We start from the raw sequence: 106,553 nt of genomic DNA, 5'->3' as shown, positions 1-106,553 counted from the left end.
ATATAGAAATACTCTTATCTCAATCAATTAGGCCTTATTTGGGGTATTGTTTTATTATTACGTCCCAAAACCTTTATATTATGTTGCCGCTTTTGATATTCTTGGAGTGTAGATTCTGCACCGCTTAAATATTCAACAGCTTGTAGTTTTGTTGTTTCATTTTGAATCTTGGTGAGCAAGAGTTTAATATGTGCTTGTAATTGCGCAATTTCTTTCAGATCGAACGTCGATCTGATTTTTTCTTCTAGTCTTTTAATGTCTTTAAAACGATTTTCTACATTTTGAAAAACTTGCCAACTTATGGCTTTATCAATAATGCCTAACGAATTGAAACGTGATTCAATAGAGGTATGTAAAGCACCGAGAGTATTAAGTTCTTCTTCTTTCTCAATTTGTTTAATAATCGCTAAGGTATCGGCATTCATTCCATTACCCAGATTCGTATCAACTTTGTCATAGAATTGTTTTGGATTTTGAAGAAAAAATTCACTGCTAGTATGCGGCATACTTTCTTTAAGATCTTTTAGTTGATCTCGAGAACGCGTTATAGATTTATATATGTTTTCCAATATCTTACGTATATCCTCCTCATCTAGTTTCTGTTGCGCTATGGCATTCTTAATAGTCTCAGCTCTTTCAGAATTCGAAACTGAGTCAGATATCAAAGTTATGATAGGTGCTATAGGTGAGGTCATATTAGCATTTTGAAACTTCTGAATAACGGGAAGAGTAGTTTCCAAAATCTCTCCCTTCAGATCGCATGTAGTTATGGTACCTTTGGTCCCTTTTTTTGCTAGGTTTGATATTTCAAGAAACGCACTGTTTAAGCTTTGTGTGCCAAGAAATGCACTCGCTAAGCTTGGTGTTCCAAGAAATGCACTTATTGTTATAACAATAATCAGCTTTTTCATATTTCACACTCTTGAATTTTCACATATTTAGAAAAATAAACCATTAAATTGCTAACTTTATTAAATTCACTTATGAGATTACGTCTTAGATCTCGAATTTCTTCATAATAACTGCTCAGTTGTCCGGTTTTCACTGATTTTGTTTTCATATATCTCCTCGCTTAATTTCAGCAGGAACTGTTTTGTTAATAGCTACTTGGTTTCTATCATTTGGCTACTTTAGTTTTGGTGCTAACGTACAAGCTAATAAAACACTCATAATCAAAATTGCAAAAATGATAGAATTTAATTTACCATCTTTTTCGCAATTCGATAAAATCTAATATTTATTATCATTATTATAACATTAACAATAAAGTAAAGCGTATAGTTTACGATAGTTTATCTTTTCTTAATTTTATTTTCTAATTTGCGACAATAGCTCAATTTCAGTGCAAATATCCTGAGAGTGTTAACCGGTTATTTGACAGGGCTATTTTCGACGAGAAGCAGAGCCTGTTGCCTCTAATCTCCACAGATAGCCAAATGTTACGCCTTTTGCTAGAGAATGAGCAATGCTGGACAGTTTGAAGATCATGACAATAGAGATAATGGATAAGATGAGGGCACCACCAAGCGCACAACCTACATTTTGCCCGGCATCGAATTTCAGATCGGCTGTATAATTTGCAAAGATTTGCATCATTAAAGTGAATATGGTGGATAGAAGCACAAGGAAAATTGTATAGCTCAAGATTTGGGACATCCATTGTTCAAAGAAGCGGTGGGTAGGTTGCCAGAGTAAAGCAATAATAAAGAGAGGTCCGATCCCTGCGAGGAGTACGAGAGCGATTTTTGTCATCAAAACGAAAGCACCACCAATTGCAGCAAGGAAGCTTGTTGCAAGCAAGATGAGGATACCGAAGAGACCGTAAAGTAGTCCTTCATCCTCTAAGAAAGCAGACTCTTCAAAAGATTTGCTTGCAAATGAAAAACCATTGGTGGCGACTTGATCAATTAGAACGCTTAATTGTTTTGGATATTGTTTTGGATCGGATGAACTGTTTATTAGTTTAGCTGATAAGTCATAGGGCATATTCATAATAAAATCCGTAATTTCACTCTGATAAAGTCCTCCCGCCAGAGCTATAGAAGTGATAATACTCACTCGCAAGTAACGACTTATTAATCCAGAGAACGGCATATCTATTGCTCCACGCATAACAAGCCATCCATATACGATGAATGAAATGGTAAGTCCTACGGTTACGAAGGGTGTAATGGTCGCAATGGCTTTTGAGGAAATATCTGTGACATATGTCTTTGTTGCATCATCAATACTGTCAACAAGCTGTGTGAACATTTCAAACTTCATGTGGCTTTCCTCTTTATTGAATTTTTAGCTTCCTATTATCTTGAAACGAGAGCCTACGTTTCATTTCCATTACATAATATTGTTTGAATATTTTTTATCGGGATGCTGTGAGATAGGGTATATCTCTATGTGTTCCTTTAGCTTTTTAAGATATAAAAAACATGACCACGCCTATATACAGAGAGATAAAAGAATCAAAAACATCAAAAAATTGTTCCAAAACTCTTATCTTATAAATTTTACAGTAGGCATAGCTTTATTTTTACTGTTAAGAATTTTCGCATTGCGTCTTTGCTTTTGTTGATTGATAAGTGCTTGTTCTGTGTTGCGCGAATAGGAAACCATTTGTAATTTTGTTGTTTCATTTTGTAGCATAGCGAGCATGCCAATTATATGGGCTTGTAACTCACCAACGCTTTTTAGATCTTTTGTTGTACTAATCCCATCTAATAGTTTTTCAATTTGCTGAAAACGATGGTTTGCTTCTTGAAAAGCTTTTAGACTTATAGCTTTATCAAAAGCGGTTGCGTACTGAATACGTCTAGCGATAGCATTGCGAGATTCTCGAAGAGAGGTGAGAGTATTCTCTGCTTTCATAATATTTGCAATTGATTTTGCTATATTTAAATCACTAGCTTTATTGTATATTGATTCTGGATTTTTGAGAAAAAAACTAGTGTTATCTTTTGGTGTAGTTTTAAATTTTTTTTCGTCGAGTTTTGGGCCTCCGGTTATAGATTCACGTATCTTTTGTGTTTGCTCAAGTTGTTGCTTTAGCACATCGAGAAGTGGGGTAATAGGTTGCGCTTTCTTTTGCTGTTGTATGGTTTTTGTAGGTGGCTGTATATTTGAAGAAGAATCCCAGAAACTTGGAACTGATGCTGCTAAATCTGCTGCCCCAGCACCCCAAAAGCCCCAAGCCATTGTTTGCTTTGAGGCTCCTAAAGTTATTGCTACTGCTATTGAAATGACTAGTTTCTTCATGTTTCCCTCCTATCACGTTTTGCGTGTTGTAAGAAAATCGGTAACCATATTGCTGGATCTTCACCAACTTCCGCGATAATGCTTTCGACTAACTCTGCGTTATCAGGTGTACCTGATAACACCAAGAGCTCGTCGTCAAAGTCGTGCTCGATGGTTTCTCCATTGCTTGTTATATGAAATTTACCGAGATTCAACTCTGCAAGGGCGGATTGGTCGCCCTGCTTAATGAGGAATTGGCGACTAAATTCACCAAGTCCTTTAACAAGTTCAAATTCAGTATCTGTTAACTTAAAACCTTTTGTGTAGTCTTCATAACTCGCTTTCGGATTGGCTAGAAAAATATAAGTCGCACACTGTTGAATGAGCGTTTTGGCAATATTACTTTCCAAAGCATCGCCAGGCTCTTGTGTTGCGTAAACAAAAATACCATTTTGCTTACGAATGGTTTTTTGTTTATTTTTTGCCAAATCTTCAAAATACGGGTCTTGCAATGGCTTCCAGAACTCATCAAAGATATACATAAATCGCTGTCCGCTAATCATGCCTTCTGTACGGTAAAGCAAATACATCATTACTGGAGTACGTGTTTCCAAATTATCTAAGAATTCTGTAATATCAAAACCATAAACTTGATGTGTTGAGAGATCAAGAGCATCACGGGGATTATCAAACAACCATCCGTAATCACCTCCTTCACACCATTTTAGTAAGCGAGCATGGACAGATGGTGCTGCATTATAATTGCTTGAACGCGGATTTGGTAAGAATTGTATCAAAAGAGATAAACGACGGAGTGATTGGTCAATGTTACTGCTCATAATAGACATAACAGCTTGGTTAATTTCTTCCTCGTCGCGATGCGTAACTTCACCACCAGCTTCTGCTAATTTTTTAACAAATTGTTTCAAAAAAATCAGATTGTCCTGTGTGGGAGGAAGTTGGAATGGATTAAAGCCACTTGCTCTCCCTGGCTTAAATGTTAAATATCTTCCACCCATGGCTCGAATGGCAATTTCCATACCACGATCTTTATCAAAAACAACAGTCGTCGGTCTAAATTTCTGTGCTTGTGCCAACAAGAATCCGAGAAGCACAGTTTTACCAGATCCAGACTGTCCGATAATCGCAGTATTACCGAGTAATCGCTTATCAGTTGAATCCTCTTCAAGTTTAGAGGCATGAAAATTGAAATAAAGTGGCGTTTTGCTGACTGTTTTAAGAATTGTAACCGCTGGCCCCCACGGATTACCAGTGGGTTTACCGGACATAAAGTTATGAAAGGATGAAAATGATAAAAAGTTTAGTGATGTAATTGGAGCAGGGCGGGGTCTCCATTTCCAATTGCCCGGAAGTTGTGCCCAATAGCCGGCTTCTATTGCTAAATCTACGGGTTTAGGCAATATTGCAGAATCCAACAATGCTGCACTTGCTTTAGCCATATGGTCGCGAACTTTTTGAATTGTATCACCATAGATAGTCAATGTGCAGTGATGTTCTCCCATAACAAAATGTCCACTGATAAGCTGATTTAGTGCTTCGTCAATTTGCGCAATCTGGCTTGTTGCTACATCACGAGCATCAATAAGATTACGCTGATGCCGTTGCAAATAGTCTTTAGCAGCATGTCGGGAGAGTATCGAAAAACTCTGTGTCAATATGAATTCAAAGTCACTTTCTAGCAAAGCATTCAATTGTCCTGGTTTGGTTGTTGCATCGTATTCTTTTATTTCCAACATTCCAAACCGACGTATTCCACTAGTTGTCCGCAGTTCACCAAGAGAACCCCATTTTGAAAAAAAAGGTCGATTGACAGACATATAGTCAGCAAAACGGTCATGGCAAATTGGCATAGGGCGATATTCACCGTTAACAAGCATTCCAAGGAACTCAAGTGCAGAAGAATAAGCATGTCCGTTTTTTTCATAAGCACCAAGAAGTTCTGCATCATAGCGTTTTAATGATTGGCTTAAAGTACGATTGATGTCATTGAGTTCTTTGATACATGAATCCTGACGCATCTTTTTATGTTCAAGCGTTTCGCGTTCATGTTGAGAAAAAAACGACATAATTTTATCTGCTATCGGTTGAAAAACAACAGTTAGATATAGATCATTGACCATCAAATTATAACCGCTAAAGCTCTGTCGATATTTTTCATCAAGCTGATAGCAAAACATTTGATCAAATGTTGAATCAGGATATTCATAAACACGACGGCGGACAATATGTGTCCAAAGTGATAAATTGGCTGACGCAATACCACGAAGAGTATTGTTAAGTTCTCGTGTCCATTGAAAAATATCTTCCTCTGAAGCACTTTGATGTGAACGCCCGTCAATTTTCCAAATTGATAAATATTCCGCATTCTTAGTAGAGATAATTGTATCAGTAATATGATGTGAATAGGGAAGGAACAGACTTACGGGTGTCTCTGATGCGAGACGCTTGCTGTTTTCAACAGCCGCCATGCTTATCTCCTTTTACTATAATTAGAGGGACTATAACTTGATGCGCCCCAAAAGCTTTTGTTACGATTGCGGAATTTAGTATCGATCCATAACCACCAGATGCGAAATGCTTTATCATCGTTTTTAGTAATTTGCGCCATAATGAACCATAGTGGAGGTGCTATAACCCACAAAAAGATATTTATTGTCATGGCAGTAATAGCTACTCCCATAACCATAACAATAAGTGGCATCATGGGTACTCCCCATATAGTTGGAACACGTGTTGCTCCCTTGAATAAGGGAAAATCCTTTTGTTCTTGTGATTTCATAGACAGCTCTCATCACTGGAGGTGAAATAATATGTGGCTAATATAGAAGGCAGCACCAGCAATAATGACACTAAATGCCCATCGTATAAATGTAGCTCTTGCGATAATGCGAAATATATAAATAAGCAAAAGAAATAAAAAAATAACGATAGCAGCGATAGGAACAAGTACACTTAATCCATATTGCACACCAATAAAAACATCTAAGCTCTTTGTTTCCGTTTGAGCATAAGCAAATTGAGTTATTAATAACATCATTGAAGTGTTAAAAATAACACTAATCTTGTTGCATAGTTTTTCTTTAAATGTATTTAATTGTTTCATATTTTTTATCCCCATTTTAATTAAGATTGCTATAAATAATATTCCTTTTTTACAATATGAGCGACATTATTGCTGGTATATGCTTATAACCAACGGATATTTAAAACCATTATGTATTATACAGACTCATAATTAATTACCTGTAAATAATAATGTAGAAAGTTGGGATGCTGAGCCAGCAATGACAACGCCGATCGCCCATCGTATGAATGTACCTTTTTCAATGTAGCGTCCCGCATAAGCAATTGCTAGACATAAAAGTATAACACCTGCAGCGATAGGAATAATTTTTCCTAAATCTCCCTTTAAGCCATTTAAAGCCCTTTCTGCATTTCTCAAATTTTCCACTTGAGCATATGCAGAACTATTCACAAAGAATACAGTTAAAGCTGCAGAGATTGGGGTAATTTTATCACGAACTATTGTTTGAAAGACATTTAATTGTTTCATATCTCACTCTTATTAAACTTCTAAACAACATTTCATATTGTATATCTTCAATATAGATGAAATTGCTGTTGGCTTGTTTATAATTAATGGATAACTTCTGCTTTTTATAAACTATATTTATTACATGAATGTTGTAATTAATTTTATCTTGTAAATAATAGTTTAGCAAGTTCAGCTGCTGAGCCAGCGATGACAACGCCGACTGCCCATCGTATGAATGTACCTTTTTCGATGTAGCGTCCCGCATAAGCAATTGCTAGACATAAAAGTATAACCCCAGCGGCAATAGGGATAATTTTCTCTAAATCCCCCTTTAAGCCGTTTAAAGCCGTTTCTGCATTCGTCAAAGTGGCCACCTTAGCATATGCAGAATCATTCATAAAGAATACAGTTAAGGCTGCTGAGATTGGAGTAATTTTATTATGAATTATTGTTTGAAGGGTATTTGTTTGTTTCATATTTCACTCTTAATTGAACTTCTAAATGATATTTCATATTGTACATCTTCAATACAGATGAAATCACTATTAGCTTATTTATATTTAATGGATAACTTTCGTTTTTTATAAATTGTATTTATTACATGACTGTCACAATTAATTTGAAAAACCTTTAAGAAGTGCCTTTAAATAACAGGTTGGCAAGTTGGGCTGCTGAGCCAGCGATGACAACGCCGACTGCCCATCGTATGAATGTACCTTTTTCGATGTAGCGTCCTGCATAAGCAATTGCTAGACATAAAAGTATAACACCAGCGGCGATAGGGATAATTACCTTTAATTCTTCTGTTAATTTCTCTAAAGCTGTTTTTGCATTTGTCAAAGTATTTACAGCATACGCAGAATCACTCATAAAAAATACAGTTAAAGCTGCAGAGATTGGGGCAATTTTATTATGAATTATTGTTTGAAGGGTATTTGATTTTTTCATATTTCACTCTTAATTAAACTTTTAAATAACATTTTATATCGTATATCTTCAATATAGATGAAATTGCTGTTGGCTTGTTTATAATTAATGGATAACTTTTGCTTTTTATAAATTGTATTTATGACATGACTGTCACAATCAATTTCAAGGTCTTGTAAATAACAGGTTAGCAAGTTGAGCTGCAGAGCCAGCGATAACAACGCCGACTGCCCATCGTATGAACGTACCTTTTTCGATGTAGCGTCCTGCATAAGCAATTGCTAGACATAAAAGTATAACACCAGCAGCGATAGGGATAAGTGTGTTTAATTCTCCCTTTAATTTTTCTAAAGCTGTTTCTGCATTTTTCAAAGTGGCCACGGCGGCGGATACAGAATCGCTCATAAAGAACACAGTTAAAGCTGCAGAGATTGGAGCTGTTTTATTACGAACTATCATTTGAAGGGTATTTAATTGTTTCATATCTCACTCTATATTAAGCTTTTAAATAATATTTCATATCATATATCTTCGATATGGATGAAATTGCTATTGGCTTATTTGTAATTAATAGATAATTTTTGCTTTTTATAAATTGTATTTATTCTATGATTGTCATAATCAATTTTAACTATGGGGTAAATAACAGTGTGGCAAGTTGAGATGCTGAGCCAGCAATGACAACGCCGACTGCCCATCGTATGAACGTACTTTTTTCGATGTAGCGTCCCGCATAAGCAATTGCTAAGCATAAAAGTATAACGCCAGCGGCGATAGGGATAATTTCTCCTAAATCCCCCTTTAAGCCGTCCAAAGCTTTTTTTGCATTTGTCAAAGTGGTCACAGCATATGCAGAATCATTCATAAATAATACAGTTAAAGCTGCAGAGATTAGAGTAATTTTATTATGAACTATTGTTTGAAGGGTATTTGATTTTTTCATGTTTTTTATCCTGACTAAGCTTAAAATTCCCACAAATAACACCTCTTTCATGAAGGAATTTAAAGAGATATTTCGGGTCAGCCCAAGTCCTTAATTTTCCTCTTTGTGTAAGAAGCGTATATTCATCCGGTTTTCCGGTAATCGGATCATCGGCAACAAACGTAAAATACCATTCCCTCTCTGAGCGCATAACAATTGTAATTTCTCGTGCTGCTTTCTGAGTAAATGCTATATCAACGCTGTTTTGTTCTATCATTTTCATTTTTTTGCCCTCAATTAGAAGATATTTTTCCAATCTTACTAATTAGAGCTTTAATATTTCTTTATCTACGTCTCATTATAGTATTCCATCAAAATTTTAGTTCTAATTCATAAAAATAACACGTATTATTCCTGTTGCTTTTTTAATAAAGAAGAACCTTCTGTTACAAAGATATCATTGGCACTACTTGCTTTATGCATAAATGCATCTTCTAGCTCCTCTTTGGGAAGAGGAAGAGATTCTTGCTTTGTTATTTGTCTTTGTTTTCTCTCGTGAATTTCTACAGATTCTTGAGATGTTTTATCACCTATAAGTAAAGCAGTTTTTACTTCAAAAAATGAAGAAGCCTTCTTTATATGATGGGCATTTAAATGTCTCATATCATAGAAACTAAGCACAGACTGTAACATATCCTTTTTAGAATTATATAAGTACATTATTGGTTCATAGTGGTAGGCAAAAGTAGTTTCCTCATTCTTAAGATTTTTACAAAAATTAAATGTGTCAAAAGGAGAAAACCATTTCATATATTCAACATTATTTTGCTTCAAGTTTGCGTCAAAATTATGTTTACTTTGTTTAAATTGTCTATTTTTTGCGGTTGTTTTTCTAAACGGAGAGGATTGACGTAATAATTTATCATTATCACTTGTTACATAGACACCGCTCTGTAATTCTTGCTCAATAAACACTGAAAATGCTGTAGGAGGTGTATTGGATATAGATACAGCAGAAAATATTATGAAATCTAGAACAATCATTAGTAATACACCTTATTATGCAGAGTTTGATTGATAAAAGTGCCCGTTCTGTGTGCTGATTCTTGTTGTTGTCCTTTGATTTTATAAATTTGCGCAATGAAACTGTTTAGTACAAAAACCTTCTTGTGATTGTTGATTTTTTCTTTTCTAAAAAAAATTCTAATATATGCAAATATCCAATCAACAAAGTTAATATGATGGATAAAGTAAGGCATATGAGGCCAACCAATATTATTTAATTTACGAAAAAAAACACTGCTTTTAAGCCAGAATACCCTTTCGGATTCTATTAACGGCGCTTGTTTTATACAAACTTTCAGCTGTAAAAATCTTTTTAAGAGACATCGATACGAAGTAAAAAGCCTCTGTATGTTAGGATATCTCTTATTGTTGTGATGAACCACACCATCATTATACCGAGAGGGCTTGTTCTTTGTTGCATATTGCCATAGTTTATAGAGTGGTAATTTATATTTATCTTTGACTGCTGATTCATACGAGTCAGGGAGGTATGATGGCATTTGCGCACCGCATTTAGCAGTTTCAGTAACTGAACCGGTAAATGATGCGGTGGCGGCAGTTGATATACAAATAAATAATTCTTTGTAGCTCAAAGCACATCTCCATCAAAGTGATATATTTATCATAATGTTAATTTCGATAATAAATAGGCAAAAATTGTCTATAATTGTGTTTAAAATATGGCAATGAGAAATTCTTTTTTGCAAGGGGAGTAATTAAAGTGAATGATCTTAAAAATATGAATTGTGATGAATTACAAGAGATGCGTACACAAATCGATGTAGAATTGAAAAAACGACACGCAAAGGAAAAACAAAATGCGAGGCGAAAAATTCTCGAAATTGCTAATACTCATGGAATTGATATCGCTGATCTTGTGAACAAAGAGCGTCATTATAGAAATCCAAATAACCAATGGGAATTATGGAATGGGCGGGGACGTAGACCTAAATGGATTAAAGAATGGTTGGAGAATGGGTATACACTGGATGAATTAGAAGTAACATAATGCATGTGCGATAATTACAAAACAAGGGAATACCAAAAAATATAAATGCAAGAAGTAGACTCCTCTTGGTAATGTAATATACCAAGCTTAATGAATGGATCTGAAATATTGAGGGATCGAATATAACGATAGGGAGCATAAAAAATGCATTTAAATGAAAAAAGTATTGTTGTAATAAGTTGGCATCATCATTAAGATTGCCAGCTTAAAATGCTGTAATTGCTCTTAGCATTGAATGGGATCACGTCCCTTATGTGAAAGAGATATGTCTTAAAGCTCATTACATCCATTTCATGATGGAGCTCGTAAGGGATATAACGATAAAGCGTTTCCATGAAGAATATAAAATTTAATAAAGTATTCCCATTTTTATGCTTAATAAAAGAAAAAGCTTTCAGCATCTATACGGTATCAGCTCTTGGGTATTGCGACACTCTTAGGTGTTGCGAGAGCCTTGTGTGCGAGCGCCCTTAGCACTTGGAAGCATGAAGCATTTTTACAACTTTTTTCGTGTTTTCACTCCCACGTTAGTCCCACTTATGATATTCAGAGTATGATTTTGCTTACCTCAATATAATGAGAGGAGAGGACAATATTCGGGGTTTCTTATTCAACATGTGAACAATAAATTATTATTATTATTATAAATCAATACGTTGATTTTAAGAAGAGCATTTTATCTCCTTTTTTATAGTTATACCGATGTTGATTTTTTTAGTCTATGTAAGTAGATGACTTTAAAAAAAGGATTGAAATGAAAAAACTTATAGCGTCACGATTCTAAATCAGTATGTAAAATGATAGTGCTATAAATCAATATCCTTATATCTTGAGAGTATTATTTTGTAGAATAAAAGCTTTATGTTTTTCATAGACTTTGTTTCGTTTTTATTTTGTAAGACTATATACGTGAGATATTCATTTTATTTATCGTTCGTATCGTTGATATAATAGAATGTGTGGAAAATGGAAATTTTTTATGGTGGTTATGGGATTAATAGAATTTTAAGACATATTTCTAAGTGTTTGTGATTAAAATTCATTTATGTGTATGGATGAATAAAGAGTGCATTAAAAATAAAAAGGTTGCGTAATTTTTATTTCTGGTTGTTTTCTTTATAGTGTGAAATAGAGAGGAATATGCGAGTTTGCAATTATGTGTGATGGAATAGAATACGAAAAATTTTGTATATTAGAACTTTTTTAGTCGTGACGTTTTCATATAAATTGAGGGATTTGTCGTTATTTGAAAAAGTTTTTTTATAAAAAGATAGTAGATTTTTCCAATTTATTGCCGGTAAATTTTGTGTTTTATGGTGTTGTTTACTTAAGAGAGCGCGTGCGTTCTCTGCTGTTGAAGCTTTTTTATGCCAAATGTGCTGTGTATCTCTGTTTGTGGAATCTCTGAAACTGACAGACAGCTTAATTGGGGGAGAATGTAAAGTCGCAAAGATAAAAACTGCTTCCCATCTTTGCAATTCCTTTTAATTTAGCTTTCCGACTTTCAAAAGTGTCTAAAGCAATATCTTTTAAATAATGGAGATTATGCATTGCCTCACGTTCTTTAATGGGGTCACGCACCTCATGTAGAATAGAACGTCATTGATTCGCTAATTCACGTGCTTTTTTAGAAACGTTTCTTAAGACAACCAAGCCCATTTCACGGCGTTGACTATGAATGGTATAATGGTAAGTCCATTGAGAGCTCCCATCTTTATACTTATGAAGTAACAAGTTGGCACTGTCATTATATTTGCCAGCTCTTAGGTGTTTTGGCAGCTTTTTGCACTTGAGAAGAGGAATGCAAGGATTTTTATTGCGTTCTTTAATATGCCAATCCCCCTTATGATGTGCAAGCGAATGATTTTGGTTACTTCAACATAGAGAGATTTGAAATAGGAGTATCTTACGATCTTCATATTTCTCATTCGGTATGAGATTAATAAATTATTATTATAAATAAAAATGTTGTGCGCTTTTATTTTGTTATGTTCACGAAATAGCTTTCTTTGAGGGGCAATGATATAAGGTAATCTCCTTGGAACATTAAATACTTTTTAATGCCTGGTGAATGTTCTTAAGGCATGGTTTGTTTATCAAGTCTTATGTTAAGTAAAATATATGAATGGGAAGCCAAGAGGACTACAATTAATAAGATTCACTCTTAATAAATAAATCGGATCGAGAGGGATTTTTTGCTCTTTGAGGTGTATCGGTAAAATTCAAAGGGTATAAGGTATAATAAGTGAAATATATGGATTTTTGCTTAAAGTGGGAAGCCTTGTAGGAGACGTGGAGCATTGGGGGTAAGGCCAGCAGCTTCTTGGATGAAATATTTTTTTATTCTGGGTGCTTGATTGATGATTCCAAGACCGGTATCGCGGAGCATTCGTAAGAGAAGGTTATCATTAGAAAAGAGTTTATTAAGCCAATCATTGCTTAAGGCCATGCGGACAATTTCAAAACGTCTCCAACTTTGATAGTGCTCTAAAGCAGTGAGGGAGCCAATGTCAAGACCTAATCGTGCGGTTTCAATAATCACTTCAGCAAGGGCAGCGCTATCGCGTAATCCTAAATTGAGCCCTTGTCCTGCAATGGGGTGAATGGTATGGGCAGCATCGCCAACGAGAGCAAATCGAGGCTTAATGCATTGACGTGTTAAAGAAAGGCTTAAGGGAAAAGCTTTACGTTCACCATTCCAAAAGAGTTTTCCTAATCGATGGCCAATGCGTCTTTCGAGTTCTGTTTCAAAAAGAAGTGCATCAGCTTTGAGATAATATTGCGCAGTTTTATTGTCTTCATTCCACACAATGGCGGATCGGTTGCCTTTGAGAGGAAGAAGAGCAAAAGGGCCTGCAGGTAAAAAATGTTGAACCGCTTGACCGTAATGGGGGATTTCATGCTCAACTGTGCAGATGATTGCTGTTTGTTTGTAGGGATGATAAAAGTTTCTAAGACCTGCTTTTGGGCGTAATTTCGAGTGGGCACCATCGGCTGCAATGAGCAATTTTGTTTGCCAAACCTCTTCATTATTTAAAGTAACAGTGGTGTATTGATCTTCTTGATGAAAATCAATGACGAGCGTGTTTGTAATAACAGGGATTTTGAGATCTTTGACACGTTTTTTTAAAGCGTTGATGAGTTCTCTATGCTCTATCATAGCAGCAAAGGGTTCATTAGGGGTAATGTCGCCTTCAAAGGTTAAAAGAGTGGGTTTGACAGGGGCACTTGTGTCTGTATCTGTGATGATCATTGAATGAATAGGTTGTGTATAGGCTCTTATAGGTTCCCAACATTGTAATTGTTTTAACATACGAATAGAAGCAGCAGCAAGGGCAATGGTTCGTATGTTAGAAGCAGGAATATCTCCTTGCGGCTCAGCATCAACGATTTTTATTTTCAAATTAGGGGCTGTTTGCTTGAGTGCTATTGCGAGTGTTAAACCAACAACTGCACCGCCAGCAATGAGGAGATCACATTGTTTGATTTGGTGAGATTTTATTTTTTTATTGGGTTTTACATTTTTATGGTGATCAGAATACACAATGCTTCTTCCATTGTTGACAGTTTTCTTGTTTGTAAAAAGAATGTTTTTTTTAATTATCTAAATCTTAATTTTTATTTTTCTCCCTACTTTATAAGAGATGAGGTTTTCTTTGGGTGTTAGTCTGATGACAAGTTGGTTTTTCCAAGCTATTCTGCTTAATTACTTATGTGATTCATTTTACAGATTTATCGGATCAATCTTTTTCGAATGTCCTTTTTAACTCTTTTTACACTTGGTTGTTAAAAAAGAAAACTAAAATTAAACAAATAAGGTATTGTATTTTTTAATTTGTGTGAATGTATTTTAATAGATTTGTTCTTTTGAGGGGCCATTTAGTTTATCTGAGAGATAAGGAAAATTGTGCTTATTCGTGATGGTTAAAACGGTATTAATATTTTGCCGTTATCATGCAGGAGCGTAAAATGTCACCTGTTTAGGAGGGGGTATAGGGGGCGTATAAAGCTTTGTTTTGTATTTGGAATTGATGGATGCACCGAAGTTCTTCCCCTTATGATTCATTAGAAGCACGAAATTCTCAAGGTTTGCGGCTTATTGAGATGTTTTTACGCCAAATTGGCGTTTTTATTGGGCTTGGCCTTTTGGGCTTTATTATTTTTTGTGTGCTTGCTTTGGCAACTTGGAATGTTGCAGATCCATCTTTAACCCATGCAAATACAAATGAGGTTACAAACCTTATGGGCTGGTTGGGTGCGATTTTTTCAGATTTGATTATGCAGTTTTTTGGCTTGGCGGGTCTTGCCGTTTTGTTGCCGCCATTATTTTGGTCTTTTCTTTTGTTGGCACAAAAGAATATCTACAATTTGACTTTTCGCATTTTTTTATGGGGATTATCAACGATTTGTTTTGCAAGTGCTTTTGCTCTTATGACACCTGTTGCTTCTTTTACCTATTGGCCATTGCCAATGGGCTTGGGAGGGGTTTTAGGAGATAAAGCTTTAAGTATTGCTGCTTTAATCTTTCCTTTTTTCCTTTCTCCACTTTATACTGTATGTTTCAGTGTTATTTTTATTTTTTTAGGTTTTTTCATTGCTGCTTTTGCCGGCAATGTGATATGGCGGCGTAAAACAAAGAAAAGAAAAGAAAAAAGCATTCCCAAAAACGAAATCGTTGATCTAATTTTTGAGGTGGAAAAAAATACGGAACATGTTGTAGAGGATGATCGTGTGCAGTACAGCTTTTTTGCGACAACTTTGGGTGCTATTTTACATCTTTTTTATTTTTTACAAGCGCGGTTTTTCCGCCTTTTCTGTTTCAAAAGGCATTCTCAGAGTAGGAAACAAGAAAAGTCATTTGATCGGATTGAACCAATTTTTGAGGGCGAAAAAGAAAAGGATGAAGAAAATCAAAATAAAATACATGTTTCTTCTGTTAAAAGTCGAAAGTCTTTAACCGTTTCTTCAAATGGTGGTTTTGTTCTTCCACTTTTAGATTATCTTTCGGTTCCACCACCCTCTGTTAAGGATACAAAACTTTCTCCTGCTTCTTTGAAAGCAAATTCTCAGGAACTTGAAGGCGTTTTGTTAGATTTTGGAGTCAAAGGGAAAATTATAAATGCTTGTCCTGGACCGGTGGTTACTTTATATGAATTTGAACCGGCTGCTGGCATTAAGTCTTCTCGTATCATCGGTTTGGCAGATGATATTGCACGCTCGATGCGTGCTATTTCTGCTCGTGTTGCTGTGGTTCCAGGGCGCAATGTGATTGGAATAGAGTTGCCCAATGCAAAGCGTGAGATGGTTTATTTAAGGGAAATTGTGCAAGCACAGGAGTTTGTTGAAAGCAAAGCAAAATTAGGGCTTGCTTTGGGCAAAACAATTGGAGGAGAGGCTGTTATTGCGGATTTAGCAAAAATGCCCCATCTTTTGGTGGCTGGTACAACAGGATCAGGAAAGTCTGTTGCTATCAATACAATGATTTTATCACTGCTTTATCGTATGACACCTGAACAATGTCGACTCATTATGGTGGATCCGAAAATGCTTGAGCTTTCGGTTTATGATGGTATTCCTCATTTATTAACACCAGTGGTGACAGATCCTAAAAAAGCCGTGATTGCTTTAAAGTGGGCTGTTCGTGAAATGGAAGAGCGCTATAGTAAGATGTCAAAACTTGGTGTTCGAAATATTGATGGATTTAATGCACGTCTTAAGGAGTCAAAAGGCAAAGCAGAAACAATGGTGCGTACAATTCAAGTGGGCTTTGATCATAATACGGGGGAACCTCTTTATGAAACGGAAACACTTGATTTTAGTCCTATGCCCTATATCGTTGTCATTATTGATGAAATGGCTGATTTGATGATGGTTGCTGGTAAAGATATTGAAGGCGCGGTTCAACGTTTAGCACAAATGGCACGTGCTGCTGGTATCCATGTGATTATGGCGACGCAGCGTCCTTCCGTTGATGTTATTACTGGGACGATTAAAGCCAATTTTCCTACACGCATTTCTTTTTCCGTGAGTTCAAAAATCGATAGCCGAACAATTTTAGGCGAACAGGGGGCCGAGCAATTATTGGGACAGGGAGATATGCTCTTTATGATGGGAGGAGGACGTATTCAGCGTGTGCATGGACCTTTTGTTGCGGATGATGAAGTAGAACAAGTTGTGGCGCATCTTAAAGCGCAAGCTCGACCTGATTATTTGGATACAATTACCCAAGAAGTTGAAGAAGATGATACGGAGGTTTCTTCAGCTTCTCCTTCAGCAGATGATCCCTATAGTCAAGCTGTTGCTATTGTTCTTCGTGATCGGAAGGCTTCAACTTCTTATATTCAACGCCGTTTAGGTATTGGTTATAACCGTGCTGCAACATTGATTGAGAGGATGGAAGAAGAAGGTATCATTAGTCCAGCAAATCATGCAGGGAAACGAGAAATTTTAGTTCCTGCCGAAGAAGAACGCTTTTGAAAAATCTGCATAATCGTTTTTTAGTCATATCTTATAAAAACAGCTTCTTATCCTGCGATGTCGTAAAAAGCAAATATCATCATACAGTTAGAATTCTCTCAATGTTGCTATAGAGTTCCTTGGCATTTGGGCCGCTTTATAAAAGATATTTTTATCCCTTGATCTTAGATAATTTTATCCACATGCTGGCTTCTTTTGTAATGTGCACGCAAATGATTTTAATTGATTCAATATGAGAGAGTATATGATGAAAAAATCTTATTGTATTCGGCGTTATGGTCTAAATTGAAAATGATAATTTATCCTTATAAATCAATATATATATAATATATATATTATATATGTTAAATAACCTCATTTAAGGTATTGTAATATAAATGGGTGCAAAGCTTGAGATATTCAGTGGTTTTTTTAGTGTGAGTTAAATATTTATTCAATGAATTGGTTTATAGCGATAAATTATCGTTTTGCATGTTGTCATTAAAGCCTTGAAGATCGTAAGATTCTCTCATTCTAAATTTGTTTTATGTTGAATCAATTAAAATCATTTGCTTGCACACCACAAGTAAGGCTGAGGTGTGGGAGTAAAACTATACAACAAAGGAGTAAAAATGCTTCTTATGAAGTGTCTCAAGTTCTAAGAGGCTGTTGCAACAATGGGGGTAAGAAAAGTGTAGGATGGCACTGTAAAAGTGGGTGGTGGTGTTGGTTTTCTCCTTCATAAGGGCAGAGCTTGTTTGTTGAGCCTTGTGTAAGATGAAGCATATGGGGTGGGGAGTTAAGTGACCTACTAAAATCCAAATTGTTTATAGATCTGATCGGGTGAGAATTTTTATTCCTTTGGGTGGGAAGAAAGTCAAAAAAATACTTTTGCGACTAAAAAGAATTTTCAGGTTCGCGAAGCGATATGTTTAGTACTTCATTCGTTGAATATTGACTATAATCTATGTTGCTTTACAGATTACGGATGAGAAGGAATAGAATATAGTATGCGTTTAGCTCATTAGCCAAGAAATATGAGCATTTTCGTGAGCTCAAAAGCAGACTAATTATTTGGATAATAATATCGCAAGAGGTTGAAGAACATAGAGCTAATGTTTCTTTGGCTGTTTCTTGAGCAGATGATTATTGTCAAGCAGTTGCTGTTGTGCTTCATGATGACCAGGCTTCAACCTTTTATGTTCAATGTTTTTTAGGTATTGGTTATAATTATGCAGCAACATTGATTGAGAAGATGGAAGAAGAAGGTATCATTAGTTCAGAAAACCATAGATGAAAACCGGAATTGGAGAGAATTTCTGAAAAAGAATATTTTTAAAAAGCTTTTGACAGCTTTTGCAAACAATACCTTTATTTTATAAAGAAGGTTATTTATTCATTATTTGCTGTTTATAATAAAATCAATGAAATATTGCTTGGGAGCACTTTTTATGAAAACGTCTTTTTTACCGCAAAGAAAAGTCTTTGGGTTTGTGGGAATTATTGTCTTTTTGTGTTTAACTTTTCCTGCTTTTTCGCAAGCATCTAATAAAATGGTCAAGGCGCAGAATGTCGTGAACCACTTTGCGGCAATTAGAACAATGACAGGTGATTTCATTCAATTTAGTCCAAAGGGAAAAATGTCTCAAGGAACATTTTATCTAGAGCGTCCAGGAAAAATTCGCTTTATGTATAAAAAACTGCCTTTACAGATTATTGCAGATGGTCAATTTGTTGGCATTAACAATCGAGCTTTGAATACTTGGAACTTTTCACAACTTTCGCAAACACCAATGAAATTTCTGTTGGATGATAAAATTGATATATCTTCTGGGCGTTTGGTGGCATTTCGCGAAGATCCCGGGGCAGTAACGATTGTTTTGCGTGATAAAACGATTGGGGCTGGGCAAATAAGAATGGTTTTTGACTCTCAAGGCTCTGCTTTGCGACAGTGGACAATTGTTGACCAACAAAACTTGGAAACGACTGTGCAGATTATGAATGTGCAAACAGGCGTGCGTTTTGCTCAGGGAATGTTTACACTTCCTTCGAAGAAATGAAGAAATAGAGTCACGTCATTAGGATTGAAACAGATGTTCTTTCGTATTGCTACTTGGAATATTAACTCTATTCGTTTGCGCCTTGCACAGGTTTTTCAGTATTTGGAACTCTTTCCTGCCGATGTTTTGTGTCTACAAGAAACAAAATGTCCTGATCCTTTATTCCCAGTGGAGGCTTTTGAAGCAGCAGGATATAAGCATATCGCATTGAGTGGACAAAAATCTTATAATGGAGTGGCGATTGTTTCTCGTTTGCCTTTTAAAAAGGTAGAAAAGCGTTTCTTTTGTCAAAATCAAGATTGTCGCTATATCTCAGTGATTATGGAACCCCATGGTAAATTGATGCGGATTCATAATTTTTATGTTCCTGCTGGAGGAGATATTCCTGATGCTGAGGTGAATGAAAAATTTCGTCATAAGCTTGATTTTTTAAAAGAAATGTCTTTTATCCGCGCCGATCAGGAAAAAGGGATGTCTTCTCTTTTGCTAGGCGATTTGAATATTGCTCCTTTGGCAGAGGATGTTTGGTCTCATCAGCAATTATTGAAGGTTGTAAGCCATACACCTATTGAAACAGAACATTTACAAAATGTGCGTTGTCAGGGCGGATGGGTTGATCTTATGCGTTTGCATATCCCTGTTCCTACTAAACTTTACACATGGTGGAGTTATCGTGTTCGCGATTGGGCTCTTACGGATTATGGGCGGCGGCTTGATCATATTTGGTCTTCTTCAGATTTAGCTCCTTTTGTGGCGGATCTTTCGACTTTTCGTGATGCGCGCGGATGGAAACGTCCTTCAGATCATATTCCTGTGCAAACAGTATTTGATTTTTCACGTTAATTTTGAAATAACAGGTAAATAAAGTATTAATGTTAGATAATGATTCTGAAAGAATGCGGGAGACTAGATGTATATCAGAAATCTCAAATGGGGCGCTTCTCGTGGATTACTTTCTAGTGTATTGCTTTGTTTTATTTTGTCTGGATGTATGGTTGGTCCAAATTATCATAAGACATCTTTTTCTGTTCCGGCTCAATGGGGGCAGAAGTCTGCACAGATATCTGGGCATTCAATTTCCCTGGCAGGGTGGTGGCGACGGTTAAATGATCCGGTTTTAAATGCGTTAATGGATGAGGCAGTTTCTGGAAATAATGATGTTGCCGTTGCCAAAGCCCGGATTCGTGAAGCGCGGGCGAGTTTAGAGCAAATGGTGGGATCTTTGTTGCCAAGTATGTCAAGCACAATTTCTGGAACCCATAGCGGCTCTAAACAATCTGATACGTTGAGCCAGTATCGTAGCGGATTTGATGCTAGTTGGGAGCTTGATTTCTTTGGAGGACATAAGCGAGGTGTTGAAGCAGCACGTTATGGTTTTGAAGCAAGCGTGGAAGATATGCGTGCGACGATGGTTATATTGTTAGGAGAGGTGGCAACAAATTATGTTCAAATGCGCGGTTGGCAACAAAAGTTGTTTATTGTGCGGCAAATTGCTTCGACACAACGCAAAACGTATGAATTGATGCGTGCCAAATTAATAGCAGGTGATATTTCTGAGCTTGATGTTTCAAATGCAAAAGCGCAAATGGCTAATACAGAAGCTGATATCGCTCAGATGGAAGCAAGTTTGGAAATGAGTATGCATCGCCTTTCCATTTTAACCGGTCATGTGCCGACGGCATTGAAAGATCTGTTGCAAAAAAATGCCAAACAAATGAAAATTCCACAACCACAATGGCCAATACCAGCAGGAATTCCAGCAGATATTTTATTGTCTCGTCCGGATTTACGGCGGGCAGAGCGCCAATATGCACAAGCAACAGCTCGAATTGGTCAACGTGAGGCAGAACGTTATCCGTCACTTACATTAACGGGGAATATTTCAACAGCAGCAACCGCAATAGACCAATTATGGAAAAGTTCAACCATTGGTTGGTCTTTGGGCCCCGGTCTTCGTTTTCCCTTCTTTAATGGAGGACAGATTGTTGCCTCTATTGCGATGGCGCGCGCACAGCGTGATCAAGCTTTTATTAATTATCGGACGGCTGTATTGAGGGCTTTGGAGGATGTTGAAAATGCACTTGTGAGATTAACAAAGGAACATCAGCGTCTCGAAAAGCTGGTCATTGCAAATAAAGCTTTTCTACATTCTTTAGAACTTTCACGAAGTCTTTTTGAAAATGGAAATACAAGCTTCCTTGAATTGTTAAATGCTGATCGTTCATATTATTCTGCGCAAATGGCACTGAAAGATAGCCGTGTTGCTTTAGTTACCCAATATATTGCTCTGATGAAAGCATTGGGAGGGGGATGGGATGGAATCGTTGATGTATCACGGCCAGAAGTTGTTGATGGTGCACCCCATTCACTTGCAAAGGTAGGGCAATGAAAAGAAAATTCATCAAAAATTTCATTATAAAACACAAAAAACTGTCGTTATTTCTTCTTTCTCTTTTTATTCTTATCATTTTTTTGTGTCTACGCTCTGCTTTTTTCGGAACGTCTACACCAATGTATATGACAGCTGTGGTGAAGCGCGGTGATATAGAGGAAAGTGTTTTAGCTTCTGGGCTGGTGCGTCCTTATCGGTTGGTGGCTGTGGGGGCGCGTGCGACAGGGCGGGTGATTTCAATGCGCGTTTTCCCAGGAAGTGTTGTAAAAGAAGGGGATCTCTTAGCAGAAATTGATTCTACAGATCAAGAAAATGATCTGAAAAGAAAAAAAGCAGCTTTATCGCATTATTATGCAAATCTAATGGAACAAGAAGCTTATCTTACTCTTGCTCAGAAAAATTTAGAACGGCAGAAAAAAATGATAGAATCGCATGCAATTTCAAAAGCTAATCTTGATGATGCGGCAACACAAGTGAAAATACGTGAGGCGCAAATTGCTCAATTGCGTCAGCAGATTGTGCAAGCTCAAATTGATGTGGAGAGTGCAGAGGTTAATCTTGGGTATACGCGGATAACTGCTCCTTCCGCAGGAACCGTTTTGGCAACGGTGGTGGAAGAAGGACAGAATGTCAATGCTGTTCAGTCAGCACCTACAATTGTTATTTTAGGCGATTTATCAAAAATGACAGTTAAAGCGCAAATTTCGGAAGCTGATATCCTTAAAGTTCATGCCGGACAACCTCTTTATTTTACGGTATTGGGCAATTCACACCGTCGTTATGAGGGAACTTTAGAAAGGGTTGATCCGGCTCCTGAATCCATTCGCGCTGATGTGAGTATTAATCCCGGCGCAGGAGGATCTAGTTCTCTCGTATCGTCCGCGATTTATTACAATGGAATTATTCATGTTGATAATAAAGACAACTTTTTGCGAACTTATATGACCGCTCAAGTTCATATTATTTTAGGGCGTGCTCAAAATGTTTTGTTGGTGCCAAGTGATGCTTTGCGCGATGAAACAAAAGAGCATAAAGCATGGGTTTCACTTTTGGTGGGGAACAATAAAGTGGTGGCAAAACAAGTAACTGTCGGGCTTAATAACAAAGTGATGGCAGAGATTGTTTCTGGGCTGCAGGAGGGGGATGTGGTTATTACCGGTTCGCGCGATGGTGTGATGCCAGAAATCCCTGATGAACACAGCGAAGATGAGAATTAAACCATGAAAGCAGAAAAAGCAGATGCGGTTCTCGTTTTGGAAAATATTGTGCGAAAATTTCCTGCGGGTGAAACATTTGTCACTGTTTTGAAAGAGATCAATCTGACCATTAAGCGTGGTGAAATGGTGGCAATCGTGGGGGCTTCCGGTTCTGGAAAGTCCACACTGATGAATATTCTGGGCTGTCTTGATCGACAAAGTTCTGGTCGTTATTGGATTTCAGGAAAAGAAACAGCTTCTCTTTCTGCTGATGAATTGTCAGCTTTGCGGCGCAATCATTTTGGATTTATTTTTCAGCGCTATCATTTGTTGAGTGAATTAACCGCGCTTGGCAATGTTGAAATTCCAGCTATTTATGCAGGATGTGCACCAGATGTGAGAAAAAAACGTGCTCAGGACTTGTTAACACGCTTAGGTATGGGCGAGAGAATCAATCATCGTCCTAATCAGCTTTCAGGAGGGCAACAACAACGGGTGTCTATTGCGCGAGCATTGATGAATAATGCGCAAGTTATTCTTGCTGATGAGCCAACCGGTGCTTTAGATAAACATAGTGGTCAAGAAGTATTGCGTATTTTGGATGAGCTTCATAAAGAAGGGCACACCATTATTATCGTTACGCATGATATGCAGGTGGCTAAAAGAGCAGATCGTATTATTGAAATCAGTGATGGGGAAATTATTGCAGATAATGTATCAAAGGATAAAAAAACAAGGGCTAAGTCTTATATTCAGGAAAGGGAAAATCTAAAAGATCAAAAAAAACTAGGTTTTTTTCGTTCTTTTGTTGAACGTTTCCGTGAAACATTTGTTATGGCTTTGTTGGCTATGAATGCGCATCGTATGCGAACTTTTTTGACAATGCTCGGGGTGATTATCGGTATTGGAGCCATTATCGCCATGGTGGCTTTAGGAAATGGTACGCAGGAAAAAATACTGGAAAACTTTAAAAGTTTAGGCTCTAATACTTTGACAATCTTCCCTGGAAAAAGTTTTTCTGATCCACAAGCAGAGAAGATAACCAGTCTCGTTGAAGCGGATGCAGAAGCTCTTTCTGGATTGCCATATATTTCTGGTGTAACGCCTCAAATTTCAACAAACTCTACGATTCGATTTGGTTCTATTGAAGTTAATGCTGTGATTACTGGGGTGGGAGAACAATTTTTTCAAACACAAGGGCTTAAAGCTATTGAAGGGCAGTTGTTTGATCAAAAAAGTGTGCGTGAACGAGCTGTTGATCTCGTTATTGAAAAGGAAGCCATTGCTGTTCTTTTCCCTCATAGCCATGAGAGCCCACTTGGAAAAGTGGTGCAGGTGGGAAACGTTCCTGCACGTATTGTGGGTGTGGTAGATCCGAAAAATAATGGAGCTAGCTCAAATACCTTGCAGATTTATTTGCCCTATACAACTTTGCAAACGCGGTTTCTGGGGACAACGCAGGTGCGCGCAATTATGGTTAAAATTGCTGATGACGTTGATTCACATTTAGCAGAGACTATGGTTCGACGTTTTCTTATTATGCGCCATGGTGGCGAAGATTTTTTCATTAGAAATTCTGAATTTTTCCGGGAGCGTATCATGGAGAGTACGCATATTTTAACGCTTTTAGTGTCTTCAATTGCAGCGATTTCACTGATTGTAGGGGGAATTGGGGTGATGAATATTATGTTGGTCACGGTTTCTGAGCGGATCAATGAAATTGGGGTGCGTATGGCTATTGGTGCACGGCAGAGTGATATTTTACAGCAATTTCTCATTGAAGCAATTTTAGTATGTATGATTGGAGGCGGTTTAGGAATTCTCTTTGGGTTTTCTATTGGAGGTTTATTTTGGCTCTTTAATGCGCCTATACATCTCATTTATACAATTGATTCAATAATCCTATCTCTTACTTTTTCTACTCTCATTGGAATATGTTTTGGTTTTTCGCCAGCGCGACAAGCTTCACGGCTTGATCCTGTTGTTGCGCTCTCACGTGATTAAGTAGTGATCAATTGCGGCATGTTTGTTGTTATATCAAATTGGATGAAGTGTTTGTGAAGAAAAATATGGTCAGGAAAAAGCTTGATGATCCGCTGGTCTTTCTGAAAATGCTTCATTCGTGTTAAGTGGAGAATGCTTTATATCATGTTAAAGGGTAAAGTTTTACGGCATAATGCATAACTTAACATTTTCAGTTTCTCTAATTTCTAATTTTGGTAGTTTTTTTACGATTTTCATGGTTCTTAAACTTACGGTAATAACCCTTTGAAACAACTCTAGAGGGTAGGCAGGGTTGCCAATGGTTTCAACAGCATAGCGATTGGCATCATTTACAATGCCACTCTTTTTATCAGTCTTTACACATTGACGGCCCATAATCCATTCAAGAGCAGGCTTGCCATTGACGATATACTCATAAGCTTCCTTAAGGATGTCTGTTATTGTGATATTGCTGTTATAAAAAACAGTAGATTTATCTTTTTCCTTACCTGCTTTTGCGAATTTCATTTCAGTCATATAATAAAACTTTTCGGGATTAGAGATCTCTGTTTGTTTTGGATTGCCTTTTTTAAAGGTCACTGGATAAGGCTCTACATCTTCATAATTCACGTGAAAATGACTAAATCTCACGCCCTGCTGTCACAAACTTCCAAAAATCATCAGCACTCTTTACGCAAGGGATACGAAGTAATTCTTTAGAGAGGTTATCAGCATAACGAGTACGGTAATCTTCCGAATGTAAAAGACCATAAACGTAATAGAATAAATCATCCTTAGAGATTTTTTCATGAGAATAAGCAGCTTTAAAATGGTCTAGATCTTCATCAGTCATGGCATCACGCTTCTGTAAACCAGCTGTTTTACTTTCTTCGAGTAAGACCGTGACATTCAAATTTAAAGAGTTTTTCTTTTACCAATTCTTGTTTAATATTATAACTCCAACTGATCTTTTTTACATCTGTATTGACGAAATTATCTACAGCATTTGCACGTGTTTTACGATCAGAGTGTCGATAGGTAGTATTAAAACGTTCTACTTCGCTGTTATAGAACGTAATCATATTATTCATGTTTTTCTTTAAAACTTCACGGCTTGAGTTATATGTCCACGCATCACGATTAGTTTTTAGACCACAAGAAAAATTTTCAAAGAGCTTTTTATTATGTCCTTTCTTAAAGATCACTAGCCCAGCGAATGGCACGAATATAACTGTCATAAAGTGTTTGTACATAAGTTGTTTTGGATTGAGCCGTGTAAGTTTCACTGATACGTTTATTTAATATCGGATAAGGGGTATTCTTCGCATTATCATTAGCACTTTTTTGACCGGTTGAATAAGGAGGGTTGCTGAAGATAACTTCGATAGTCAAATTTTTCTGATGTTCTAAATATGCGCTGTTTTCCTTTAGTAAACCTTTCATCAAATCTTGTTTTTAAAGCATCAAAAACGTATCGGTTAAACCAATATGCTTGAAAGGAATATATTCTCCTTTCATCAAACTATGATACGTCGATTCAATGTTAATCGCTGCTATATAATAGGCAAGCAAGACAATCTCATTGGCATGGATATCATGACGGAACTTATATTCCATATCCTCTGGTTTGATGAGATTGGATTGTAATAGCCTTGTGATAAAAGTTCCTGTTCCCGTGAAAGGATCAAGGATAGAAACACCCCGTGACCCCAAGCTTTTGCCAAATTCATTGCGCAACACATCATCAACAGAATGAATGATAAAATCAACAACCTCAACGGGCGTATAAACAATCCCAAGCCTATCCGTGGTCTTCTTAAAGGCCTTGGCAAAAAAGCTTTCATAAAGTGTAATAATAAGATTTTGCCTTGCTAAAGGAGAGATAATCCCTGAAGCACGAAGCCTTACACTGTTATAAAACTCTTGTAATTCCTTGGATTCTTTCTCGATATTCGTTTTATCAAGTTCTGTTAAGATCCTTTCCATGGCTTGCGAAATGGCATTGTTCCCTCATATGCTCCAATAATCCGTGATTTTAAAACTATCCCAAAAAATGGCTTTGACAAAATCAAAAAACTCAGAACGGGGGAATAAGTTTCCTTGTCCTCCAGATACCGATTGAGGTTTGCTTGCTGCTGTTCCAATGGTATGTCTAGAACTTTCTGCTTTTGATGGTATCGAGATCTCATCAACCGTTGTGGTAAGCTCTTTTAATTCATCGTCACGCTTAATCTCTATAATCTCAATCGTATGGTTGCTATCTTGTCTTAAAGACCATCTGATTAATCGTTCTAGTAAGTTTCTCATCTCCCTCATCATGAACCCTGTAGAGGATACTTGTGTGAAGTGAATAAAGAGAATGCTATGAAACGGTCAGTTGATGGTAAGTTTTTTTTAACGTTAGAAAAAGGTAAAGATCAGAACATAGTTTTAATATAGACTTGGAGCGTTTTAATATATTGGAATATAAGAATACGGGTTTGATTGAGCTGTTGTATTGTGCTTTTAGCTTTGCTCTTTTTAACAGGATAGGCAATAAAATGGATATCAGGCATTAAATATTTCAGTTCACGCATTGAGCGCCATATGTGGTAATCATGGGTGACGATATAAAGGCTTTTATAGTGGTGCTTTTTGATCCAAACTGCGCTTTCTTTGGCATTCCCTCTGGTGTTAGTTGCTTTATGCCCAATGTCAATACAACAGGAGACAAGTCGTGGATTAATATGCATGTTATGCATGAAATTTTTCAGATTGGTTGTGGTGTTTACACCACTGATGAAGAGTCGTGAACCAAGCCCTTTTTGTAAAAGATGAAGTCCTGTCTCTATTCGGTTTTCTCCACCTGTAAGCACGATGATGGCATCAGCTTTGGGGAGAGGCATTGGGGGGAAAAGTCGTTCGGTTTTTTCAGAAAAAATAATAAAGCCCCCCCAAAAAATGAAAATAATGATTGCAAGAGTAAGTGTTGTGGGGGGAAAATAGCGAAATAAGCTGCGAGGAAACCAATTAGAGTGAGACTGTTTTGAAATAGAACGCTCTAAATCGTCTTGCATCAATAGGTTAGAGCTGTTGTGAGCCATAAAATTAAAATAAACCATTTTCACATTGATCGATTTTTTTCAGTTGTGCTAAAATAGTCATGCGGTTTGTAAGGGTGGTGAGAAAAGAAACGAAAATAATAAGGAGAATGATTTTTCCATAGGGAATAAGCTTTATGGAAATATAGCCAAATAAAGCTGTTATTTGGCTGGCTTCTGCTTTTCCGAGGTTGTAATTCGTCCAGAGACAAAAGGCTGAAAACAGAAATATGCTTGTGAGACCACCATATAAAGCACCGCGAAGGGCGTTTTTAAAAAAATACCAATCAAATTGACGCGCAATGAAAAGGGTTTCAGTACCAAGAAAATATAACACATTAATAATATGGGCATTTTCTGCCAATGCATTGCGGGTGGCAAAAATGATGGTGAGGATGAGAGAGCTTAGAACCAATACTAAAATTGAAAAACCAATGAAAACAGTGGTGTATGCCATGGTCGCAAAACGATGGACCCAAACACGGTGATCATCAAATTGACCGCCTGGAATTTGAGTTTTAATGGCATGATGGATGGCGGCAAAATTGATTTTTTCATCCTCTTTCAAAGTGACAATGATAAGGCGGGGTAGGGGCAATTCATTCAAATTAAAACCCGTTCCAAGCCATGGTTCCAGCAACTTTTCGGTGGCTTTTGGGTCAACAATTTTTGCATCTTGGACACCAGAAAAGGTTTTAACTAGTTGGACAGCATCATGAAGTGCTTTATTGATATCAACATTGTCAACGGGGCGTATTTGTATTGTGGCTTCATAGCTAATTTGATTGCTCCAATTTTTGGCAGAACGCTGAACTAAATCAACGCCAATTAAGGTGAGACTTGAGAGAAATGTCATAATAGCGATCACGGTAACCAGCGCTTGCCCAGAAATGTTGCTACTGGGAATAATCGCCGTTGTGTTTTTTTTATTGCTGGTAAAAATGGAGAAAAATTTATTCATGAATTGTCATCCGTCCGTTATGGAGAAGCATGCGCCGCGCTGCAACTTGTTCCATTAAGGTGATATCATGGGTAGCAATGATAACAGCCGTTCCAAAACGGTTTAATTCAATAAACAAACGGAGGAGGCGTTTTGCCAAGGGCGGATCAACATTTCCTGTTGGTTCATCAGCAAGCAAAATTTCAGGTTGATCAATGAGTGCGCGGGCAATAGCGGCCCTTTGTTTTTCTCCACCAGAGAGAACCGGCGGTAAAACATGAATATGATTTCCCAAGCCTACCCAACAGAGAAGATCTTCCACTTCACTACGATAGGTTATTTCTTCTTGTCCTTTAATGCGTAAAGGCAAAGAAACATTTTCATAGGTGGTCATGTGATCAAGGAGACGAAAATCTTGAAAGACAACACCGATACGTCTTCGTAATGCTGGAAGTTCTTGCCGTTTAAGCAATGCCGTATCCATTCCAAATAAATCAATGTGACCACGCGTTGGTTTGAGTGCTAAAAACATCAGACGCATCAACGATGTTTTACCTGCTCCTGAGGCTCCCGTGAGAAACTGAAATGACCCAGTAGGAATATGAAAGCTAATATCACGAAGGACCTCAGGGCCCATTCCATAGCGCAGGCCGACATTTTCAAAATGAATCACTTTTTGTTATTACTCCTGATTTTATTTTGCACCATTTATTCTAAGAATTCTTTCATCACTTTAGGTTCTTGTTATAAACTTGTTTAGTTTAGATTTTATTGTCTTCAATATTTTTTATACACTTTCGTTATAGATGAATATTCTTGTTCAAGAATATTATCATTTATACTTTCTTTTTTTACTTATTTATGATTTTAGCAGGAATTTCAAAGTGATTCTAGCATAAACATCAGAACTATTTTTCCTTCTTGCTCAGATGCTTTTTGGCATTGAGTGGACATTGAACGATAAAAAAATTATGATGGCCCTTTTATCTTATTTTATTGTTATGAATAAAAGCGCTTGTTGTTAGAGTTGTTGAGATTTTCATGAACTGTTTTGTTTTTTATTATCATCGGTGGTTTTGGTAATAATTCGGTGATTTTCGTAACGATGCTGAGATAATTTTAGCAGAAAAACAAAAATCACCGTATGGTGTATTTTGTCGTGGTTTCTTTAACTTTGTCGATTGGCAATCAGATCTTCAACGACTTGTGGTTCGGAAAGGGTTGAAATATCGCCGATATTGTCAAAATCATTTTCGGCGATTTTTCGTAGAATACGTCTCATAATTTTTCCTGATCGCGTTTTCGGAAGTTGCTGAGAAAACTGAATTTTATCTAATGTGGCGATGGGGCCTATTTCCTTTCTGACATGCTTGATAATGTCTTTTTGCAATGCTTCATTAGCATGTGTTCCTTCCATGAGGGTGATAAAACTATAAATTCCTTGCCCTTTAATAGGATGAGGGTAACCAACAATAGCCGCTTCTGAAACAGCGGGATGAGAAACTAGAGCTGATTCAATTTCGGCGGTTGCTAACCGATGTCCAGAAACATTGAGAATGTCATCAACCCGTCCTGTAATCCAGTAATAACCATCACTATCACGCTTACAGCCATCACCTGAAAAATATTTCCCTTTGTAAGAGGAAAAATAAGTTTGAATAAAGCGTTCATGATCCTTATAGAGGGTACGCATTTGCCCAGGCCATGAATCACTGATACAAAGATTGCCCTCTGCTTCATCTTCTAAAATATTACCTTGGGCATCAACAATTTGCGGTTGAACACCAAAAAAAGGACGTGTGGCTGATCCTGCTTTGAGGGGTATTGCTCCGGGTAAAGGTGTGATCATGTGCCCGCCTGTTTCTGTTTGCCACCATGTATCGAGAATAGGGCAATGGTCATTTCCAATCGTATGATAAAACCATTCCCATGCCTCTGGGTTAATAGGCTCGCCTACAGTTCCTAAGAGACGCAAGGAGGTCCTTGTCGAGCGTTCAACAAATGAATTTCCAGCTCCCATTAAGGTGCGGATAGCTGTTGGTGCTGTATAAAGTGTATTGACTTTGTGTTTGTCGACAATTGCCCAAAATCTGCCCTGGTCAGGAAAGGTTGGGGTGCCTTCAAACATTAAAGTGGTTGCACCATTACATAAAGGTCCATAAACTAAGTAAGAATGACCGGTTATCCAACCAATATCAGCTGTGCACCAATAAACTTCATCGAGGTGGTAATCGAAAACATATTGGTGGGTCATTGATGCAAAGACAAGATAGCCTGCTGTGGTATGTAAAACACCTTTCGGTTTGCCGGTTGAGCCTGAAGTATAAAGTATGAAAAGCGGATCTTCAGCATTCATTTGTTCTGGTGGACAGTCTATTGGGGTATGAGCTATTTCTTCGTGGTACCAAAAATCACGTCCATCTATCCAGTGAATTGGTCCACAAGTTCGCTGGATAACCATGACTTGGTCCACATGCACATTTTGGCGGGAAGCAATTTCAATAGCATGATCAATATTATCTTTTAAGTTAATTTGTTTGCCGCCACGCAAGCCGTGATCAGCAGTAATGATGAAGGTTGATTCACAGTCAACAAGGCGTCCTGCTATTGCTTCAGGAGAAAAGCCAGCGAAAATAACTGAATGAATGGCACCAATACGGCAACACGCTAACATAGCATAGGCTGCTTCCGGAATCATGGGAAGATAAATGGTGACTTTATCACCTTTCTTAATGCCATGGCTTTTCAAAATATTGGCAAAACGACAAACATGTTCATAAAGTTCATTATAGGTTATTTTTTTATCATGATAGGGGTTATCACCTTCCCAAATAAGTGCAATGCGATCGCCATGGTTTTTTAAATGGCGATCAATGCAGTTATAGGCAACATTTGTTGTCCCATCCTCGTACCATCGAATTGATACATCACCGTTAAAGGAAGTGTTTTTTACTTTTGTATAGGGTTTAAACCATTCAATGCGTTGACCATGTTTTGCCCAGAAGTTTTCTGGATCATTGATACTTTCTTGATACCATTTTTCATAAGTTTCCTCATCAAGCAAAGCATTTTTCTTGATCTCTTCCGATATCGAATAAATTTTCTCAGTCATGTTTCCCTCTTTTATTTTATTGTTTAGAAAGATCTGCCGCTGTATTTTTTATGTTTATATTTTGTGCAGCATGTTCCCAAAAGCTTTTCATTGTGAGGTTAGACTAAATTACAAAGCTTAGAATAGTCAATTTTAAAAATCTGATATTATTGTCTTAAAGAAAGTATTTTATGTTTATTTAGGATATTAAAATGGAGCTTATTAGAGTACAGAGCTTTAAAAAAATTCTTATAATTTCATAATGAATATTCATTATAAAAAAAAATCCTGATTAGAAGATATGATTTATAATAGATATTTCTGAAAACTGTTTTATCTATAGATGTAGATATTTAATTTTAGCATATTTTTTCGAATATATTTACAAAATCATTTAATTTCAGAGATATCTTTATGGTTATCTTCTATAAATTAGAACCAACAATGCTAAGCTGAATGTCCAAAGCTCACAATAGCACCTTCAATGTGTCCTCCTCCTAAATCTATAGAGAGTAACCTAAAAGAATATCTCCTAGTTCTCTAAATAGAGCTCATCCTGCTGCATCTGTTAGTCATCCCTAACTTTCTAGCTGAGAGTTGGTAAAATCATGTTAGCAACAAAAACTGCTAACGCTACATGCATTTCCATGAATAGGTTCTAAATTATGCAAATGATCAAAAGAATGCCTTGTTAGCTAATGATCGAATGAATAAAATCTATAATTTTTGCTTTTATGTATATTTCAAATGATTAGTATATGATTTAAAGAAATATCAGATATTATTTAAACAGTATTATAATAAAAATAATTTATAAATAATAAATATATATTTTATGAAAAATAATTACTCTTAATAATATTATAATGTTTGTAAATTTTAAAAAATTTATTACTTATTATATTCTTAATAAAAACTTAAAATAAAAAAGTCATTTATCTGAAAAGTTGTTATTATTCTGTTGATTAATAAGAAACAGAAGAAAATATAGTTATACCATTTTTAAAATCAGTTTTGTGGCATTATTTTGTACGTATATGTTATATCTACATGTACGGGAGTTGTTTTTAATTTTTTAGGTGAATATAGACCATATTGTACGCTTTGTAGAGCATAGTTTGTAGAGCATAGAAAAGTCTCTATACAATGTTGTTTTTGTGATGGTACATGCTCTCTAGTACGATTTTGTATGTTTGCTCGGGTACAGGATATATTTAGCTTAGTAGATTACTTACATTATTGGATATCGTATTTGCTGTTCATAAGTTTTTCCTTTTTGCTTGACTATATTGAAGTGTGGGATGCTCATATCAGAGAGGTCGATAGAACTTACTTTTTAATGAAAATGATCGCAATAACCGTCGTGTTATTTCTGTGATTATTTATTTCGAAATACTTTGTGTTTTTCATGTACAATTACAATTTATCCTTCTCACTTTAACTTAAATGCAAAGGAAGAGCAGGATTTTTTTGTATACGGGGAATTATACGTGAGCATTTTGCTACCTTTTTATTTGATTTTTGTGATGTTGAAATGTGGATTCTCAATGGACATAGGTTTAAACAGGGCGTTTTCCAAATAAAGCAGTGCCAATACGAAGGGTGTTAGAACCAAATTGTAAGGCAATTTTGAAGTCATTGGACATGCCCATAGAAAGTTTTTGTAGTTCTGCTTGTTTTGCTAATTTTGCTAACAATGCAAAATAAGGGCCGGGATTTTCTTGAATAGGTGCAATCCCCATAAGACCGATAATATCGAGTCCATAGGCGTTTTTGCATTGAGAAACAAAGGGGATCACTTCTTGTGGTGTTACACCACTTTTTTGAGGCTCTAACCCAATGTTGACTTGTACATAACAAGGAAGATGTCTTTTCTGTTTTTGCATTTCTTCCGCCAAAATTTTGGCTATTTTTTCGCGATCAACCGTTTGAATGACATCAAAAATTTTGACGGCTTGTGCTGTTTTGTTTGATTGTAAGGGACCGATAAGATGAAGTTTTATATTTTCAAATTGTTGACGTAAATCAGGCCATTTTTGTGCTGCTTCTTGCACGCGGTTTTCTGCAAACAAGGATTGACCTGCTTGCAAAAGAGGACGTATATCAGCGGCGGAAACAGTTTTTGAAACAGCGATAAGTTCAATTTCTTCTACGGGGCGTTGTATCTCTTGGCATATTGCTGCAATATCTTTTTGAAGCGTTTGCCATGCTTCAATGGAAGGGTTATGGAGGAGCATGTGTGTATTCATATGTTTGTGCTTTACCGTTTTTGTTTAAGAGTTGGTCGTTTTTGTAAAAGTTTTATAAAATACTTAGGGAAATATTTCACGAAAATGTTGACGGTAAGATTAATCCATGGTCAAGCATAATAAAATAAGTTTTTGAGTTCAGTTTTATTAAAAGAGTATAATGGGAATGACGATTGAACATGATAATATAGGCGAACGCTATAATCCACGTGCGAGAGAAGAAAAATGGCAAAAAATTTGGGATGAAAAGAAAATTTTTCAGATTTCCCAAGAAGATTGTCGTGAAAAATATTATGTTTTAGAGATGTTTCCTTATCCGTCAGGCCGCATTCATATGGGGCATGTGCGCAATTATGCAATGGGAGATGTGGTTGCACGCTATAAACGCGCAAAGGGATTTAATGTGCTTCATCCTATGGGGTGGGATGCTTTTGGTATGCCGGCTGAAAATGCTGCTTTGCAAAGTAAAGTGCATCCTAAAGCTTGGACCTATCAAAATATTGCTGTGATGCGTAGCCAATTAAAAAGATTAGGGCTTTCCTTGGATTGGGCGCGTGAATTTGCAACTTGTGATGTGGAATATTATCATCGCCAACAAATACTGTTCCTTGATTTTTATCAAAAGGGGTTGGTAGCGCGTAAAGTAGCGAAAGTTAATTGGGATCCAGTTGATCATACTGTTTTGGCTAATGAACAGGTTGTTGATGGACGGGGATGGCGTTCTGGTGCGTTGGTTGAACAACGTGAGTTGACGCAGTGGTTTTTCAAAATTAGCAATTTTAGTGAAAATCTCTTGGCTGGGCTTGAAGAGTTGAACCAATGGCCGGAAAAAGTTCGCACTATGCAAAAAAATTGGATTGGAAAATCACAAGGTTTGCTGATTCGTTGGGCTTTAAAATCGGCTGGTGATGCTGATGATATTTGTGATAAATTTGATGAAGTTGTTTGTTATTCAACGCGTCCTGATACACTTTTTGGTGCCTCTTTTTTAGCTCTGTCTGTTGATCATCCTATTGCACAAGCTTTGGCAAAAAAAGATAAAGCGTTGAGTGATTTTATCGAAAATTGTCGGTGGGGTGCAACGACAACGGTAGCACTTGAAACAGCTGAAAAACAAGGATTTCTTACGCCCCTTTTGGCGGTGCATCCTTTTGATTCAACGATGCATATTCCCGTTTATGTTGCTAATTTTGTGCTTATGGATTATGGAACAGGAGTTGTTTTTGGTTGTCCGGCTCATGATCAGAGAGATTTCGATTTTGCACGTAAATATGATCTTCCGATAAAACCAGTGGTTTTACCACGAGGGATGCAAGAAAAAGATTTTGTTATTACTAAAACACCTTATACGGGTGATGGTGTGATGATCAATTCCAGCTTTTTAGATGGTTTGACATCCCAAAAAGCTGTTGAAGAAGCCGCTGAAAGGCTTGAAAAACAAATGCTCAAGGGGCAACCACAAGCGAAAAAAACGGTGCAATTTCGATTGCGTGATTGGGGGATTTCTCGTCAACGTTATTGGGGATGCCCCATTCCGATGATCCATTGTATAACTTGTGGAGTCGTTCCAGTGCCGCGCGACGATTTACCTGTTGTGTTGCCTGATGATGTTACTTTTGATCAACCGGGAAATCCTCTTGCGCGCCATGAAACATGGCAGAATGTTACTTGTCCTTCCTGTGGTCAACCAGCCAAACGTGAAACCGATACAATGGACACATTTGTTGACTCTTCTTGGTATTATGCTCGCTTTACCGCTCCTTTGGCATCGGAACCGGTTGACAAACAAGCAATAGCTGAATGGTTGCCTGTGCAACAGTATATTGGTGGAATTGAGCACGCGATTTTGCATCTTCTTTATGCGCGCTTTTTTATGCGTGCTATGAAATTGGTCGGTCATGTGGCAGTTGATGAGCCTTTTAAGGGGCTTTTTACGCAAGGGATGGTGGTGCATGAAACCTATCGGGATGATCAGGGGTGGGTTTCTCCAGCAGAAATTTCGATTGTTGAAAAAGAGGGAAAGCGTAAGGCTTATAAGATAGCCGATCAAAGTGAAGTAACGATTGGTTTGATTGAGAAAATGTCAAAATCAAAAAAAAATGTCGTTGATCCTGATGATATTATTGCATCCTATGGCGCTGATACTGTGCGCTGGTTTGTGTTATCAGATTCTCCTCCTGAAAGAGATGTCATCTGGACAGAATCTGGTGTTGAAGGTGCACATCGTTTTGTACAGCGTGTTTGGCGTTGTGTGGCGGTGAGTGCCCCTGTTTTAAAGAATGTGGTGCCCTGTGCAGGGCAGCAGGGGGCAGCTTTGGAACTCTCAAAAGTAGCCCATCGCATGCTTTGCGCTGTAGAAGATGATTTGGAAAAATTCGCTTTTAATCGCGCAATTGCACGCCTTTATGAATTCTTGAATATTATGGCGCCGTTGCTAAACAGGATAGCAAATGTTGACAATGAAATGAAAGCTTCTTTACGGCAGGCCATGGATTTTTTTCTGGCTATGATTGCACCAATGATGCCTCATTTAGCAGAAGAATGTCATGCTGCTTTAGGGGAAAAAACTTTAATGTCTGTGCTTGCTTGGCCTGTTTATGATCCCAAATTAATCATTGAAGAAAGCTATACTTTGCCGGTACAAATTAATGGCAAAAAACGTGGTGAGGTGACTGTTGCAGCAGGAGCAAATGAAACGATGATTAAAGAAGCGGTTTTGGCTTTAGATTTTGTACAGGTGCAGCTGGTTGAAAAGTCTGTGAAAAAAATCATTGTTGTTCCAAAAAGGATTGTGAATGTCGTTTTTTAAAAGTTTTATTTTTGTCGTTTTAGCTGGGATGTTCACATTGTTGTGTGGATGCAAAGTTGAACCACTTTATCGTCAAGAGTTACAGAGTTTAAGAGCAATGCATTCTGCTTCTTATAGGGAGTCTGTTTCTGAAGCCCCTTCTGAACCAAATTCTTCAGGACTGGCAGCAAAGCTTGCTTCTATTGTTGTGGAAGAACCTGCAGATCATTTTGGTCAAATAGTGCGCAATCATCTGCTGTTTCTTTTGTATGGAAATGATAGTAAACCTTCCGCGCCAGCTTATCGATTGACATTGCAGATATCCGTATTTACAAGGGAATCTATGCAGATAGAGGTTGATTTCAAGAAAAAACGAAAGGGACGCCCTTCTGTTGGAACTGTTATGAGCAGAGCTTCTTATACCTTGCAAGATATGAAAAATGCTTTTGTTGCAAAAGGAACAGCAACATTGAACGCATCTTTTGACCGACTTCGTCAAGAATATGCAACGATGCAAGCAGAAGAAGATGCAAAAAAACGGGTTGCAGAAGAGTTGGCTGAACAGATTTTTTTGTTACTTTCAAAAGATCTGGCCAATAAAGTCTCTTGATATTAAGCAATATTTTGTCCTGTTTTTTTCCAGTCGTTGAGAAATATTTGCAATCCTTTATCGGTGAGAGGATGTTGGACGAGTGCTTTTAAGACTGTTGGTGGAATTGTTGCAACGTCAGCACCGCTTAGGGCTGCTTCTTTGACATGATTAACGGTGCGGATTGAAGCAGCCAAAATTCGTGTTTCAAAGTTATAGTTATCATAAATTGTGCGAATTTCATGAAGCAGTTCACAGCCATTATTTCCGCAATCATCAAGTCTACCAATAAAAGGTGAAACGAATGTTGCGCCTGCTTTGGCAGCTAATAAGGCCTGATTGGCAGAAAAACAAAGTGTGAGATTTGTTTTTAGTCCTTCTGCTGTAAGGGCTTTACAGGCTTTTAATCCATCAAGTGTTAAAGGAAGTTTGATACAAATATTGTCGGCAACCTTTGCTAAAACAGATGCTTCTTTCATCATGTCTTCAAATTGAGTTGCAGCAACTTCAGCAGAAACAGGTCCGTTAACAAGAGCACAAATTTCTTTTGTAACATCAAGAATATTGCGTCCTGATTTTAGGATGAGAGAAGGATTGGTGGTAACACCATCAACAAGGCTTAAATTCTGTAACTCTTGGATTTCTTCAATATTGGCGCTATCCACAAAAAACTTCATATCTGACCTCTTCTTTTTAATTGTTTTATGCAAAACTTTTCACATTTTGTTTTATTTTTTTGTTATGCGCTATGGTTGCTTGCAAAAGCAAGAGGCAGAATGAATATCTGTATAAATAATAATAACTCTATAGCGTTATTATGCTCCCGCTTTCTGTAAAGACATATCTCTTATTGTTTCAATGTCCCTTTTATGATGTTGCGTGTGACGGGCATAACGATACCCCCCCCATGAGTGATATAAAACTTCATCAATAATATAAAATTTACAAATTACCACCATTTTTATGCTTATGAAGAACAAGCTAAATATCATAACACATTTTGTTCGTTCTTAGGTATTTCTACAGTCCTTAGCAATCGAAACTCTTCATAAAAGGCATTTTAACTGCTTTTTTGTCGTGTTTTTACTTCCACGTAAGCCTTGCCTTTGACGTTATAAGCAAGTGATTTCAATTGATTCAATATGAAAGGGGTACAATGAAAAACTTTTACCCTATTCAGAGTTTTGATTCAAGTTGAAAGGAGACTATTTATTTTTGTAAATCAATGCGTTGCGCATAAAAGGCATAGGGCTTATTGCGTAGCAGTATCTTTTATTGCTGGAAATAAGCTAGCATTCTCACATTATGTTTCTCACTTTCCATTTGCGATTATTTTTAATATTTGAGAGTGTTCACTAAGATATCTTCTTTTCTCATGGGGTTTACATTTAATTCGCTTGTAACGTGTAAGCGAATAGATTTATTCGGTTGTTGGATTTATGGGGTCGGAAAACACCAGTGAAGAAGGCTTGTAAAATTTTATGCGTGAGGTATTTTTATGATCAATGCATTGATTTATAATGATAAATAATCTCTTTTCAACTTGAATATAATGTCGGAGATAATAAGATTTCCTCAGCATATATTTTACTTATGTTGAAGTTCTTAAATTGAATCAATCAAAATCGCTTGTTTGCACTTCATAAATTAAGGGCAGAAATGTGGATAATAAACATTTAAGAAAGTACTAAAGATGCTTCTTATGAATTGTCTCGAGAGTCAAGGATTGTTGAGACATTAGAAGCTGGCAAAGTGTGTGATGGTGTTTGGCTTGCTCTTTTGTGAAGCGTAAAGATGGTGGTGATCTATAAATTTTTATATGATTTATAGAGGGCTTTGTTGTTATATTTCTCACAATTTCCGTTGCGAAGAGAGTTTTGGTTTTTATGAGAGTGTGATGAATATTTAGAGAAGGGAGCTGTATTACATGAAAGGGGATCATTTTAGGGAGAAATATAAACTCCATGAAGAGGCTGTAAGCCTGTTTAGGATGCTGGATTGTTTATAAGACATCATTTGCAGAGCATTGTTGACAGATTGATGGGGTGAAGAATCTTCATTTTTGAGATGTGAGGAAGCATTCAATGGCTAATGATCATTGAGGTTTGTGGTCGTTGGAGACACCATAAGATGATGTGAAAAGTGAGCTAAAATAGCGTTGAATGTTTAGAAACTTTATTGGAAAATTTTTTGAAAATAAAAATCTGTGGCACAAATTCTTCAACAATACGCTTTTCTGCTGCTTGTATTGTTGTTTATTCCCAACCAAGCTGAAGATGTAAGTATTATTTCATGCTTTAGCATGAAGCTAAGATGAATATTGCGGTGAGTCTATTTGTACTATTATTTTACTTGCAATCAAAAATATGAGACACTCTTTCATCTAGAGATTTATAAATGTTTTTTGATACGTTTGAAATGAAAAAAATTTATCGTATTGAAGTGCTTTTATTACACTATGTAAAATAATAATTTATATTTATAAATCAGTATATTAAGAATAAATTGAGACATGGTGCAGTAAATAATAAAAATATGTGTGGTTCGGGAAGAAGTTACGATATGGGATAGCTTTGTCGAAGGGGAGTACTTACGATATCATGTTGAATACTTATAGTGATGGGTTTTATTTGCATGAGAGAATGACACTGTTTTTTCGCTATAGCGGATGATATTGCTTCCTTTGTTGGTGCTTTGGTGATGAAATGAGTGTTAAAAAGAATTTTGGTGCGAAAAGTTTGTGATAGGGGGAAAAATTGAATCCTACAATGAATTTTATAAGAGTGTTTAATGATAAAGTATAGATTTGTTGGTGCTCAGGGGTTGTAGATTGGTGAACAAGATCGATTCAAAAACGATAGAGGAAAAGATTGTATCCGTATTGGTTCCTCTTCCTGTTTCTCACGCTTATAGTTATAAAGTTCCATCTTCTATGGAGGTGAATGTTGGTTCTTTTGTTCGGGTTCCGGTGATGGGACGCGAAGTTTGCGGTTTTGTTGTGGATGTTGGAGAAAATACAGCGAATGGGCAAGGAATTATCCCGGTGGCGCGTGAAAAATTACGCTCTCTTCTTCATGTTTTTGACTGCCCCCCATTAAAGGTAGAAATGATCACATTTTTGCGTTTTGTTAGTCGCTATACAATGACACCTTTGGGCCTTGTTGCACGATTGATTTTGTCTGTACCAGCTGCTTTAGAGCCGGAAGCACAGATGTTGGGATTGCGATATTGTGGTGGCAATGTAGAACGTCTAACATCAGCGCGATCAAGGGTTTTGGAATTGGTGCACAATGAGAAGGTATGGACACGTTCTGGTCTTGCGAATGCAGCGGGAACTGCGGTTTCTGTTGTTGAGGGGTTAAAAGCGCTAGGGGTTTTTGAAGATGTTATGATTCCTGCTCCTGATCTTGTGGCAATGCCTGATCCTGATTTTTGCCCCCCGCAATTGCAAGGAGCGCAAAATGAAGCAGCAACATTGTTGCGGGAAGGCGTTTTATCTTCTCAGTTTCAAGTTTTTTTGCTTGATGGTGTTACGGGATCAGGAAAAACAGAAGTTTATTATGAGGCAGTTGCTCAAGCTTTCAAAGGGGGTAAGCAGGTTTTAATTTTATTGCCAGAGATCGCTTTAACACAGCAGTTCTTAGATCGTTTTTATGCACGCTTTGGCGCTTTTGCGGCAGAATGGCATTCCGATTTGACACCGCGTCGTAGAGAACGCGTTTGGCGGCAAGTTTCAGAAGGGCGGGTGCGTGTCGTTGCGGGGGCTCGGTCGGCGCTTTTTCTTCCCTTTCATGAACTTGGCTTGATTGTTGTCGATGAAGAACATGATAGCGCGTATAAACAAGAAGAGCGCATTTTTTATCATGCGCGTGATATGGCTGTTGCACGGGGCTCTTTTGAGCATTTTCCTGTTATTTTATCTTCAGCAACACCGTCGATTGAAAGTCAAGCCAATGTTTTAAAAGGACGTTATCAAAAGCTGTCTTTACCATCCCGTTTTAAAGAAGTAGCACTGCCACAATTGCGGGTGATTGATATGCGCCAAGGAGGGGTGCAAAAGGGACGCTTTATTTCCTTTTCTCTGGAAACGGCTTTAAAACAAACTCTTGATAAGGGCGAACAAGCTCTTCTTTTTCTTAATCGTCGTGGTTATGCACCTTTAACTTTATGTCGAGTTTGTGGACATCGTTTTCATTGTACCGATTGTTCTAGTTGGTTGGTAGAACACCGCGTGCAAGGGAAACTGAAATGTCACCATTGTGGATATCATCAGCCACTTCCCGAGGCATGTCCCGAATGTGGGACATTAGATCATCTCGTAGCGTGCGGACCGGGTGTGGAAAGAATTGCAGAAGAAACACAAATGCTTTTTCCACAGGCCCGATCATTAATTCTTTCAACCGATCTCAAAGGGGGAATTGGGCAATTGCGAAGCGAATTACAAGCCATTGCAAATGGCGATGTGGACATTATTATTGGAACGCAGTTGGTCGCTAAAGGACATCATTTTCCCAAGCTCTCTTTGGTTGGCGTTATTGATGCCGATCTTGGTCTTGCCAATGGTGATTTGCGCGCAAGTGAACGTACATTTCAACTGCTTTCTCAAGTTACCGGAAGAGCAGGACGTGTGGGATTGAAAAGTTTAGGATTATTGCAAACCTATCAACCAGATCATCCGGTCATAAAAGCCTTACTTTCATGCAAACCAGAAGACTTTTACACACGTGAGATTGCAGCACGTCAGCATTATCATTTGCCTCCCTATGGGCGGCTTGCCTCTTTGATTGTCTCTGCACAACAGCGCCAAGAAGCAGAACATTATGCACGGGCATTGCGTCAAGCAGCACCACGCGAAAAAAATATCTCTGTTATGGGACCAGCAGAAGCGCCTTTGGCTTTGGTTCGGGGGCGTTATCGTTTTCGACTTTTGCTGCAAGGACAACGCTCTTTTGATATACAAGGATTTATACGTGCAATGCTTAGCGGTACACCCAAAATGCCCAATTCTGTTCGGGTTCAAATTGATATTGATCCGCAAAGCTTTTTCTAAAAATTAGTATTGTAGAAGGATCTTTGCTGAAGGTATTTTTATTTTAGTTATTATATTTTTAGAATAAGAATTAAGCAGTAGGATATTATGCACATGCATTTCGTAAAGATATAATGCATTGATTTATATCAATAATTTATCATTATTCAATTTAAATTAGGTCTCTCAATACTATAGGATCCTTTTATTTAAAATCTGTGTATGTTGAATCAATCAAAATTATGCTCTGATGTAGCATAAGTGGGATTGGCTTGTGGGTAAAATACGATAAAAAAGGAGTTAAAATGCCTCTAATGACTCGTCTCAAGTACTAAGAGTTATCGCAATATTTAAGAGTTGGTAAAGTTTGTGATGGTGTTGGTTTACAGTTGCTTTTTGTTTTTCGTGAAAGCTCTTGTGGCGATAAGGGGGAATTTTTGATAGTGAGGAAGAATTGTTTTGAGAGGAAGAGAAAGAGCGTTTTAAGCAAAATATAGAGAGTGAAAAAATCTCTCCGAAAGTGTCAAAAAGAGGCATAAAAAAACATGATGCTATCCTGAGAATCCAAAAAAACCTTTTTCAAAAATATTTTGAATATTTTATTTAAAATTTTTAGAAAGCAGCGATTTGTGGTGTTGCGAGTCGATCGTGTCTATGCTAGAAGCCAAATGGTTTTTGTTCTAGGTTTTAAGAAAAAGATTCTTAAGATTGAGGATATCTGTTTCATTATCATCTGATAACTATCAGAGAATCGCTCAAGAGAAAGAGGCGGTATTTCGTGTCAGATTCATTTTCTCTCATACCACTGCCGTTGGTAGATCAACGTTATGCGCAAGCACTTTTTGATTGCGTTCAAGAATCAGGAAACGTTGAAGAGGTTGAAAAGGCAGTGGAAGATTTTTTATTTGTCTTAGAGCAAAATGAGGATTTAAAACGCTTCGTGCTCAGTCCGTTCTTTTCAGTCAAAGAGCAAATTAAGATGATGCGATCTGTTTGTGAAAACATCAACTTTGCTGATGAAAACGCAGGGCAGATTATTGGGGATTTTTTCCGCGTTGTCGCAGCAAATCGTAGGCTTAATGCCGTCGTTGGTATTTTACATGCTTTTCAGCGTTGTGTTGCACGCGCTCGTAGCCAAGTTACAGCGCAAATTGTTTCTGCGCGCCCACTGAGTTCTCAACAAAGACAAGAGTTGTGTAAGGCTTTGGAAGGTGTTGTTGGGGGAAAAGCCTTTCTACATATCATTGTGGATCCAACAATTCTTGGTGGATTAATCATTCGTGTGGGGGCGTTTCAAATTGATACGTCTCTTCTAACAAAATTATCTTCGCTTAAGCTTGCATTGAAAAAAGAGGTCAGCTGATGGATATTAGACCATCTGAAATTTCAAAAATTCTAAAAGAACAAATCAAAAACTTCGACCAAAAGGCTGAGGTTTCAGAAATTGGTTGGGTCCTCTCTGTGGGAGATGGCATCGCTCGCGTTTATGGTTTGGATAATGTCCAAGCAGGGGAAATGGTTGTTTTTCCAAATGGTGTGCGTGGTATGGCTCTCAATTTGGAAGTTGATAATGTTGGTGTGGTCATTTTTGGCTCAGATCGCGATATTCGTGAAGGGGATTGTGTAAAGCGATTGGGCGCTATTGTTGATGTTCCTGTAGGACCTGCTTTGCTTGGGCGTGTAGTCGATGCACTTGGAAACCCTATAGATGGTAAGGGACCTCTTAAGGCAACAGAACGTCGTCGTGTCGATGTTAAGGCGCCGGGGATTATTCCACGTCAGTCTGTACATGAACCGATGTCAACCGGATTAAAAGCAATTGATGCACTCATCCCCATTGGGAGGGGGCAGCGTGAATTAGTGATTGGTGATCGCCAAACAGGAAAAACAGCGATTTTGCTCGATACATTTTTAAATCAAAAATCTTTTCATGAAAAAGAAGCTGGACGAGAACAGGACAAAGTTTATTGTATTTATGTAGCTATCGGTCAAAAACGCTCCACGGTGGCGCAATTCGTTAAAGTTTTGGAAGAGCGCGGCGCACTGGAATATTCTATTATCGTTGCGGCAACAGCTTCTGATCCAGCGCCATTGCAATTTATTGCACCTCTTGCAGGATGTGCTATGGGTGAATATTTTCGTGATAATGGGCAACATGCTTTGATCGGTTATGATGATTTGTCAAAACAGGCCGTGGCTTATCGCCAAATGTCTCTTTTGTTGCGTCGTCCTCCAGGTCGTGAAGCTTATCCGGGAGATGTTTTCTATCTTCATTCTCGTCTTTTAGAGCGGGCTGCAAAGTTGAATGCGGAAAATGGATCGGGGTCGTTGACAGCCTTGCCGGTTATTGAAACGCAAGCAAATGATGTTTCAGCCTATATTCCTACCAATGTGATTTCGATTACCGATGGGCAAATTTTCCTAGAGACTAATTTATTTTATCAAGGAATTCGTCCTGCTGTAAATGTTGGTCTTTCTGTATCGCGTGTTGGTTCTGCAGCACAAATTAAGGCAATGAAGCAGGTGGCTGGCTCGATTAAAGGTGAATTGGCACAATATCGTGAAATGGCTGCTTTTGCGCAGTTTGGCTCTGATTTGGATGCGTCAACCCAGCGTCTGTTGAATCGCGGAGCGCGCTTGACAGAGCTTTTGAAGCAGCCACAGTTTTCTCCACTGAAAACAGAAGAACAGGTGGTTGTTATTTTCGCAGGTGTAAATGGCTATCTTGATTCTTTGGAAGTTTCTGATGTCGCGCGGTTTGAACAGGGACTTTTGGTGCTTTTGCGTAGTGATTACCAAGATCTTTTAAATGCAATTGCTGAACAAAAGCAGATAACAGATGAGCTGAAAGATAAGTTGATGACAGTTCTTAACACTTATGCGAAAAATTTTTCGTGATGAATTGATGGAATGCTTCAATGGCCTCATTAAAGGATCTTAGAGACCGTATCGCTTCGGTTAAAGCAACACAAAAGATCACCAAAGCTATGCAAATGGTTGCAGCAGCAAGGTTGCATCGTGCGCAAGAGGCTGCGCAGTCTGCACGACCTTATGCCAAGAAAATGGCTGATATTTTAACTAGTGTTGCTGCTGATGTGGAGGCTGCTGATGCGCCTGCGCTTATGCGTGGTACAGGGCGAGATGATGTGCATCTCTTGGTGGTGTGTACGGCTGAGCGCGGCTTGTGTGGTGCTTTTAATGTACAAATCGCTCGTCGCGTACGTGGACAGATTAAAGCTCTGTTGGCAGCCGGTAAAATAGTGAGAATTATTACCGTAGGCAAAAAAGGTGCGGATATTTTATCGCGTGATTACAAAAATTTGATAATCGATCACATCGATTTGCATGCTGTAAAGCGTGTTGGTTTTGCAGAGGCAGTGATGATTAGTCAACGAATTGTCGATTTATTCAATGAAGGTGCTTTCGATATCTGTACACTGTTTTATTCTGAATTTGTTTCCGTCATTAATCAGCGCCCAACAGCTTTTGATTTGATTCCAATGGTTGCTCCAAAAGCCGCTGATAAAACAATAGATGTCGTGGAGAAAGCCGATCATAGCACAGATTCACAATCGGTAGTTTATGAGTATGAACCTGATGCTGCTTCTCTTTTAGAGACACTTGTGCCACGCAATCTTTCGGTGCAAATCTTTCGGGCTTTGTTGGAAAATGTTGCTGGTGAAATGGGGGCAAAGATGACAGCTATGGACAATGCATCACGAAATGCCGGTGAAATGATTGATAAATTGACGGTGGCTTATAATCGTCAACGTCAGGCGCAGATTACGACAGAATTAATCGAAATTATTGCGGGCGCTGAAGCGCTTTAAATGGAAAAGGTAAGGATTGATGGTAAAAACAGTAACCTCAAGCAAAGGAACAGAAAAAGCTGAAAAAAAGAAACCGGCTGCTCGTTCCAGTGTGAAAAAAACCGCTTCGAAATCCCAAACGGATGTAAAGGCTTTAGCTGCCTCTGCGCACGATATAGCTAAAGATACACCCGCAAAAAAAGAAGAGCATGCAAAAGGCGCTATTGGTGAAATCAAGCAGGTTATCGGGGCTGTCGTTGATGTGCAGTTTGAAGGGGTATTGCCGAATATTCTCAACGCTTTGGAAACAGAGAATTTAGGTAATCGCTTGGTGTTAGAAGTTGCGCAGCATTTGGGTGAAAATACCGTGCGTACGATTGCTATGGATACGACTGATGGTCTGATGCGGGGCCAAAAGGTTGTGGATACAGGAACGCAAATTAGCGTTCCTGTAGGAGAAGCAACGTTAGGACGTATTATGAATGTGATTGGAGAGCCGGTTGATAATGTGGGACCAATTCCTGCAACCAAAACGCGCTCTATTCATCAAGAAGCACCTGAATATGTTGAGCAATCAACTGTTTCAGAAATTCTCGTCACCGGTATTAAAGTTGTGGATTTACTAGCCCCTTATTCTAAAGGAGGTAAAATTGGATTATTTGGCGGGGCTGGTGTTGGAAAAACCGTTCTTATCATGGAGCTTATAAACAATATTGCAAAAGCACATGGTGGTTATTCCGTATTTGCTGGTGTGGGAGAGCGTACACGTGAGGGAAATGATCTTTATTATGAAATGATTGAAAGTCGTGTGAATGTGAACCCAAAAGAGAATAATGGTTCAACAGAAGGATCAAAATGTGCGCTTGTTTATGGGCAAATGAATGAACCACCAGGAGCACGTGCCCGTGTGGCTCTTTCAGGCTTGACAATTGCAGAAAGTTTTCGTGATGAAGGACAAGATGTTCTCTTCTTTGTGGATAATATTTTCCGTTTCACACAAGCAGGAGCTGAAGTGTCAGCTCTTTTAGGGCGTATTCCTTCTGCTGTGGGCTATCAACCAACTTTGGCAACGGATATGGGAGCGTTGCAAGAACGTATTACAAGTACAAAAACAGGTTCTATTACTTCTGTACAGGCAATTTATGTGCCTGCCGATGACTTGACAGATCCGGCTCCAGCAACATCTTTTGCCCATTTGGATGCAACAACCGTTCTTTCGCGCTCTATTGCTGAAAAGGGAATTTATCCAGCGGTTGATCCACTTGACTCTTTCTCGCGCATGTTGGATCCATTAATTGTGGGTGAAGAGCATTATACTGTCGCTTGTCAGGTGCAAACCGTTTTACAGCGTTATAGAGCACTTCAAGATATTATCGCTATTCTCGGAATGGATGAACTTTCTGAAGATGACAAATTACTGGTGGGACGGGCGCGTAAAATTGAACGGTTCCTTTCGCAACCTTTCCATGTAGCAGAAGCTTTTACCGGTTCGCCGGGAAAACTGGTCCCTTTAGAAGAAACAATCAAAGGATTTAAAGGTCTTTGTGCTGGTGAGTATGATGATTTGCCAGAAGCTGCTTTTTATATGGTTGGTTCAATTGAGGAAGCACTTGAAAAAGGAAAGCGTCTCATGGCAGAGGCTTCTTAGGAAGGACAAATCTATCATGAATGTTGGTCGTTAAAAAGGACAAGTCGTTGAAGAAAACAGACAGTCCTTATATCGAGTATTATGGAGACTTTTGTGGAAAGCAATAGAGAAAAACAGTTTTTGTTTGAGCTTGTATCCCCTGAAAAGATTGTGCTTTCAGAGCAGGTGCTGTCTGTTGTTCTTCCTTCAGCCTCGGGTTCTTTGACAGTTATGGCGCATCATGCACCCTTAGTGGCAAGTATTGAGTTGGGTAGTGTGCGTGTTCGTACTTCTTTGGGCGAAAAATTATTTGCTGTTTACGGAGGCGTTGCGAATATTACATTTTTAGGATGCTCGTTATTGGTAGAACATGTTGTGGCTGTAGAACATCTTTCTTTTGATGTATTAGAACAGCGGATTTTGCAGGTTCAGGCAACATTAGAGGGAGGAACAAGTGATGAGGATAATCATAAAATAGAGGATTTTTTCAAGCAATTGTCAGCTGAAGGTGCTGTGTTGATAGAAGCGTAGCAAGAATATACAGGAAAAAGTGACATGAGCGGAAAAAAGAGTACGGTTGTGTCTGCTAAAAGAGGCGGAAAGCCTTTCCCTCATCCTGGTCGTGTTTTCGCAGGACCTTTGCCAAAGTGTTTTGTTTATATTTTTGCTTCGCTCGTGTTGCAGTGGGCTTATGGCTTAGGGGCAAATATTGTTCAGTCTAATATTTTCCATCTTACGGGTGATTTTCACGCAACTTTGGCCGAGACGACATGGTTGGTAGCGGCTTATATGGCGCCAAATGTGAGTGTAGCGATTATGCTGATCAAAATCCGCTATCAATTCGGGTTGCGTGCTTTTGCTGAATTATCAATCCTTGGTTTCGTTTTGGTTTGCGTGTTGCAGCTCTTTGTTACCGACTTGCGTTCTGCTTTGATTATTCGTTTTTTTGCCGGGATTGCTGCTGCACCTTTAGCTTCGCTTGCATTGCTTTATATGATGGAGGCTTTTGCTCCAGCAAAGAAGTTTACGGTGGGCCTTAGTTTGAATTATATGAATGCGGCTTTAGCGGCACCTTTATCACGTTTGATTTCGCCTGATTTGCTCGAAAATGGTGGATTTTCCAGTCTTTCCGCTTTGGAAATGGGGTTGGTTCTTATCAGCTTGGTTTGTATCTATACTTTGCCACTGACGCCAGTTGTTCGCAGTAAGGTTATTCAAAAGTTAGATTGGATAAGCTATGGTTTGATTGCTCTTGGCCTTGGATTAAATGCTGTGATTATGTCGGTTGGCATATTGTATTGGTGGTATGAAGCACCATGGATTGGTTGGGGGCTCGCATTTGCTATTTTCACGTTGGCTATTGCTATTATTATTGAGCTTAATAGAGAAAAACCATTGATTGATTTACGTTGGATTTTTAGTAAAGAAATGGTCCAATCTGTTTTTATTTTATTTATCTTTCATGTTTTCTTGCTGGAGAGGTCAAGTTTGCCCGTAGGGTTTTTTAATCTTTTTGGTTTGCTCAATCGTGAGATGACGCCCATGTATCTTGCGGTGACTTTGGGTACTCTGTTAGGGGGGGGCGTTTGTGTCCTTTTTTTACGGGCAGGGCGTGAGGATTATTTTTATTTGTTATCTTTGGGGTGTTTGGCGCTGGGAGCTTATTTAGACAGTCATGTAAACCATTTAACACGTCCGCAAGATATGATGTTGAGCCAAGGATTGGTGAGTTTTAGTTATGCACTGTTCTTACCGCCGGCTCTTTGCAAAGGGTTTGTGATCGCTGGTGTGCGTGGACCACGTTACGTTTTAAGTTTTATTGCTGTTTTTTTGCTAACACAAGTGACAGGAGGATTGATGGGATCAGCTCTTTTTGGTAGCCTACAGTTTTATTTTGCCCATAAGAACTTCGAGTCCTTAACACAAAATATTGTTGTAACGGATCCGCTTATTTCTAGTGAGATGAATACTTTATTTTCGCCTTCTTATGGTGCTTCTGTTCCCAATGGCTGGGGGAGTGAGCAGGGAACATCTTTGTTGATAGAGAAATTTAAGTTAACGGCAAATATTTTTGCATATGATGACGTTTTTCGGCTTTATTTTTATATTTCAATGGCTGTATTCGTTATTTTTCTTGTCACAATGATTGTTAAGTCATGTTCTTTGCGTACTTTAGAAAAAGTAGAGTAATGTCATAGAAAGAGGGGTGTAAAAATGATAAAAGCCTTACGGTCAAAAGCTACGATTGTTGCATTCCTATCAGGTATTACGGGTGTTTTGCTGATTTTGTGGGCTTGGAGGCTCCCGCCTTTTGTGAGTGATATTCAAATAACCGATAATGCTTCCATTAAGGGCAATGTGACGCTGGTCAGTTCACAGATTTCTGGAGTGATTGCACGTATTTATGTGCAAGATTATCAACGCGTTGAAAAGGGAATGCTGCTCTTTGAGCTCGATGATTCTCTGTTTCGTCAGCAGCTTGCAAGGGCACAGGCTGTTCTCGATTCAAAAAATGCAAAACTCGCAAGTATTGAATTGCAAGCACAGTTTTTACAAGGCGAAATTAATGTAGCAGAAGTAGAATTGGCACGTTCAAGAGCATTCTCAAATGTCATGACTAATAGTAAAAAGTTAGGCTTTGGTGATGCCGAAAGTTCCGTTTCTCGCCCTCTTTCACAACTCTTGACGACACTGGAAACAAAACGACAATTGCAAAAACAATTAAATCTTGAACGACAGAGTTTACAGTCAGAAGTTGCAGGAGCAAAGGTGAGTGTCGAGTTGGCAAAACTTAATCTCGGTCATACAAAAGTTTTATCGCCGCAAACAGGCTATATTGGATTAGTTGGGGCGCGGGTAGGGCAATATGTTATGCCAGGTACACAGCTGGTTTCTGTTATTTCTGATGATATTTGGATTATTGCTAATTATAAGGAAACACAGCTTTCTCAGATGCGTGTGGGACAACCAGTTGTTTTTTCCGTTGATGCATTGAATAATAAAAAATTAACAGGGCGTGTGGTTCGTTTTGCACCTGCTACAGGCTCAGAGTTTTCGTTGTTAAAAACAGATACAACAATAGGTAATTTTATCAAAATTGCACAACGTATTTCTGTACGGATTGCTTTAGATCCTGGCCAGGAAGGAATTGAAAAACTTATTCCTGGCATGTCTGTGGTTACCTATGTGGATACTTCAAAGCGGGTCGATTCTGGAGGATAAAATTTTGGGTTTTTTCAGTTTAATTTTTATGCCTTTTACTTATAGCAAGTGGGTCTTTACTTTAGAAGATTGCGTTTGGTTTTTTATGATATATCTCTTAAAGCTCTTAAAATTCTTATTTGTTATGCTGTAAAATAAGCTTTTTTAGAACATTAAAGCGCATGCATTCTTTTTAATCATTTCTATTTCTTTTGAAATAACTTAGGAAAGGAGAATGAGATATTGAAAACTTGCTTGTCATTTCTAGTAACACTGTTCTTTGAGGTGTGGTGATGTCGATCGCATGCATGGATAGTGGCTGGAGCTTGCTAGATAAAATGCCAGATTGTTATCAGCCTTGGGTGCAATTCTTGTCCTTTAAGGTGCAGTAAGAAGGCGCTTCTTTTTTATTCGAGGATATTCCTTGTAGGATATTGGCAATGGTATGAGAAAGATCATTAAGATCTCTCTCTGATACATGTGTTATCATAAGTAATGTGTGTTGTGTGTGTAATAATGTTGAGTTTGAAAATTGTCGCTATAGTTTTACAGTGACGAACCTATAATCGGATATAGAATATTGTAATCTATAAATAGAGCGTCCAAAATATGGTTCCCAGAATAGAAAGAGCCAATAAAAGATGTGCAAATGGTTTGATTTATTGTTGTATAACTTCATTAAAATCGTTACCTATCGAAATGAATATGTTTTCATTTCCGTATAGCTATTTAAACACTTTACTGTTCATTATGTGTTTTGATATTGCTTGGAGGGCGCTTAAAAGCATCTATTCTTGTGCTTATAATCTTTTTTCTCTTTTTTAGATCTTTCTTTTCTATGACGTTTTAGGTTCTTTTAATATTCTTTCTCAAGTTCATTTTCTGCTATTCGGATTTTCATAATTTTTTGAAGTTCTTGCCAATCCATATATTATTTCCTATTTTTCGTAGTTTTTTATCTTTTTTAAAATCTTTTACGCTATAGATTTTTTCGCAACCAGCGGTGATAATGGCAATGGAAAGCAGCAGTGTTATGGTAATGACTTTGTTCATGATTTTGCTTCTTTTTTTCAATTTAATGACCACGGAGTGGTTGCGTATAATCTTTGTATTGTTTTCTAAATTTTTTCGTTTCACGTTCTTCTTTTTCTTGTTGGATTATTGACGAGGCTTCCATTTGTAGAACTCGTATTCGTAAATCTGTAGGACTGCGTAATGGGTTTGAAGAGGGGTGCTTTAGGATTTTTAAGTTGGTCAATGGGTGTTTTATGGTTTTTTGTTTTTCACGCGCTTTTTCGTAAATAGCTTGTTTTTTGTTGTGCTGTTGTGCTTTGGCTTTTTGTCCATCAAAAATATTAACCGCGGCTTTTGATTTTGCGTTTTTCAATGGTTCTTTGTATAAGGATTTTTCTTTCCTTTTTTCAGTATTTTCGTGGTCATTGACACTTGCTAATTTTTGAAAGTGATTAAAATTAGAGCGGTGGAGAGCATGACTCTTTTGCTTGTTCAATATTCTTGGAAGAGCAGTGGATATTTTGTTTAATAGACCATATGGTCTTTTTATTTCATCGAGTGGATTTTTAAATGGGCAAGCTGTTGTTTGTTTTGTACAATGTGTTCAGTCAAATTTTTAATCTGCTCTATGTTTTGGTAAAATGCATTGTAACCAAAGAAAAGAATAACTGCGAAAATATGTGTTTGAAATTCAAAGGACACCGGACAGACGGCCGTTGCGAAACATTCCTTTTGTTTAAAGGAAAATTTTTTGGAAAAAAAATCTGTTCGTGAGAGAGGTATGAGTTTTCAATATCAAGATATGCCCTCTTTTCTTAGTTAAGATGATAAGCGAGGATATCTAAAGTAAAAGTATAAGTTTTTCTAGTATTAATTTGTTTTTTTTAATCTATAGATCATGAATCTCGGATAAGTTTGAGCTTAAATTAGGTTGTTAACTTATTATACCGTGAATATTCCCTCATTTGAGGTGTGACCACCTATGCATGGATAGTGGAGGAGCCTGCTAGACAAAAAGCTGGATTATAGATTCTGAGATGAAGAGAAGATTTATTCTTGGGGAAAGACGTAAAGTTAGGAAAAAGGCATTAAAGTGTGGTGTTTTGTAAACTATAAAAAGTGCCCGCTTTGAAACGGGCATTAAATAGAAGAGGTTGTTGGTTGCGTGATTAATTTTTACGTATCAGCAAGAGGCTTGCTAAAACAACTCCTGCTAACAATGCGAGGGTTTTTTTAGGGTTTTCTTTCGCTTTTTTCTTTAATTCTGTAGCATGTTCGTTGAGGTGGTAAAGTGCGTGACAGCCCTTTTGTTTCCATGTGTTGAACAGCTCAGAAATATTTTCAAAGCTATCATTTTGAGAATTCCAATGATTTACCGGGACGAGCTCTTTCTTTAATTGTGCAATACGTTTTTTAATTTTAGCATTTTTGCTATGGGGTGAAATTAAATACATTTGTTAACTCCTTCATGTACTATATTGTTGCATAATTGTTGGAATTGTGTTTGGGGTTTCGCTATAACGGCTTGAAAATTGAAAGGTTGCATTGATTAGGCGGCTTGTGGGGATGATGAAAATTAAGAGTTTGGGTTTAAGGAGGCACTTCTCTTAATATGCTTAAGTTCATTTCATGATGGTATTATAAGATAAAAGATTTGGCAAAATGGTGTAAGGCCTATTGTGCACCGCTCTCTCTATTTCATAGAGGTATAAGCGGGTATTTTCATTTTTTTGCTTACTTAAAGTGTTGGGATAGTTTGAGGCGCTTGAAACGATTTATAAGGCATCCTTATTTATAGTTTTTATCTACATGTTTGCGTGTGGGTGCATAGGGGTGTAGTCTTGCTTCTAAAAAGATTTAAAATGAGAGAATCTTACGATATTTAAGTTTGCCATTCAATTTTGTAACAATATAGATTATTGTAAATCAACATGTTGGATTAATTGAATGGTGTCTTTCATGCATTATTTAAAATTGTGCTTTGATAAGCATAGATAAGCATAAGGTGTTGCGTTGTAAAATACTGTTCGGCTACGATATTGGTGTAAAATATAGGCATACAGCTTAAAAATACAGTATTGTTTCTGTTTAATTTCAGTTTCTTTTTGAAGCAACCAAGTGTAAAAGTATAAACTTGAACGCGATAGGTGAAGTTTATCCAGTATGTTTAGAGAATGAATCGCACTTATGAGCTGAATTGCATCAGTCGTTAGCAGGTGAATCTAGAGCAATCTTTTAGATTGGAGGGGGCGTATAGTTTTCATCCTTTTAGGTGTGTGGAGGAAGTCAATGTAAATGATGATTGATAGCGCAGGTTTTGAAAATTTGAGGACTTGATGAGTACGACCTATTCTTTATCTAAACCACTTGAGCGTCGTCGGTCTGTTGGTGTTGCTGTTGGTGATGTGGTGGTGGGTGGCAATAATCCGATTGTTGTGCAGTCAATGACAAATACAGATACAGCAGATGTTGATTCAACTGTTGCGCAAGTTGCTGCTCTTTGGCAAGCTGGTTCTCAATTAGTTCGAATTACTGTTGATCGCGATGAAGCGGCGGCGGCTGTACCAAAAATACGGGAAAGATTAGAGAGATTAGGACTTTTTGTACCATTGGTTGGGGATTTTCATTATATTGGCCATAAACTTTTAGCTGAGCATCCGGCATGTGCTGAAGCACTTGCAAAATATCGTGTCAATCCTGGAAATGTCGGTTTTGGTGCAAAAAAAGATCGCCAATTTGCAGAAATTATTGAGATTGCTTGTCGCTATCATAAGCCTATTCGCGTTGGGGTAAATTGGGGCTCTCTTGATAATGTGTTGTTGACACGGCTGATGAATGAAAATGCACAGCAGGAAAATCCCTTATCAGTTGCTGAAGTCATGCGGGAAACGGTTGTTCAGTCGGCTTTGTTTTCGGCTGTTTTCGCTGAAGAGCTTGGGTTGGGGCGCGATAAGATTATTCTTTCTGCTAAAGTAAGTGATGTTCAAGATCTTATCGCTGTCTATACTAGTTTGGCAGCGCGTTGTGATTATGCTCTTCATTTGGGTTTGACAGAAGCAGGAATGGGAACAAAGGGGATTGTTGCTTCTTCGGTGGCTTTGGGTATTTTATTACAGCAAGGGATTGGCGATACCATACGAATTTCTCTAACACCAGAACCTGGTGGTGATCGGACACGAGAAGTAAAGGTAGGACAAGAGCTGTTGCAAGTGATGGGGTTTCGGCAATTTTTGCCTGTTGTTGCGGCTTGCCCTGGTTGTGGTCGTACAACTTCAACAGTATTTCAGCAATTAGCGCAAAAAATTGAAGCGGATTTACACAAAAATATGCCCGTTTGGCGTGAAAAGTACCCTGGTGTTGAAAGTTTAAAGGTTGCTGTGATGGGGTGTATCGTCAATGGACCTGGAGAATCAAAACATGCAGATATCGGTATTTCATTGCCTGGTGTGGGAGAAAGTCCAGCAGCACCTGTTTTTATCGAAGGACAAAAGGTAAAAACTTTGCGTGGGGATCATATTGCTGAAGATTTTGAAGCACTTTTGAGTGATTATATTCATACACGCTTTGGGCAAGGGTGAGGGAGATGCTTACACAAAGTTGAAGCAAAAGGGAGGGAAGAATTCGTCACATATCCCCATAAAAAAACGCTTCATGCTTTAAGTCTCAACACGAAGGGGATATAATCACCCTAAGCAATGGTATTTTACAGTAGAAATAGGCGATCCCTTAAAGTCAATATATTAATAGAGTTAAGAATAGGGCAAATAGAGTATCCGATTTTGTAGTTATCATAACATTGATTATTATTATTTTTGCTTTTTACCTTCTCTGGAAGAGAGCTCTTTAAGAATCTTCTTAAGGAAAACGATATCATTATTAAGCTAACTTATAACAACACCAATAAAAAGCTCCCAGATAAGCCATCATAAAAGAATTGTACACATGCAATCTTTTATAGTTCCTCAAAAAAACAAGAAAGTCATCTCTCACAATCGAATCATTTTTCTATAAAAAATTTGCAGCCCTGCATTCATTTTAAAGCGAAAAGTAAAAACACACTTCGCCCCTGCATTCACCAATATATCAAAAGAAATTACCACTGGAAAAGATATAAAAGGTTTAGCTCTTAATCCCTAAAACGGAATATCCACAATCCATTCCCGTTTTCAAATATATTCTCATTTTAAAACCAATGCAATGAGGGCATAGCGCTCCAAAATTCACTAGAAAGCGAAAATTGAAAATACGCTCTACCCTTGCATTCATCAATATATCTAAAGAGAGCTTATCACTGGAAGAAAGATAAAAGGCTCAGTCCTTAACCACTAAAACTGAACGCCCGCGATACATTCCGGTTTTCAAATCAATATGATGAGGGCGACGCAATTCACCAGAATTTTTATCCTCAATATAAGTTGGCGCTTTCAGAGCATCAGCCGAACGGCGCATGCCCCTCTTCGCTGGAGAGGTTTTTCGTTTAGGTACAGCCATAAAAAGACACTCCAAATCCATTAAAATAGAAAAAGCAATGCCAAAAATGACAATGCTTCAGTTAAAAACACCGTAAAATTCAGAGACATTATACACTGATAAAAAAGAAGAGGCAATGTCAAAATGGTCTTGCTTGTGCCAAAAACGATCTTCTTGTTATCAAAAATGATGTAATAATAACGAAGTGAATATCAAAAATATCGTAAAATGTGAGTATTTTATACAAAAATGAAAGATTTTTATGCAATTTTTATTTGGTTTTAAAAGAAATTTGCGCATACAGTGTGGAGCTATAGACAAAAAAAGAAATTGATTTTTAATAAAAATCTACGCAAATTTATGAAAACAAGAAAAAGCAACAACTTCTCTCTTTAAACTTTATAATTTTATTTTTGTACAAACAAAGGAAGCAAGAATGCATGAATTTACCAATCTTCTTGCAAAACATGGTCATATCGTTGAAAAAAGACTAAATACGCTGTTAAGTGATCAAATCCAAAGTGGTGAAATTTCACGCCCTGAAAACTTGATCAAAGCTATGCGCTATGGTGTGCTAAACGGTGGAAAACGTCTGCGTCCTTTTCTTGTGATTCAAAGTGCCGCACTTTTTGATATCCCTGTAGAATATTCTCTTGATGTTGCATGTGCCTTGGAGTGTATCCACTGTTATTCGCTCATTCACGATGATCTTCCAGCTATGGATAATGATATACTCCGGCGCGGAAAACCTACCGTCCACATAGCATTTGATGAAGCAACAGCAATTTTAGCAGGCAATGCCCTCTTGACATTGGCCTTTGAAATTATTGCTCATAAAGCTTGTGTACTCTCTACAGATATGAGAATAAAACTGCTTACGTCTCTTGCTCAATCGGCAGGACTTGGTGGTATGATAGGTGGACAAATGCTAGATCTTGAAGCTGAAAAAAAGTCACAAGAGAGTACTGATGACATCATCACACTACAACGTATGAAAACCGCAGCGCTGATAAGCTTTGCTTGTCAAGCAGGCGCTATTATTGGCAATGCATCGAAAGAATTAACCGAAAAACTTACGGATTTTGGTACATATCTTGGTTTAGCATTTCAATTAACCGATGATCTTCTGGATGTGATTGCCAATACACAAACCCTAGGAAAAACTGCTGGAAAAGATGAAATAGCCAAAAAAGCGACTCTTGTTCGTCTTTATGGCATTGAAGAAACCCAAAAAAAGCGAGATGCCTTCATCAAAAAAGCAGAAGCCCTTTTACACCCTTTTGATGCTAAAGCACTTCCTCTTCTACAAGCAGCCCGTTTTAGTGCAACACGAAAAAATTAAACTTTATCTGCCCTATTGATACTAGAATGCATAATAGATGCTTCAAAGAAACTTCAATATCGTTGATTTATATTATAGTTCTTATCATGACGTGGATTTGACAAGGATTGGGAATATTAAAATAAGCGCGTGAATTTATAATATAAATGCATTCTAGGTGTTTCTGTTTTTCATGAGGAATGTTCCCAATTAAAGAATGAAAAAAAGCGTGACGTAATGCGTATTCTATGCTTTAAAAGATGTTATCGTGGATGCTTTAAAGCCGAATAAAAATAACCGTAAAGAAAGAAACTTATTGTCTCATTTACGGCTTTATTTTCTAACGATAAAACAAAAAATAAACGGTATAACGGTATAAAGATAAAGCAGGGGGTTTTATAAACCCACAAAAGACAATCAAGAAATACAACGTTACGCTAGAAAAAAATGGACTACCGTAGAGAGTTATCGTTTTTACGCCTTTCGATGCTATTTTATTGTAGAAGTTCAAACTTATTGTAGAAGAGTAAATAGGACTACATTTTGTAAATTCATCGTGTTATTGGCTTGCTTTCTAAAAACACTAGTCCAAAAGCGGTTGTTATTCAGGTTAAAGCATCATTTTTTTGAAATTTATTGTTAAAAGATCAGAAAAAATGAATATAATGGCTATTTTGAATGCTATGTCTTCCTCAAAAAGGAGGTATAATTCAAAAGTTCTACAAATATCTTTTATTATCTAGAAAAAATATCCAAAATGAGAATGAAAGATGCCAAAAAACTATCTTAGTAAAATGATTCGTATTTTAAAGAAAACAGTGGTAAAATCTACTAAATATACCAATAATAAGATCGGCAATGAGAGAATCTTATTCGGATAGACTATAAATTTTTCTACTATCTATGAGCAATATTTAGCGAGATAGTGTCAAAACGTGCAAGCAAGAATGGAAAAATTATTGTGTACCACGATTATTCTTTAATAAGGGCGTAATCCAACACAATCAGTTTTCAATTATGTCAATAATTCTTGGTGCTTGAAAGTGTTCATGAGAGACATTTTTACTCCTTTTCTATCGTATTTTTACTTTCATACAAGCTTTGTTTGTGACGTTTTAGAAGCAAATCGGCATCATTATTATATTTGTCAGCTCTTAGGTGTTACGACAGCTCTTGCATTAAGATGATTCATAAAAACCATTTTTACTCCTTTCTTAGACAGTTTTTATCCACACACTCGTTCTGCTTTTGACATGCAAGCGAATGGTTTTGATTGATTCAAGATAAAGAGATTTGAAATAAAAGAATCTTACGTTATTCGTGGTTCCAATTCAATATAAATAACGATAAATTATCATTATAAATCAATATCTTGTAGAGTGCGATTTGAATTGATTTAACATATCCAGATGTGGAGTGAGAAAAATTAACGATATTCAAGGCTTTAATTTAATATGGGTAACGCTATATTATTTATAAATTAGTCTTTTATATATTAAGCAAGCAAATGAGGCGTTAGGAGGTTATTTTGCCGAAAAGTTGGAGTGTTTACAGATTGGTGCTGGTTAGGAAATTTTGTCCTTGAAGGTATAAAGGATGCTAAAAAAATAAAACCAGCAAAAAAGCTGGTTTTATCAAAATGTCTTGTTATGATGAAAGGTGTGTTATGTTATGCAGCGTATACAGCTTTGCTACCTTCATCTGTTTCTTCTCTCTCAGCTTTAAAATCACGTTTTGGCTTTTTGGAGAGATGCATCTCTATGAGATTGATAGCTTCTGTTTCAGAAAAACTATTAATAACCGCAATTTCGCGGGCCATTCTTTCAAGAGCAGCAGTATAAAGTTGACGCTCAGAGTATGATTGTTCAGGCTGTAGGTTAGAGCGGAAAAGATCACGGACCACTTCTGCGATGCAAATAAGATCTCCTGAGTTGATTTTTGCATCATATTCTTGCGCTCGGCGTGACCACATGGTTCGTTTAACACGTGCTTTTCCGTGTAAGATTTTTAAGGCACGCTCGACGGAATCACCAGCAGATAATTTACGCATTCCAATGGAGAGGGCTTTTGCAATGGGGACTTTGATATCCATTTTATCTTTCGCAAAATGAATGACAAAAAGTTTTAATTTGTGTCCTGCAACTTCTTGATCTTCAATCGCTATAATTTGTCCCACTCCATGGGTAGGATAGACGATATATTCAGAGGTTGCAAATTCTTTAGTTTTAGAGGATGTTCCATGTTGGGATGCCATATTTTAGTTTACTCCCTTATGATCAACAAATGTATCGGAAAACAGGCTATAAACCTGAGGGTTAAGTTTTCTTTAACCAAGTATATTGTATCAATTAAGTGAGCATAAAAGTCGCGTACTTTTAAATTCAAAAAAAAATACATCGCTTTACTACAAAAAGCAAAGAAAAATACTTAGAAAGATGATCACGTTAAAATAACACTAACATCAAATATCAAAAGAATCAATCATTTCGCTTAAGGATTTTTTATTTTTACAAGATAGTCTTTATAAGCGCTGAAGGAGGAGGTCGTGCACTGTATCATTATTCTTCCCCACTTCCTGGATTCTCTGAAAAATACTTTTCTAGTTTGTTTGGAACGCCATCCATTTCTTTTGCTTGAGGGAGAGGATCTTTTCGAGTTGTCAGATTAGGCCATTTGTTTGCATAATGAAAATTAAGTTCTAACCACTTTTCGAGTCCTGGTTCGGTATCAGGTATGATCGCTTCCGCTGGACATTCCGGCACGCACACACCACAATCGATACATTCATCAGGGTGAATGACTAACATATTCTCACCTTCATAAAAACAATCGACAGGGCATACTTCAACGCAATCAGTATATTTGCAATGAATGCAGTTATCAGTTACGACATGAGTCAAGATCTACCTCCATTTATTATTTTAGTGATCTTTGGAGGAAAGTGCGCATGTGTCTTTATGATTGGTGAGTTGATCGCGGAGCACAGCTAATTTTGCAAAGGGTGAATCAGGATTAAGACGCTTTTCTTTTTGAAAGGGTTTATGATTCGCACGTTTGCCTTGGCTTTTCTGAGACTTATGAGAATGTTTTATTTGTGATGACGGCTCTTGAGGAACACTTTTATTCATATTGTCCCCTTTTTTTACAGCGCCCTTCGGTTGACTTTGCCACTTATTTCTAGATTTATCGCGTTTTTTTTGTGTGTGGTGGTGAAATTGAGGCCTATAATGCCATAATAAAACTACTTTATCTTCCGCTGTGGGGAGGGAGGACCTGGCAAAACTCCCAACAGGTTCAGCTGCGGGCAAATGATTGGTGTTATTAGGGTACTTTTCAACATAAGAGGATGAAGTATCTTTTTCTTCTTGTGTTGTTTCTGAAGTAATTACTGTTTGCCATTGACTGCCAACGCATTCTGCCGCAGGAACATTTGATGTTACACCATTTGTTGCCCCATTGATAGCGGAAGAGGCTTTGTGTGCAAGGAGATTTTGTTCAAAAACACTATTGCTTACGCTGTATGATTGATAGCCAAGCCCTTTGAGAATTTCCTCCATATCATTTCTATTAGCCCCAAGAATGGACATCATGGTTGAGGTCACAAAAAAACTTTTGCCGTCATAAGCACCATCAGGTTTGGAAGCACTTCCTTGTTTCCAATGAAGTGTTGGGCGGATAAGATTGGCAAGGCGTTCTAAAATATCAATCCGTACTGCGCGTTGTCCTAAGATTCGATAACCGGCTAATTGATAAAATTGGCGGTTGTAGGTAGGATCAACTCTCAAAGAGGTGCGGCCAGAAGACAATGCGGCAAAAATTTCACCCAAACCAGTTTGGTTTTGACCCGCATTTTGAAGATTCCACAAAAGGGTAATGGCTTGAACAGGAGCGGGTTTAAGTATTCCTGCAACATAAATATGAAAAGCGCCAAAGCGAACCCCTAATCGCCGAAGGACAGCACGTGATTCTTGCTCAAGATTTTTGACAATGTTTAAGATTTCGCGGCGGGGTAAAATCCCTAAAGAGTTAACCAATTGTGAGGTAAGATCGTTTGTGGAAGCCGTTAAATTATCAGCAGTACGCAAATCAAATAGAGGTTTTAAAGTTGTCTCAAAATGAAAGCTTACAAAACGCTCTAATCGTTTCGTAACGTTGTCGCGGAATTCACCTGTAAGTTGTGCGTCTGCTAAAACAATCAGTTTTGGTTTGAAAAAATCTTCCGTGGCGATAAGTTGTCCTACAGGTTGACCAATCCAGCGCACAATTCCATCAGAGCTGAGGGATAAATCTCCATTTGCACAAGCACAAAAACGTGTCGCACGTTTGGAAAAAGCAAGAATCAAATCTTTATTCTCTGTTGTTTGATCGGTATTGTTTTTGTTGGCATAAAAACGAAAACCCTCAAATTTACCCCTTCCGTGTTTTTCAATGAGAATATCATCTTGAAGAATTTCATGTTGTGGAACAATCTTGCTATCCATGATTATTTTCTTTCTCAGTGTGAACTGGTAAAAGCTTTGTGCGATGATTTCATATTCATAATGATGTTATGTCTTTAACACGTTTGCTATGTTTGCTTCAATCATTCTTGTCGTTTTTTGATATTTCTTTTTGTGTCTTCAAAATTTAGATGATTCTTTTTTATTCAATTTTCATTCAGTTAAGATGCTTTAATATTTATTAATTACACTTATTGGTTGTATTGTAAAGCTGAAAGTATAAATAAATTATTTAATTTAAAAGAAAATGGAATCGATCATTAAAAAAATAGCATTTGTTTTGCTCGGCATTTTATTTTTTTGTCTGAAACGCAAAGAAAAAGTTTTTCAAATATTTCATAGGCTAAAAGGCATATTGTAGGGGTGTTTTGTGGGTGAAATTGTGTCCTATGACAAAAAGTTTTACTGTGACAATTAAAAAAAACAATTGCGATTATAAAAATACACGTTAAAGTAGTGGTGCACAAGTTAACAACTTTTGCGTTCTTTTTTTGAGAAAAAACAAGGATGTCGTTGCCAAATCAATTTTGATAAATTTTAATCGCAAGGGGTTATTATGGGTAATCTTTCAAATGCTGTTTATAAAAGCAGCAAAAATTATAGCGATGCAGACAAAAGCCTAGGACGTAATATGATGCGTTCTGCTATGCAAGCACCTTATCTTGAACGACAAAAAGAGCATGATTTGGCTCTGCGGTGGAAAGACAAACGTGATGATGATGCTATGCATCAAATTGCAGCAGCTCATATGCGTTTGGTGATTGCTATTGCTAACCGCTTTAAACGTTTCAAAATGCCATTGGGGGATTTGGTACAAGAAGGGTATGTGGGACTATTAGAGGCTGCTGCACGTTTTGAACCTGATCGGGAAGTGCGTTTTTCAACGTATGCAACATGGTGGATACGTGCTTCTATCCAAGATTATATTTTGCGAAATTGGTCAATCGTTCGTGGTGGAACCAGTTCTTCGCAAAAAGCACTCTTCTTTAATCTTCGGCGTTTGAGAGCAAAGCTGGTGCAGGATGATAGTGCTTTGTCAAAACAGGATATCTTTCGCACAATCGCTGAAAAACTTGGCGTTTCTGTGCGTGATGTTGAAACAATGGATTTTCGTTTTTCCAGTTCTGATAATTCCTTAAGCGTTGCTGTTTCTGAGAATAGTGATAATCCCATTGCTAAGATGGATGTATTGGTGGATGATAGCCCTCTTCCTGATGCTTTAATTGAGCAAGTGATTGATGGTCAACGGCGTACACAATGGCTTTATGATGCGTTGCAAATTCTCAATGAACGGGAATTGGAAATTATTCGCTTTCGTCGCCTCAATGAAGAGGGAGCTACTCTAGAAGTTCTCGGTGAAAAGTTAGGAATTTCAAAGGAGCGCGTGCGCCAAATTGAAGCACGTGCTTTGCAGAAATTGCGTTCTGCTCTCCTGACCATTCATTCAGAAGATGCTTATGATATATAAGTAGTGAAAAGCGTTTGGGCGAAGAGGGCAATATAAGGAGGGGATGAAAAGCATGATGAAGTTGGATTTAAGTTTAGTCCAAGATTGTCTAGGAATATGCTCCTTTGCCGTTACGGTACTTTTAGCGGTCTTTTATGGGCAGTAGAGGAAGAGGTGAGGGGATGTCGGTTTGAGGAGGTTTGTATCCAGCAGGGGGGGATGAGAAGTATGATAAAGTTGGTGGGTGTTTAAGTGTTACGTTTCAGTTGTGAATATGCTTAGAGAGGGTATGATATAGACAAAAAAGAATCAAGACTGGAGCGGAGAAAAAACATTTATTCTGTGATAATTTTCACTTTTGTACCGGCGCGTAAAGTTTGAGTTGGTGAGAGGGCGTTGAGAATGCGAAAGAGTTTCTCTTTGTGTGGGGTGTGTTGCATTTTATTGGCAAGGTTTGCAACGTTTTCTCCTTGCTTAACGCGGACAATACGGATTTTTAAGGGTTTTAATTTTTGTAACTGTGAAGATGAAAGAAAATGAAAACTTTGTAGAATTTTTTTGGTAATTTCTGTAAAATTTTGAGAATTATGTGGGGCAGCTGTCAGAAAACGAAAAATGTGATTGTTAAACAAAATGACAACGACATCAAATTGCCACTGATCATTTGTAGCATGGGCATGTGCTCCAAGTAAATTTGGGCTTTGGAATCCTTGATGAGGCAATCCTTGAATTATGATAGGCCGGATAGAGGATTGGTCTAGTCCGATAATCCTACCGCTTTTTAAATAATCACTTGCAGATATTCCAGCAGGATGTGGAATAGCATCAAAACGAATCGCAATTTTATCTGGTCCACTGGCCCAAACAGTGTGGGCTGAATATTCTATTGTAAAATTATTTGGAACAGAAAAAGCGATGCGCAATTGTGGGTGAATAAATTGGTTGTTTCGTACAAAACCTGTATAAAAATCTCCCCCAAAAATCATACCATCAATGCTTGTGAGAAAAGAATCACGATCGATGATTTTACTATTCTCTTTACTGATTTTATGCGCCTTTTCTATCGCAAGTTGAATGCGTTGGGGGGTGGTTGGGTGAGAAGCTAGAAAATCTAAAGAAGCATTTTGGGTGCCAGAGATATTATGAAAAGCACTATAAGATTCCATTGTTTGAAGAAAGCGCGGAGAGGCAAATGGATCATATCCTGCTTGTTGGAGCATTTCGAGTGCAAGAGAATCAGCTTCCAGCTCTTGATTGCGTGAAAATTGTGCGAGTTGTTGCTTGTTGTGGATGGGGGTGTGAAGTTTTTTGCCAAGGGAAGAAACAAGACGGGGGGTGACGGGATTTGTCATCTTCAATTCGGTCTCTTTTTGTAGGCGTAAAATGCCATGATTGGCTCTGATATGTGCAATCTCATGGGCTAAAATTGCTGCAACTTCTGAAGAATCATTGGCTAAGGCCAGCATACCACGGGTGATGTAGATTGAGCCATTGGGGAGCGCAAATGCATTGACACTTTCTGAATTTAAAATCGTTACAAAATAGCTTTGATGAAAATTATATGATGCAATTGTTAGTTTACGGACAATCTTTGCTAAAAGATGTTCAAGTTTCGCATCATAATAAGCGCCGCCATACATTTGTAAAATACGTGGGTGTTGTAGATCGCTTAATGTGACATAGATATTGTTGATATTGTTATTGTTGATACTTTTGATTGTTTTAGAAGAAGTGGAAGAAAGCTTATCATTTTGAGAAAGGGGCGTATGGCAAGCAGAAAGGAGAAGGATTAAACTTATGAAAGTTGCTCTACGCAGGAGCGAGCCCAAAAGAAAATTTCGTTGAAAAATAGAGTGCATGGGTTCACGATGCACGTTGTTTCTGCGGTGTAATTTGGCAAATCTCATTTGTATCTTTGTAGCGTGTATTTGGGTAAGACAAGCTTGAAGGGTAAGAGTTCGTTTGGCTATATCACGGTTATTGTTTATAAAAATGGCTCTCATTTATAAAAAGGTGCTCTATAAAGGAAATTTTTTGAAAGGCAAAGTATGGCATGACAACATTTACTATATTGTTAAATGGCGATATTTGTATCACTGATCGTTTGCTTAATCAAATTCAAAACAGTCGGGTGATTGCTGCGGATGGGGGTATGCGTCATGCAGCAGCGCTTAATGTGATGCCTGAATTATGGTTAGGAGATTTTGATTCATCAGATGAGAGTTTAATACGTCAATATAGTCATGTACCACGTGAAATTTTTCCCTCTGATAAAGATATGACAGATAGTGCTCTGGCATGTGAAAGAGCGCTGCAAAATGGTGCTAAAAAGCTTATTTTATGTGGTGCTTTGGGAGGTGAAAGAAGTGATCATAGCCTTTCTCATATGACGCAAGCGTTAATGATGGCTGAAAGAGGCATTGCAGTGTTGTTAACAAGCGGCTTGGAAGAAGGCTGGCCGGTTTTACCTCAACCTTGTTCATATGATTTGCCTAAAGAGTGTTTGTTTAGTCTTATCGGTTTTTCCGATCTAGAAGGCTTAACGCTTAAAGGGGTAAAATGGCAAATTTGTGATAAAAATGTGTCATTTGGCTCTTCTTTAACACTTTCTAATCGTGTGTGTGGAACCTTTTCTTGCCATTTAGGTTCCGGAAAAGCTATATTGTTAGCGTCTGTGCCTATTCCATAAAGCTCTTCCGATATATTTTAAATAAGGCAGGGGGGGTGCAAGTGATTAAGTGCTGACATAAACGATATATCTATGTATTGATCTTTAGAAGGAAAGGTTTTGATATGTTAAAATCAATTTTTAAAGTGGCCGTTGTTTCAGCCATTGGTTTCAGTTCTGTCGCTTGTACGACAAATGATGAACGTGTTGCACGTTACGGTGTAGGGGGCGCTGCAATCGGTGCTTTGGCTGGAGCTGCTATTGCTGGAAGTACGCCTGGAGCAGCGCTGACGGGAGCAGCATTTGGGGCGCTTGCTGGAACAGTGACCGGTGCAGCGGCAAATCAAAGAAAACAACAAAAACAGGAATCACAATTATGCACGTATCGTGGTCGTCGGGGACATGTTTACCAAGCACCTTGTGCGCAAAGAGTACCAGTACAACAATTGTGTACTTACCGTGATACAAGAGGGGTGATGTATAAAGCACCTTGTCCGCGTCGTGTTCGTTAATGGTGCTACCATTACTGCGGCTTGACCGCATTGTCATAAACTTTGGAGCAACGCCTTTGCTCAACCAAGCTTGTTTATCGGTTGAGCAAGGGGCGCGTATTGCGCTGATTGGCCGTAATGGTTGTGGAAAATCGACCCTGTTAAAAATTGCCGCAGGAATATTAGAGCCTCATGGTGGCGAAATTTTTTGCCATCCGCGCGTGACACTTCGTTATGTCTCACAAAATCCGGATTGTTCAGGGTTTGAAGATATTAATACTTATATGGAAGCAGGGCTGGACGATACAGCTGATGTTCAGTGGATCAATACGCTTCGTACAAATTTAGGGTTTTCGGGGACGGAAAAATTAGAAACGCTTTCGGGAGGAGAAAAAAGGCGCGTTTCATTGTTACGGGCTATCGCAGCAAAACCCGATATTTTGCTCTTAGATGAACCAACCAATCATCTTGATTTACCAACCATTGAATGGCTGGAAGCTATTTTATCTTCTTTGGGCGCAGCCGTCGTGGTGATTTCCCATGATCGGCGTTTTTTAGAAAATGTGACGCGTTCAACGGTATGGCTTGATCGAGGAACAACAAAAAGGTTGGAAAAACGTTTTTCAGAATTTGAGAGTTGGCGGGATAAAGCGCTTGAAGAAGAAGCCATAAAGCACCATAAATTGGGGCGGCAGATGGCACGTGAAGAGCAATGGTTGCGTTACGGTGTGAGTGCACGGCGAAAGCGTAATGTGCGGCGCTTGGGCGAATTAAAAAAACTAAGACAGCGTCAGCAAACCTATAAAGCACAGCCCGGAAATGCTCTGTTGATAGCTGCGAAAAGTCATGATTCTGGGCAATTAGTGCTGGAAGCAAAGAAAATTTCAAAATCCTATGGTGATCGCGTTATCGTGAAAGATTTCTCTTTGCGCATTCAGCGGGGTGATCGAATCGGTTTGGTTGGGCCCAATGGTATCGGAAAGACAACGCTTCTTGCAGCATTGATTGGGCAAGAAACCGTGGATAGTGGAACGGTGAGGCATGGCTATAACCTCTCTATGGCATTGCTTGATCAGCAACGTGTCTTAAATGAAGAAGAAACTTTAGCGCAGTATTTAACGGGAGGAAGGGGAGAAACTCTTGTGATCAATGGGCAAGAACGGCATGTGGTTTCTTATATGAAAGACTTTTTATTTCTACCTGAACAAGCGTGCACACCGCTTAAAGAATTTTCAGGGGGAGAAAGAGCACGCCTTATGCTTGCACGATTGCTTTCGCATCCTGCAAACCTTTTGATTCTTGACGAACCCACCAATGATTTAGATATGGAAACTTTGGATTTGTTGCAAGAATTTATTGCTGATTTTGGAGGAACAGTGTTGTTGGTTAGTCATGACAGAGACTTTTTAGATCGTACTGTAACCCATATATTGGCACCTGAAAGTGATGGTCATTGGGTTTTGTATGCGGGCGGCTATAGTGATATGATGGCACAAAATAAGCAAGCCTTGAATTTAAAACGCAAAAAAACAGAATTATCGCAGCGTAAAGTGCCTTCAAAGTCTTATGCGGAAGAATTTTTAAAACAAGCCTCATTAACAGATCGTAATGGGATTGTACGAAAGAAAAAAACACGAGGCAAATTGTCTTATAAGCAGGTTTATGCACTAGAAAAACTGCCGGGGGAAATCGCTGTTTTGCAAAATGAAATAAAAAAAATTGAACAAGAGCTTTCTGATCCAGCTCTTTATCGCAGTGATAGAGAGCGCTTTGAATATTTATCAACAGTGTTGGAAAAAAAGAAAAATACTTGCACACAAAAAGAAGAAGAATGGCTAGAACTAGAAATTTTACGTGAAGAAATGGATGCGTGTTCACGTTAATGTTTAAGATGTTTTTTTAAGTCTTATGTTGTTGCTGTATGTATGGCGTTTGGGGACATTAAATTCGTAACATTCGGGGGTTTTAAATCTATAAAGAGCCGATTTAGGCAGCGCATTTTTAACTGCGGTTAAAAGTTATAGTTTTGGTCAGATGATGTTTGAGGTAAATTTTACTTTTCGTATTTGGTTTTTGTACAATTCTTGACAAAAAGAAAATCCTCGTACCGAGAAGTAAAGAAAGTTATCATACTGCAGAATTTTGTCAGATTCTCATACCGGGAAGCATGAAAATATGCTTTATCAACAGATGGGAGCTTGATAGCACCGGAGAGAGAAACACGAGGAAAGGAGTAAAAATACGAGGTAATTTGTCTTATAAGTTAAGTGTGTCTTATAAGTAGATTTAGAATATTGGAAAAATTGTCTGAAGAAGTTGCTGTTTTGCAAAATGAAATAAAAAAAATTGAATAAGAGCTCTCTGAGTCAGCCTTTTATTACAGTGATAAAGAGTGTTTTGAGCGTTTATCACGTTTATCAATAGCATTGGAAAAAATACTCGCATACAAAAAACGGTTGATTCTTATGCAAAGATAGCGAAAAAGGAGCTTCTGTGGATTCGTAAGGCTTACATTTTGTTGTGTTGTAAAATGCTCATTATTTAGAGAAAAGGCATGTAAATTTATTCATGGAGGTTATGATTTTTGCGTTTCATGAAATGGCTTCCTTTGAAGTGTGGTGATATGAATTCCACGAAGTGCTTAAGAGAGACAATTGGCTTTAAGAAAAACTGGAAGGGTTAGAGACCCTTGCCCGCAAATTGACTCCCGTAGGAATCTATATCTTTGAGTGCCGGCATGTTCCTTATGTAAAAGACAATGCCTTAAATAGAATAGATTTGGTTGCACATTCGCATGCTTTTTCAAAGAGATATATCTTAAAGATCGTCATACCTATTTTGCGACGTTGCTTGTGAAGGATATAAAACTCGTTAAGTACCACATTTACGCTTAATAAAAAAGAATACCAACGCTATCACATACTTTTCCAGCTCTTGGGTGTTGCAACATTTTTGGCATTTTACATCTTAAAAAAAATTGATTGAGCTATAAGAATAACTTTGGGGACAAAAGATATTATACCTCTTTCAGTACTCTATACTCAAAATAATTTATACTAAAATCATTTGTCATATTGACTTATAAAGATAATTTATACTCTGCATGTTGAGCGATTTCTCAGAATATTGTGAATTTTTTTCATTTCAAACCTTGCGTTGAAACAATAAAAACCCTTTTTGTGCACGCACAACATAGGGCTGACTAAGTGTGAGGAGCCATATGAATAAAAATGCTTTGTACAAATCCTTTCCAATGTGAGGGCTGTTGTAACCTTCTAAATTCTGTGACCAGTAGTCTTGTCACAAGTTACATGAATTTTGGTTATTTTGCACAGACTGCTCATAGTTAGCAGAATTTTTGTGCATTTTATATATTTTTTAAGAAAATATTCCCATGTCATCAATGGTGTTAATTCATACCAAGTGCATTTTTATAAAGCTCAATGATTGCTTCTTCTTCCATTCGTTCATGCTCTTCTTTTTTGCGCAGCCGTATAATGCTTCGAACAGCTTTACTATCAAAACCAGAGCCTTTAAGTTCAGTGTAAACGTCTTTAATATCATCAGAAATGGTTTTTTTCTCTTCTTCTAGCCGTTCAATACGTTCAATAAAAGAGCGTAATTGGTTTACGGATATAGCGTGTGTTTGATCGGTTACTGTATCGTTCATTGTATTTTTCTCCAGGTTATATGTTTTAAGTTATTTTTCGATGATAAAATTTGTATTGGAAAAGCTTGAAAAACAAAAAGTCAATCAAGCTACACAGTTTTTTTACAAATTGACTTTAAATATTTTGTAAAATTTTTAAGATATATGCATTGATAAAAGGGCTATAAAAAGAAAAATGTAAAAATTAATTTTTTAGATTTGAAAAAAAAAGATCTAAAAAAAAAGAAATGTATAATTTTTTGAGATTTGACTTTGATAAAGGAAGTTTTGTGATTTTAAAAAAAACAGATTGTGCGTTTCAGAAAGAATTAAGAGTTTTTTTCCTGAGCATTTTGCTCTTGTTTCCCTTTGTCGTTTTTGCAAAAGCTGATTTTAGGGTTTGTAATACAACTCAGCAATCTGTTGGGGTTGCTCTTGGATATCGTACATTTTCAGGATGGGTGAGCGAAGGCTGGTGGGTGGTTCCTGTGACAGAATGTAAAACCTTAATTGAGGGGCCTCTTGCTTCACGGTTTTATTATTTTTATGCGGAGGGAGCACAAAAAAAAGGAAGCTGGGCTGGGTCTGTAACTATGTGTGTGCAAGATAGCCAATTTACCATTCAAGGGGTTCATGATTGTTTCCCTCGAGGATATCAAAAGGCTGAATTTAAAGAAATCGATACCGGAAATCAAACCAGTTGGATGGTACAGTTGACGGATGAAGCTTTGTTCAATAATTCAGTTGTTCCTTCTATTTCAGGAAATTCTCTACCGTGAAACGTGCCCGTAAAGTAAAAATTATTGCGACTCTTGGTCCTTCTTCTTTTTCTTGTTTAATGATTGAGAAGCTTTTTAGTGCAGGAGCAGACGTTTTTCGTCTTAATATGAGCCATACGGATCGCGACACAATGAGTGAAATGGTCAAGTGTATACGAAAAGTTGAAAAAACGGTTCGGCGACCAATTGGTATTTTAGTAGATCTTCAGGGGCCAAAACTGCGTATTGGTGCTTTTGCCAATGGTCAAGAGAATTTACGCGTCGGACAAAGTTTTACGTTAGATAATCGCAATGTTTTGGGCGATGCGCAGCGTGTTTTTTTCCCTCATGAGGATGTATTTTTAGCTGTTAAATCAGGGGATCGGTTGTTGATTGATGATGGAAAGTTGGAATTGCGTGCTGAAGTGTGTGATGGTTATTCTATCCAGTGTCGTGTGGTGGCTGGAACCCGTATTTCTGATCGAAAGGGTGTGAGTTTTCCCGATACAATTTTACCTTTTGAGGCGATGACCTCAAAAGATAAAGAGGATCTTCAGGCTCTTTTGAAACAGTCTGTTGATTGGGTTGCACTTTCTTTTATTCAGTGTCCAGAAGATATTATAGCGGTACGTCGATTGACGAACAGCAAGGTGTCTTTAATGGCTAAAATCGAAAAACCTCAAGCGTTGGAGCATATAGAGAAGATTATTGAGGTATCTGATGGTATTATGATTGCACGGGGAGATCTCGGCGTGGAAATGCCTCTGGAAAGAGTTCCAGCACTTCAGATGGAGCTGATAAAAGCTTGTCGTTTAGCAGGAAAACCTGTTGTAGTAGCAACACAAATGCTCGAATCAATGATTACGTCTCCTGTTCCGACACGTGCAGAAGTATCAGACGTTGCTACAGCAGTTTATGCCGGTGCAGATGCGGTGATGTTGTCTGCTGAATCTGCTTCTGGTCGTTATCCTGAAGAAGCTGTGCTTATGATGGATCGAATCGCACGGCAAATCGAACAAGATCATACTTATGCCGCTCAGGTTGGAGCACAACATCCAGCACCAGAATCGACAGGAACCGATGCGATTTCTCTTGCGGCACGTCAGATTTCTGAAACACTTGCATTAGCAGCTATCGTGGCCTATACAGCTTCAGGGACAACAGGTGTGCGGACGTCTCGTGAACGTCCCAATAGACCTATTATTGCTTTATCGCCTATTGTGGAAACAGCACGGCGTTTGGCTCTTGTTTGGGGGCTTCATTGTGTAGTGACTGAAGATGCGCGAAATTTAGAGGATATGGTTGATCGGGCTGCAGCTATTGCATTTCAGGAAGGTTTTTGCCAAGGAGGGGATCGTTTCCTTGTAACAGCCGGTGTTCCTCTTGGGACGCCTGGTGCGACAAATCTCTTACGGATTGCTTCTGTCTCTCAAGATGGAACAAAAGCAATTTGACCTCTTGAGGGATAACAGGCATGCGTACATCCCGTGAATGCCTCAATAGACCCATTATTATTTTAGCGCTTATTGTGGAAAATGCGATGATGTTTTCTATTGAATTCTGTTTTACCTTTAGTCCATTTGCGTGTCTCTGTTTGAGTAATCTCCGAAACCGGCAGAAAACTTAATTTAGGAAGAATATGAAGTTGTAAAGGCGAAAATCAATCTTCATTTTTATCATCTCCTTTTAATCCAGTTTTATGGCTTTCAAAAGTATCCGAACAATATTTTTAAAATAATGAAGATTGCTTATTGCTTCAGAAACACGGTATCGTAAGATAACAGCACTATTGTGCCAAAACGAGCAAGGTGTTTTATCCGCTAGCAATGACAAAATTTTATGCAACAGTAATATTTTCAGTCTTTTCAAGATTATACTGTTAAAGTTGCCGCTGTAATATATGTCCATAAGAAAAGATCAATTTCCAATGCAATATGCCAAAGGAATTTATCTCAGATAAATAAAGCAAACACATGTACCGTTTTTTTATCGCACATAACTCTAAACAAGAAGAAAAATTCCTAGAATAGCGACAAAAGCAACTTATTTAAGCACCTGAATTATCATTGCAAAAACTTCGGCAACACTAGCGTGCATCCCTCCAATCCTAAAATCATCTCTTAGGACACAAATTCCAACCAGTTCTATACAGTCTTGCTAAATAGCAGCTATCTTTTGCACATTGTGTGCAAGAGAATGTTGACACGATAGCCTAGCCATCAGCACTTATCATTCAATAATCAACACAATCCAATTCCAAAATTGTTGAACCCCAAAAAATCTGTATTCCTTTCGAGGAGTATGTCATAGGAAAGCTTGTGCATTTTGATTGCTTATCTTGCTCGCAAAGCGTTTGCATCAAGGATAATCACCGTACGATCTTATGAGAATTCAAATTTATTACAATTCAAGCACTCACTTTTTCTTGCTCTTTTGTCCATTGCCCTAAAGCTGCAAGATGATTCATTCGAGCACGATGACTAAATGCCTTTTGTGCAACAGCAATGTTTTCATCTTTTCCAGCCCATGCCTTTAACGCTGCCGCTTGCAATGCACGTCCATAAGAAAAGGTCAATTTCCAAGGCAACGTACCCAAAGAATTCATAGCAGATAAATGCGCTGTTGCTTCCTGATCAGATTGTCCTCCAGAAAGAAAAGCAATTCCTGGAACAGCAGCAGGCACAGCCTGTTTAAGCACACAAACGGTCTTTTCAGCTACCTCTTCAACACCAGCTTTGCGCGCATTCTTTCCATCAATCACCATGTTGGGCTTTAAAATCATCCCTTCTAAAAGAACACGAGCTTCAAATAATTCTTTAAAGACCGCTGTTAAGACAGCTTGTGTTACCTCAAAGCAACGTGCAATGGAATGTCCACATGACGGGCCATCCATTAGCACTTCTGGCTCAACAATAGGCACAATCTCAGCTTCCTGACATAAAGCAGCGTAACGCGCGAGAGCTTGTGCATTTTGATTGATAGCTCCTCTTGTTGGCAAAGTATCTGCATTAATAGCAATCACCGCCCGCCATTTAGCAAAACGTGCTCCTAAAGCATAATAGTCTTTTAGCCGTTCACGAAGCCCATCCAATCCTTCAGTAATCGTTTCGTGAGAAAAGGCCGCCAATGGTTTCGCTCCGGTATCAACTTTAATTCCTGGCAACGCCCCTGCTTCACGAATAAGATCGGTCAACATCTGCCCAGATGATGCCTTTTGACGAATGGTTTCATCAAATAAGATGACACCAGAAATGGCACTTTCCATCGCTTCTTTTGTACTAAAAAGCATTTCACGATAAGCACGACGCCTATCTTCATTGGATTCAACCCCAATGCTTTCAAAGCGTTTTCCAATGGTCGCCGTACTTTCATCTGCTGCCAGAATACCTTTACCTGCACATACTAAAGCAAGTGCCATATCTTCAAGCCGTTCATTCATAAAAAAAATTCCTCTTTATTCTATCTTAAAATTTTCCAAAGTGTGCAATACGACTAACACACCTACACAACGCAATACACCACTCCTTCTTTAAAGTGACTCTTTAAATAAAATCTTTAAGCTTGCATAAGAGCGAGAATGCCAGGCAGTACCCTTCCTTCCATCCATTCCAAAAAAGCCCCTCCAGCAGTCGAGAGATAAGTAAAATCATTGGCGACACCGGCATGATTAAGGGCAAAAACTGTATCGCCTCCTCCGGCAATTGAAACCAATTTCCCTTTTTGACTACGTTCTGCCGCATGATGTGCTACTGCAATGGTTCCTTTATCAAAGGGAGACATCTCAAAAACACCAAGGGGGCCATTCCATACGAGGGTTGCCGCTTCATCAATCGCAGCATTAATATGAGCAATAGACCGTGTACCAATATCCATAATCATACCATCTTGTGGAATATCTCCGATATCATAGAGACGATGCGGTGCATTTTTTTCAAAGCGAAATCCCACGATTGCATCCATCGGGAGTAGAATTTGACATTGGCACTGCCGTGCTTTTTCAAGAATCTTTTTTACTGTTTCCATCAATGCGGATTCACACAATGACTTTCCAACATGAATACCTTTCGCTGCTAAAAAACTGTTTGCCATTCCTCCACCAATAACCAAATGATCGACTTTTTCGACCAAATGATTAAGCACAAAAAGCTTACTAGAAACCTTTGCACCTCCCACAAGTGCGATCACAGGATGTGTTGGATTTCCAAGACCCCTTTCTAATGCCTGCAGCTCATATTGCAAAGAACGCCCCGCATAGGAAGGTAACAAACGCGTTATGCCCTCTACCGAAGCATGGGCACGATGAGAAACTGAAAAAGCATCATTAACATAGAGATCGCCATGATGCGCTAAAGCTTCAGCAAAAGAACAATCATTTTTTTCTTCACCCGAATGAAAACGAACATTTTCAAGCAGTAAAACACCCCCGTTTTGCAATACTTCAACGGCTATTTGGGCTGCTGCTCCGATACAATCTGACGCAAAAGCTACCGGCTGATCGATAATTTTTTCCAGCGCTTCCACAATGGGGCGCAGTGAGAATTCTGGTTCTACCTTTCCTTTAGGGCGACCACAATGAGAAAGAAGAATAAGTTTAGCACCACGCTTTTGTAATTCAACGAGTGTCTCTTTATGACGTTTAAGACGCGTCTCATCGCATACCCTCCCTTGCGCCATTGGGACATTAAAATCAACCCTTACCAGCACACGCTTTCCAACGACATCAACATCATCAAGTGTCTGAAAAACCATCACTGTTTCCTCTTCATTTTCCATTTCTTTGAACAAAAACGCATCTGCCCAACTTTATTCTCACTAACGCCTCTCTGCTTTTACATGAAAAGGATCCGCTTATTTCGTTTTTTTCAAATTTCGTCTCGTTATAAATCTCACTCTTTAAAAATTTGGCTTTCTCTCATATTTTTTAATCCTGTATATAATGAAAATAAACTATCCCATTCATTTCTCAACAATATCTTCTCTCCAACATACGGAATAACGTGCCTTTTTAAAGAATGCACCTTAACTTTTACAAAAACGAGACTTTTTTATAAAAAAAGAATCGGAAAGTCCTTTTTTCTACAGTGTCTGAGCAAAAGCTACAGCAGTATCACTCATACGGTTAGAAAAACCCCATTCATTATCATACCAAACCAAAACACGACAGAGATTCCCATCAATGACTTTTGTTTGATCATTGTGGAAAATAGCCGAATGAGGATTATGATTAAAATCACAACTCACGAGTTTTTCATCCGTAGTGTCCAAAACGCCCTTCAGATGGCCTTCCGCAGCAGCCGCAATAGCTGTATTAATTTCTTCAATTGTTGTGGAACGTTTAGTGGTAAATGTCAAATCAACGACAGAAACATTAGGGGTTGGAACACGAATTGACACACCGTCAAGCAATCCCTTTAATTCTGGCAAGACTAATCCTACAGCTTTTGCCGCTCCTGTTGATGTAGGGATCATAGAAAGTGCTGCAGCACGTGCACGATAAAGGTCACGATGCATTGTATCCAATACAGGTTGATCACCCGTATAAGAATGGATTGTCGTCATAAAGCCCTTTTCAATTCCTACTGTATTGTGCAAGACTTGTGCAACAGGCGCTAAACAGTTTGTTGTACAAGAAGCATTTGAAACAACAAGATGCTCTTTACTTAAAGCTTGATGATTAACCCCGTATACCACGGTAAGATCTGCCCCTTCAGAAGGCGCAGAAACGAGTACACGTTTTGCCCCTGCATCCAAATGAGCACTCGCTTTATCACGGGCAGTAAAAATGCCCGTACACTCCAAAGCAATATCGATATCTAAATCTTTCCAAGGCAATTGTGCAGGATTACGCTCTGCAAATACCTTTATTAACCTTCCTCCTACATCAATAGCATCTCCCACTACCTTAACAGTTCCAGGAAAACGCCCATGAATTGAATCATAACGCAATAAATGGGCATTTGTTTCCACCGATCCCAAATCATTGATTGCGACCACTTCAATATCTTGTCGTTTGCTTTCCACAAGTGCACGCAAAATATTGCGCCCAATACGCCCAAACCCATTAATTGCAACACGAACTGTCATTTCATTTGTTTCCTATCAATTTTTTTAAGTACAACATTTAGAATACAATAAATGGGTATTTCACCAATCCCAAATCATTAATTCCCATAACGTCACCATTTTGATCAATCAATCGCTTATCCACAATCATGTACAAGATCATCCATAACGATGCAAAAAAACAAAAATACGATGCCTGATGACCCAACCTCACTCATGACAATACAAGCTGTTACCAAGCGATCACTTTGTACTTTTCTCGTTGATTTTTCTAAGCTCTTTTTCAACGATAGCAACGACATTTTTCCAAGTAATACCAAAATGTTCATAAAGGGTATCAGCTGTTCCACTTGCCCCAAAGTCATCCATACCAATAAAAATACCATCACAGCCAATAAAATAGTCCCATCCTTGTCGAACAGCAGCTTCAATAGCTATTTTAATTGGTGCATCTCCAATGAGAGCACGCTGATAAGAGCAAGATTGCTGAGAAAAGAGTTCAAAACAAGGCACAGAAACTACACGTGTTGGGATGCCTTTTTCTTCTAAGACTTCATGTGCTTTTACCGCAATTTGCAATTCTGAACCGGAAGCAAATAAAGTCACTTGCGCATCATCACTTGCTGTTAACAATTCATAAGCTCCAAGCATACAGAGATTTTCTTCTTCATACTCTTGACGCAAAAGCGGTAGATTTTGTCGGCTTAAAGCCAAAGTGGAAGGTGTTTTACGTGTTTTCAAAGCCAATTGCCAACATTCGATTGTTTCCATAGCATCAGCAGGGCGAAACACAAGATGATTAGGCATTGCGCGCAAAGAAGCCAAATGCTCTACAGGTTGATGGGTAGGTCCATCCTCACCAAGTCCGATAGAATCATGTGTCATGACATAAATCACCCGCAATCCCATGAGAGAAGACAAACGCATAGCGGGACGCATATAGTCAGAAAAACATAAGAATGTTCCTCCATAAGGGATAAAGCCCCCATGAAGAGCCAGCCCATTCATTATAGCGCCCATTGCATGTTCACGAATACCATAATGGAGGTATCGCCCTGAAAAATCATCGGCAGAGATACTTTTCATCTGGCTACTTTTCGTATTATTGGATCCCGTTAAGTCGGCAGAACCACCAATTGTTTCCATAACGGTTTCATTGATTACTTCAAGAGCCATTTCCGAAGCTTTACGCGTAGCAACAACAGGATGTTCTTCAATGATTTTCTGTTTGTAAGCATTGACAGCACCATCAAATCCTCCTACAAGATCACCACGCATCAATCTTTCAAACTCCACCCGTTCTGACACAGAAAGATCAGCGAATTTGGCTTCCCATTTTTGTCGTTTTTTAGCGGCATTAAGTCCCGCCAAGCGCCAACTATCGAGAATATTAGCGGGAATAACAAAAGGCTCCATCTCCCATCCTAAAGCGATGCGGGTTTCAGCAATTTCCCGTGCTCCTAAAGGGGCACCATGCACTTTATTAGTTCCTGCTTTATTTGGTGCTCCAAAACCAATAGTTGTTTTACAGGCAATCAAAGTTGGTTTATCACTATGACGAGCTGTTTCAATAGCGTCTGCAATGGCCGCTTGGTTATGTCCATCCACTTTGAGTATATTCCAACCTGATGCTTTAAATCGTGCACTCTGATCTGTGCTATCAGCAAGAGAGATTTCTCCATCGATAGAAATGTTATTATCGTCCCACAACACGATAAGCTTATGAAGCTTTAAATGCCCTGCTAGGGAAATTGCTTCCTGAGAAATTCCTTCCATAAGGCATCCATCGCCCACCAGCGCGTAAGTATAATGGTTGATAAGATCACCAAAACGGGCATTTTGCAATCGTTCGCCAAGCGCCATTCCCACAGCATTAGCCAACCCTTGTCCGAGAGGACCAGTGGTTGTTTCGACACCCGCCACATGCCCATATTCTGGATGCCCAGCAAGTTTTGCTCCTAGTTGGCGAAAATTTTTGAGATCTGTAATGCAAATATCTTCATAACCAGAAAGATACAGCAGAGCATAAAGCAGCATAGATCCATGTCCTGCAGATAATACAAAACGATCACGGTTAGGCCAACGAGGTTTTTTGGGATCATGAGAAAAGAATTTCGTATAAAGAACCGTAACGATATCGGCTGCCCCCATTGGCAAGCCCGGATGACCAGAATTTGCTTTTTCAATCGCATCAATAGCAAGAAAACGGATAGCATTAGCCATCTGATTCTGTTGGAGGGTGTTTGTCATGAATGATCGACCATTTCGTTAAATACGTTATTTGTTGCTTTTTCTGTATTTTCTTCAAGTTTCCTAAGAAATACTATCTTTAAACCATCAGCGTGAGACTTCTTGTCACCACTTCAATAACATTAATAACATTCCCCTCACGCATCCTGTATATCCATGTCATTTATGCCAATACGCGCAAAAAATCCAGCTTTTAATTCATATCTCTCTCCTGCTTTGCTTGCTAAAATATCTTACATATTTAAAAATAAAGCACCCACAATACAAGAGTGCAAGTGATTCGTTTTTGCATAACACATTGATAAAGGATATAATTACCTAAAGGATAAAAGCAATGAACCAAGAAACTACGGTTCTACAGGATGCTCTAGAGCAATTAGAAAAAGCACTCAGAACCTTAGAGATAACTATAATAAACCGCAATGCTGTTATTGATAAAAATAATGAATGGGAAGAAGAAATCCAACGAATGAATTCTGACCGAAGCCATCTTGCCCAAGCGCTTGACAAAGCAGAAGCCCAAATTGAACGCTTAGAATCTGTAAACAAAGAAGTTTCCAAACGTCTTATTAAAGCAATGGAAACGATTCGTGTCGTCATTGATAGATAAAGGTTTAAATGTATGGAAACTGTTTCCGTTACCATTGATGGTAAAATTTATCGCATGGCTTGTGATAAAGGACAAGAACGTCATCTGATCGCACTTGCAGCCCAATTGGATCAATATATTACACATCTAAAAAAGAATTTTGGTGAAATTGGTGATCATCGTTTATCAGTTATGGCCGGCATAATGATTATCGATGAAATGGAAGAGATCAAACGAGAAAATAAAAAATTACAACAAGAATACGATGCTCTTTTACGACTCCACAATGAAAGAGATCGCACCATGGGAAAAATTATGCGTGATACCACACAACGCATTGAAAATCTTACCAATCAATTGCTCAAAGATGATCAAAATAGCCCTAACATTCAAGAACAAGAACAGGAAAACTTCGAAACACATGCTAGCTCATAACCAACCGGTACTTTGACTTGTCTCACACACTTCACAGAATAAAAGTTCTAAAATTCACACCGATCTGTAAATAGTCCGGTCTTTTTATCGAGAAAATTCCAGTTAGTGATCACTCATGAGATTTACTTAAACTTAAGGGCAGTGAGGGTGTAGTTAAGAAGGCTATATCTTGAATATTTCAGCTACACTTAGGATATTTCATCTATAAAGGAAGTTGTTAACATTATTGCGCTTAAAATAATATCATCACGCTTCAAATGAGGTATCTTTTACAGCGCAAGAAAAATAATAAGACCAACATCATGGTAAAAAAGATCATAGAAATTACAGCAGAAACAAACCAAGCATCTTATATCAAAACAAAGAGCTCATATTCCACATAAGCTGTAGCTTTATCAAAAGTCTTTGCCCTTAGATGACATCAGACAGTATCGTATATATTTAAACGATATTTTAAAAATGACTTTATTCTATTATATTAGAAAATCCGATCGCTTGATGATATAAGCACCATGGAATTTTTGCACTTGGAAGGTCGTCAGCCAATGGTTCCGCCGAGAAGAGCCGTATTGTTTACAAATCAGTGTCAATTAAGAATTTTCACTCTTTAATTAGAAATTAGAGCTCTATTAGAGCGAAAAAAGCCAAACTCAAAAATGATGTTATTCTCATCCAACTTAAAATATTGTAAACAACAATAATATATCTCTTAAAAACATTCCCCACTGCCATTTTCATTTTTTCTTTCCTCAAAACCTCCAAGCTTAATAAAAGAGCAAGTCCATACCATCACTCACTTTGCCAATCCTCATTGTTGCAATAATCTTCGGTAGTTATAGATGATGCACAAGAGGTATCTTTAAGCCTTTTTTGTACAATTTTTACTCGAAAGCTATCCCCGCTTATGGCAGAGCACAAGCCTCATTTATAGCAGGAACCATTCCCGCTTATGAAGTAACAAGCCGGCACCAGCATTATATTTACTAGCCCCCAATGTTGCGATAGCTCTTGCATTCAGGTGGTTCATAAGAGCCATTTTAAAATCCTTTCTTATATAAATTTATCCACACGCTAATCCTGCTTATAACGTGCAAGCGAATAGTATAGTTTTGATTGATTCAAGATAAACAGGTTTGAAATAAGAGAATCTTACGATATTCAGGACTCTTATTCAATATACAAAACAGTAAATTATCATTATAAATCAATGTGTTGTATGCTTATGACAGGACACAAACCTCATTTATAACAAACACAAACCCAGCTAACAGAGCCAGCCCTTGCTTGTTATGTGCAAGTGAGTGGTTTTGATTGATGAAGATAAATAGGTTTGAAAATAAGAGAATCTTGCGTTATGCGGGACTATTATTCAATATGAATAATGATATATTATCTTTATAAATCAGTATCTTGATGTGCATTAAAATAGTGTCGTTTAAGTGGAAATTTGGAATTAGGATGGAATTGGTTTAAGCGTAGCCAGTTTAGAATTATTTTTTACATGTGGGTTAAGAGCTTTCGTTCTTCAGGGAGAAAAAATAGGAGGTGAATGTTTTTTAGAGAGGATTTGCGTAGAGTTTTGTGAAAGAATGTTAGTTGAGTCGATGAAACTTTATGGACTGGTTAGTTGTTTAGATAAAAGCTAGATTGTAGGGAGCAATGCTGGGATCCCAAGAAAAATAAAAAGAAATAATTTTGTTCATCTTAAATAAGAAATCTGAATATTATAGAGTTCTTTCACTTCAAATTCGTTTTCTGTTGAATCGATCAAAACTATTCCGTTATATGTACAAGTGAGGGAAGCCGTTTGGAGTGAAACTGTACAAAAAAATTGCTTCTTATGAACCGTCTCGGGTGCTATGGGTAATGCATTGGATGCTGGTAAATATAAGACTGTTTAAGTGTAAGAGATATTTATTTTTGTTTGTTGATCAAAAAAGTCTCTTTTTCAAAGTAAGGGGATTATTTTATTTGCATTGTAAATGCTTGAGGCATAAAATCTTTCAAAGTGCACTTAATTCTCGTTCAAAAAAGATGAGCTATTTATTTTATTTGAAATCTTTAGACTCTATAAGAAGAAGCCTAGCTCATATTCCAAAATAATTTTAAAATTAAAAAAAAACGCAACCACCATAATTTATAAGGGCTTAAGCCTCATCTGTTTATGTTGGATGCGTTTTCACACAAACACTTAAAGTGCGCCCTTTGAGAGTAGAAAAAACTCATTTACAACCATTTTGTTTAAAATCTTTTTGCTCCATGAGAATGCCCTCATAGGCAAGAGGCTTTTACATGCCAATATTACCAAAACGATTTTTGAATTTAGAAAGGCGACCGCCACGGTCCACGAGTGTTTGTGATCCGCCTGTCCATGCTGGATGCGTTCTTGGATCAATATCTAGATTAAGGATATCGCCTTCTTTTCCCCAAGTGGAGCGCGTCGTATACTGGGTTCCATCCGTCATAACAACGGTAATTTTGTGATAGTTGGGATGAATATTCGCTTTCATGCGTTAAACCTTTTGCATTTATAAAATGAAATAGAACTTGCTGGATTTTTTTAAGTGCACTTCCTTTGTCTTTTTGATACATTGATCAAAGTGCCTATTCCTATAACTGAGCACGCAGCAAAAAACAAGTGTCCATGATAATCATTGTGTCAGGTGTTATAAAGCATTCAATAATAGTGAGCGAAATTTTATGAAGTTACGTTATCATTCAGAAAAATCTACAAAATCTTCCCGTAAGAAATCTTCCTTCTCTTCGCTTGCAATTTTTGTTCCTTATCTTTTGCGCTATCGTTGGTTGTTTGTCTTTGCCTTTATTGCTTTGTCTGTCGCTGCCCTTATTACGTTAACTTTGCCCGTGGCTATTCGCCAAATGTTAGATCATGGTTTTTCTACTTCAAGCCATGGACATATCAATTTGTATTTCGGAATTTTGTTTATATTAGCCTTGTTGCTGGCACTTGCTTCAGCAGGTCGTTATTATTGTGTTATCATATTGGGAGAACGGATTGTTGCTGATTTACGGCGTGATGTGTTTGTCCATATTATGAAACTTTCTCCTGCTTTTTTTGATCAGTCGCATTCAGGAGAAATTGTTTCAAGACTTCTAACAGATACCACACAAATAAAATTGGCCGTTGGTTCAACCGTCTCTACCGCTTTACGTCAGCTGATTATTGTGATTGGAGCCGTCGTGATGATGGTGATCACCAATGCTAAATTATCTTTGCTGGTTCTTGTTGCTATTCCTTTTGTTGCCATTCCCTTGGTTGTCTTTGGACGTAAAGTTCGCGCACGTACACGTGCAGCACAAGACTGTCTGGCAGATGCTAATGCTGTTGCTACAGAACAGGTAAGCGCTATTCGCACTGTACAAGCTTTTACCGCTGAAAAACTCGTGTCTACACGTTTTTCACAGTTAGTAGAACGTGCTTTTCAAACAGCCAGGGATTCAGTAACTTTGCGATCCTTTTTTACCGGTTTTGCAATTTTTTTGGTTTTTAGCAGTGTGGTTACTGTTTTATGGATTGGATCGCACGACGTTTTGAATGGGACGATGACAGGGGGAACATTAGGGCAATTTGTCCTTTATGCCGTTTTTGGAGCCTCGACGTTTGCGCAATTATCAGAATTAGGGGCAGAATTAGTCCAAGCAGCAGGTGCTGCTGAACGGCTCGCCGAATTGTTACAAGAACAGCCTATGATTTTAGCACCCAAAGATCCTATCTCTTTGGTAAAACCTGTTCAGGGCAAACTTGTTTTTGATCAGGTTGATTTTACCTATTCTTCTAGACGACAAGAGAATATTTTACGCTCACTTTCATTTTCTATCAAAGCAGGCGAAACCGTTGCTTTTGTTGGGGCTTCTGGGGCAGGAAAAAGTACCATTTTTTCTTTGATCCTTCGTTTTTATGATCCGATAAGTGGAAAAATTCGATTGGATGGCATGGAAATTAATTGCCTTTCTTTGCAAGATTTACGCAGTTCAATCTCTTATGTTCCGCAAGATATCGCCATCTTTGATGGAACATTGCGTGATAATATTATTTTTGGAACTGAAAATACGGATGAAAAGGAAATTCTTGCCGCTGCTAAAGCTGCAAATGCAATGGAATTTATTCAATCTTTACCCGATGGTTTAGATACTAAAGTAGGAGAACGCGGTATTATGCTTTCTGGGGGACAAAAACAACGCATCGGCATTGCACGTGCGATTTTAAAAGATGCTCCCCTTTTGTTGCTTGATGAAGCAACATCTGCTTTGGATGCAAACAGTGAAAAATTGGTGCAAAACGCCCTAGAAAAATTGATGAAAAATCGTACAACATTGGTCATTGCACATCGTCTAGCAACGATTTTAAAGGCAGATCGCATTCTTGTAATTGATAAAGGCACTCTCGTTGAAGAAGGAACACATGCCGAACTTGTGGCAAAAAATGGTGTTTATGCATATTTGGCAAAACTCCAATTTTCATCTGAGTAAGCGACCTTAATAAAAGAGCAGTACTTGGACATAAACAGCACTCTTTACAGGCAGAAGTTTATCAATTTAAAGGCTCAGGGGAAAAAAGGTTAAAAGTTAAGGCGAAAAGAGGGGCAAAAATTGAGTATTTTTCTTTTTCAATTCTAGCTGTTTTTTCCTCTGTTTGAAATGGAGCATTTCTTATAAAAACGCTTTCTTTGTGTAAAATATAAAACAATGCTAAGTGAATCCCTATGGATAATTAAGAGGAAAGTTCTCTTCATAACAGTACCGTCACGTTGATTTATAACAATAATTCATTGTTTTGCACGTTGGCTTAGAGCCTCTAATATCATAAGATTTGCTCCTCTCAAATCCTTATAGTGAATCAAACAAAATCGCTTGCTGTCAATATATTGATTTATAAAGATAATTTATGGATGTTCATATAAATTAAAAATCTGAATATTGTAAAATGGTCTCATTTCAAATTTAGTGATGGTGAGGAAATTGAAACCATATCTCTTGCAGATACCAAGCGGGGTAGCTCGTATGGCGTAAAACACTTGAGAAAGGACCATGATTCTTATGAATCCTTTCAAGTTTCAAGAGCTGTAGCAACAGTGGAGGATGGCTAAAGTGTGTGATGGTGCCAGTTTACAGGAAAAGGAGTCGATAAATGGGCTGAGAGATGCTTTTTATCGATTTTACAAAACAGGAACAAGAGAGCACGCAGCCATGTTTTTTGTATTAAGCTTTTGAGTATTTTTAACCAATATATCATCGGAGTGCATTTTAAGAGTTATAAGGCTTTTCTTTAAAGGGCATAAAGCACGAGAACAGTACAGTTAAATACAAAATGTCTTATTCTATCAATAGAAATATCTATATTTTGTTAATTGGATTCATAAAATAGAATATATAATAAGCTTTGAATCCATTATGTACATATTGATACAATATAGAGGCATCGATAGAAGAACGGCGTTAAATGTCGGTAAGGGTAAAAGAGAGCAAGTAATGAGTGATCACGATATTTTTATAGTTATAGTAGGAATAATTATAATAGGAAGCATAACGTACGGACTTTGGAGGGTAGGATTCGGAGATACAATTCTATTGATCATAATACTCGGTGTACTTTGGTTTTTCGAATTCTCAATGACGACTTTGTTAAGTGTGGCAATTATAGCGTATTTGGGGAAAAATATAATACTGGCATTAGCAAATTATCATAGAAGAAAATTAAATGAACAGCTTGAGCTAAAATATCGAGAGTGCGCGATATATCAAAATATTATGGCACAAGGGGAACAAAGGCTTTTTCAAAAAACTCGGAGAATACCGAAAAAGTGGATTAAAAAATGGGATGAAGAAGTCAGACATTGGGAAAGGGATTTACTGAAAAATCCTGGACATTGGCCACCTTCTGAATCCAGCGGACCATGGCCTTTGATGGTAGAAGATATTTGTATGCAAGGATATGGAGAAGCGTGGTTTTTGTATGAAACGGCGCTGACAAAAGAACTAACTGATGAACATATCAAAAAAATAAATGCGTTCATAATCACTTTTAAGAAAACTTATCTAAAAGCAGTGCGATTGATGAGAAAGAATAGGATCATTTTGCAAAAGTTTGTAGATCCTCTTACGAAAAAAAAGCGGTATAAACATACAATGTTGTCGCTTCATTGGTGTTTATATGTGGTTGATGATATGATTACAGCTGAATACAAACAACAACTACAAGAAAAGGCTTCAGGACACTATGATGAGTTAGCAGCTATGGAAATTTACTTTGAAGATATACCTAAATATACAGAATACGAAATGCTAGAAGAGATACTGTCTTTCAGGTATTTTCATATGCCTGGAGATGTTGAATTACTATGCGTTTGTAAAAGAGCGCTTCTATTATTATTGTATGATATTTCCAATGCTTACAAAGCGGCAAGAAAAACTTTTATTTACTATAAGCAGCTTATTGATACGGTGAAAGAAGGATATATGGCCTTTGATAAGGATTGCCATTATTCAACAGCTAGAGATGCAATTAATACTTGTAAAGAAAAGGATAAAGAAAAGAAAAAGGGTCTGTGCGTTGCTAAAGGAACTCCAACATTTGAAAAAGCTTACAAATTAGGAGTCAAAGAATGGATGAAAGTAGCAAATAAGAAATGCGATAATCGGTTGATCTTTTGGGAAAGGCTCATTGAAGGAGGATGTCTAAGAGCAAAATTAGACATTATTTTTGGGGATGAGAAGGTAAAGAAATTGGAAGAGGCTATTAATAAAAATAAAAAACAGTTCGAGAATAAAGTACAGGAAGCTGTTCTCGCAAATAACTATTTGAATTACAATGAATCTTACGCCCATTTGATACAGTATTTGGAATAATGCTTAAAAGAAGGAGAAGCTGGTAACAGTTATATGAATTAGTAGATTAATGGAAATTTGCATAATTACGTATTTTTGTGCAGGGCAGTGAAATGCAAGAAAGGTATGTATAGATGGCAACTTTCACAAAAGAGGAGAATTTTTAGAGTCAATGTTTTTGCGCGCTGTGTAAGGGAGATTGCTTAAGAGAAGTAGGGGAGCTTTTTGCTTCAGTTGCGGTTATTGCTTTTTGGGAGTGTTTTAGTGTGATGATGTTTTTTATTTTGTTTTCTAGTTTATTTGCAGCGGAATTGAGGAAAAAGTAGCGTAATAGTATTGGCTAGCCTGTATTGCATCTTTCGGGGGTATAGGGGGAATTGATGATTGGTGATGATTTTTTGTTACCATCTCATGCGTTATTTTCTATTGTGTCTGTAAAGAAAATTAAAAACTCTCTCTCTACATTGTTTTTAAGGTTTTAAGTTTTTTAAAATTGTGTGGGTTTTTAAAAGACTATAAGATTTCAATGTTTTTTTGAGGATCTTTCTAATTTTGGGCGAATATATTCATGGCCGGCGACGATGTTTTTGTGGAAGAGATCGTTGCAAACTTCTTTATCTTCTTTATCGGTGACAAAACCAGTGGTTTTGTGAACCATATATATGCCGATAATTCTATTGCAAATGGGAGCAGATTATTGCCTTTTTAAAAAATGCTCTTTTGAAAGTTAAATGTGAAATTTAAATGCCTTTTTTAAGCACTTTTTCTAATTTTAGGCGAATATGTTCATTGCCGGCGATGATGTTTTTTTTACGAAAGGGAGTATCTCCGCCTTCTTTATCGGTGACAAAACCTCCGGATTCACGAACCATCAATATTCCAGCTGCCATATCCCAAATTTGTAGATTGTCTTCCCAAAATCCATCGGTTCTTCCAGCAGCAACATAAGCTAAATCAAGAGCAGCAGAACCAAAACGGCGAAGTCCAGCAACTTCCATCATTACATTGCGCAATTCAATAAGGTAGGTGCCATGACCTGGGCGTCCAAAATGAGGCATGCCTGTGGCAATCACACAATCTTCTAATCTTTTCCTTGCAGAAACACGACAGCGCCGGTCGTTGAAAAAGGCACCACTGCCCCGTTCTGCAGTAAAGAGTTCATCATTTATGGGATTGTAAATGACACCGGCGACGATTTTGCCTTGGCTTTCTAAAGCAATGGAAACAGCAAAAAAAGGAATGCCATGGAGAAAATTTGTGGTGCCATCTAAAGGGTCAACGATAAAACGATGTTGTGAGTCTTCTCCAATGATTTCCTCAGATTCTTCCATCAGAAAACCAAATTTGGGGCGTGCTTTGCTCAGTTCATTGAAAATAATTTTTTCCGCTTTGCGATCTGCTTGGCTGACGTAATCTGATGGACCTTTTAAAGACACTTGCAAATTTTGCACTTCACCATAATCACGTACAAGCGAACGTCCTGCTTTCATTGCAGCTTGCACCATGACATTCATGATTGCAGAATGGGCCATGTTTTATTCCTTTATTTATCTTTTTCATTTGCACGGCGCAAATAAATCAACTCATTAGTGTCTACAATGATGCGTTCACCGGCATTCATAAAGGGGGGAACAAGAATACGAATACCATTTTCAAGAATGGCTGGCTTATAAGAAGCTGTCACTGTTTGTCCCTTGAGTGCAGGATCAGCCTCTGAAATCGTTACTGCAACTTGATCAGGAAGTGAGATGCCAATAGGCTTTTCTTGATAAAGTTCAACAGTGACAGTCATCCCATCTTGGAGAAAAGCTGCCCGTTCACCAACAAAATCCTTTTGGAGTTCAAGTTGTTCATAAGATTGCGAATCCATAAAGATTAAAGCATCTCCTTGTTGATAAAGAAATGTGAAATCCTTTTGTTCAAGGCGCACGCGTTCAACCGTTTCAGCTGCACGAAATCGTTCATTGAGCTTTGTACCATCAATCAAATTTTTCATTTCAACTTGATTAAATGCACCACCTTTTCCTGGTTTTACGGCATTACATTTTACTGCAACCCACAAGCTTCCTTGATGTTCGATCACATTACCAGGACGAATTTCATTGCCATTAATTTTCATCGTTTTTATCCAATTCCATTCTTATAAAAAAGCTCTTTTGTTGTCTTTATAGCGCTTTTCTTGCCGCCTTTAACCTTTAGTAATGAGCGCTTTTGTTATTTGGGGGCTCAAATCCTCTTATTAGCTTTGCGGCTTTTCCATGATTCCTTAAATCTATGCGCTTCATTATATCTTTGCTCTGCTCCCTTGCACATGGTTTTTGTAAAGAGAACAGCTTAAGTGCAAAAGGACCTTTATGTATTTTTGCTTCTAAATTCTCTGCAAGACCATAAAAAACGCTTAGACGCAAGCGTTTTAAAAATTTGCACAAAATTTTTTGGGAATTTTACGAATTTTTCGAGGTTTTGGGGAAAATTTATCTCGTTGTGTCGTAAAATATTATCATTTAGATAGGGCGAGGAGAGAAGCTCCATAAAACCATGAGGTTTTTTATATGACAGTGTGTGGTGAATAAGAGTGCGTGGTAAATATGTGAGAGCAGGGGGTGTTATCATGTTTCGTGAAGTAAACCGTATGAAATGGCTACTTAAAAGGCGTTGTTTTTAGAGAGGTTAGATGGTTTACAGATTATGATTTACCAGAGTAGGGTTAAGATCTTTTTTTTTCGTAGTAGGAGAAGTTAAAATAGATATATTTATCGTAACGCGTACACATCATTCCCAATCAAAAAGCATCGAGGGAGGCTTTTAAAAATCTGTATGAATGCTTATGAAGAGCAAACCTTATCGTAGGGCGCTAGCTTGTATTCTCATTAGCAAGGATCTGTAAAATGGCTTTCTGTTTTACTGTTGTTAGGTCTCTAAATTTTTTGAGCAGCTGGTATTCTTCTGTGCTAGAGATAACTTCATCATGATGGTAGAGAGGCTGTTGTTTGGTGATGATATCTGCATAAAAATTGGAACATTTAGGATATCGGAAATTTTCTTTAACCGCCCTGCGCTCACACGGTTTAAGCTTTTTTCATATTTTTGAATTTGTTGGAAGGTGACACCTAAATGCTGCCCTAATGTTTTTGAGACATTCTTAACATTTTTCGTCTGAAGCGAATCTTTTGGCTTACAAAAAGATCAATATTAAGATTTTGAGCTTGTATTTTCTCCCCATAGAGTGCGAGTGCCCTTGCATGAGTATTCCAAAAGTCTAAAACTGAATTTAAATCAGCATTTACTTTTAGTGCTTGAAGCACTTAGATTATGCAAAAACACTTGGAATTTCTATCAACTTTATCTTTTTGAAGTAAGAATAGCATTTTAAAAAACAGGAAGAAGCTTTATTGCTTCTTTGTGAGCCTTTTCTAGTTGTGAGCTGTCCATGCCTTGCAGCATTACTTCAAGATCAGGTGCTTGCATTTTGGCTTCCTTTGCAAGTATATACCATGCTGCTGCCATTATCATATCACCTTTTGTTCCTGTGCCGTCTCGATAAAGTCTTGCAAGGGAAATCTGTGCTGGTGCGATCATGTTGATCGCATTTCTTTGAAGTAAATGAAAAGCACGTTCAAAATCTGGTTCTCCGCCACGGCCCTGTATAAGCCATTGAGCTAAATGAAGCTGAGCTTTTAAGTGGTTGTTTTGAGCCGCAACTTCCATAAGTTTGCGAGCATTACGATCATCTTTTGGTCGCTTTATCGTACCTAAAGAAAGAATTTTTGCCGCAGAAAAAGCAGCTTCAGCATCACCAAGAGCAGCACCTTTTAAGTACCATTTTAAAGCTTGCTCAATTGCTTTATTTTCAACATCTTGGGAAGAAACGCCTGCGAGAATTTGTTTTTCGCGTGAGGCTTTATAAAGAAGCAGTTGCCCATAATAAAAATAGGCTTCCTTGACGCCTGCATTGACAGCTTTTCGAATAAACTCTTCACCAAGTTCCTGATTTTGTGTTATAAAATAACCATCAAACAACATAAGCCCATAGCGTAATTGTGCTTGGGGTTCTCCTTGTTTTGCTGCACGCTCAAACCATAAAGCTGCACGCGCACCGTCAACAGGAACAGCGCATCCTTCCATATAAATGCGGGCAAGCAGAGTTTGGGCAAAAGGATCATTTTTTTCAGCACGTCGGAGTGCTTCTTGAAAAGCTTTTAGATAATAGCCTTGGATATAATAGTCATAGGCTTGGTCATAATCACCAGCTTTTAGGGGCTGAAAAGATTCTTGTGTGTTTGAGGCTTCCGGAACTGTATTCAAAGAGTGTTCAAAATTCGAGAATTCTTCAGTGTTTCCAGAAGAATTTACGACAGAATTCGTAAGCACAACCATTCCTAGTATAAGCAGCTTAACGCTTCGCTTGATCATAGATGTTTCCTCCTCATTACTGAGCAGAGTTTTTACATTTTTATTTCATCATTACAAGGTATATAAGGATCCTATTTTTGTATTAATTTTGATCTCTTCCTTCAGTTTCTCATTTCAGTTAAGGTAGGTTTTATAAAAACAGTATACACGATGACAAAAGCCAAATTGGTTTTATAAAGTCTGGTTAAAAAAATAATGATAAAAGAGTTATTGTGTGTGAAGATGCTATCTTCTATTATATTATGCTCATTATCTCAAATCAAAAAGCATTTAGAAGGAAGCTTTTTAAAATACGCATGAATGTTAAGAACACTAAATGTTGATGAAGACGAAGTAGGTAGGCTCTATAGCGCGTGTCGCACGCTATGGCGTGATTTTAGTTGTATTTTCATTAGAGAGTAACTGAAAAATTGCTTTTTGTTTTATTGTTGTTAGAACTCCAAGTCTTTTCGAGCATCTGATATTCTTCTGTGCTGGAGATGATTTCAGCATAGTGATATGGAGACTGTTGTTTTGTGACAATATCCGCATAAAAAAGAAAACTGAAATATTTGGGATATCAGAAACTTCCTTTAATCACCCTGCGCTCACACGATTTAAGTCTTTTTCATATTTTTTAATTTGTTGGAAGCTTACTCCTAAAGCATGCCCTAAGGCTTTTGGGGACATTTTTAGCATTTTTCCCCACCGGTTGCGAGCGCTTTCGTATAAGTATTCCGGAAGACTAAAACTGAACTCAAATCAGCCTTTTTGCTTTTAGTGCTTAAAGCACCTGGACAGTGCAAAAACTCTCGGAACTCCAGGATATCCACAAAGTGGGATAAATTTATGTTTGCGTTTTCTGGCTTTCAAGGCCTTATTGATCCTTGTGTATGCGACAAAGACACCTTTGAACAACTTATAAAGTAATTTCAGGAGGTTGGCAATAAAAAATAGTTTTTTGCTGAGAGGCGGTGTGTTTTTTATCCTAGGAAAAGCTAAAGCATAGTCATGTTGTTCCGGATTTTTCCATATTTGGGAGAACACTGTTGTACAGGACAATGATAGTTTTTGAGTGTATAAAGGGGGATCAAAGAGGATATCTTCATTGAATTGATATGCGCTCTTTAAAATGTTATCAAAAGTTGAAAAATTGCTTACTGTTTGAATAAGGGTGGGGAACGATAGTTTCTTTGTTTGTGGGTGTGCGCTTTGCTGTGGGGGCTTTTTTTACTTTTTCCTTATCAAGAGAAAATTTTAAAAAAGAGAGGCTTTATAAGGGAAAATTTTTACATTTTTCTTTTATTATTTTTAGTAAGGGCAAAGGGTTATCGTGGGCAAAAATGATTTCTTCTACAGCAACGAATTCACATGAGGTCTTTAAAACTTCATCAAAAGCTGAAAAATCGCTTCCTGCTTGAATAATGGCAGGGGGTTCCATAATCTCTGTCCACCACTTTGCTAATTGGAGATTGCGAGGGTGCGCATGGGGTTTTTTATCAGCTCCTAATTTGCCAAACAGAAGATAATCAATGCCTGTTTCTGCTGCAAGCATGGCACTATGGCGATTGCGTAAATTGCCAAAACCTATGATTTTTTGTTCCTTTTGCTGACTTTTGAAGCTTTCAAGAGCGTTAAGATCATCTTCTATGTGTAAACCATCAGCTTTTATGCGTTCGGCAATGTGGTTGTCATCAGCAATGAGAAGGGCAGAGTCATTGTTTTGAATAGCTTCTATGTAAATTTGTGCTTGTTGTTGTAAAAAAGAGCCATCATCTTTTAAATTTTTAGAATCATAGAGAATGACGCAGGCAAAAGACTTGGTTTGTAAAATTTGCCGCAAAAATGTGTGGGAGGTATTGCGCCGAACATCGAGTGTTAAAACCAATTGAGGAAAAAGAGGCGAATCAATCAGTTTATTTTTTTGTTGTGTCATGTCAAATCCCTGTATCTTATAAAAAAATGACGCTTAAAAATTAAAATTTTATCCTGTTCATACTTGTTTGCAATGATTATAATTGCCACTTTCACCTGATTTAAGAGAGGGTACGCGAAGCAGGTCACCGATGAGATATAGATGAAAGATAGAGGTGTTCTTAAGCATAATAAGCATAAGATGTCGTCTTTTCGCTGTGATACAGGGATACAAGGATGGGTGTTTTTTGTTCTTTTGTCTTCAAAATAACTTTTTATCTTAAAAAAAATAACACTTAAAAAGAAACTTGACTCTTAAAAATTAAAGTTTCATTCTCTCCATGTTTATTTGCGATAAGGGTAACCACTATTTTTTATTTGACTTGAGGGGGATGTGTGGGAGGCCAATGATGAGATACAAAGGTATTCTTGAGCATAATGCGCAACCTTTTTGTCGTGATACACGTATTGATGTTTTTCGTTCTCTAGCCTTATTGACAATTTTCATCAACCATATTCCCGGAACTCTTTATGAGTATATAACGCATAAAAATTTTGGTTTTTCTGATTCCGCAGAGGTTTTTGTTTTGCTTTCAGGAGTTTCATTGGGACTAAGCTTTCATGGGCGGTTACATCAGAAGTCGTTTGCTTTTATTATTCAAAAACTTTGGCAGAGAGCTTTTCAGCTCTATGGGGCATATCTTTTGACCACTTTTGTAACTTTAAGCCTTTTTGGGGGGGCCTTCTTTTTATGGCGAACAGAAAAGCTGTTATCGATGAATAATGTGGGGCTCTTTTTTACAGAACCTATTATCGCATTTTTAAGTATCTTAAGCTTTGGGCATCAATTAGGCTATAATAATATTCTGCCGCTTTATATTGTTTTGATGTTTTTTGCGCCTTTTATCCTTTATCTGAGTTGTAAACAGACAAAATGGCTGCTTTTGGGGTCGTTTATGCTATATTTCATCTGCGGATTTTATAAAATTGCTCCTCCTTCTTATCCTTTAAAAGGAAAGTGGTTTTTAAACCCTTTGTCTTGGCAATTCTTATTTGTCATAGGTTTGACCAGTACTTTAGCCCTTAAACAAGGAAAAAAAATCGCTTTTCAATCTTTTTGGGTTGTTTGTGCGGCAGCGTATCTCTTGTTGGCGCTGTTATGGGTTCGCTTAAATTGGTGGGGCATTTTGGGATGGTCGGGGTGGTCTTCTCCGTTGATGAATTTTAATAAAACTTTTTTAAGCTTGCCGCGTTTACTCCATATTCTTGCATTATCTTTCATTGTTCTTTCTGTGCCGCGCATCAATCAATGGTTTTATGTCTCGCAAAAACATCCTTTGGCAATCTTAGGAAAACATCCTTTACCGGTCTTTGTAACGGGAACTATTGTTGCAATGATTGGACAAATTGTAAAAACAGTGATGACAGGAACATTTTTTTCCGATAGCTTCTTAATTATAACGGGCATTGCTCTGCAATTTGGAGTCGCCTATTATTGTGAAAAACGGCGATCGTTGCAGAGGGTGTTTTCAAGGAAACTAATCCGTTTATAAAAAATGCTCCTAGGGGGGATGTTGGATGCGTTAACCTTAGTATAAAAAGTGCATTGCGCAAAAAAATTAAAAGAGGTACCAATTTAAAAAAAAAGCATTACAACAACAAAGAAACTTTTTAATACTCTATTCGTTGAGTGGTGTGATTTTGTGCTAATACTTGGAGTATATAAAGCGTGAGCGTACATAAACATTCATATGATGAACCTATTATCATGATTGAGCATAATGCTTTTGAAAATGCTTTTAATCGTCTCTATGAAGAAACAATGGCGCTGATTGAAAAAACCGCAGCGTACATTGACTCAGAAGGAAAATTAGTGGCACGTTCTCTTTCCGCAGAAGTTTCTGCAATCTATGCGAAAGAGGCTATGTATTTAAGTACACGACTTATGCAAATTGCCTCTCAACTTCTTCTTCTCCGAGCAGAGCGCGAAGGGGAAATGTCATCAGAACAAATAAAAAGAGAAATTGTAAAAGTATCACTTCATACACCAACATTGGAATTTGAAACTCCTCATTGGCAGGAATTGCCGGAAATTTTCCGTCAATTTGTTGCTCATTCATTGCGTTTAGAGGCGCGCATAAAGTATATGCGCTATGGCGCAGAAGATACAACCTCTTGTCTCTTAGAAGATGATAATCCAGTAGGAAAACAAATTGAATTACTGAAAACAGCCTTTGGACGTTCTTAGAAGATAAACTCTTGTCTTTTGTCTATCGGCTTCGTTTTGATATGCGGAGGCAGTCTATTTGCCTTTCAACTTCTTCTTCTCCGAGCAGAGTGCAAAGGGAAGATGTCATAAGAGTAAATAAAAAGAGAACTTGTAAAAGTATCACTTCATACCCCGACATTGGAACTTGAAACTCCTTATTGGCAGGAATTGCCGGAAATTTTCCGCCAATTTGTTGCTCATTCATTGCGTTTAGAAGTGCGCATAAAATCTATGCGCTATGAGGGAAGAAGCTACAACCTCCTGTGACTTGAGTGATGATAATTCGATAGGAAAATGAATCGAATTGCTGAAGACAGCTTTTGGATGTTATATTCTTGGTTCTTTCTGGCGATATTTAGAGCGGTATATCCATTTTTTACGGTTAAAATTTTACACATAAAATCAATTTGGAGTGCTTTTTTCTGTTTTGACTTGCTTTGTATTTTTTATCTAATTTCTATATGAATGTGGGAAAATATCTTAAGCTGATGGTAGAGAGGTATTGATTTCGAATTATATGGGATGGCAAATCTTGTGGGGAAGCTGTTTTAGCTTATTACGGCTGAAACGCTTTCTTGTTATCAGGTAATTTTGTTTTGGCTATGAAAACCATCAAGCTTATGCCAGATAGAGGAAGGTTCTGTCTAGCAATTTATACTCTATTAATTTATGCCCATAAAGTTGCTATAAGGTCTGAGTTAATGAGGATGACCTATCATTTCAGTTTTTGGAGCTCTTGTTTTTAATGGGCGTTATGTTCTTTACGTAAAATAAAATATCCAAAATAAATTCTCATACAATGTGCTATGGTTCCCTGTCTCCCCCCCTCAAGAATATCCTTTCTACGTATGAATGTATAATCCAGCATCGATTTACTCGCTTGTGATAGGTAATCATCATTCTTTTATAATATATTGATTTATAATGATAATTATCTTTTTTGCATGTTAATGAGAGTCTCAAATATCGTAAGATTCTCTCATTTCAAATCTGTTTATTTTGAATCAATCAAGATCATTCGCTTGCACGTTAAAAGTGAGGCTGGTGTGTGGATCAAACTTGGACAAGAAAGGATTAAAATGCCTCTTATAAACCGTCTTAATACAACGGTTGATGCAACACCTAAGAGCCGGAAAATAGAATGATGGTGCCGGATCTTGCGCCTCCATAAGCGTGAAGATGGTGGTGCTCAATGGCTTGACCGTTATATTATTCACACGCACCGTCTCATGAAATGGGCTTGAGTCCATTGAGAGAGGTTTCTTTAAAAAAAACCGCGGAACTGCACCTCAGTAGCGTTCTGTTTTACGTGAGGGGCGTGACCCTATTAAAGAACGTGATGAACAAAAGTGTGCGGCAATAAGCAATCTTCATTATTTAAAAGATATTGCTTTTGATATTTTTGAAAACCATAAAGCTGGATTACCACGATTATTCGCCGCATCCACTAATTCACCAGATAAGTGCTTAATTATTGTTGTTTCATTTCTATCACGTGCCGCAGTAATCAACCAGTGAAACGTAAAGCTGGATTAAAAGGAGGTGGTAAAAATGGAGATTGATTTTCACTTTGACACCTTCATATCTTCCCTAAATTAGGTTGTCTGTTGATTTCAGAGATTAAGCAGGAGATGATACAGAAGAGAAATTTTTATGATTTGATTTTGATTTATAGGTAGCTTTCTTGTGATGTTTGAATGGTTTGGATTGAGTTCATTGATGCCTTTAAAGCTGCTGTTCGTTAAGTGTTATAATATATAAATTCTTCAGTATAACTATCTTGTTACTTAATTTTGTATTTTGCTGCTGTTTTCTTTGTAACCCAGCCTTTATTCAAGAGGGGGAAAAGTGTATAAGCTGAAGTTTATGGCAGAGACGATTCGTATTATAGGTATTGATCCCGGATTACGGCGTACAGGGTGGGGTATTATCGATCTTGCGGGTAATCGTCTTCAATTTATTGCAGCAGGAACGGTTTCTTCTAATGTACAGTGTAATTTGGCTTCTAGATTATGTCAGATTCACAAAGGTCTTTCAGAAGTTGTGCATCAATTTATGCCCCATGAAGCCGCTGTGGAACATGTGTTTGTCAACAAAGATGCTACGGCAACTTTAAAACTTGGGCAAGCGCGTGCGATTGCGTTGCTGATTCCTGCGCAAGCAAATCTTCCTGTTTTTGAATATGCGCCCAACAAAGTGAAAAAATCGGTTATTGGTGTTGGACATGGTGCTAAAGAACAAATACATATGATGGTAAAAGTTCTACTACCACGGGCTGAGTTTGATAGCAATGATGCGGCTGATGCTCTTGCTCTTGCTCTTTGTCATAGTATGCATCGTAAGAGTCCGATCTTATCAGGCAAGGATGGCGATATGATTGAGGTGGCAAGATGATTGGCAAATTAAAGGGCATCCTTGAACATACCTTTGATGATCATATCCTTCTTGATGTGAACGGTGTGGGGTATGTGGTTTTTGTGTCAAATCGACTGCGTCCTTCTTTACCCTCTGTTGGAGAAACATTAAGCCTCTTTATTGAAACGCATGTTCGTGAAGATGTAATCCGCCTTTTTGGTTTTGATACAAGAGCTGAACAGGAGTGGTTTTGTCTTTTACAAAATGTTCCGGGAATAGGAGCAAAGGTTGCTTTGGCAATCTTGGGCACTTTATCGCCCGATGAACTCGCGCAAGCCATTGCCTTAAACGATATTGCGATGATTAGTCGAGCACCGGGCGTTGGTAAAAAAGTCAGTGAAAGAATTGTGGGCGAACTGAAAAGTAAAACACTTCCCTTTGAACAGGCGATCAAGACCGTTTCGACTCCTCAGTGTGAAATGACCAATCAACCTATGCATGATGCGCTTTCTGCGTTGATAAAGCTAGGGTTTGAACGGGAACAAGCAGCTCGTGCTCTTGCTATTGCGATGAATGACCTTGAGGAAGAAACTATTTCTTCTGCTCTTTTAATCCGCCAGAGTCTCAAATTGCTTTCTTCTCCTACTTAAAATTAAGGTAACAATGCATAAAGATGAAGATCAACGCCTTCTTGGTAGTACACTCCTTCCTAACGATCCAGATCGTTCTTTAAGACCACAAGTTCTCGATGACTTTATTGGTCAAGAGGCGGCACGGGCTAATTTAAAAATATTTATTGAAGCTGCAAAAACGCGGAAAGAAGCGCTGGATCACGTTTTGTTTGTAGGACCACCTGGGTTAGGAAAAACAACGCTTTCACAGATTATGGCAAAAGAATTAGGCGTTAATTTTCGCTCTACTTCAGGGCCTGTTATTGCTAAAGCAGGAGATTTAGCAGCTCTCTTGACTAATCTTGAAGAACGCGATGTCCTTTTTATTGATGAAATTCATCGCTTAAATCCGGCAATTGAAGAAATTCTTTATCCAGCAATGGAAGATTATCAACTTGATCTTATTATTGGAGAGGGACCCGCTGCACGTTCGGTGAAAATTGATCTAGCTAAATTTACTTTGGTGGCGGCAACTACGCGTTTGGGGCTTTTGACCACACCGCTGAGAGACCGTTTTGGTATCCCAATTCGTCTCAATTTTTATACGATAGAAGAATTGGAATATATTGTTCAGCGTAATGCAAGGCTTTTTACCGTCAAAATCAGTGAGGATGGTGCCCATGAAATTGCACGTCGAGCACGGGGGACTCCGCGCATTGCTGGCCGACTTTTACGGCGCGTTTGTGATTTTGCCCTGGTTAAACAGGCAAAACAAATTGATCGAAAAATCGCCGATGAAGCGCTTTCGCGTCTGGAGGTGGATCATCTTGGGCTCGATCCGCTTGATCGTCGCTATTTGTTCTTGATTGCGGAAACTTTTTTAGGGGGACCGGTGGGAATTGAAACTATTGCTGCTGCTTTATCAGAACCACGAGATGCTATTGAAGATATTGTTGAACCATATCTGCTCCAACAAGGATTTATTCAAAGAACGGCTCGTGGACGTATTTTAACCGAAAAGGCTTGGAGCCATTTAGGGCTTGCAGAACCGGCTTCTACAGCTTCTATACAAAAGCGGACTCAGTCTCCTGAGGATCAAGATGATTTGCAGACAACTTTATGGGATGGGGAAGGCAGATAAGATATTTTCTTAAAAAAAATGCGTGAATATTTTATAAAATTGTCGTCAGCATAAGAGCCTTCCTGCTTTTCGCATATTCTGATCGAAAAGATTTGGAGCCATTGAGCGGGAAATGGTGCTTTTCACAACTTCAACACAAAAATATGTTCAATCTTTTGATCTATAAACAATTGGCTATATTAAATGATTTTATGGAACATAGGTAGATGATAGAAGTAACTCCTTTCAAGAGCAAGCAGATAAATGCTTTTCATAATTTTCAGGTTCGCGTTTATGTTGCTGATACAGATTTTTCCGGTGTGGTTTATCATGCGCGTTATCTTGAGTTTTTTGAACGGGGACGTTCAGAATTTTTACGGGATAACGGTTTTAATAATAAGATGTTAGCAGCAGGGGTGGAGGGCGAAAAACTGTTTTTTGTTGTGCGTCATATAGAAGTGAATTTTTCAAGACCAGCCAAAATTGATAATCTTTTAGTTGTTAAAACACGTGTTAATCATATCCAGGGGGCACGCTTTTTTATGGAGCAAGCTATTTTGCATGAGGAAACCATCTTGGTAACAGCAAAAGTTGAAATTGCTTTGATTAATGAGGAGGCAAAACCACGACGTTTACCAAAAGAGCTTTTTGCGAAAATGCTAAGCTAAAAATGATCTTCATTGAACACCTGTATCATAGCAACATTTTGATTTATAAATATAATTTAGAATTATGGACATTGAATTAGAGACTTGAATATCGTAAGATGCTTTCATTGCAAATCTCTTTAGGTTGCATCAATCAGAATTCCTTGCTTGCATATCACAAGCGAGATGAGTCTATGGATAAAAACTGTATAAGAAAGGTCTAAAAATGGTTCTTATAAACCGCCTTAAGGCAACGGATGTTGCATAATAAGTAGCTTCATGAGATAGTAATTAATCTAAAATCTGTCATCTATTATATATTATAGCTTAAATGGATGATAGCCTAAATGTTGCTCCTTTACCACCAACAAGGTTATAGGATGCATAAAAAGAAAGTATTTCTTCTGTAATAAATTGAAGATGATGTTCTACGAGATTAATCATGTTTCATTTATGTCATGATTCAATAGCAACGTCTCGCCAGCTATTTTCTTACATAAACTCAAAATGTCTTTCTTACTTTTGAAGAGGGGAGAGTTTGCAAAGAAAATAGTAAAAACGTGCGAAATATAAAAAACAAATAAAGATGCATTTTTGTGATAAAAGTCTATATGCTCAGAGAAATATTGCAATAAAGTGGTCATAAACTAGAAGGTTAAAAATTTTCTCAAAATACCTTCAAAGATAGTTTTAAGTTGTTTGTCTTATTGTTTGGATTGTCATTTGATATCATAGAAAGAGTTTCTCATCCACGGGGGGTGATTTTATGTGTCTTTCTAAGTACAATTAATGCGTGAGAGATCAAGATATACAAAATAGAAATGTATTTTGATTTAAAGTTTCAAGAGTACGTTATTCTATTTTACTTTCGTTTCGTTCTTAAAAGGATAAAAATTCTTTATTCAATTTGGTCGTAAACGGTGTGGATTCTTGTCGAGAGAATTCTCATTGGTTTTCCCACTTGGGTGCTTTACTTAAACTTAAGACTCTAAAAATAAGTCTTATCCTAAATATTTAGTGTGTCTTCAGAAAAACACTTAATGTCTCAAGAAGGCTTCCCTGTCTTATAGCACCAAACTTCGAATGATGGTGTTTTTACAGTATAATAGGATCATAGAGTGACTTAAAACAATAATTTATTATTTCTCACTTGGAGAGAACGCAATAGAATAAAATACCTTTATCTCAAGGTAGTTCATGTTGAAATAATTAAAACCATTCGCTTATACGTCACAAAAGATCAGCATAAGCCATTTTAAAAAATATGTAAAAATATCGCTTATAGATCTTTCTCATGCCATAACGATTAAATAGTGAAAGCGAACAAAGAAAATGAAGCAGGACGTTTATACCTTTGACAAGATATTGATTTATAATAATAATTTAGCATTATTCATATGGAATTAAAGACCAGAATAACGTAGGATTCTCTCATTTCAAATCTGTTTATCTTGAATCAATCAAAACCACTCATTTGCACATAACAAGTGGGATGAGTGTGTGGATCAAATTTGTATAAGAAAGGATTTAAAAATGGCTCTTATGAACCGTCTTAATGCAAGATCTGTCGCAACATTGGGGGCTGGCAAATATAATGATGGTGCCGGCTTGTTACTTCACAAGCGTAAAGATGGAGGTGCTCAATGGATTTACCGTTATACCATTCATGGTCGGCGCCGCGAAATGGGATTGGGTGCGTTGCGAAACGTTTCTTTAAAAAAAGCCCGTGAATTAGCAAATCAATGGCGTTCTGTTTTGCATGAAGGTCGTGACCCCATTAAAGAACGTGAGAAACAAAAGCGTGAGGCAATAAGCAATCTCCATTATTTAAAAGACATTGCTGTAGATGCTTTTGAAAGTCGGAAAGCTGAATTAAAAGGTGATGGTAAGAATGGAAGTTGGTTTTTTCCCTTGCGGCTTTATATTCTCCCTAAATTAGGCTGTCTGCCCGTTTCTGAGATTACCCCAACAGAGATACGCAATGTTCTTGCCCCTATTTGGCATTCAAAAGCTGTTACTGCTTGTAGAGCTCTTAATCGTCTTAATCTTTGTCTCAAACATGCGGCTGCATTAGGTTTGGATGTTGATTTACAGGCAGTGGCAAAAGCACGCGCTCTTTTAGGTAAACAACGCCATAAAATACAAAACTTTCCTGCTATGGATTGGAGAGATGTTCCGGCTTTTTATAAAACACTTTGTGAAACAATAACTATGACACAACTGGCTTTGCGTTTGCTTATTCTGACAGGTGTTCGTACAAATCCTATACGCCATATTCATAAAGATCAAATTGATGGGGATATATGGACTATTCCTGCTGAAAATATGAAAGGAAGGCGTGATGCTACAACAGAATTTCGCGTCCCTTTATCATCTGAAGCATTAGACATTTTAAAACAAGCACGCCTGCTCTCTCGCAATGATTTCTTTTTTTCTGCTAAAGGTCGCGGTCCCCTTGCTGAGAAGTGTATGTATCTTTACATGAGAAAAAATAAAATTGAAGCCTGCCCCCATGGATTTCGCTCTAGTTTACGCGATTGGCTTGCTGAAACAACCGATGCCCCCTATGAGGTTGCTGAAACCATTCTAAGTCATACAGTAGGAGGACTGCCCTCACGTAAAACAGAGCGCCATTGTATTGCAGCTTCACGTGTTTGTTTTAAAGAGACATCTCTTAAAGCACCCAAGCCTATTTCGCAACAGCGGTTGTGAAGGATATAACGGTAAAGCCATTGAGCACCTCCGTCTTTACGTTTGTGAAGAAGCAAGCCGGCACAATCATTATATTTGCTAGTCCCCAATGTTGCGACCGATCTGGCGTTAAGGCGGTTCATAAGAGCCATTCTTATAAAGTTTTTATCCACACACTCATACCGCTTTTGATGTGCAAGTAAGTAATTCTGATTGATGCAAAATAAACAGGTTTAAAATGAGAGAATCTTACGATATTCGGGTCTCTTATTCAATAGAATAACATTAAATTATCATTATAAATCAAAGTATTATCGTAGATCAAACACGTATTAAAAGGTGCTTACATATATCGCTTCACAAAACAACAAAACTACATTGGGATTACGTGAAACTTACTGAAGACATCGTGAAAACATTGTGTGAAGAGTATTGTATGAGGCATTCTATGGTGGTTTATTTTGTTTTTTTGTGTCCGTGGTTTTAACCCCATTAAAAATAAAAGAAACAAAAGTTTAAGGCAATGTGTAATCTTTCATGATGATAACATATTTATTGATAATGATAATTCGTTGCGTTGTAATTTGACTGAAAATTCTCAGACTTATAAGATTTTTTTCAAGCTCTTTTACAAGGAATTAATCAAAACACTTTCTTGCATGTCACGAGTGGGGTTGGTTTGTGGGGACAAAAATTATAGAAAGGAATAAAAATGCCTCTTATGAACTTTTTCAAGTATGAAGATTTATCGCAACATTTTGAATCTGGAACGCATATGTGATAGTTTAGATTTTTTTGCATAAACGTTAAAAAGGGGAGGCATCATAGATTTGAGATATCATGTATTTTTATATCATTTGTGAGGAGGACTTTATCCTTATATCTTTCATGAATGCCATTGTGTATTAAGGGATGTCTCAGTCATCACTTTTAAAAGAAATTTAAGAAATGGGTCTCGTTTTAGCGTGTGTATTTATGTGAAATTAAAGTTTTTTACTTCCATTTAGAAACTATAAAACAATCTGTTTTATAGAATTTTAAACAATGCACCTTTCAGTTAGAGGAACGAAAATTATGCCGCATGTGGAATTAACGAATCCGGAAACAATTGGAATGTTGCATTTGTTTATGCAAGCTAGTTGGGTTGTTAAAGGTGTGATGATTGGACTGTTGCTCGCTTCTGTTTGGAGCTGGACAATCATTTTTGATAAAATTTTTACATATCGGAGAATACGGCGTGAAATAAAGCAATTTGAACGGATGTTTTGGTCAGGAAAAGCACTAGAAGATCTTTATGCATCATGTAAAAGTCGACACACCAATAGCATATCAGCAGTTTTTATGGCGGCAATGGTTGAATGGAAAAAATCTCTTGAAAAAGGAACCCATACATCGATAAGCTTGCAAAGCAGAATTGATAAGGCTATGGATCTGACGTTGGGACGTGAAAGTGAAAAAATAGAATCAAAATTAAGTTTTCTTGCGACACTGGGATCCGCAGGGCCTTTTATCGGACTTTTTGGAACAGTGATTGGTATTATGGAATCTTTTCTTTCTATTTCAGCGTCTCAAAATACGTCACTTGCCATTGTAGCGCCAGGTATTGCAGAAGCGCTTTTGGCAACTGCTATTGGTTTATTTGCAGCAATTCCAGCCGTTATTGCTTATAACAAGTTAACCCATGAAAGTGCTCGCATCATTGCGCAAATAGAAAATTTTGCTGATGAATTTTCAACAATTGTGTCGCGGCGTATTGATGAAACACGCACCGCATCTTCCTCTATATAAAAAAGGAGCTTGTTCATGGGAATTTCTGTTGCTGCTTCTTCTCGAAAAAATATACGCAGGCGGCATCATGCACGGGGCCAACTGATGAGTGAGATCAATGTTACACCTTTTGTGGATGTTATGCTGGTATTATTAATTATTTTTATGGTCTCTGCACCTCTTTTGGTGAATGGTGTTCCTCTAGATTTGCCTCGTACTCAAGCTGGTCCCGTAAAAACACAAAAACCCCCCCTTACGGTTTCACTTGATGAGCAAGGGCGTTTTGCTGTTAATCAAGATTATTACGAAACATCACAAGCGTTGATTGAACACCTTAAAACTCTTCTGGAAGTTGATACTGCACAAAAAAATCAGCGGATTTTTGTGCGGGTTGCTAAAACTGTTGAATATCAACAAGTATTAAAATTGCTGGCGGATATTCAAAAGGCAGGTTTTTCTCAAGTCGCATTGGCAAGTCTAGCGCAATAAATAATAAAATTGCGTATAAACCGTTGTTTTGAAAAAGAACGTAAAGTGATTAAAAATGAATAAATGTAAGGTATAAACAAGGCATGAAGAATGAACAAAGACTCCTATCATAGCATGAAACGAGGCTTGGCTTTATCCCTTATAGTCCATGTCATTTTTCTCAGTTGGGGAGCCGTTCAATTTACAAGCTCTGTCTCCTTGCCGCAACAATTAGAAACAATTCCCATCACTCTTGCTCCTTTAGTGGAAGTTTTTTCCTCTCAACAAGGAGCTGTAAAGGCTCCTATCCATGCAGTTCCTGCCGTAAAATCAGCCGCGCAACCACAAGAAAAAGAAGATGCACAGCATGTGGGAGAGGGACAGATAGATAGTCTTATGCCTTTTAGACCAAAAGAAAAACCCCGATTTGTTGAAACAACATCTTCGCCAGCAGTAGAAGATAAAAAGCTAGAAAAATCTTTACCAGAACTTACAGAACAAGAATTATCAAAAGCAAAAATAGAAACGCCTTTAGAGCCGACACCAGAAACATCTTCAGAGGTTATGCCGCAGATGCCTTTAGAGCCGACACCAGAAACATCTTCAGAGGTTATGCCGCAGA

The 106,553-nt window shown here is 37.8% G+C and carries 78 protein-coding genes and 11 pseudogenes; 42 read left to right on the top strand and 47 right to left on the bottom strand.

The window, feature by feature from the left end:
* Positions 1-23: 23 nt before the first annotated feature.
* From MCY_RS08825 to MCY_RS00890, 15 genes and pseudogenes are all read right to left on the bottom strand, one after another.
* Complete coding sequence (locus MCY_RS08825; RefSeq protein WP_007346494.1) at positions 24-911, bottom strand: TrbJ/VirB5 family protein; 888 nt, start codon at positions 909-911, stop codon at positions 24-26.
* A 145-nt stretch (positions 912-1,056) separates the two neighbouring features.
* Positions 1,057-1,170, bottom strand: a pseudogene (locus MCY_RS09860) (TrwH protein).
* Positions 1,171-1,383: 213 nt separating this feature from the next.
* Positions 1,384-2,265, bottom strand: coding sequence for a TrbL/VirB6 family protein (locus MCY_RS00950; protein WP_007346492.1), 882 nt, complete (start codon positions 2,263-2,265; stop codon positions 1,384-1,386).
* Between the two features lie 225 nt (positions 2,266-2,490).
* Positions 2,491-3,249 carry a TrbJ/VirB5 family protein gene (locus MCY_RS00945; RefSeq protein WP_007346491.1) on the bottom strand — a complete coding sequence of 253 codons (759 nt, stop codon included), beginning with the start codon at positions 3,247-3,249 and terminating at the stop codon, positions 2,491-2,493.
* Positions 3,246-5,717, bottom strand: a complete 2,472-nt coding sequence (locus MCY_RS00940) for a VirB4 family type IV secretion/conjugal transfer ATPase (RefSeq protein ID WP_007346490.1) — start codon at positions 5,715-5,717, stop codon at positions 3,246-3,248. The genes MCY_RS00945 and MCY_RS00940 overlap by 4 nt, the downstream gene beginning before the upstream one ends.
* Positions 5,718-5,719: 2 nt before the next feature.
* Positions 5,720-6,028, bottom strand: coding sequence for a VirB3 family type IV secretion system protein (locus tag MCY_RS00935; protein ID WP_007346489.1), 309 nt, complete (start codon positions 6,026-6,028; stop codon positions 5,720-5,722).
* 12 nt (positions 6,029-6,040) lie between these two features.
* Positions 6,041-6,352 (bottom strand): hypothetical protein, encoded by a 312-nt coding sequence (locus MCY_RS00930; protein ID WP_007346488.1) that lies wholly within the window; start codon positions 6,350-6,352, stop codon positions 6,041-6,043.
* Positions 6,353-6,484: 132 nt separating this feature from the next.
* Positions 6,485-6,802, bottom strand: a complete 318-nt coding sequence (trwL, locus tag MCY_RS00925) for a VirB2 family type IV secretion system major pilin TrwL (RefSeq protein WP_007346487.1) — start codon at positions 6,800-6,802, stop codon at positions 6,485-6,487.
* Positions 6,803-6,945: 143 nt separating this feature from the next.
* Positions 6,946-7,260: a VirB2 family type IV secretion system major pilin TrwL gene (trwL, locus tag MCY_RS00920; protein WP_007346486.1), complete on the bottom strand. Its 315-nt coding sequence runs from the start codon at positions 7,258-7,260 to the stop codon at positions 6,946-6,948.
* Between the two features lie 154 nt (positions 7,261-7,414).
* On the bottom strand, positions 7,415-7,732 hold the full coding sequence (gene trwL / locus MCY_RS00915; protein ID WP_007346485.1) for a VirB2 family type IV secretion system major pilin TrwL: 318 nt from the start codon (positions 7,730-7,732) through the stop codon (positions 7,415-7,417).
* Between the two features lie 144 nt (positions 7,733-7,876).
* Positions 7,877-8,194, bottom strand: coding sequence for a VirB2 family type IV secretion system major pilin TrwL (gene trwL, locus MCY_RS00910; protein WP_007346484.1), 318 nt, complete (start codon positions 8,192-8,194; stop codon positions 7,877-7,879).
* A gap of 148 nt (positions 8,195-8,342) precedes the next feature.
* A complete protein-coding gene (trwL, locus tag MCY_RS00905) occupies positions 8,343-8,654 on the bottom strand; it encodes a VirB2 family type IV secretion system major pilin TrwL (protein ID WP_007346483.1) in 312 nt (103 codons plus the stop codon).
* Positions 8,617-8,916: a KorA family transcriptional regulator gene (gene korA / locus MCY_RS00900; RefSeq protein ID WP_007346482.1), complete on the bottom strand. Its 300-nt coding sequence runs from the start codon at positions 8,914-8,916 to the stop codon at positions 8,617-8,619. The genes trwL (MCY_RS00905) and korA overlap by 38 nt, the downstream gene beginning before the upstream one ends.
* Positions 8,917-9,041: 125 nt before the next feature.
* Positions 9,042-9,677: a lysozyme family protein gene (locus MCY_RS00895; RefSeq protein WP_007346481.1), complete on the bottom strand. Its 636-nt coding sequence runs from the start codon at positions 9,675-9,677 to the stop codon at positions 9,042-9,044.
* Positions 9,677-10,291: a hypothetical protein gene (locus MCY_RS00890; RefSeq protein WP_007346480.1), complete on the bottom strand. Its 615-nt coding sequence runs from the start codon at positions 10,289-10,291 to the stop codon at positions 9,677-9,679. The genes MCY_RS00895 and MCY_RS00890 overlap by 1 nt, the downstream gene beginning before the upstream one ends.
* A gap of 128 nt (positions 10,292-10,419) precedes the next feature.
* Here MCY_RS00890 and MCY_RS00885 point away from each other — a divergent pair, with 128 nt between their 5' ends.
* Positions 10,420-10,707 carry an H-NS histone family protein gene (locus MCY_RS00885; RefSeq protein ID WP_007346479.1) on the top strand — a complete coding sequence of 96 codons (288 nt, stop codon included), beginning with the start codon at positions 10,420-10,422 and terminating at the stop codon, positions 10,705-10,707.
* A gap of 1,259 nt (positions 10,708-11,966) precedes the next feature.
* Here the strand turns inward: MCY_RS00885 and MCY_RS09855 are convergent.
* Both MCY_RS09855 and MCY_RS00875 read right to left on the bottom strand, forming a co-directional pair.
* A pseudogene (locus MCY_RS09855) lies at positions 11,967-12,366 on the bottom strand (integrase); the annotation flags it as partial.
* Between the two features lie 607 nt (positions 12,367-12,973).
* Positions 12,974-14,251, bottom strand: a complete 1,278-nt coding sequence (locus MCY_RS00875; RefSeq protein WP_007346478.1) for a ubiquinone biosynthesis hydroxylase — start codon at positions 14,249-14,251, stop codon at positions 12,974-12,976.
* 491 nt (positions 14,252-14,742) lie between these two features.
* Here MCY_RS00875 and MCY_RS00870 point away from each other — a divergent pair, with 491 nt between their 5' ends.
* The 7 genes and pseudogenes from MCY_RS00870 to MCY_RS00845 all read left to right on the top strand — a co-directional run bounded on the left by MCY_RS00870 (position 14,743) and on the right by MCY_RS00845 (position 24,815).
* The gene (locus MCY_RS00870; protein ID WP_007346477.1) at positions 14,743-17,184 is read left to right on the top strand and encodes an FtsK/SpoIIIE family DNA translocase; all 2,442 of its coding nucleotides are present in this window, start codon (positions 14,743-14,745) and stop codon (positions 17,182-17,184) included.
* Between the two features lie 1,063 nt (positions 17,185-18,247).
* A pseudogene (locus tag MCY_RS10280) lies at positions 18,248-18,460 on the top strand (DNA translocase FtsK); the annotation flags it as partial.
* Positions 18,461-18,614: 154 nt separating this feature from the next.
* Positions 18,615-19,223 carry an outer-membrane lipoprotein carrier protein LolA gene (locus MCY_RS00865; RefSeq protein ID WP_007346476.1) on the top strand — a complete coding sequence of 203 codons (609 nt, stop codon included), beginning with the start codon at positions 18,615-18,617 and terminating at the stop codon, positions 19,221-19,223.
* A gap of 33 nt (positions 19,224-19,256) precedes the next feature.
* Positions 19,257-20,066, top strand: coding sequence for an exodeoxyribonuclease III (locus tag MCY_RS00860; protein ID WP_007346475.1), 810 nt, complete (start codon positions 19,257-19,259; stop codon positions 20,064-20,066).
* Between the two features lie 67 nt (positions 20,067-20,133).
* Entirely contained in the window at positions 20,134-21,612 is a 1,479-nt protein-coding gene (locus MCY_RS00855; protein ID WP_007346474.1) for an efflux transporter outer membrane subunit, read from the top strand.
* On the top strand, positions 21,609-22,832 hold the full coding sequence (locus MCY_RS00850) for an efflux RND transporter periplasmic adaptor subunit (protein ID WP_007346473.1): 1,224 nt from the start codon (positions 21,609-21,611) through the stop codon (positions 22,830-22,832). The genes MCY_RS00855 and MCY_RS00850 overlap by 4 nt, the downstream gene beginning before the upstream one ends.
* Positions 22,833-22,835: 3 nt before the next feature.
* Positions 22,836-24,815 carry a MacB family efflux pump subunit gene (locus MCY_RS00845; protein ID WP_007346472.1) on the top strand — a complete coding sequence of 660 codons (1,980 nt, stop codon included), beginning with the start codon at positions 22,836-22,838 and terminating at the stop codon, positions 24,813-24,815.
* A gap of 162 nt (positions 24,816-24,977) precedes the next feature.
* Here the strand turns inward: MCY_RS00845 and MCY_RS09845 are convergent.
* From MCY_RS09845 to MCY_RS00790, 7 genes and pseudogenes are all read right to left on the bottom strand, one after another.
* A pseudogene (locus tag MCY_RS09845) lies at positions 24,978-26,801 on the bottom strand (type ISP restriction/modification enzyme); the annotation flags it as partial.
* Between the two features lie 3 nt (positions 26,802-26,804).
* The gene (locus MCY_RS10275; protein WP_019224250.1) at positions 26,805-27,101 is read right to left on the bottom strand and encodes a hypothetical protein; all 297 of its coding nucleotides are present in this window, start codon (positions 27,099-27,101) and stop codon (positions 26,805-26,807) included.
* A 110-nt stretch (positions 27,102-27,211) separates the two neighbouring features.
* Entirely contained in the window at positions 27,212-27,895 is a 684-nt protein-coding gene (locus tag MCY_RS00810; protein ID WP_007346465.1) for a YdcF family protein, read from the bottom strand.
* Positions 27,882-28,835: a cell division protein FtsX gene (locus tag MCY_RS00805; RefSeq protein ID WP_007346464.1), complete on the bottom strand. Its 954-nt coding sequence runs from the start codon at positions 28,833-28,835 to the stop codon at positions 27,882-27,884. Before MCY_RS00805 ends, MCY_RS00810 begins: the two co-directional genes overlap by 14 nt.
* Complete coding sequence (ftsE, locus tag MCY_RS00800) at positions 28,828-29,487, bottom strand: cell division ATP-binding protein FtsE (RefSeq protein ID WP_007346463.1); 660 nt, start codon at positions 29,485-29,487, stop codon at positions 28,828-28,830. Before ftsE ends, MCY_RS00805 begins: the two co-directional genes overlap by 8 nt.
* Before the next feature lie 495 nt (positions 29,488-29,982).
* Positions 29,983-31,926: an acetate--CoA ligase gene (gene acs / locus MCY_RS00795; RefSeq protein ID WP_007346462.1), complete on the bottom strand. Its 1,944-nt coding sequence runs from the start codon at positions 31,924-31,926 to the stop codon at positions 29,983-29,985.
* Positions 31,927-33,464: 1,538 nt separating this feature from the next.
* The gene (locus tag MCY_RS00790) at positions 33,465-34,154 is read right to left on the bottom strand and encodes a YggS family pyridoxal phosphate-dependent enzyme (RefSeq protein ID WP_007346461.1); all 690 of its coding nucleotides are present in this window, start codon (positions 34,152-34,154) and stop codon (positions 33,465-33,467) included.
* Positions 34,155-34,320: 166 nt separating this feature from the next.
* On the opposite strand from MCY_RS00790, the gene leuS reads away from it, so the two are divergent.
* Positions 34,321-36,963: a leucine--tRNA ligase gene (gene leuS, locus MCY_RS00785; RefSeq protein ID WP_007346460.1), complete on the top strand. Its 2,643-nt coding sequence runs from the start codon at positions 34,321-34,323 to the stop codon at positions 36,961-36,963.
* Positions 36,950-37,552, top strand: a complete 603-nt coding sequence (locus MCY_RS00780; RefSeq protein ID WP_007346459.1) for an LPS assembly lipoprotein LptE — start codon at positions 36,950-36,952, stop codon at positions 37,550-37,552. The genes leuS and MCY_RS00780 overlap by 14 nt, the downstream gene beginning before the upstream one ends.
* 2 nt (positions 37,553-37,554) lie before the next feature.
* On the opposite strand, the gene fsa is transcribed toward MCY_RS00780, so the two are convergent.
* The gene (fsa, locus tag MCY_RS00775) at positions 37,555-38,208 is read right to left on the bottom strand and encodes a fructose-6-phosphate aldolase (protein ID WP_007346458.1); all 654 of its coding nucleotides are present in this window, start codon (positions 38,206-38,208) and stop codon (positions 37,555-37,557) included.
* 2,156 nt (positions 38,209-40,364) lie between these two features.
* On the opposite strand from fsa, the gene MCY_RS00770 reads away from it, so the two are divergent.
* From MCY_RS00770 to MCY_RS00735, 8 genes are all read left to right on the top strand, one after another.
* Entirely contained in the window at positions 40,365-42,581 is a 2,217-nt protein-coding gene (locus MCY_RS00770) for a primosomal protein N' (protein ID WP_007346457.1), read from the top strand.
* A 757-nt stretch (positions 42,582-43,338) separates the two neighbouring features.
* On the top strand, positions 43,339-43,923 hold the full coding sequence (gene atpH / locus MCY_RS00765; protein ID WP_007346456.1) for an ATP synthase F1 subunit delta: 585 nt from the start codon (positions 43,339-43,341) through the stop codon (positions 43,921-43,923).
* A complete protein-coding gene (atpA, locus tag MCY_RS00760) occupies positions 43,923-45,458 on the top strand; it encodes a F0F1 ATP synthase subunit alpha (protein WP_007346455.1) in 1,536 nt (511 codons plus the stop codon). Before atpH ends, atpA begins: the two co-directional genes overlap by 1 nt.
* Before the next feature lie 20 nt (positions 45,459-45,478).
* Positions 45,479-46,390, top strand: coding sequence for a F0F1 ATP synthase subunit gamma (locus tag MCY_RS00755; RefSeq protein WP_007346454.1), 912 nt, complete (start codon positions 45,479-45,481; stop codon positions 46,388-46,390).
* 19 nt (positions 46,391-46,409) lie between these two features.
* A complete protein-coding gene (gene atpD, locus MCY_RS00750; RefSeq protein ID WP_007346453.1) occupies positions 46,410-48,017 on the top strand; it encodes a F0F1 ATP synthase subunit beta in 1,608 nt (535 codons plus the stop codon).
* A gap of 93 nt (positions 48,018-48,110) precedes the next feature.
* Positions 48,111-48,527 (top strand): F0F1 ATP synthase subunit delta/epsilon, encoded by a 417-nt coding sequence (locus MCY_RS00745; RefSeq protein ID WP_007346452.1) that lies wholly within the window; start codon positions 48,111-48,113, stop codon positions 48,525-48,527.
* 24 nt (positions 48,528-48,551) lie between these two features.
* Positions 48,552-50,186 (top strand): hypothetical protein, encoded by a 1,635-nt coding sequence (locus tag MCY_RS00740; protein WP_007346451.1) that lies wholly within the window; start codon positions 48,552-48,554, stop codon positions 50,184-50,186.
* Between the two features lie 24 nt (positions 50,187-50,210).
* Complete coding sequence (locus MCY_RS00735) at positions 50,211-51,218, top strand: HlyD family secretion protein (protein ID WP_007346450.1); 1,008 nt, start codon at positions 50,211-50,213, stop codon at positions 51,216-51,218.
* A gap of 876 nt (positions 51,219-52,094) precedes the next feature.
* Here MCY_RS00735 and MCY_RS09360 read toward each other — a convergent pair.
* The 3 genes from MCY_RS09360 to MCY_RS00720 all read right to left on the bottom strand — a co-directional run bounded on the left by MCY_RS09360 (position 52,095) and on the right by MCY_RS00720 (position 53,665).
* Positions 52,095-52,250 (bottom strand): EexN family lipoprotein, encoded by a 156-nt coding sequence (locus tag MCY_RS09360; RefSeq protein ID WP_155887027.1) that lies wholly within the window; start codon positions 52,248-52,250, stop codon positions 52,095-52,097.
* Between the two features lie 22 nt (positions 52,251-52,272).
* On the bottom strand, positions 52,273-52,707 hold the full coding sequence (locus MCY_RS00725; RefSeq protein ID WP_019224252.1) for a hypothetical protein: 435 nt from the start codon (positions 52,705-52,707) through the stop codon (positions 52,273-52,275).
* A 673-nt stretch (positions 52,708-53,380) separates the two neighbouring features.
* Positions 53,381-53,665, bottom strand: coding sequence for a hypothetical protein (locus MCY_RS00720; protein ID WP_007346449.1), 285 nt, complete (start codon positions 53,663-53,665; stop codon positions 53,381-53,383).
* A gap of 882 nt (positions 53,666-54,547) precedes the next feature.
* Between MCY_RS00720 and ispG the strand changes: the two genes are divergently transcribed.
* A complete protein-coding gene (gene ispG, locus MCY_RS00715) occupies positions 54,548-55,789 on the top strand; it encodes a flavodoxin-dependent (E)-4-hydroxy-3-methylbut-2-enyl-diphosphate synthase (protein WP_007346448.1) in 1,242 nt (413 codons plus the stop codon).
* A 733-nt stretch (positions 55,790-56,522) separates the two neighbouring features.
* Here ispG and rpmF read toward each other — a convergent pair.
* Positions 56,523-56,702: a 50S ribosomal protein L32 gene (gene rpmF / locus MCY_RS00710; protein WP_005774555.1), complete on the bottom strand. Its 180-nt coding sequence runs from the start codon at positions 56,700-56,702 to the stop codon at positions 56,523-56,525.
* 415 nt (positions 56,703-57,117) lie between these two features.
* Between rpmF and MCY_RS00705 the strand changes: the two genes are divergently transcribed.
* Positions 57,118-58,023, top strand: a complete 906-nt coding sequence (locus MCY_RS00705) for a polyprenyl synthetase family protein (protein ID WP_007346447.1) — start codon at positions 57,118-57,120, stop codon at positions 58,021-58,023.
* A 1,648-nt stretch (positions 58,024-59,671) separates the two neighbouring features.
* On the opposite strand, the gene MCY_RS00700 is transcribed toward MCY_RS00705, so the two are convergent.
* The 3 genes from MCY_RS00700 to MCY_RS00690 all read right to left on the bottom strand — a co-directional run bounded on the left by MCY_RS00700 (position 59,672) and on the right by MCY_RS00690 (position 62,483).
* Positions 59,672-60,256, bottom strand: a complete 585-nt coding sequence (locus MCY_RS00700) for a CarD family transcriptional regulator (RefSeq protein ID WP_007346446.1) — start codon at positions 60,254-60,256, stop codon at positions 59,672-59,674.
* Positions 60,257-60,560: 304 nt separating this feature from the next.
* Complete coding sequence (fdxA, locus tag MCY_RS00695) at positions 60,561-60,902, bottom strand: ferredoxin FdxA (RefSeq protein WP_007346445.1); 342 nt, start codon at positions 60,900-60,902, stop codon at positions 60,561-60,563.
* 21 nt (positions 60,903-60,923) lie between these two features.
* Positions 60,924-62,483, bottom strand: a complete 1,560-nt coding sequence (locus MCY_RS00690; protein WP_007346444.1) for a hypothetical protein — start codon at positions 62,481-62,483, stop codon at positions 60,924-60,926.
* A 574-nt stretch (positions 62,484-63,057) separates the two neighbouring features.
* Between MCY_RS00690 and MCY_RS00685 the strand changes: the two genes are divergently transcribed.
* Positions 63,058-63,969: an RNA polymerase factor sigma-32 gene (locus tag MCY_RS00685; protein ID WP_007346443.1), complete on the top strand. Its 912-nt coding sequence runs from the start codon at positions 63,058-63,060 to the stop codon at positions 63,967-63,969.
* A 314-nt stretch (positions 63,970-64,283) separates the two neighbouring features.
* Here the strand turns inward: MCY_RS00685 and MCY_RS00680 are convergent, their stop codons facing one another.
* On the bottom strand, positions 64,284-65,855 hold the full coding sequence (locus MCY_RS00680) for a M48 family metalloprotease (protein ID WP_026087990.1): 1,572 nt from the start codon (positions 65,853-65,855) through the stop codon (positions 64,284-64,286).
* A gap of 146 nt (positions 65,856-66,001) precedes the next feature.
* Between MCY_RS00680 and MCY_RS00675 the strand changes: the two genes are divergently transcribed.
* The 3 genes from MCY_RS00675 to MCY_RS00665 all read left to right on the top strand — a co-directional run bounded on the left by MCY_RS00675 (position 66,002) and on the right by MCY_RS00665 (position 68,990).
* Positions 66,002-66,637 (top strand): thiamine diphosphokinase, encoded by a 636-nt coding sequence (locus tag MCY_RS00675; RefSeq protein WP_007346441.1) that lies wholly within the window; start codon positions 66,002-66,004, stop codon positions 66,635-66,637.
* 104 nt (positions 66,638-66,741) lie between these two features.
* Entirely contained in the window at positions 66,742-67,128 is a 387-nt protein-coding gene (locus tag MCY_RS00670) for a glycine zipper domain-containing protein (protein WP_007346440.1), read from the top strand.
* Positions 67,128-68,990, top strand: a complete 1,863-nt coding sequence (locus tag MCY_RS00665; RefSeq protein WP_007346439.1) for an ABC-F family ATP-binding cassette domain-containing protein — start codon at positions 67,128-67,130, stop codon at positions 68,988-68,990. The genes MCY_RS00670 and MCY_RS00665 overlap by 1 nt, the downstream gene beginning before the upstream one ends.
* Before the next feature lie 1,526 nt (positions 68,991-70,516).
* Here the strand turns inward: MCY_RS00665 and MCY_RS00660 are convergent.
* A complete protein-coding gene (locus MCY_RS00660) occupies positions 70,517-70,777 on the bottom strand; it encodes a DUF2312 domain-containing protein (protein ID WP_005774567.1) in 261 nt (86 codons plus the stop codon).
* Between the two features lie 227 nt (positions 70,778-71,004).
* On the opposite strand from MCY_RS00660, the gene MCY_RS00655 reads away from it, so the two are divergent.
* Positions 71,005-71,535 carry a DUF1036 domain-containing protein gene (locus tag MCY_RS00655; RefSeq protein WP_007346438.1) on the top strand — a complete coding sequence of 177 codons (531 nt, stop codon included), beginning with the start codon at positions 71,005-71,007 and terminating at the stop codon, positions 71,533-71,535.
* Positions 71,532-72,968, top strand: a complete 1,437-nt coding sequence (pyk, locus tag MCY_RS00650) for a pyruvate kinase (RefSeq protein ID WP_007346437.1) — start codon at positions 71,532-71,534, stop codon at positions 72,966-72,968. The genes MCY_RS00655 and pyk overlap by 4 nt, the downstream gene beginning before the upstream one ends.
* A gap of 953 nt (positions 72,969-73,921) precedes the next feature.
* On the opposite strand, the gene MCY_RS00645 is transcribed toward pyk, so the two are convergent.
* The 4 genes from MCY_RS00645 to tkt form a co-directional block, all read right to left on the bottom strand.
* Positions 73,922-74,953 carry a class I fructose-bisphosphate aldolase gene (locus MCY_RS00645; protein ID WP_007346435.1) on the bottom strand — a complete coding sequence of 344 codons (1,032 nt, stop codon included), beginning with the start codon at positions 74,951-74,953 and terminating at the stop codon, positions 73,922-73,924.
* A gap of 116 nt (positions 74,954-75,069) precedes the next feature.
* Positions 75,070-76,263 (bottom strand): phosphoglycerate kinase, encoded by a 1,194-nt coding sequence (locus MCY_RS00640; RefSeq protein ID WP_007346434.1) that lies wholly within the window; start codon positions 76,261-76,263, stop codon positions 75,070-75,072.
* A 327-nt stretch (positions 76,264-76,590) separates the two neighbouring features.
* A complete protein-coding gene (gene gap, locus MCY_RS00635; protein WP_007346433.1) occupies positions 76,591-77,598 on the bottom strand; it encodes a type I glyceraldehyde-3-phosphate dehydrogenase in 1,008 nt (335 codons plus the stop codon).
* Between the two features lie 222 nt (positions 77,599-77,820).
* Entirely contained in the window at positions 77,821-79,827 is a 2,007-nt protein-coding gene (gene tkt / locus MCY_RS00630; protein WP_007346432.1) for a transketolase, read from the bottom strand.
* A gap of 334 nt (positions 79,828-80,161) precedes the next feature.
* Here tkt and MCY_RS00625 point away from each other — a divergent pair, with 334 nt between their 5' ends.
* Positions 80,162-80,437, top strand: coding sequence for a DUF4164 domain-containing protein (locus tag MCY_RS00625; RefSeq protein ID WP_007346431.1), 276 nt, complete (start codon positions 80,162-80,164; stop codon positions 80,435-80,437).
* 12 nt (positions 80,438-80,449) lie between these two features.
* Positions 80,450-80,851: a cell division protein ZapA gene (locus MCY_RS00620; RefSeq protein WP_007346430.1), complete on the top strand. Its 402-nt coding sequence runs from the start codon at positions 80,450-80,452 to the stop codon at positions 80,849-80,851.
* Positions 80,852-83,139: 2,288 nt separating this feature from the next.
* Here MCY_RS00620 and rpmE read toward each other — a convergent pair.
* Positions 83,140-83,361 carry a 50S ribosomal protein L31 gene (rpmE, locus tag MCY_RS00615; RefSeq protein WP_007346428.1) on the bottom strand — a complete coding sequence of 74 codons (222 nt, stop codon included), beginning with the start codon at positions 83,359-83,361 and terminating at the stop codon, positions 83,140-83,142.
* A gap of 190 nt (positions 83,362-83,551) precedes the next feature.
* Here rpmE and MCY_RS00610 point away from each other — a divergent pair, with 190 nt between their 5' ends.
* Both MCY_RS00610 and MCY_RS00605 read left to right on the top strand, forming a co-directional pair.
* A complete protein-coding gene (locus MCY_RS00610) occupies positions 83,552-85,342 on the top strand; it encodes an ABC transporter transmembrane domain-containing protein (RefSeq protein WP_007346427.1) in 1,791 nt (596 codons plus the stop codon).
* A gap of 999 nt (positions 85,343-86,341) precedes the next feature.
* Positions 86,342-87,718 (top strand): hypothetical protein, encoded by a 1,377-nt coding sequence (locus MCY_RS00605; RefSeq protein ID WP_007346426.1) that lies wholly within the window; start codon positions 86,342-86,344, stop codon positions 87,716-87,718.
* A 719-nt stretch (positions 87,719-88,437) separates the two neighbouring features.
* Here MCY_RS00605 and MCY_RS00600 read toward each other — a convergent pair.
* The 6 genes and pseudogenes from MCY_RS00600 to MCY_RS00570 form a co-directional block, all read right to left on the bottom strand.
* Positions 88,438-89,229, bottom strand: coding sequence for an inositol monophosphatase family protein (locus MCY_RS00600; RefSeq protein WP_007346425.1), 792 nt, complete (start codon positions 89,227-89,229; stop codon positions 88,438-88,440).
* Positions 89,230-89,240: 11 nt separating this feature from the next.
* On the bottom strand, positions 89,241-89,816 hold the full coding sequence (efp, locus tag MCY_RS00595) for an elongation factor P (RefSeq protein ID WP_007346424.1): 576 nt from the start codon (positions 89,814-89,816) through the stop codon (positions 89,241-89,243).
* 735 nt (positions 89,817-90,551) lie between these two features.
* Positions 90,552-90,909: pseudogene (locus MCY_RS00585) on the bottom strand (helix-turn-helix domain-containing protein).
* 157 nt (positions 90,910-91,066) lie between these two features.
* Positions 91,067-92,110: a tetratricopeptide repeat protein gene (locus MCY_RS00580; protein WP_007346423.1), complete on the bottom strand. Its 1,044-nt coding sequence runs from the start codon at positions 92,108-92,110 to the stop codon at positions 91,067-91,069.
* Positions 92,111-92,473: 363 nt separating this feature from the next.
* Positions 92,474-92,788: pseudogene (locus MCY_RS09835) on the bottom strand (helix-turn-helix domain-containing protein).
* A gap of 574 nt (positions 92,789-93,362) precedes the next feature.
* Positions 93,363-94,025: a thiamine phosphate synthase gene (locus MCY_RS00570; RefSeq protein WP_007346422.1), complete on the bottom strand. Its 663-nt coding sequence runs from the start codon at positions 94,023-94,025 to the stop codon at positions 93,363-93,365.
* Positions 94,026-94,413: 388 nt separating this feature from the next.
* Between MCY_RS00570 and MCY_RS00565 the strand changes: the two genes are divergently transcribed.
* The 4 genes and pseudogenes from MCY_RS00565 to MCY_RS09825 form a co-directional block, all read left to right on the top strand.
* Positions 94,414-95,556 carry an OpgC family protein gene (locus MCY_RS00565; protein WP_007346421.1) on the top strand — a complete coding sequence of 381 codons (1,143 nt, stop codon included), beginning with the start codon at positions 94,414-94,416 and terminating at the stop codon, positions 95,554-95,556.
* A 176-nt stretch (positions 95,557-95,732) separates the two neighbouring features.
* Positions 95,733-96,251: a DUF1465 family protein gene (locus MCY_RS00560; protein WP_007346420.1), complete on the top strand. Its 519-nt coding sequence runs from the start codon at positions 95,733-95,735 to the stop codon at positions 96,249-96,251.
* Positions 96,252-96,311: 60 nt separating this feature from the next.
* Positions 96,312-96,570, top strand: a pseudogene (locus MCY_RS09830) (DUF1465 family protein); the annotation flags it as partial.
* A gap of 781 nt (positions 96,571-97,351) precedes the next feature.
* Positions 97,352-97,697, top strand: a pseudogene (locus MCY_RS09825) (Arm DNA-binding domain-containing protein); the annotation flags it as partial.
* Here MCY_RS09825 and MCY_RS08955 read toward each other — a convergent pair.
* Positions 97,694-97,789: pseudogene (locus MCY_RS08955) on the bottom strand (30S ribosomal protein S7); the annotation flags it as partial. The pseudogenes MCY_RS09825 and MCY_RS08955 overlap by 4 nt on opposite strands.
* A 349-nt stretch (positions 97,790-98,138) precedes the next feature.
* Between MCY_RS08955 and ruvC the strand changes: the two are divergent.
* The 5 genes from ruvC to MCY_RS00530 all read left to right on the top strand — a co-directional run bounded on the left by ruvC (position 98,139) and on the right by MCY_RS00530 (position 103,717).
* Positions 98,139-98,666 carry a crossover junction endodeoxyribonuclease RuvC gene (gene ruvC / locus MCY_RS00550; RefSeq protein ID WP_019224263.1) on the top strand — a complete coding sequence of 176 codons (528 nt, stop codon included), beginning with the start codon at positions 98,139-98,141 and terminating at the stop codon, positions 98,664-98,666.
* Positions 98,663-99,277 (top strand): Holliday junction branch migration protein RuvA, encoded by a 615-nt coding sequence (gene ruvA / locus MCY_RS00545; protein WP_007346418.1) that lies wholly within the window; start codon positions 98,663-98,665, stop codon positions 99,275-99,277. The genes ruvC and ruvA overlap by 4 nt, the downstream gene beginning before the upstream one ends.
* Before the next feature lie 13 nt (positions 99,278-99,290).
* Complete coding sequence (ruvB, locus tag MCY_RS00540) at positions 99,291-100,379, top strand: Holliday junction branch migration DNA helicase RuvB (protein ID WP_007346417.1); 1,089 nt, start codon at positions 99,291-99,293, stop codon at positions 100,377-100,379.
* Positions 100,380-100,585: 206 nt separating this feature from the next.
* Positions 100,586-101,026, top strand: a complete 441-nt coding sequence (gene ybgC / locus MCY_RS00535) for a tol-pal system-associated acyl-CoA thioesterase (protein WP_007346416.1) — start codon at positions 100,586-100,588, stop codon at positions 101,024-101,026.
* Positions 101,027-102,538: 1,512 nt separating this feature from the next.
* Positions 102,539-103,717: a tyrosine-type recombinase/integrase gene (locus tag MCY_RS00530; RefSeq protein WP_007346415.1), complete on the top strand. Its 1,179-nt coding sequence runs from the start codon at positions 102,539-102,541 to the stop codon at positions 103,715-103,717.
* Here the strand turns inward: MCY_RS00530 and MCY_RS09820 are convergent.
* Positions 103,666-103,839 (bottom strand): annotated as a pseudogene (locus tag MCY_RS09820) (integrase); the annotation flags it as partial. The gene MCY_RS00530 and the pseudogene MCY_RS09820 sit on opposite strands and share 52 nt — an antisense overlap.
* A 931-nt stretch (positions 103,840-104,770) precedes the next feature.
* Between MCY_RS09820 and tolQ the strand changes: the two are divergent.
* From tolQ to MCY_RS09815, 3 genes and pseudogenes are all read left to right on the top strand, one after another.
* Positions 104,771-105,484 (top strand): protein TolQ, encoded by a 714-nt coding sequence (gene tolQ, locus MCY_RS00525; protein WP_007346413.1) that lies wholly within the window; start codon positions 104,771-104,773, stop codon positions 105,482-105,484.
* 15 nt (positions 105,485-105,499) lie between these two features.
* On the top strand, positions 105,500-105,952 hold the full coding sequence (gene tolR, locus MCY_RS00520) for a protein TolR (RefSeq protein ID WP_007346412.1): 453 nt from the start codon (positions 105,500-105,502) through the stop codon (positions 105,950-105,952).
* 90 nt (positions 105,953-106,042) lie between these two features.
* Positions 106,043-106,553, top strand: a pseudogene (locus MCY_RS09815) (cell envelope biogenesis protein TolA); the annotation flags it as partial.

The sequence above is a fragment of the Bartonella rattimassiliensis 15908 genome, assembly GCF_000278215.1.
GTDB lineage: Bacteria > Pseudomonadota > Alphaproteobacteria > Rhizobiales > Rhizobiaceae > Bartonella > Bartonella rattimassiliensis.
The sequence above is the reverse complement of the archived record's forward strand: the minus strand, read 5'-3'. Positions and strand labels throughout refer to the sequence as shown.

What these genes read in the sequence shown, in the direction of transcription:
- MCY_RS08825 (WP_007346494.1), bottom strand. Translation starts at nt 911, where the DNA reads ATGAAAAAGCTGATTATTGTTATAACAATAAGTGCATTTCTTGGAACA.
- MCY_RS00950 (WP_007346492.1), bottom strand. Translation starts at nt 2,265, where the DNA reads ATGAAGTTTGAAATGTTCACACAGCTTGTTGACAGTATTGATGATGCA.
- MCY_RS00945 (WP_007346491.1), bottom strand. Translation starts at nt 3,249, where the DNA reads ATGAAGAAACTAGTCATTTCAATAGCAGTAGCAATAACTTTAGGAGCC.
- MCY_RS00940 (WP_007346490.1), bottom strand. Translation starts at nt 5,717, where the DNA reads ATGGCGGCTGTTGAAAACAGCAAGCGTCTCGCATCAGAGACACCCGTA.
- MCY_RS00935 (WP_007346489.1), bottom strand. Translation starts at nt 6,028, where the DNA reads ATGAAATCACAAGAACAAAAGGATTTTCCCTTATTCAAGGGAGCAACA.
- MCY_RS00930 (WP_007346488.1), bottom strand. Translation starts at nt 6,352, where the DNA reads ATGAAACAATTAAATACATTTAAAGAAAAACTATGCAACAAGATTAGT.
- trwL (WP_007346487.1), bottom strand. Translation starts at nt 6,802, where the DNA reads ATGAAACAATTAAATGTCTTTCAAACAATAGTTCGTGATAAAATTACC.
- trwL (WP_007346486.1), bottom strand. Translation starts at nt 7,260, where the DNA reads ATGAAACAAACAAATACCCTTCAAACAATAATTCATAATAAAATTACT.
- trwL (WP_007346485.1), bottom strand. Translation starts at nt 7,732, where the DNA reads ATGAAAAAATCAAATACCCTTCAAACAATAATTCATAATAAAATTGCC.
- trwL (WP_007346484.1), bottom strand. Translation starts at nt 8,194, where the DNA reads ATGAAACAATTAAATACCCTTCAAATGATAGTTCGTAATAAAACAGCT.
- trwL (WP_007346483.1), bottom strand. Translation starts at nt 8,654, where the DNA reads ATGAAAAAATCAAATACCCTTCAAACAATAGTTCATAATAAAATTACT.
- korA (WP_007346482.1), bottom strand. Translation starts at nt 8,916, where the DNA reads ATGAAAATGATAGAACAAAACAGCGTTGATATAGCATTTACTCAGAAA.
- MCY_RS00895 (WP_007346481.1), bottom strand. Translation starts at nt 9,677, where the DNA reads ATGATTGTTCTAGATTTCATAATATTTTCTGCTGTATCTATATCCAAT.
- MCY_RS00870 (WP_007346477.1), top strand. Translation starts at nt 14,743, where the DNA reads ATGCACCGAAGTTCTTCCCCTTATGATTCATTAGAAGCACGAAATTCT.
- MCY_RS00865 (WP_007346476.1), top strand. Translation starts at nt 18,615, where the DNA reads ATGAAAACGTCTTTTTTACCGCAAAGAAAAGTCTTTGGGTTTGTGGGA.
- MCY_RS00860 (WP_007346475.1), top strand. Translation starts at nt 19,257, where the DNA reads ATGTTCTTTCGTATTGCTACTTGGAATATTAACTCTATTCGTTTGCGC.
- MCY_RS00855 (WP_007346474.1), top strand. Translation starts at nt 20,134, where the DNA reads ATGTATATCAGAAATCTCAAATGGGGCGCTTCTCGTGGATTACTTTCT.
- MCY_RS00850 (WP_007346473.1), top strand. Translation starts at nt 21,609, where the DNA reads ATGAAAAGAAAATTCATCAAAAATTTCATTATAAAACACAAAAAACTG.
- MCY_RS00845 (WP_007346472.1), top strand. Translation starts at nt 22,836, where the DNA reads ATGAAAGCAGAAAAAGCAGATGCGGTTCTCGTTTTGGAAAATATTGTG.
- MCY_RS10275 (WP_019224250.1), bottom strand. Translation starts at nt 27,101, where the DNA reads ATGAGAAACTTACTAGAACGATTAATCAGATGGTCTTTAAGACAAGAT.
- MCY_RS00810 (WP_007346465.1), bottom strand. Translation starts at nt 27,895, where the DNA reads ATGGTTTATTTTAATTTTATGGCTCACAACAGCTCTAACCTATTGATG.
- MCY_RS00805 (WP_007346464.1), bottom strand. Translation starts at nt 28,835, where the DNA reads ATGAATAAATTTTTCTCCATTTTTACCAGCAATAAAAAAAACACAACG.
- acs (WP_007346462.1), bottom strand. Translation starts at nt 31,926, where the DNA reads ATGACTGAGAAAATTTATTCGATATCGGAAGAGATCAAGAAAAATGCT.
- MCY_RS00790 (WP_007346461.1), bottom strand. Translation starts at nt 34,154, where the DNA reads ATGAATACACACATGCTCCTCCATAACCCTTCCATTGAAGCATGGCAA.
- leuS (WP_007346460.1), top strand. Translation starts at nt 34,321, where the DNA reads ATGACGATTGAACATGATAATATAGGCGAACGCTATAATCCACGTGCG.
- MCY_RS00780 (WP_007346459.1), top strand. Translation starts at nt 36,950, where the DNA reads ATGTCGTTTTTTAAAAGTTTTATTTTTGTCGTTTTAGCTGGGATGTTC.
- fsa (WP_007346458.1), bottom strand. Translation starts at nt 38,208, where the DNA reads ATGAAGTTTTTTGTGGATAGCGCCAATATTGAAGAAATCCAAGAGTTA.
- atpA (WP_007346455.1), top strand. Translation starts at nt 43,923, where the DNA reads ATGGATATTAGACCATCTGAAATTTCAAAAATTCTAAAAGAACAAATC.
- MCY_RS00755 (WP_007346454.1), top strand. Translation starts at nt 45,479, where the DNA reads ATGGCCTCATTAAAGGATCTTAGAGACCGTATCGCTTCGGTTAAAGCA.
- atpD (WP_007346453.1), top strand. Translation starts at nt 46,410, where the DNA reads ATGGTAAAAACAGTAACCTCAAGCAAAGGAACAGAAAAAGCTGAAAAA.
- MCY_RS00740 (WP_007346451.1), top strand. Translation starts at nt 48,552, where the DNA reads ATGAGCGGAAAAAAGAGTACGGTTGTGTCTGCTAAAAGAGGCGGAAAG.
- MCY_RS00735 (WP_007346450.1), top strand. Translation starts at nt 50,211, where the DNA reads ATGATAAAAGCCTTACGGTCAAAAGCTACGATTGTTGCATTCCTATCA.
- MCY_RS09360 (WP_155887027.1), bottom strand. Translation starts at nt 52,250, where the DNA reads ATGAACAAAGTCATTACCATAACACTGCTGCTTTCCATTGCCATTATC.
- MCY_RS00720 (WP_007346449.1), bottom strand. Translation starts at nt 53,665, where the DNA reads ATGTATTTAATTTCACCCCATAGCAAAAATGCTAAAATTAAAAAACGT.
- ispG (WP_007346448.1), top strand. Translation starts at nt 54,548, where the DNA reads ATGAGTACGACCTATTCTTTATCTAAACCACTTGAGCGTCGTCGGTCT.
- rpmF (WP_005774555.1), bottom strand. Translation starts at nt 56,702, where the DNA reads ATGGCTGTACCTAAACGAAAAACCTCTCCAGCGAAGAGGGGCATGCGC.
- MCY_RS00705 (WP_007346447.1), top strand. Translation starts at nt 57,118, where the DNA reads ATGCATGAATTTACCAATCTTCTTGCAAAACATGGTCATATCGTTGAA.
- MCY_RS00700 (WP_007346446.1), bottom strand. Translation starts at nt 60,256, where the DNA reads ATGGCATCCCAACATGGAACATCCTCTAAAACTAAAGAATTTGCAACC.
- MCY_RS00690 (WP_007346444.1), bottom strand. Translation starts at nt 62,483, where the DNA reads ATGGATAGCAAGATTGTTCCACAACATGAAATTCTTCAAGATGATATT.
- MCY_RS00685 (WP_007346443.1), top strand. Translation starts at nt 63,058, where the DNA reads ATGGGTAATCTTTCAAATGCTGTTTATAAAAGCAGCAAAAATTATAGC.
- MCY_RS00680 (WP_026087990.1), bottom strand. Translation starts at nt 65,855, where the DNA reads ATGAGATTTGCCAAATTACACCGCAGAAACAACGTGCATCGTGAACCC.
- MCY_RS00675 (WP_007346441.1), top strand. Translation starts at nt 66,002, where the DNA reads ATGACAACATTTACTATATTGTTAAATGGCGATATTTGTATCACTGAT.
- MCY_RS00670 (WP_007346440.1), top strand. Translation starts at nt 66,742, where the DNA reads ATGTTAAAATCAATTTTTAAAGTGGCCGTTGTTTCAGCCATTGGTTTC.
- MCY_RS00665 (WP_007346439.1), top strand. Translation starts at nt 67,128, where the DNA reads ATGGTGCTACCATTACTGCGGCTTGACCGCATTGTCATAAACTTTGGA.
- MCY_RS00660 (WP_005774567.1), bottom strand. Translation starts at nt 70,777, where the DNA reads ATGAACGATACAGTAACCGATCAAACACACGCTATATCCGTAAACCAA.
- MCY_RS00655 (WP_007346438.1), top strand. Translation starts at nt 71,005, where the DNA reads ATGTATAATTTTTTGAGATTTGACTTTGATAAAGGAAGTTTTGTGATT.
- MCY_RS00645 (WP_007346435.1), bottom strand. Translation starts at nt 74,953, where the DNA reads ATGAATGAACGGCTTGAAGATATGGCACTTGCTTTAGTATGTGCAGGT.
- MCY_RS00640 (WP_007346434.1), bottom strand. Translation starts at nt 76,263, where the DNA reads ATGGTTTTTCAGACACTTGATGATGTTGATGTCGTTGGAAAGCGTGTG.
- gap (WP_007346433.1), bottom strand. Translation starts at nt 77,598, where the DNA reads ATGACAGTTCGTGTTGCAATTAATGGGTTTGGGCGTATTGGGCGCAAT.
- tkt (WP_007346432.1), bottom strand. Translation starts at nt 79,827, where the DNA reads ATGACAAACACCCTCCAACAGAATCAGATGGCTAATGCTATCCGTTTT.
- MCY_RS00625 (WP_007346431.1), top strand. Translation starts at nt 80,162, where the DNA reads ATGAACCAAGAAACTACGGTTCTACAGGATGCTCTAGAGCAATTAGAA.
- MCY_RS00620 (WP_007346430.1), top strand. Translation starts at nt 80,450, where the DNA reads ATGGAAACTGTTTCCGTTACCATTGATGGTAAAATTTATCGCATGGCT.
- rpmE (WP_007346428.1), bottom strand. Translation starts at nt 83,361, where the DNA reads ATGAAAGCGAATATTCATCCCAACTATCACAAAATTACCGTTGTTATG.
- MCY_RS00610 (WP_007346427.1), top strand. Translation starts at nt 83,552, where the DNA reads ATGAAGTTACGTTATCATTCAGAAAAATCTACAAAATCTTCCCGTAAG.
- MCY_RS00605 (WP_007346426.1), top strand. Translation starts at nt 86,342, where the DNA reads ATGAGTGATCACGATATTTTTATAGTTATAGTAGGAATAATTATAATA.
- MCY_RS00600 (WP_007346425.1), bottom strand. Translation starts at nt 89,229, where the DNA reads ATGGCCCATTCTGCAATCATGAATGTCATGGTGCAAGCTGCAATGAAA.
- efp (WP_007346424.1), bottom strand. Translation starts at nt 89,816, where the DNA reads ATGAAAATTAATGGCAATGAAATTCGTCCTGGTAATGTGATCGAACAT.
- MCY_RS00580 (WP_007346423.1), bottom strand. Translation starts at nt 92,110, where the DNA reads ATGATCAAGCGAAGCGTTAAGCTGCTTATACTAGGAATGGTTGTGCTT.
- MCY_RS00570 (WP_007346422.1), bottom strand. Translation starts at nt 94,025, where the DNA reads ATGACACAACAAAAAAATAAACTGATTGATTCGCCTCTTTTTCCTCAA.
- MCY_RS00565 (WP_007346421.1), top strand. Translation starts at nt 94,414, where the DNA reads ATGAGATACAAAGGTATTCTTGAGCATAATGCGCAACCTTTTTGTCGT.
- ruvC (WP_019224263.1), top strand. Translation starts at nt 98,139, where the DNA reads ATGGCAGAGACGATTCGTATTATAGGTATTGATCCCGGATTACGGCGT.
- ruvA (WP_007346418.1), top strand. Translation starts at nt 98,663, where the DNA reads ATGATTGGCAAATTAAAGGGCATCCTTGAACATACCTTTGATGATCAT.
- ruvB (WP_007346417.1), top strand. Translation starts at nt 99,291, where the DNA reads ATGCATAAAGATGAAGATCAACGCCTTCTTGGTAGTACACTCCTTCCT.
- ybgC (WP_007346416.1), top strand. Translation starts at nt 100,586, where the DNA reads ATGATAGAAGTAACTCCTTTCAAGAGCAAGCAGATAAATGCTTTTCAT.
- MCY_RS00530 (WP_007346415.1), top strand. Translation starts at nt 102,539, where the DNA reads ATGGCTCTTATGAACCGTCTTAATGCAAGATCTGTCGCAACATTGGGG.
- tolQ (WP_007346413.1), top strand. Translation starts at nt 104,771, where the DNA reads ATGCCGCATGTGGAATTAACGAATCCGGAAACAATTGGAATGTTGCAT.
- tolR (WP_007346412.1), top strand. Translation starts at nt 105,500, where the DNA reads ATGGGAATTTCTGTTGCTGCTTCTTCTCGAAAAAATATACGCAGGCGG.